The sequence below is a fragment of the Bradyrhizobium elkanii USDA 76 genome (assembly GCF_023278185.1).
GTDB lineage: Bacteria > Pseudomonadota > Alphaproteobacteria > Rhizobiales > Xanthobacteraceae > Bradyrhizobium > Bradyrhizobium elkanii.
The window spans coordinates 8,877,689-8,990,735 of sequence record NZ_CP066356.1 but is presented as its reverse complement, the minus strand read 5'-3'; the positions used below and the strand labels follow the sequence as shown (position 1 = coordinate 8,990,735).

109 protein-coding genes and 1 pseudogene (2 of these 110 cut by a window edge) are annotated in these 113,047 nt (G+C 65.4%); 55 read left to right on the top strand and 55 right to left on the bottom strand.

What is annotated here, in order from left to right; translation table 11 throughout:
• Nucleotides 1–856 carry the 5' portion of a TAXI family TRAP transporter solute-binding subunit gene (locus JEY66_RS42485; RefSeq protein WP_016847225.1) on the bottom strand. 548 nt of this gene lie to the left of the window's left edge, so 856 of the gene's 1,404 nt are visible here — the first part of the coding sequence; it begins with the start codon at nt 854–856; the stop codon falls past the left edge of the window.
• A 212-nt stretch (nt 857–1,068) separates the two neighbouring features.
• On the opposite strand from JEY66_RS42485, the gene JEY66_RS42480 reads away from it, so the two are divergent.
• Both JEY66_RS42480 and JEY66_RS42475 read left to right on the top strand, forming a co-directional pair.
• The gene (locus tag JEY66_RS42480; protein ID WP_016847224.1) at nt 1,069–1,374 is read left to right on the top strand and encodes a 4a-hydroxytetrahydrobiopterin dehydratase; all 306 of its coding nucleotides are present in this window, start codon (nt 1,069–1,071) and stop codon (nt 1,372–1,374) included.
• 91 nt (nt 1,375–1,465) lie between these two features.
• Entirely contained in the window at nt 1,466–1,843 is a 378-nt protein-coding gene (locus JEY66_RS42475; protein WP_018269369.1) for a YkvA family protein, read from the top strand.
• A gap of 252 nt (nt 1,844–2,095) precedes the next feature.
• Here JEY66_RS42475 and JEY66_RS42470 read toward each other — a convergent pair whose 3' ends face one another.
• Complete coding sequence (locus JEY66_RS42470) at nt 2,096–3,076, bottom strand: NADPH:quinone oxidoreductase family protein (RefSeq protein WP_016847222.1); 981 nt, start codon at nt 3,074–3,076, stop codon at nt 2,096–2,098.
• Nucleotides 3,077–3,181: 105 nt separating this feature from the next.
• On the opposite strand from JEY66_RS42470, the gene JEY66_RS42465 reads away from it, so the two are divergent.
• From JEY66_RS42465 to argG, 7 genes are all read left to right on the top strand, one after another.
• Nucleotides 3,182–4,018 carry an SDR family oxidoreductase gene (locus tag JEY66_RS42465; protein ID WP_016847221.1) on the top strand — a complete coding sequence of 279 codons (837 nt, stop codon included), beginning with the start codon at nt 3,182–3,184 and terminating at the stop codon, nt 4,016–4,018.
• 174 nt (nt 4,019–4,192) lie between these two features.
• On the top strand, nt 4,193–4,777 hold the full coding sequence (locus tag JEY66_RS42460) for an invasion associated locus B family protein (RefSeq protein WP_370146028.1): 585 nt from the start codon (nt 4,193–4,195) through the stop codon (nt 4,775–4,777).
• A 125-nt stretch (nt 4,778–4,902) separates the two neighbouring features.
• Nucleotides 4,903–6,117 carry a dual-specificity RNA methyltransferase RlmN gene (gene rlmN / locus JEY66_RS42455; RefSeq protein WP_018269370.1) on the top strand — a complete coding sequence of 405 codons (1,215 nt, stop codon included), beginning with the start codon at nt 4,903–4,905 and terminating at the stop codon, nt 6,115–6,117.
• 154 nt (nt 6,118–6,271) lie between these two features.
• Complete coding sequence (locus JEY66_RS42450; RefSeq protein ID WP_018269371.1) at nt 6,272–6,757, top strand: hypothetical protein; 486 nt, start codon at nt 6,272–6,274, stop codon at nt 6,755–6,757.
• Nucleotides 6,758–7,021: 264 nt separating this feature from the next.
• On the top strand, nt 7,022–8,119 hold the full coding sequence (locus tag JEY66_RS42445) for an ISAs1 family transposase (protein WP_248887588.1): 1,098 nt from the start codon (nt 7,022–7,024) through the stop codon (nt 8,117–8,119).
• A 74-nt stretch (nt 8,120–8,193) separates the two neighbouring features.
• The gene (locus JEY66_RS42440; RefSeq protein WP_016846283.1) at nt 8,194–8,976 is read left to right on the top strand and encodes a phosphatase PAP2 family protein; all 783 of its coding nucleotides are present in this window, start codon (nt 8,194–8,196) and stop codon (nt 8,974–8,976) included.
• Between the two features lie 80 nt (nt 8,977–9,056).
• Nucleotides 9,057–10,394 carry an argininosuccinate synthase gene (gene argG / locus JEY66_RS42435; RefSeq protein WP_016846284.1) on the top strand — a complete coding sequence of 446 codons (1,338 nt, stop codon included), beginning with the start codon at nt 9,057–9,059 and terminating at the stop codon, nt 10,392–10,394.
• A 164-nt stretch (nt 10,395–10,558) separates the two neighbouring features.
• Here the strand turns inward: argG and JEY66_RS42430 are convergent, their stop codons facing one another.
• On the bottom strand, nt 10,559–11,146 hold the full coding sequence (locus tag JEY66_RS42430; protein ID WP_018269373.1) for a TetR/AcrR family transcriptional regulator: 588 nt from the start codon (nt 11,144–11,146) through the stop codon (nt 10,559–10,561).
• 96 nt (nt 11,147–11,242) lie between these two features.
• On the opposite strand from JEY66_RS42430, the gene JEY66_RS42425 reads away from it, so the two are divergent.
• Complete coding sequence (locus JEY66_RS42425; protein WP_018269374.1) at nt 11,243–11,608, top strand: hypothetical protein; 366 nt, start codon at nt 11,243–11,245, stop codon at nt 11,606–11,608.
• Between the two features lie 114 nt (nt 11,609–11,722).
• A complete protein-coding gene (locus tag JEY66_RS42420) occupies nt 11,723–13,477 on the top strand; it encodes an alkaline phosphatase (protein ID WP_018269375.1) in 1,755 nt (584 codons plus the stop codon).
• Nucleotides 13,478–13,735: 258 nt separating this feature from the next.
• Here JEY66_RS42420 and JEY66_RS42415 read toward each other — a convergent pair whose 3' ends face one another.
• The 6 genes from JEY66_RS42415 to JEY66_RS42390 form a co-directional block, all read right to left on the bottom strand.
• Nucleotides 13,736–16,072 carry an OmpA family protein gene (locus JEY66_RS42415; protein ID WP_085964754.1) on the bottom strand — a complete coding sequence of 779 codons (2,337 nt, stop codon included), beginning with the start codon at nt 16,070–16,072 and terminating at the stop codon, nt 13,736–13,738.
• 172 nt (nt 16,073–16,244) lie between these two features.
• Nucleotides 16,245–16,535 (bottom strand): hypothetical protein, encoded by a 291-nt coding sequence (locus JEY66_RS42410; RefSeq protein WP_233475705.1) that lies wholly within the window; start codon nt 16,533–16,535, stop codon nt 16,245–16,247.
• 109 nt (nt 16,536–16,644) lie between these two features.
• Nucleotides 16,645–17,031: a VOC family protein gene (locus JEY66_RS42405; protein WP_016845485.1), complete on the bottom strand. Its 387-nt coding sequence runs from the start codon at nt 17,029–17,031 to the stop codon at nt 16,645–16,647.
• Nucleotides 17,032–17,222: 191 nt separating this feature from the next.
• Nucleotides 17,223–18,080 (bottom strand): FkbM family methyltransferase, encoded by an 858-nt coding sequence (locus tag JEY66_RS42400; RefSeq protein ID WP_085964755.1) that lies wholly within the window; start codon nt 18,078–18,080, stop codon nt 17,223–17,225.
• Nucleotides 18,081–18,110: 30 nt separating this feature from the next.
• Nucleotides 18,111–20,162: an ABC transporter ATP-binding protein/permease gene (locus JEY66_RS42395; protein ID WP_016845487.1), complete on the bottom strand. Its 2,052-nt coding sequence runs from the start codon at nt 20,160–20,162 to the stop codon at nt 18,111–18,113.
• Between the two features lie 159 nt (nt 20,163–20,321).
• Complete coding sequence (locus JEY66_RS42390) at nt 20,322–22,466, bottom strand: hybrid sensor histidine kinase/response regulator (protein WP_018269378.1); 2,145 nt, start codon at nt 22,464–22,466, stop codon at nt 20,322–20,324.
• A gap of 334 nt (nt 22,467–22,800) precedes the next feature.
• Between JEY66_RS42390 and JEY66_RS42385 the strand changes: the two genes are divergently transcribed.
• The 3 genes from JEY66_RS42385 (at nt 22,801) to JEY66_RS42375 (ending at nt 27,835) form a co-directional block, all read left to right on the top strand.
• Entirely contained in the window at nt 22,801–23,088 is a 288-nt protein-coding gene (locus JEY66_RS42385; protein ID WP_026192088.1) for a FeoA family protein, read from the top strand.
• A complete protein-coding gene (feoB, locus tag JEY66_RS42380; protein WP_018269379.1) occupies nt 23,085–24,959 on the top strand; it encodes a ferrous iron transporter B in 1,875 nt (624 codons plus the stop codon). The genes JEY66_RS42385 and feoB overlap by 4 nt, the downstream gene beginning before the upstream one ends.
• Before the next feature lie 125 nt (nt 24,960–25,084).
• The gene (locus JEY66_RS42375; RefSeq protein ID WP_018269380.1) at nt 25,085–27,835 is read left to right on the top strand and encodes a bifunctional acetate--CoA ligase family protein/GNAT family N-acetyltransferase; all 2,751 of its coding nucleotides are present in this window, start codon (nt 25,085–25,087) and stop codon (nt 27,833–27,835) included.
• Nucleotides 27,836–27,863: 28 nt separating this feature from the next.
• On the opposite strand, the gene JEY66_RS42370 is transcribed toward JEY66_RS42375, so the two are convergent.
• The 5 genes from JEY66_RS42370 to JEY66_RS42350 form a co-directional block, all read right to left on the bottom strand.
• A complete protein-coding gene (locus JEY66_RS42370) occupies nt 27,864–28,649 on the bottom strand; it encodes a succinate dehydrogenase iron-sulfur subunit (RefSeq protein ID WP_016840277.1) in 786 nt (261 codons plus the stop codon).
• 18 nt (nt 28,650–28,667) lie between these two features.
• Nucleotides 28,668–30,506 carry a succinate dehydrogenase flavoprotein subunit gene (gene sdhA / locus JEY66_RS42365; protein ID WP_016840276.1) on the bottom strand — a complete coding sequence of 613 codons (1,839 nt, stop codon included), beginning with the start codon at nt 30,504–30,506 and terminating at the stop codon, nt 28,668–28,670.
• Between the two features lie 3 nt (nt 30,507–30,509).
• Nucleotides 30,510–30,884 (bottom strand): succinate dehydrogenase, hydrophobic membrane anchor protein, encoded by a 375-nt coding sequence (gene sdhD / locus JEY66_RS42360; RefSeq protein ID WP_085964893.1) that lies wholly within the window; start codon nt 30,882–30,884, stop codon nt 30,510–30,512.
• Between the two features lie 14 nt (nt 30,885–30,898).
• On the bottom strand, nt 30,899–31,297 hold the full coding sequence (gene sdhC, locus JEY66_RS42355; RefSeq protein WP_026192089.1) for a succinate dehydrogenase, cytochrome b556 subunit: 399 nt from the start codon (nt 31,295–31,297) through the stop codon (nt 30,899–30,901).
• A 229-nt stretch (nt 31,298–31,526) separates the two neighbouring features.
• The gene (locus JEY66_RS42350; protein ID WP_018269381.1) at nt 31,527–32,447 is read right to left on the bottom strand and encodes a LysR family transcriptional regulator; all 921 of its coding nucleotides are present in this window, start codon (nt 32,445–32,447) and stop codon (nt 31,527–31,529) included.
• A 144-nt stretch (nt 32,448–32,591) separates the two neighbouring features.
• Here JEY66_RS42350 and JEY66_RS42345 point away from each other — a divergent pair, with 144 nt between their 5' ends.
• Nucleotides 32,592–33,452, top strand: coding sequence for a sulfite exporter TauE/SafE family protein (locus JEY66_RS42345; protein WP_026192090.1), 861 nt, complete (start codon nt 32,592–32,594; stop codon nt 33,450–33,452).
• On the opposite strand, the gene JEY66_RS42340 is transcribed toward JEY66_RS42345, so the two are convergent.
• Both JEY66_RS42340 and JEY66_RS42335 read right to left on the bottom strand, forming a co-directional pair.
• Nucleotides 33,430–33,954, bottom strand: coding sequence for a DUF3658 domain-containing protein (locus JEY66_RS42340; RefSeq protein WP_018269382.1), 525 nt, complete (start codon nt 33,952–33,954; stop codon nt 33,430–33,432). The two genes, JEY66_RS42345 and JEY66_RS42340, sit on opposite strands and share 23 nt — an antisense overlap.
• 26 nt (nt 33,955–33,980) lie before the next feature.
• The gene (locus tag JEY66_RS42335) at nt 33,981–35,510 is read right to left on the bottom strand and encodes a malonate--CoA ligase (RefSeq protein WP_016840270.1); all 1,530 of its coding nucleotides are present in this window, start codon (nt 35,508–35,510) and stop codon (nt 33,981–33,983) included.
• Nucleotides 35,511–35,596: 86 nt separating this feature from the next.
• On the opposite strand from JEY66_RS42335, the gene JEY66_RS42330 reads away from it, so the two are divergent.
• On the top strand, nt 35,597–36,358 hold the full coding sequence (locus tag JEY66_RS42330; RefSeq protein WP_026192091.1) for an SDR family oxidoreductase: 762 nt from the start codon (nt 35,597–35,599) through the stop codon (nt 36,356–36,358).
• Between the two features lie 171 nt (nt 36,359–36,529).
• Here the strand turns inward: JEY66_RS42330 and JEY66_RS42325 are convergent, their stop codons facing one another.
• The gene (locus JEY66_RS42325) at nt 36,530–37,930 is read right to left on the bottom strand and encodes an MFS transporter (protein ID WP_016840268.1); all 1,401 of its coding nucleotides are present in this window, start codon (nt 37,928–37,930) and stop codon (nt 36,530–36,532) included.
• 326 nt (nt 37,931–38,256) lie between these two features.
• On the opposite strand from JEY66_RS42325, the gene JEY66_RS42320 reads away from it, so the two are divergent.
• The 3 genes from JEY66_RS42320 (at nt 38,257) to JEY66_RS42310 (ending at nt 40,485) form a co-directional block, all read left to right on the top strand.
• Nucleotides 38,257–38,811 (top strand): fasciclin domain-containing protein, encoded by a 555-nt coding sequence (locus JEY66_RS42320; RefSeq protein ID WP_016840267.1) that lies wholly within the window; start codon nt 38,257–38,259, stop codon nt 38,809–38,811.
• A 181-nt stretch (nt 38,812–38,992) separates the two neighbouring features.
• Nucleotides 38,993–39,625, top strand: coding sequence for a cytochrome b/b6 domain-containing protein (locus JEY66_RS42315; protein ID WP_016840266.1), 633 nt, complete (start codon nt 38,993–38,995; stop codon nt 39,623–39,625).
• Nucleotides 39,626–39,699: 74 nt separating this feature from the next.
• Nucleotides 39,700–40,485 (top strand): molybdopterin-binding protein, encoded by a 786-nt coding sequence (locus JEY66_RS42310; RefSeq protein ID WP_016840265.1) that lies wholly within the window; start codon nt 39,700–39,702, stop codon nt 40,483–40,485.
• 95 nt (nt 40,486–40,580) lie between these two features.
• Here the strand turns inward: JEY66_RS42310 and JEY66_RS42305 are convergent, their stop codons facing one another.
• Both JEY66_RS42305 and JEY66_RS42300 read right to left on the bottom strand, forming a co-directional pair.
• Nucleotides 40,581–41,789 carry a YbfB/YjiJ family MFS transporter gene (locus tag JEY66_RS42305; RefSeq protein ID WP_018269383.1) on the bottom strand — a complete coding sequence of 403 codons (1,209 nt, stop codon included), beginning with the start codon at nt 41,787–41,789 and terminating at the stop codon, nt 40,581–40,583.
• 81 nt (nt 41,790–41,870) lie between these two features.
• Complete coding sequence (locus JEY66_RS42300; protein WP_018269384.1) at nt 41,871–42,734, bottom strand: EamA family transporter; 864 nt, start codon at nt 42,732–42,734, stop codon at nt 41,871–41,873.
• Between the two features lie 274 nt (nt 42,735–43,008).
• On the opposite strand from JEY66_RS42300, the gene leuB reads away from it, so the two are divergent.
• Nucleotides 43,009–44,121 (top strand): 3-isopropylmalate dehydrogenase, encoded by a 1,113-nt coding sequence (gene leuB, locus JEY66_RS42295; protein ID WP_018269385.1) that lies wholly within the window; start codon nt 43,009–43,011, stop codon nt 44,119–44,121.
• Nucleotides 44,122–44,280: 159 nt separating this feature from the next.
• Here the strand turns inward: leuB and JEY66_RS42290 are convergent, their stop codons facing one another.
• Both JEY66_RS42290 and JEY66_RS42285 read right to left on the bottom strand, forming a co-directional pair.
• Nucleotides 44,281–44,685 (bottom strand): hypothetical protein, encoded by a 405-nt coding sequence (locus JEY66_RS42290; protein WP_016847645.1) that lies wholly within the window; start codon nt 44,683–44,685, stop codon nt 44,281–44,283.
• A gap of 177 nt (nt 44,686–44,862) precedes the next feature.
• Nucleotides 44,863–45,657, bottom strand: coding sequence for a hypothetical protein (locus JEY66_RS42285; protein ID WP_016847644.1), 795 nt, complete (start codon nt 45,655–45,657; stop codon nt 44,863–44,865).
• A gap of 117 nt (nt 45,658–45,774) precedes the next feature.
• Between JEY66_RS42285 and JEY66_RS42280 the strand changes: the two genes are divergently transcribed.
• Complete coding sequence (locus JEY66_RS42280; protein WP_016847643.1) at nt 45,775–46,809, top strand: aspartate-semialdehyde dehydrogenase; 1,035 nt, start codon at nt 45,775–45,777, stop codon at nt 46,807–46,809.
• 25 nt (nt 46,810–46,834) lie between these two features.
• Nucleotides 46,835–47,395: a TIGR00645 family protein gene (locus JEY66_RS42275; protein WP_016847642.1), complete on the top strand. Its 561-nt coding sequence runs from the start codon at nt 46,835–46,837 to the stop codon at nt 47,393–47,395.
• A gap of 5 nt (nt 47,396–47,400) precedes the next feature.
• On the opposite strand, the gene JEY66_RS42270 is transcribed toward JEY66_RS42275, so the two are convergent.
• Nucleotides 47,401–48,057, bottom strand: a complete 657-nt coding sequence (locus JEY66_RS42270) for a carbonic anhydrase (protein WP_016847641.1) — start codon at nt 48,055–48,057, stop codon at nt 47,401–47,403.
• Nucleotides 48,058–48,199: 142 nt separating this feature from the next.
• Here JEY66_RS42270 and JEY66_RS42265 point away from each other — a divergent pair, with 142 nt between their 5' ends.
• Nucleotides 48,200–49,078 (top strand): HpcH/HpaI aldolase/citrate lyase family protein, encoded by an 879-nt coding sequence (locus JEY66_RS42265; RefSeq protein ID WP_026192092.1) that lies wholly within the window; start codon nt 48,200–48,202, stop codon nt 49,076–49,078.
• Nucleotides 49,079–49,174: 96 nt separating this feature from the next.
• Here JEY66_RS42265 and JEY66_RS42260 read toward each other — a convergent pair whose 3' ends face one another.
• From JEY66_RS42260 to JEY66_RS42240, 5 genes are all read right to left on the bottom strand, one after another.
• Nucleotides 49,175–49,537 carry a c-type cytochrome gene (locus JEY66_RS42260; RefSeq protein ID WP_016847639.1) on the bottom strand — a complete coding sequence of 121 codons (363 nt, stop codon included), beginning with the start codon at nt 49,535–49,537 and terminating at the stop codon, nt 49,175–49,177.
• A gap of 28 nt (nt 49,538–49,565) precedes the next feature.
• Nucleotides 49,566–49,979 carry a hypothetical protein gene (locus JEY66_RS42255; RefSeq protein WP_016847638.1) on the bottom strand — a complete coding sequence of 138 codons (414 nt, stop codon included), beginning with the start codon at nt 49,977–49,979 and terminating at the stop codon, nt 49,566–49,568.
• Nucleotides 49,980–50,055: 76 nt separating this feature from the next.
• Nucleotides 50,056–50,865 (bottom strand): hypothetical protein, encoded by an 810-nt coding sequence (locus JEY66_RS42250; protein ID WP_016847637.1) that lies wholly within the window; start codon nt 50,863–50,865, stop codon nt 50,056–50,058.
• Between the two features lie 93 nt (nt 50,866–50,958).
• A complete protein-coding gene (leuD, locus tag JEY66_RS42245; protein ID WP_016847636.1) occupies nt 50,959–51,561 on the bottom strand; it encodes a 3-isopropylmalate dehydratase small subunit in 603 nt (200 codons plus the stop codon).
• Nucleotides 51,562–51,750: 189 nt separating this feature from the next.
• On the bottom strand, nt 51,751–52,149 hold the full coding sequence (locus JEY66_RS42240) for a metallopeptidase family protein (protein ID WP_016847635.1): 399 nt from the start codon (nt 52,147–52,149) through the stop codon (nt 51,751–51,753).
• A 115-nt stretch (nt 52,150–52,264) separates the two neighbouring features.
• Between JEY66_RS42240 and JEY66_RS42235 the strand changes: the two genes are divergently transcribed.
• A complete protein-coding gene (locus tag JEY66_RS42235; protein WP_016847634.1) occupies nt 52,265–52,591 on the top strand; it encodes a hypothetical protein in 327 nt (108 codons plus the stop codon).
• Here JEY66_RS42235 and JEY66_RS42230 read toward each other — a convergent pair.
• The gene (locus JEY66_RS42230; RefSeq protein WP_016847633.1) at nt 52,588–52,785 is read right to left on the bottom strand and encodes a hypothetical protein; all 198 of its coding nucleotides are present in this window, start codon (nt 52,783–52,785) and stop codon (nt 52,588–52,590) included. The two genes, JEY66_RS42235 and JEY66_RS42230, sit on opposite strands and share 4 nt — an antisense overlap.
• A 366-nt stretch (nt 52,786–53,151) precedes the next feature.
• On the opposite strand from JEY66_RS42230, the gene JEY66_RS42225 reads away from it, so the two are divergent.
• Both JEY66_RS42225 and JEY66_RS42220 read left to right on the top strand, forming a co-directional pair.
• Nucleotides 53,152–53,385 (top strand): Slp family lipoprotein, encoded by a 234-nt coding sequence (locus JEY66_RS42225; protein WP_016847632.1) that lies wholly within the window; start codon nt 53,152–53,154, stop codon nt 53,383–53,385.
• A 52-nt stretch (nt 53,386–53,437) separates the two neighbouring features.
• Complete coding sequence (locus JEY66_RS42220) at nt 53,438–53,641, top strand: hypothetical protein (protein WP_125459343.1); 204 nt, start codon at nt 53,438–53,440, stop codon at nt 53,639–53,641.
• Between the two features lie 283 nt (nt 53,642–53,924).
• Here the strand turns inward: JEY66_RS42220 and JEY66_RS42215 are convergent, their stop codons facing one another.
• The 7 genes from JEY66_RS42215 to JEY66_RS42185 all read right to left on the bottom strand — a co-directional run bounded on the left by JEY66_RS42215 (nt 53,925) and on the right by JEY66_RS42185 (nt 60,338).
• On the bottom strand, nt 53,925–54,218 hold the full coding sequence (locus JEY66_RS42215) for a DUF1330 domain-containing protein (RefSeq protein ID WP_016847630.1): 294 nt from the start codon (nt 54,216–54,218) through the stop codon (nt 53,925–53,927).
• A 344-nt stretch (nt 54,219–54,562) separates the two neighbouring features.
• Nucleotides 54,563–54,772 (bottom strand): hypothetical protein, encoded by a 210-nt coding sequence (locus JEY66_RS42210; RefSeq protein ID WP_016847629.1) that lies wholly within the window; start codon nt 54,770–54,772, stop codon nt 54,563–54,565.
• A gap of 110 nt (nt 54,773–54,882) precedes the next feature.
• On the bottom strand, nt 54,883–56,289 hold the full coding sequence (gene leuC, locus JEY66_RS42205) for a 3-isopropylmalate dehydratase large subunit (protein ID WP_016847628.1): 1,407 nt from the start codon (nt 56,287–56,289) through the stop codon (nt 54,883–54,885).
• Nucleotides 56,290–56,660: 371 nt separating this feature from the next.
• Nucleotides 56,661–57,041, bottom strand: coding sequence for a 50S ribosomal protein L19 (rplS, locus tag JEY66_RS42200; RefSeq protein WP_018269387.1), 381 nt, complete (start codon nt 57,039–57,041; stop codon nt 56,661–56,663).
• Nucleotides 57,042–57,150: 109 nt separating this feature from the next.
• On the bottom strand, nt 57,151–57,912 hold the full coding sequence (gene trmD, locus JEY66_RS42195) for a tRNA (guanosine(37)-N1)-methyltransferase TrmD (protein ID WP_050999311.1): 762 nt from the start codon (nt 57,910–57,912) through the stop codon (nt 57,151–57,153).
• 9 nt (nt 57,913–57,921) lie between these two features.
• Nucleotides 57,922–59,004: a quinone oxidoreductase family protein gene (locus tag JEY66_RS42190; RefSeq protein ID WP_016847625.1), complete on the bottom strand. Its 1,083-nt coding sequence runs from the start codon at nt 59,002–59,004 to the stop codon at nt 57,922–57,924.
• A gap of 128 nt (nt 59,005–59,132) precedes the next feature.
• Complete coding sequence (locus JEY66_RS42185) at nt 59,133–60,338, bottom strand: MFS transporter (protein WP_016847624.1); 1,206 nt, start codon at nt 60,336–60,338, stop codon at nt 59,133–59,135.
• Between the two features lie 172 nt (nt 60,339–60,510).
• Between JEY66_RS42185 and gcvA the strand changes: the two genes are divergently transcribed.
• Nucleotides 60,511–61,422: a transcriptional regulator GcvA gene (gcvA, locus tag JEY66_RS42180; protein WP_016847623.1), complete on the top strand. Its 912-nt coding sequence runs from the start codon at nt 60,511–60,513 to the stop codon at nt 61,420–61,422.
• Between the two features lie 10 nt (nt 61,423–61,432).
• Here gcvA and rimM read toward each other — a convergent pair whose 3' ends face one another.
• The 3 genes from rimM to ffh form a co-directional block, all read right to left on the bottom strand.
• Nucleotides 61,433–61,966, bottom strand: coding sequence for a ribosome maturation factor RimM (gene rimM / locus JEY66_RS42175; protein ID WP_026192093.1), 534 nt, complete (start codon nt 61,964–61,966; stop codon nt 61,433–61,435).
• 18 nt (nt 61,967–61,984) lie between these two features.
• Nucleotides 61,985–62,317, bottom strand: coding sequence for a 30S ribosomal protein S16 (rpsP, locus tag JEY66_RS42170; RefSeq protein ID WP_016847621.1), 333 nt, complete (start codon nt 62,315–62,317; stop codon nt 61,985–61,987).
• 85 nt (nt 62,318–62,402) lie between these two features.
• On the bottom strand, nt 62,403–63,950 hold the full coding sequence (gene ffh, locus JEY66_RS42165) for a signal recognition particle protein (RefSeq protein WP_018269389.1): 1,548 nt from the start codon (nt 63,948–63,950) through the stop codon (nt 62,403–62,405).
• Between the two features lie 379 nt (nt 63,951–64,329).
• On the opposite strand from ffh, the pseudogene JEY66_RS42160 reads away from it, so the two are divergent.
• Nucleotides 64,330–65,392: pseudogene (locus JEY66_RS42160) on the top strand (MBL fold metallo-hydrolase).
• A gap of 141 nt (nt 65,393–65,533) precedes the next feature.
• On the opposite strand, the gene JEY66_RS42155 reads toward JEY66_RS42160, so the two are convergent.
• Both JEY66_RS42155 and JEY66_RS42150 read right to left on the bottom strand, forming a co-directional pair.
• Complete coding sequence (locus JEY66_RS42155; RefSeq protein ID WP_038376664.1) at nt 65,534–66,250, bottom strand: SIMPL domain-containing protein; 717 nt, start codon at nt 66,248–66,250, stop codon at nt 65,534–65,536.
• A gap of 5 nt (nt 66,251–66,255) precedes the next feature.
• The gene (locus tag JEY66_RS42150) at nt 66,256–66,966 is read right to left on the bottom strand and encodes a GyrI-like domain-containing protein (RefSeq protein WP_018269391.1); all 711 of its coding nucleotides are present in this window, start codon (nt 66,964–66,966) and stop codon (nt 66,256–66,258) included.
• A gap of 185 nt (nt 66,967–67,151) precedes the next feature.
• Between JEY66_RS42150 and dapF the strand changes: the two genes are divergently transcribed.
• Nucleotides 67,152–68,042: a diaminopimelate epimerase gene (gene dapF / locus JEY66_RS42145; protein ID WP_016845062.1), complete on the top strand. Its 891-nt coding sequence runs from the start codon at nt 67,152–67,154 to the stop codon at nt 68,040–68,042.
• Nucleotides 68,043–68,060: 18 nt separating this feature from the next.
• A complete protein-coding gene (gene mtaB / locus JEY66_RS42140; RefSeq protein ID WP_016845063.1) occupies nt 68,061–69,335 on the top strand; it encodes a tRNA (N(6)-L-threonylcarbamoyladenosine(37)-C(2))-methylthiotransferase MtaB in 1,275 nt (424 codons plus the stop codon).
• Between the two features lie 313 nt (nt 69,336–69,648).
• Here the strand turns inward: mtaB and JEY66_RS42135 are convergent, their stop codons facing one another.
• Both JEY66_RS42135 and JEY66_RS42130 read right to left on the bottom strand, forming a co-directional pair.
• Nucleotides 69,649–70,788, bottom strand: a complete 1,140-nt coding sequence (locus JEY66_RS42135; protein ID WP_016845064.1) for a DUF2336 domain-containing protein — start codon at nt 70,786–70,788, stop codon at nt 69,649–69,651.
• Nucleotides 70,789–70,893: 105 nt separating this feature from the next.
• On the bottom strand, nt 70,894–71,595 hold the full coding sequence (locus JEY66_RS42130) for an RluA family pseudouridine synthase (RefSeq protein ID WP_026192094.1): 702 nt from the start codon (nt 71,593–71,595) through the stop codon (nt 70,894–70,896).
• 49 nt (nt 71,596–71,644) lie between these two features.
• Between JEY66_RS42130 and ftsY the strand changes: the two genes are divergently transcribed.
• Both ftsY and JEY66_RS42120 read left to right on the top strand, forming a co-directional pair.
• The gene (ftsY, locus tag JEY66_RS42125; RefSeq protein ID WP_016845066.1) at nt 71,645–72,589 is read left to right on the top strand and encodes a signal recognition particle-docking protein FtsY; all 945 of its coding nucleotides are present in this window, start codon (nt 71,645–71,647) and stop codon (nt 72,587–72,589) included.
• A complete protein-coding gene (locus tag JEY66_RS42120) occupies nt 72,589–73,191 on the top strand; it encodes a septation protein A (protein WP_016845067.1) in 603 nt (200 codons plus the stop codon). The genes ftsY and JEY66_RS42120 overlap by 1 nt, the downstream gene beginning before the upstream one ends.
• A gap of 177 nt (nt 73,192–73,368) precedes the next feature.
• Here the strand turns inward: JEY66_RS42120 and JEY66_RS42115 are convergent, their stop codons facing one another.
• From JEY66_RS42115 to ccmA, 6 genes are all read right to left on the bottom strand, one after another.
• On the bottom strand, nt 73,369–73,743 hold the full coding sequence (locus JEY66_RS42115) for a ComEA family DNA-binding protein (protein WP_016845068.1): 375 nt from the start codon (nt 73,741–73,743) through the stop codon (nt 73,369–73,371).
• 175 nt (nt 73,744–73,918) lie between these two features.
• Nucleotides 73,919–74,512 (bottom strand): DsbE family thiol:disulfide interchange protein, encoded by a 594-nt coding sequence (locus JEY66_RS42110; RefSeq protein ID WP_016845069.1) that lies wholly within the window; start codon nt 74,510–74,512, stop codon nt 73,919–73,921.
• Nucleotides 74,509–74,688, bottom strand: coding sequence for a heme exporter protein CcmD (gene ccmD / locus JEY66_RS42105; RefSeq protein WP_016845070.1), 180 nt, complete (start codon nt 74,686–74,688; stop codon nt 74,509–74,511). Before ccmD ends, JEY66_RS42110 begins: the two co-directional genes overlap by 4 nt.
• A gap of 4 nt (nt 74,689–74,692) precedes the next feature.
• Nucleotides 74,693–75,493 carry a heme ABC transporter permease gene (locus tag JEY66_RS42100; protein WP_016845071.1) on the bottom strand — a complete coding sequence of 267 codons (801 nt, stop codon included), beginning with the start codon at nt 75,491–75,493 and terminating at the stop codon, nt 74,693–74,695.
• A 75-nt stretch (nt 75,494–75,568) separates the two neighbouring features.
• A complete protein-coding gene (ccmB, locus tag JEY66_RS42095; RefSeq protein WP_018269392.1) occupies nt 75,569–76,237 on the bottom strand; it encodes a heme exporter protein CcmB in 669 nt (222 codons plus the stop codon).
• Nucleotides 76,234–76,836, bottom strand: a complete 603-nt coding sequence (gene ccmA, locus JEY66_RS42090; protein WP_018269393.1) for a heme ABC exporter ATP-binding protein CcmA — start codon at nt 76,834–76,836, stop codon at nt 76,234–76,236. The genes ccmB and ccmA overlap by 4 nt, the downstream gene beginning before the upstream one ends.
• A gap of 240 nt (nt 76,837–77,076) precedes the next feature.
• On the opposite strand from ccmA, the gene acnA reads away from it, so the two are divergent.
• The 3 genes from acnA to JEY66_RS42075 all read left to right on the top strand — a co-directional run bounded on the left by acnA (nt 77,077) and on the right by JEY66_RS42075 (nt 81,633).
• Entirely contained in the window at nt 77,077–79,797 is a 2,721-nt protein-coding gene (acnA, locus tag JEY66_RS42085; RefSeq protein ID WP_018269394.1) for an aconitate hydratase AcnA, read from the top strand.
• 161 nt (nt 79,798–79,958) lie between these two features.
• Nucleotides 79,959–80,720, top strand: a complete 762-nt coding sequence (locus JEY66_RS42080; RefSeq protein WP_016845075.1) for a DUF1223 domain-containing protein — start codon at nt 79,959–79,961, stop codon at nt 80,718–80,720.
• A 541-nt stretch (nt 80,721–81,261) separates the two neighbouring features.
• Nucleotides 81,262–81,633 (top strand): DUF2794 domain-containing protein, encoded by a 372-nt coding sequence (locus JEY66_RS42075; protein ID WP_016845076.1) that lies wholly within the window; start codon nt 81,262–81,264, stop codon nt 81,631–81,633.
• A 378-nt stretch (nt 81,634–82,011) separates the two neighbouring features.
• Here JEY66_RS42075 and JEY66_RS42070 read toward each other — a convergent pair whose 3' ends face one another.
• From JEY66_RS42070 to JEY66_RS42060, 3 genes are all read right to left on the bottom strand, one after another.
• Nucleotides 82,012–82,803: a Bax inhibitor-1/YccA family protein gene (locus tag JEY66_RS42070; RefSeq protein ID WP_021078796.1), complete on the bottom strand. Its 792-nt coding sequence runs from the start codon at nt 82,801–82,803 to the stop codon at nt 82,012–82,014.
• Nucleotides 82,804–83,037: 234 nt separating this feature from the next.
• A complete protein-coding gene (locus JEY66_RS42065; protein WP_018269395.1) occupies nt 83,038–85,608 on the bottom strand; it encodes an ABC transporter permease in 2,571 nt (856 codons plus the stop codon).
• Between the two features lie 13 nt (nt 85,609–85,621).
• Complete coding sequence (locus JEY66_RS42060) at nt 85,622–86,341, bottom strand: ABC transporter ATP-binding protein (protein WP_026192095.1); 720 nt, start codon at nt 86,339–86,341, stop codon at nt 85,622–85,624.
• Nucleotides 86,342–86,396: 55 nt separating this feature from the next.
• Between JEY66_RS42060 and JEY66_RS42055 the strand changes: the two genes are divergently transcribed.
• The 12 genes from JEY66_RS42055 (at nt 86,397) to JEY66_RS42000 (ending at nt 100,626) form a co-directional block, all read left to right on the top strand.
• Complete coding sequence (locus JEY66_RS42055) at nt 86,397–87,056, top strand: arylesterase (RefSeq protein WP_026192096.1); 660 nt, start codon at nt 86,397–86,399, stop codon at nt 87,054–87,056.
• A gap of 166 nt (nt 87,057–87,222) precedes the next feature.
• Complete coding sequence (thpR, locus tag JEY66_RS42050) at nt 87,223–87,759, top strand: RNA 2',3'-cyclic phosphodiesterase (protein ID WP_016845082.1); 537 nt, start codon at nt 87,223–87,225, stop codon at nt 87,757–87,759.
• A 151-nt stretch (nt 87,760–87,910) separates the two neighbouring features.
• A complete protein-coding gene (gene zapE, locus JEY66_RS42045; protein WP_016845083.1) occupies nt 87,911–89,098 on the top strand; it encodes a cell division protein ZapE in 1,188 nt (395 codons plus the stop codon).
• A gap of 210 nt (nt 89,099–89,308) precedes the next feature.
• Nucleotides 89,309–90,277, top strand: coding sequence for a malate dehydrogenase (mdh, locus tag JEY66_RS42040; protein WP_016845084.1), 969 nt, complete (start codon nt 89,309–89,311; stop codon nt 90,275–90,277).
• Nucleotides 90,278–90,438: 161 nt separating this feature from the next.
• On the top strand, nt 90,439–91,635 hold the full coding sequence (sucC, locus tag JEY66_RS42035) for an ADP-forming succinate--CoA ligase subunit beta (protein ID WP_016845085.1): 1,197 nt from the start codon (nt 90,439–90,441) through the stop codon (nt 91,633–91,635).
• Nucleotides 91,636–91,637: 2 nt separating this feature from the next.
• Nucleotides 91,638–92,114 (top strand): DUF1579 family protein, encoded by a 477-nt coding sequence (locus tag JEY66_RS42030; protein ID WP_016845086.1) that lies wholly within the window; start codon nt 91,638–91,640, stop codon nt 92,112–92,114.
• Nucleotides 92,115–92,211: 97 nt separating this feature from the next.
• Nucleotides 92,212–93,093, top strand: coding sequence for a succinate--CoA ligase subunit alpha (gene sucD, locus JEY66_RS42025; RefSeq protein WP_018269397.1), 882 nt, complete (start codon nt 92,212–92,214; stop codon nt 93,091–93,093).
• Nucleotides 93,094–93,348: 255 nt separating this feature from the next.
• On the top strand, nt 93,349–96,309 hold the full coding sequence (locus JEY66_RS42020) for a 2-oxoglutarate dehydrogenase E1 component (RefSeq protein WP_016845089.1): 2,961 nt from the start codon (nt 93,349–93,351) through the stop codon (nt 96,307–96,309).
• A gap of 185 nt (nt 96,310–96,494) precedes the next feature.
• Nucleotides 96,495–97,739, top strand: coding sequence for a 2-oxoglutarate dehydrogenase complex dihydrolipoyllysine-residue succinyltransferase (odhB, locus tag JEY66_RS42015; protein WP_026192097.1), 1,245 nt, complete (start codon nt 96,495–96,497; stop codon nt 97,737–97,739).
• A 72-nt stretch (nt 97,740–97,811) separates the two neighbouring features.
• Entirely contained in the window at nt 97,812–98,561 is a 750-nt protein-coding gene (locus JEY66_RS42010) for an SDR family oxidoreductase (protein WP_026192098.1), read from the top strand.
• A gap of 84 nt (nt 98,562–98,645) precedes the next feature.
• The gene (gene lpdA / locus JEY66_RS42005; RefSeq protein ID WP_016843830.1) at nt 98,646–100,046 is read left to right on the top strand and encodes a dihydrolipoyl dehydrogenase; all 1,401 of its coding nucleotides are present in this window, start codon (nt 98,646–98,648) and stop codon (nt 100,044–100,046) included.
• 40 nt (nt 100,047–100,086) lie between these two features.
• Nucleotides 100,087–100,626 carry a hypothetical protein gene (locus JEY66_RS42000; protein ID WP_016843829.1) on the top strand — a complete coding sequence of 180 codons (540 nt, stop codon included), beginning with the start codon at nt 100,087–100,089 and terminating at the stop codon, nt 100,624–100,626.
• A 144-nt stretch (nt 100,627–100,770) separates the two neighbouring features.
• Here the strand turns inward: JEY66_RS42000 and JEY66_RS41995 are convergent, their stop codons facing one another.
• Together JEY66_RS41995 and JEY66_RS41990 are read right to left on the bottom strand one after the other, a co-directional pair.
• Nucleotides 100,771–101,361, bottom strand: coding sequence for a DUF4337 domain-containing protein (locus JEY66_RS41995; protein WP_026192099.1), 591 nt, complete (start codon nt 101,359–101,361; stop codon nt 100,771–100,773).
• A 147-nt stretch (nt 101,362–101,508) separates the two neighbouring features.
• Nucleotides 101,509–102,480 (bottom strand): tyrosine recombinase XerC, encoded by a 972-nt coding sequence (locus JEY66_RS41990; protein WP_016843827.1) that lies wholly within the window; start codon nt 102,478–102,480, stop codon nt 101,509–101,511.
• A 235-nt stretch (nt 102,481–102,715) separates the two neighbouring features.
• On the opposite strand from JEY66_RS41990, the gene JEY66_RS41985 reads away from it, so the two are divergent.
• Nucleotides 102,716–104,926, top strand: a complete 2,211-nt coding sequence (locus tag JEY66_RS41985) for a primosomal protein N' (protein WP_016843826.1) — start codon at nt 102,716–102,718, stop codon at nt 104,924–104,926.
• A 208-nt stretch (nt 104,927–105,134) separates the two neighbouring features.
• Here JEY66_RS41985 and JEY66_RS41980 read toward each other — a convergent pair whose 3' ends face one another.
• Nucleotides 105,135–105,626, bottom strand: a complete 492-nt coding sequence (locus JEY66_RS41980) for a septal ring lytic transglycosylase RlpA family protein (protein ID WP_016843825.1) — start codon at nt 105,624–105,626, stop codon at nt 105,135–105,137.
• 630 nt (nt 105,627–106,256) lie between these two features.
• On the opposite strand from JEY66_RS41980, the gene JEY66_RS41975 reads away from it, so the two are divergent.
• The 7 genes from JEY66_RS41975 (at nt 106,257) to JEY66_RS41945 (ending at nt 112,769) form a co-directional block, all read left to right on the top strand.
• Nucleotides 106,257–106,817, top strand: coding sequence for a F0F1 ATP synthase subunit delta (locus JEY66_RS41975; RefSeq protein WP_026192100.1), 561 nt, complete (start codon nt 106,257–106,259; stop codon nt 106,815–106,817).
• Nucleotides 106,817–108,346, top strand: a complete 1,530-nt coding sequence (gene atpA, locus JEY66_RS41970) for a F0F1 ATP synthase subunit alpha (RefSeq protein WP_016843823.1) — start codon at nt 106,817–106,819, stop codon at nt 108,344–108,346. The genes JEY66_RS41975 and atpA overlap by 1 nt, the downstream gene beginning before the upstream one ends.
• Nucleotides 108,347–108,437: 91 nt before the next feature.
• Nucleotides 108,438–109,316 (top strand): F0F1 ATP synthase subunit gamma, encoded by an 879-nt coding sequence (locus tag JEY66_RS41965; protein ID WP_026192101.1) that lies wholly within the window; start codon nt 108,438–108,440, stop codon nt 109,314–109,316.
• A gap of 25 nt (nt 109,317–109,341) precedes the next feature.
• The gene (gene atpD, locus JEY66_RS41960; RefSeq protein WP_016843821.1) at nt 109,342–110,784 is read left to right on the top strand and encodes a F0F1 ATP synthase subunit beta; all 1,443 of its coding nucleotides are present in this window, start codon (nt 109,342–109,344) and stop codon (nt 110,782–110,784) included.
• Nucleotides 110,785–110,900: 116 nt separating this feature from the next.
• Nucleotides 110,901–111,308, top strand: coding sequence for a F0F1 ATP synthase subunit epsilon (locus JEY66_RS41955; protein ID WP_026192102.1), 408 nt, complete (start codon nt 110,901–110,903; stop codon nt 111,306–111,308).
• Between the two features lie 136 nt (nt 111,309–111,444).
• A complete protein-coding gene (locus JEY66_RS41950; RefSeq protein WP_016843819.1) occupies nt 111,445–111,669 on the top strand; it encodes a hypothetical protein in 225 nt (74 codons plus the stop codon).
• Between the two features lie 104 nt (nt 111,670–111,773).
• Complete coding sequence (locus JEY66_RS41945) at nt 111,774–112,769, top strand: helix-turn-helix domain-containing protein (RefSeq protein WP_016843818.1); 996 nt, start codon at nt 111,774–111,776, stop codon at nt 112,767–112,769.
• Here the strand turns inward: JEY66_RS41945 and JEY66_RS41940 are convergent.
• Nucleotides 112,727–113,047: the 3' portion of an RNA pyrophosphohydrolase gene (locus tag JEY66_RS41940; RefSeq protein WP_026192103.1), read on the bottom strand. The gene runs 180 nt beyond the window's last position; 321 of the gene's 501 nt are visible here — the last part of the coding sequence; the start codon falls outside the window, past its right edge — the gene reads right to left on this strand; the stop codon is at nt 112,727–112,729. The genes JEY66_RS41945 and JEY66_RS41940 overlap by 43 nt on opposite strands.

Here is a 113,047-nt window from a genome sequence, read left to right as displayed (position 1 = left end):
CCGTCGAGTCCGACAGGCCCTTCCGCGCGACGATGTGGTGCGAGAAGCTGATCGTCTTCACTTCATCGTCGGGCCGGTCGGCGGAGCCGAGCGAGCCGGCGGGGATTTCCGCGGCCTCATAGGCTGGATGGTTCTGCGCGATCGCCTCCGAGGCGTCGATCGCAAGGAAGCTCGGCTCGCCGCCGTTCTTGACCGATGCCGTGATCGCATCGATCGTGATCTTGCTGTTGGCCGGGCCGACGGCGAGATAGGCGTCGGCCTTGAGGTTCCTGATCGCTTCCGCCGCCTCATTGGCCGGGAATTGCACGATCTCGACCTTCATCGGGTCAACACCGTATTGCGTCAGGATCAGCTTCAGCAAATTGACATTGGCCGGCGTGCGGCCGACGACGCCGATCTTGCGGCCGGCAAGCTGCGCGATCTTGGTGATCCGCGCGGATTTCCGGACCTTGCCCTTGGCGGGCGGAACCCACATCACCACGACATTCTTGCGCAGGGTCGCGACCGCCTGGGCATTCTTCGGCACCTCGAGATCGCCGCGGATGATGGCGAGATCGGCCTTGCCGTCGGCCAGCGTCTGCGCGCTGGCGGTGGCGCCCTCGGTCTGCACCGGCCTCAGCTTGACCTGGGTTTGCTGCTGGTTGTTGAAGGCCTGCGCCAGCGCCTGCACGACCTTGAGGTCATCGCTGTTGGCGGGACCGACCGCGATCCGCAGCGTCACCGGACGCACGGCGAAATAATAGCCCGCCATCAGCGTGCCGATGATGGCCAGCGCGCCCGCGATCAAAACGAACATCAGCCGCCGCTTTGCCGAACGGAGCGGCTTGGGCGACATGCTGGCGGAGCCGTCTGTCATCGATCTCGCAAACAATCGTCGGGGCTCAATCTCGCAAAACTACCAACGCGCATACATCCCCTATGTGTAGCAAATTACTGAATGGACAGATGTTACAACTCCGTCATGGTTACCAGCGGCGATAGGACGCGATTTCGGCCTTAATTTGGGCGTGGATCCCATCCCGGAGGCCGGTTGTTAGGCTAAAGTCGGCGTTAAACGGGAGGGTTACCATGGTCGAACGGCTGTCAGCGGAGGCAAGGAAGGCCGCCCTTTGGGAACTGGCCGGCTGGTCGGAAACGTCCGGCCGCGAGGCGATCGCCAAGACTTTCGTGTTCAAGGACTTCAACGAGGCCTTCGGGTTCATGGCCCGCGCCGCCCTGGTCGCCGAGAAGAGCGACCATCACCCCGAGTGGAAAAACGTCTACAAGACGGTCGAGGTGGTGCTGTCGACCCACGATGTCGGCGGGGTGACCAAGCGCGACATCGACCTTGCCAAGGCCATGAACGCGATCGCAAGGCAGCTTGGGGTCAGTTGAGCCCGGCGCGTGCAACCTTGCGCGGGTCCGCCGATATCCCCAGATTCGCATCGTCCGCCGCCGAGCTGGCGCGGCGTCGAGGAACCTTGCGATGACATCGAGCGAACACGGCGCGGGATTTGGGCCTGCCGATCGGCTGGCGCAGGACCCGGAAAGCGTGCGCCGCCGTTTCTGGATTAAGTTCAAGAAGGTGGTGGCGAGCCTGCCTTTCGCGGAGGACCTGCTGGCCGCCTATTACTGCGCCTTCGACCGGCAGACGCCGCGCCACGTGCAGGCGGCGCTGCTCGGGGCGATCGCCTATTTCATCCTGCCGTTCGATTTCGTGCCCGACATGCTGCCGATCCTCGGCTTCACCGATGACGCCGCAGTGCTCGCAACCGCGCTCCGCATTGTGGCAAGCCACATCACGCCGGAGCATCGCGATGCCGCCCGCGCCGCGCTGAAGCGCGGTGTGCCGGAAGAGGAGTGATGTTCTAACCTCCCCTTGAAAAGGGGAGGTCGCTTTGCTCCACAGAGCAAAGCGGGTGGGGATCTGCTCTCTCGGCTTGCAGCGTCGTCTGCGGGCGCCCCCCCATCCCGACCTTCCCCCTTTCAGGGGGAAGGAGAAGAACCTGTAGCCCGGATGAAGCGAAGCGTAATCCGGGGGCTGCTCCAACCGCGGATGGCTCGGTCCCGGATTTCGCTTCGCTTCATCCGGGCTACCAAGTTACCGAACCCGTGCTCAGCTTCCCGGGTGCAGGATCACCTTGCCCATGGCCTTGCGGCCGGCGAGCACCTTCAGGGCTTCCGCGGTCTGCGACAGCGGGAAGGTGCGGTCGACATGCGAGGAGATCTTGCCTTCCGCGGTCCACTGCACGAGCTTCTCCAGGTTCTTGCGGTTCTTGTCCGGATTCTGCCGCGCCCAGGCGCCCCAGAACACGCCGCGGATATCGCAGCCCTTCAGCAGCGCGAGGTTGAGCGGGATCTTCGGAATGTCGCCGGCGGCAAAGCCGATCACCAGGAAGCGGCCTTCCCATGCGGTCGAGCGCAGCGCGGCTTCGGCATAGGCGCCGCCGACCGGATCGAACACGATGTCGGCGCCCTTGCCGTCGGTCAGCTTGCGCAGGCCTTCCTTGAGATCTTCCTTGGCGTAGTTCAGCGTCAGCTCGGCGCCGTGCTGTTTCGCGAAGGCCAGCTTCTCGTCCGATGAGGCGCAGGCAATCACCTTCAGGCCCATCAGTTTGCCGAGCTCGCACGCAGCAAGGCCGGTGCCGCCGGCGGCCCCGAGCACCGCGAGCGTCTCGCCCGGCTTCGGGCTTGCGCGATCTTCCAGCGCATGCAGCGCGGTGCCGTAGATGATGATGATGCCGGCGGCGCGGTCGTAGTCGAGGTTGTCGGGAATCTTCACGATCGAATTCGCCGGCAGCGCGATCTTGTCGCGCGCACCGTTGTGGCCGCAGGAAGCGACGACGCGATCGCCGACCTTCAGGTCAGTGACGCCGGCACCGACGCTTTCGATCACGCCGGCAACCTCGGCGGCCGGCGAGAACGGGAACGGCGGCTTGATCTGGTACTTGCCCTGGATCATCAGGATGTCGAAGAAATTCAGCGCCGCCGCCTTGATCGCGATCACGGCTTCGCCGGGACCCGCCACCGGATCGGGCACGTCAGCCAGCACGAGATCGTCGGGTTGACAGTATTGCGAGCAGAGGATGGCTTTCATGGACACACCTGAGTTTCGGACGCAGAAAGAGCTGCAAGATCTTGGACTACAAGCTTCATGCCGGATTTGCGGCGGAGCGACAATACAGTGCGGAGGGATCAAACTATGTTTGAAAAAGGCCTGCTGGCGAAAAAGCGCATTCTGATCACCGGCGGCGGCTCCGGCCTTGGCGCGGCGATGGGCTACCGCTTCGCCGAACTCGGCGCCGAATTGATCATCTGCGGGCGGCGCGAAGGGCTGCTGGAGGAAACCGCAGCAAAATTCCGCAGCGAGCTCGGCGCCAAGGTTTCCATCGCGCGCTGCGATATCCGCGACGGAGCGGCGGTCGAAGCGATGATGGATCAGGTCTGGCAGGACGCGCCGATCGACGTGCTGGTCAACAATGCTGCCGCAACCTTTATTGCGCAGAGCGAACATTTGTCGTTCCGCGCGGCGGACGCGATCCTCGCGCCGACACTGCATGGCACGATGTACTGCACGCTCGCCGCCGGCCGCCGCTGGATCGACGGCAAGCACAGGGGCGTTGTGCTCTCGATCCTGTCGACCTCGACCATCACCGGCCGCGCGTTCACGGTGCCGTCCTCGATGGCCAAGACCGCGGTGCTCGCGATGACCAAGAGCCTTGCGGTGGAGTGGGGCCCGAAGGGCATCCGCACCGTCGCGATCGCGCCCGGCGCGTTTCCGACCGCAGGTGCGACCGGACAGTTGCGTCCCGAAGGGCGCGGCGAGAGCTGGGCGCATCGCAATCCGCTCGGCCGCGCCGGCGAGCATGCGGAGCTCGCCAATCTCGCGACCTTCCTGATCTCGGATCAGGCCGGCTACATCAACGGCGAGATGGTGGTGCAGGATGGCGGCTCGCACTTACGCAGTTCCGGTGCCGAGGACCTGCTGCAATGGACCGATGCGCAGTGGGAGAAGCAACGCGCTGCGCGCGCCAAGTGATAAGCTAAGTGATAACAAGCCACGACGTGCGCAGGATAGTGAGCGGCGTTCGTCTTTCGGCCTAACTGCCTTCCCAAAAAAGCGTTTCCCGGTTATCCATCCGAGCCGGCGGAGGGGAATCGCCGGGCCATCTTGCAGTCACAATGATGGGGGAACCAGTTGGCCGTGCGGCAGATTCTGACATCACTGGTTGCTTGTATCCTGTGCGGGTTCATCACCCTCGCGCCGGTGCAGGCTGCGCCCAAGAAGGATACCGCGAAGGAAGCAGCCAAGCCGGCGCCTTCGGCCGCGGCGGCTGCGGCCGGCGGCGCGGAGCCGACGCTGATCGGCCAATTCGGCACCTGGGGCGCGTACACGGCATCGCCCAACGGCAAGAAGGTGTGCTTTGCGCTCGCCAAGCCGTCCTCGTCGAAGACCAATCCGGCGAACCGGCCGCGCGATCCGGCCTATGCCTTCATCTCCACCCGTCCGGCGGAGAAGGTCGTCAACGAAGTCTCGATCATGATCGGCTACACCGTGAAGCCGGGCTCCGAATCGACGATTCAGGTCGGCGGCGGGACCTATGCGATGTACACGCAGGGCGACGGCCTCTGGATCAAGAATGCGGCCGAGGAGGAGCGGATGGTGGAATCCATGCGCAAATCGGCCGAACTGACGGTAAAAGCCGTCTCGGCCAAGGGCACCGAGACGACAGATACCTTCTCGCTGAAGGGCCTGGCGCAGGCGCTTGACCGGCTCGGGCAGGACTGCCGGCGCTAGAGCATGATCCGGAAAAGTGTGAAGCGGTTTTCCGGAAAGATCATACTCTAAAAATCGACTTAAGGCCTGAAATCGAGGTATTTGGTGGCTTTCCAGCACCGGCTGGAAGGCCTATTTGAGGTTTCATGACCGACACCGTGACCACCCATGCCGTCTCCGGCGCCAGCCCGCTGGTCGAGAAGGTTCCGCTCGAGACCTATGTGCCGCCGGCCAAGCCGTCGCTGATCGGGCTGTCGCGCGCCGAGATCGCCGATCGCCTCGGCGAGATCGGGGTGCAGGCTGGCCAGCGCAAGATGCGCACCCAGCAGCTCTGGAACTGGATGTATTTCCGCGGCGCCAAGAGCTTTGCCGAGATGACCAACGTCTCGAAGGACATGCGCGCCGAGCTCGAGAAGCATTTTACCGTCGACCGTCCCGAAGTGGTCGCCGAGCAGATCTCCAACGACGGCACCCGCAAATGGCTGCTGCGGCTGCCGAGCGGCGACAAGGTCGAGCGGCCGCACGAGGTCGAGTGCGTCTACATTCCCGAGACCGATCGCGGCACGCTGTGCGTTTCCTCGCAGGTCGGCTGCACGCTGAACTGCGCGTTCTGCCACACCGGCACGCAGCGGCTGGTGCGCAACCTCACCGCCGGCGAGATCGTCGGCCAGGTGATGGTTGCGCGCGACCGGCTGAACGACTGGGCTGACCGCGAGGACGGCACGCGCCGCGTGACCAACATCGTGATGATGGGGATGGGCGAGCCGCTCTATAATTTCGACGCGGTGCGCGATGCGCTGCTGATCGTCGCCGACAATGAGGGCATCGGCATTTCCCGCCGCCGCATCACGCTGTCGACCTCGGGCGTGGTGCCGAACATCCAGCGCACCGGCGACGAGATCGGTGTGATGCTCGCGATCTCGCTGCACGCGGTGCGCGACGAGCTGCGCAACGAGCTGGTGCCGCTGAACCGCAAATATCCGATCAAGGAATTGCTGCAGGCCTGCCGCGACTATCCCGGCGCCTCCAACGCGCGGCGCATCACCTTCGAATATGTGATGCTCAAGGGCGTCAACGATTCGCTCGATGACGCCAAGCTCCTGGTGAAGCTGCTGAAGGGCATTCCGGCGAAGATCAATCTGATCCCGTTCAATCCGTGGCCGGGTACCGCCTACGAATGCTCGGACTGGGAGCAGATCGAGAAATTCTCCGAATACATCTTCAACGCCGGTTATTCCTCGCCGGTGCGCACGCCGCGCGGCCGCGACATCCTCGCCGCCTGCGGCCAGCTCAAGTCGGAGACCGAAAAGCTCTCCGCCCGCGAGCGCCAGGCGCTGCGCGCGATGGCGATGACGGATTGAGAAGTATCTCCATATTTCATCATGGCCGGGCTTGTCCCGGCCATCCACGTCTTAGCTTCGCCTCCGCGAGAGAAGACGTGGATGCCCGGGCCAAGCCTGGACATGACGAGGAGAGATGAATGCCCCGCCCGCTGTCCGATAATGGAATGACCCAATGGCCCTGATCGGCCGCCTGTTCGTCGTCGGCTTCGGCTTCCTGATGGCCTGCTTCGTGGCAGGGATCATCGTGGTCGTCGCGGTGCTGTATCCCGAGATCAGCGATTTCGGCGGGCAGATCGACCAGAGCGCTATTAACGTCGTGCTGGGCTTCGGCTTCATCTTCATATCCGGCTTTGCGCTGCTGCCGGCGCTGATCGTGGTGCTGATCACCGAAGCGTTCTTCATCCGGAGCGTGCTGGCCTATGCGGTCGGCGGCGCGATCGTCGGCGCGGCCTGCTATCTCGGACTGGTTCCGTTCGATCCCGACATGATGCAATTCCACGGCATCGTGCGCCGGCACATGGAGATCATGACCGGCGCCGGCATCGTCGCAGGCCTGGTCTACTGGCTGATCGCCGGCCGCACCGCCGGCGCCTGGCGCGAGCCGCCGCGCCCGTTGCCGCCGCCCCCGCCCTTGCCGTCGCAATCGCGGCAGCCGTGACCCGATTCTTATCCTCCCCTGGAGGGGGAGGATCGGTTCGCATGGAGCGCAGCGAGATGCGAACCGAGGTGGGGTGAAGTCTCTCCACATGAGAACTGCCCGTGTTGAGAGATCACCCCACCCCAGCTCACATTTCGCTGCGCTCAACGTGAGCCGACCCTCCCCCTCCAGAGCAGGGGAATCGCATGTGGTGCACATGCAAGTAGTTGCCAAATCGAAGGAAAGGGATTCTGAAGGCAGCTCCTGATCTGAAGGGAGCGGCCGATGCAACGATTTGCCGAGTGCTTTGAGGATTTGCCGGACCCGCGGGCCGACAACGCGCTGCATGACCTGACCGAGATCTTGTTCATCGCGCTGATGGCGACGCTGTGTGGGGCGACGAGTTGCACGGATATGGCGCTGTTTGCCCGGATGAAGGCCTACCTTTGGCAGGATGTTCTGGTGCTCAGGAACGGCCTGCCGAGCCACGACACGTTCAGTCGGGTGTTCCGGATGCTCGACCCGAAGGCGTTTGAGGTCACGTTCCGGCGTTTTATGAAGGATTTTGCGCAAGGCGCGAAGATCAAGCGGCCGCGCGGTGTGATCGCGCTCGACGGCAAAGCGTTGCGACGCGGCTACGAACGCGGCAGGAGCCACATGCCGCCGGTGATGGTGACCGCCTGGGCGGCGCAGACGCGCATGGCGCTTGCCAATGTGCTGGCGCCGAACAACAACGAAGTCGATGGCGCCCTGCAGTTGCTTGAACTCCTGCAGCTCAAGGGCTGCGTAGTCACGGCCGATGCCCTGCATTGCCACCGCGCGATGGCCAAAGCGATCGTGGCACGGGGCGGTGACTACGTGCTGGCGGTGAAGGCGAACCAGCCCGCTCTGTTGGAGGATGCCAAAGCCGCAATCTGCGCCGTCAAACGCAAGGGCAAGACTTCGCTCACTACCACCGATGCGGACCATGGACGCACCGACAAGCGTGTTGCTCTCGTTGCGCCGGCTCCCGGCATGGCCAAGAAGCACGACTTCCCGGGCTTCAAAGCCGTCGCCCGCATCACCAGCAAGCGTGGACAGGACGACACGGTCGAGCGCTACTTCCTGATGAGCCGCCCCTACAGCCGCAAAGACGTCCTGCGTATCGTCCGCGCTCATTGGGGCATCGAAAATAACCTGCACTGGCCGCTCGACGTCACCCTCGACGAGGACCTCGCCCGCAACCGCAAGGACAACGGGCCGGCCAACCTGGCCGTGCTCAGGCGCCTGGCCCTCAACGTCGCCCAAGCCCACCCGGACACGACAGGCTCCCTGCGCGGCAAGCTCAAACGCGCCGGATGGAACGATGCGTTCCTCTTCGAACTCCTCGGTCACATGCGATAGCCCTGCCCTCCAGGGGAGGGTAAGGCAAGCAGACGCACTTTCCATGCCCCGCCGCCTCGGCTAAACCGCGCGCCATGAACCGGACCGGACTTTTCATCGCGCTGGCGCTGGCGCTCATCGTCGGCATCCTGTTCGGGATCTATCCCGAGCTCGACCTGAAGCTGGCGGCGCTGTTCTACGATGTGGCGCGGAAAACCTTCCCGCTGAAGCTCGACGCGGTGGCGTCGTTTGCGCGCGATGCGGCGATGTGGATCGCCTGGGCGCTGGTGCTGCCGGCGATCGTGACCATCGTCTGGAAATTCATCCGGCCGGACCGGCCGATGCTGATGTCCGGCCGCGCCGCCGTGTTCCTGCTCACCACGATGCTGCTCTCGGCCGGCGTGCTCACCAATTTCACCTTCAAGAATTACTGGGGCCGGCCGCGGCCGGTGTTCGTGACGCAGTTCGGCGGCGATTTGCAATTCATGCCGTGGTGGGACCCGCGCGGCGGCTGCCCGCGCAACTGCTCGTTCTTCTCCGGCGAGGGCGCCACCGCGTTCTGGACCTATGCACCGGCGGCACTGACGCCGCCCGCCTGGCGGCCGCTGGCCTTTGCCGGGGCGACCGTGTTCGGCATCGTCACCAGCGGGCTGCGAATGGCCTTCGGCGGGCACTTTTTCACCGATGTGGCGATTGCCGGCCTGGTGTCGTTCTTCACCGTCTGGCTGTTCTATGCGCTGATCTACCGCTGGGCCGCGACCCGGCTCACCGACGCCCAGGTCGATGCCACCCTGACGCGGCTGGCGATGCCCGGCTACCAGTGGATGCAGCGCTGGCGCCGGGGTCGCCAGGCGGAGCCGAGCCCGCCCGAAGTCTGATTAAAGGCGTGCCCAGGCTCCGGAAATTTGATATTCGGCCTGCCTAATTCACCACCGATTTCGACCGATTGGACCGTCCCATGAGTACGATTCTGAAAAGCCTGCCCACCGGCGAAAAAGTCGGCATCGCGTTCTCGGGCGGGCTCGACACGTCAGCGGCGCTGCTCTGGATGAAGCTGAAAGGCGCCAAGGTCTTCGCCTATACCGCCAATCTCGGCCAGCCCGACGAGGCCGACTACGACGCGATCCCGCGCAAGGCGATGGATTTCGGCGCCGAGAAGGCCCGCCTGGTCGATTGCCGCACCCAGCTGGTCCATGAAGGCATCGCCGCGATCCAGTCTGGCGCGTTCCACATCTCGACCGGCGGCATCACCTATTTCAACACCACGCCGCTCGGCCGCGCGGTGACCGGCACGATGCTGGTCGCGGCGATGCAGGAGGATGGCGTCAACATCTGGGGCGACGGCTCGACCTACAAGGGCAACGATATCGAGCGCTTCTATCGCTACGGCCTGCTGACCAACCCGAGCCTGCGCATTTACAAGCCCTGGCTCGACCAGCAGTTCATCGACGAGCTCGGCGGCCGCGCCGAGATGTCGGCGTTCATGACCGCGCAGGGCTTCGCCTACAAGATGAGCGCGGAGAAGGCCTATTCGACCGACAGCAATCTGCTCGGCGCGACGCATGAGGCCAAGGATCTCGAGAGCCTTGCGAGCGGCATCACCATCGTCAACCCGATCATGGGCGTGCCGTTCTGGCGCGCCGATTGCGACGTCAAGGCTGAGAAGGTCGTGGTGCGCTTCGAGGAAGGCCAGCCGGTCGCGCTGAACGGCAAGACGTTCGCCGATCCGGTCGCGCTGTTCCTCGAGGCCAATGCGATCGGCGGCCGCCACGGCCTCGGCATGAGCGACCAGATCGAGAACCGGATCATCGAGGCCAAGAGCCGCGGCATCTACGAGGCGCCGGGCATGGCGCTGCTGCACATCGCCTATGAGCGTCTCGTCACCGGCATCCACAATGAGGATACGATCGAGCAGTACCGCATCAGCGGCATGCGGCTCGGCCGCCTGCTCTATCAGGGCCGCTGGTTCGATTCGCAGGCCTTGATGCTGCGCGAGACCGCGCAGCGCTGGGTGGCGCGCGCCGTCACCGGCGAGGTGACGCTCGAGCTGCGCCGCGGCAACGACTACTCCATCCTCAACACCGAGAGCCCGAACCTGACCTATGCGCCGGAACGGCTCAGCATGGAGAAGGTCGAGGACGCCGCCTTCACGCCGGCCGACCGCATCGGCCAGCTGACGATGCGCAACCTCGACATTGCCGACACCCGCGCCAAGCTCGGCCTCTACAACAAGACCGGCCTCATCTCGAGCGGCGAGGGGGCGCAGATCTTTCAGCTCGAGAACGACAAGGGTTGAGGCGGCAAGTCGCGCCGCAAATTCGCTGTCGTCCCGGCGAAGGCCGGGACCCATAACCACAGGATCGCGTTGTTGAAGCGAGCTGTGGCCCCAGCGTTGCGCAGCAATTGACGGTCGTGGTTATGGGTCCCGGCCTTCGCCGGGACGACGTGGGGAGTGTTCGGCTACTTCACCCTGAGCGCATCGAGCAGCGAGCGGAACGCCCGCGCGTAATCGGTGCCGGTCTTGCCGATGTCCGGCCCCGCGGAGACCGCAACCGCGGCTTCCGTCACCGCGCCGAGCAGCAGCCGCGCCAGCGGCTCGATCGGCTGCCTGGCGATCACGCCGGCGTCCATCGCGGCGGCCAGCGCGCGCGGAAACTTGCCGCCGAAATGCCTGGCGTCGATCTCGCGCCAGCGTTCCCAGCCGAGCACGGCGGGGCCGTCGCGCAAGATGATCTGGCCGGTCGGGCCTTTCGAGCACGCCGCGAAATAGCCCTGCGTGCCCGCCGCCATCGCCGCCAGCGGATCGTTCTCGGCGCGCGAGATGCGATCGAGATCGGCGACGAGGTCGATCGACACCTGCTCGAACACCGCCTCGAACACCGCCTCCTTGGTCGCGAAGTGATGATAGACCGCGCCCTTGGCGACACGCGCGCCGGCGGCGATGTCGTCCATCGTCGCAGCGGCGAAGCCGCGCTCGCCAAAAATGCGCCGCGCCGCCTTGACGATGGCGGCTCTGGTTTTCTCGCGTCGTTCGGCCTGGGTTGCCATCATCCATCTCTAGCCCAGGTTCCGTAGTCGCGCCAGTTGACTTACCGACTCTTGGTCGATAAATACCGACCGGTAGTCGATAAATGGAGAGTGCTCATGCCCTCGCTCAGGACGTTGCAAGCCTTCGCTGATACGGTGGAATCCAACGACCATGTCGGCGCGATCAGGAATTTCTACGCGGTCGATGCCCGCACCCAGGAGAATGACGGCGAGTGGCGCGTCGGCCGCGAGGCGCTGGCGGCGCGCGAGGCGGCGGTGCTGGCGGCGGTCGCCGGCGTCAAGACCACGCGGTTCGGGCCGCTCCTACTCGACGGCGATCATTCGGCGATCTGCTGGCGGTTCGAATTCACGGCTAAGGACGGCAAGGTCCGCAGCATGGAGGAGGTCGCCTGGCAGACCTGGCGCGGCGAGGAGCTGGTCGAGGAGCGCTTCTTCTACGATCCGCAGCAGATGGCGCGCTGAGACCACGCCGGCCGTTGCGGCAATACGCCCCGGCGCCGCCTCATTGCGCCGTCATCCGCCGCCACTAGCCTCCGCCCCGGCGCGCATCATGCGCAAGAGGCGGAGCATCCGATCATGATCAAGCAAGTTGCCGGCGTGGCTGTCGCCCTGTTGTTGTCGGCAGCTCCGGCGTTCGCGCAGACGATCTATCCGATCGATCGCGCCGATATCCTCGCCGGCGCCAAATTCGACTTCAAGGTCGAGCTTCCGGGCGTGGTCGATCAAGCAAAGCTCAAGGTCACGCTGAACGGCGCGGATTATGCCGCGGTGTTCGGCCAGGGCGGCACATTCACCGCGCGCGAGGTCGGCCGGGAGCAGTCGGCGCTGTTGCTGCGCGATGTCTCGCTCGCCAAGCCCGGACAGGTCGCCGTCGAAGTCAGCGACGGCACGCAGAGCCGGACGGTGACCTGGACCGTCTACGACACCGGGGCACGCAAGGCCAGGAACGTGATCCTGTTCATCGGCGACGGGATGTCGCCGTCGCATCGCGTCGCCGCGCGAATCCTTTCGAAGGGGATTGCGGAGGGCAAGAGCCGCGGCAAGCTCGCGATCGACGACATGCCGCATATGGCGCTGGTTGCGACCGCGGGCTCGGACTCGATCATCACCGATTCGGCGAACGCCGCGAGCGCTTACGCCACCGGCCACAAGGCCGCGGTCAATGCGCTCGGCGTCTACGCCGACCGCACGCCCGATCCGCTCGACGATCCCAGGGTCGAGACCATCGTGAGCCTCGCCAAGCGCCGGGCGGGCCTCGCCGTCGGCATCGTCACCAACGCCGAGGTCGAGGATGCGACGCCGGCGGCGATGGTTGCGCATACCCGCCGCCGCGCCGCCTATGACGCGATCGTCGCGCAATATTTCGACGCGAAGCCCGACGTGCTGATGGGCGGCGGCTCCGCGAACTTCCTGCCGCAATCCACGTCCGGGTCGAAACGCAAGGACGATATCGACTATCTCGCGCGCTTCCGCGACGCCGGCTATCCGGTCGCGACCACCGCAAGCGAACTCGCCACGCTCGCGGCCAAAGCGGACACCCGCCAATTGCTCGGCCTGTTCGCCGCCGGCAACATGGACGGCGCGCTCGACCGCAAGTTCCTGAGGGGCGGTGGCGTCAGGAAATTCCCCGAACAGCCTGACCTGACCGAGCAGGTTCAGGCCGCGCTCACGGTGCTGTCGAAACACGAGGCCGGTTTCTTCCTGATGGTCGAATCCGGCCTGATCGATAAATACGCCCATCTGCTCGACATGGAGCGCGCGGTCTACGACACCATCATGCTCGACAACGCGGTGCGGCTCGCAAAGGACTGGGCGAAAGCGCGCAGCGACGACACACTGATCCTGGTCGTGGCCGACCACAACCATCCGAACAGCCTGGTCGGCACCATCAATGACGACATGACGACACCCAACGTGCCCCTGCGCGAGCGCGTCGGCGTCTATGAGAAGGCCGGCTTCCCGAATTATCCGGCGCCGAACGCCGAGGGTTATCCGTCACGCGTCGATGTCAGCCGGCGGCTTGCGATCTTCTCGGCCAGCCTGCCCGACCACTACGAGACGTTCCGCCCGAAGCTCGACGATCCGAACGAGCCGACCGTGAAGGGCGATCAGCCCGACAGTTTCAAGGCCAATGACAAGTACAAGGATGTCCCCGGCGTCGTGCTGCGCTTCGGCAATCTGCCGGCAATGATCGGCGCCAGCGTGCATTCCGGCGAGGATGTCATCCTCACCGCGACCGGCCCCGGCAGCGAGCGCGTCCACGGCTCGATGGACAACACCGAAGTATTCCGCGTGATGGTCGAGGCGCTGGGACTGGGCGCGGAGAAGTAACGAATGAAGAGATTGGGTCGATCAGCATGCCCGCTGTACCTCTCCCGCTTGCGGGGGCGACGCTCCTCCAACCTCCCCTTGAGAAGGGGGAGGTCGCTTTGCTCGCCAGAGCAAAGCGGGTGGGGATCTGCTCTCTCCGCAGCCACCGTCATCTGCGGCTGACCCCCATCCCGACCTTCCCCCTTTCAGGTGGAAGGAGAGCAAACAAAAAATGGCCGGGATCGCTCCCGGCCATTTCGTATTGTGACGTCGCGCGGCTCAGCGCGGCGGCGCGGCGGAGGCGGTGCCGCCGTTGAGCAGCGGGGTGATGCGGCGGACGGTGACGCGCCGGTTGATGCGGCTCGGTCCGTCGGTCTGCTCCTTCAGATATTGCGAGCCGTAACCCTGCGAGGTCAGGTTCTCCGCCGGCACGCCGAATTGCTGCGTCAAGAGCTCGGCGGCGGATTGCGCACGGCGGTCGGACAGCGACAGGTTGTCGGTGTCGTTGCCGGTCGCATCCGTATGGCCCTCGATCAGGAACACCTCGCGCGGGTTGCGCTGGATGGCCCGGTTGAGGCCGTCGGCGATCACCTGCAGCCTCGCCGCCTGGTCCGGCGGGATAGTCCACGATCCGGAGTCGAAGTTGATCGTGTTGACGTCGATGCTCGGCATCTGCATGCGGACATTGGGGCTGTAGCGGATCTCGTCCAGCGAGTAGCGCCGTTCGATCCGCTGCACCGGCGGTGCTTCCATGGTCTCGTAGATCACGTCGGGCGACGCGTCCTGCGCGTCGACGATGTAGCGATCGTAGGGAATGTTGACCACCGGCGGTGGCACGTCGACATAGAAGCCGCCGACCGCCCGCGGATCGCGATAGCTGTTGTCGATGATGACGACCTCGCGTCCGCCGGTATCCCTGCGGATACGGCGCAACATCTGGCCGTCGGAGCCGACCACCGTGATGATCTCGCTGCCGTCGGGACGAACCACGACCGTCCGCGTCTCGCCGCCGATCGTCTCGGTGCGGATATCGCGCGCGCCATAGCGGAAACGATAGACGTCGTCGCCGCGGACATAGGCCTGGCCGCCCGGATCGCGGATGATGACGCGGTCCGGTTCGGTGTAGATGGTGCGGCCGCCTTCGACGACCTCCTGCCGCTGGCTGTGCAGGTCGGCGATGCTGCCGCCGATGATGGCGCCGGCGACCACGCCAGCACCGACCGCAGCGCCGATGGCGAGCGGCTTGATGTTGTCATGCCGCGGCGGCGGCGGCAGCGGCGCTGCGACCGCTGGCGCGGCCCGGAAGGCCGGCGCAACCGTCGGCGGGGCGTATTGCGCGCGGCCGGGCGGCGGCGTTGCGGCGGCCGAGCCGGGAACGACCGACGGCGCCGGCGCGCCCATCGCAGCTCCCTGGGCCGGTGATACGCCGGGCGCAACGCCCGGGCGTGCCGGCTGACCCGGAGCCGGGGTCGCGCCAGGCGCGCCCATTGCCGCGCCCGGGGTCGCAGGCGTTCCGGGCGGTGTCGCCGGACGTCCCTGCTGACCTGGCGCCGGTGGCGTCGGCGTTGCGCCGGGTGCCGGAGGTGTTGTTGCGGCAGGCGGGGTGCCTGGCCGCGCAGGCTGTGCGCCGGCAGCCGGAGGCGTCGGTGTCGGTGTCGCGCCGGGAGCTGTCGCGGCGGGCGGCGTGCCCGGTCGTGCCCCTGCTGCCGGCGGCGTTGTCGTTGCCGAAGGCGCGGGCGTTGACGTCGCCGCGGGCGGCGTGCCCGGCGGCTGCTTGGCGCCGCCAGGACGTTCACCGCGTTCGCCACCCGGACGATCGCCAGGGCGGCGTTCGGCCGGTGCCGTTGTCGGAGCTCCCGGGGTTGCGGGCGTCGGTGTCGGCGTTGCCGCTGTGGGCGGGGTGCCGGGGCGCGCTGCCGGCGCGGCATTCGGCGTGGCGCCGGGGGTTGGCGTCGGAGGCGTGTGCGCGGGACCTGCGCCGGGCGGCGGCGTGCCGGGTCGCTGCGGTGCTGCGGCCGGCGGCGGTGGGGTCGGCGTCGGATGTGCGGGGGCGGCCGCCGGCGGTGGCGTGGTTGGCTTCGCAGGTGCCGCCGCGGGCGGCTCCGGCCGTGCCGGGGCCGGCGATGGCTTCGCGGGTGCGGCCGCGGGCGGTGGCGGTGTGGGACGTGCAGGCGCAGCCGCCGGCGGAGGCGTCGTCGGGCGCGCCGCAGGCGGCTCGGGCCGTGCGGGAGCGGGCGGCGGCGCCGGATGCGGCGCGGCTGCCGGAGGCGGGGTCGGCTTTGCCGGTGCAGCCGCGGGCGGCTCGGGCCGGGCAGGCGCTGCAGGCGGGGTCGGCTTCGCGGGTGCTGCGGCCGGCGGCGGAGCAGGATGTGCGGGCGCCGCAGCGGGAGGTGGCGCCTGCGGATGCGGCGCTGCGGCCGGCGGTGCCGGACGTGTAGGAGCACCCGGCGCGCCCGGCGCTGGCCGCGCCTTCGGCTTTCCGTCAGGTCCGGTTTCTTCCTTTTGCTGCGCCTGTGCGACGACCAGAGGCGAAGTTTGGGCGTGCGACGCTGAGGTGGCGAATTGCATCACCGTCAGCGCAGTCGTGGCAAGCAGCACGAGACGAAGCTTTGTCATTGTCTAGGAGTCCCCGGCGAAAAGTCTGGGCAGGAAAGAAAACTGAGAGCCGAACAATTCGGCAGGACGATGAACCGCCAGCCGTTAGGCCGGATTGTGGCGAGCCACGGATCATCGGCGAAGTTTATTTCGACATTATAACGGGTTGCATGTGTGATTGTTCACCGCGCGTTCAGAAGAAACGCGCCGACACATTTGCAATCGACGTGGAACTTGGGCGCAAGGGCGACTCACCGGCGGCGAGTCGATCTGTCGCAGGTGGCGGGCCGGACGGTCCAGGCGGTCCGCGCACCGGCGATTCGTCAGGTGTCTTGCCGGGCAACTCGTCCGGTCGCGGTGGCTCGCCGGGTTCGCGAACCGGCTCCGGAATCTCGGGGCGCGGACTGCCGGGAGGAATTCCCGGCGGCGGCTCGCTCGGTGTGCCCGGCGTCGTCGGCGGAATCTCGGGAGGCTCGATCGGCATCATATCGAGACCTCGCGGCTGTCGCCGATGCCAGGTCGCGTCGCGCGCATCAATCGCTCCATCGAAGTTCGCAGCGACAACGGATCGCGCGCCGCGGCGTTCCGATGTTTCACCCGGGCGTGTGGCAGACCGCCTCGATATTGTGGCCGTCGGGATCGAGCACGAATGCGCCGTAATAGTTCGGGTGATAATGCGCGCGAATGCCGGGCGCGCCGTTGTCGCGGCCGCCGGCCGCCATCGCAGCCTTGTAGAAGGCGTCGACGGTGGCGCGATCCTTGGCCGTGATGGCGATATGCACCGGCTTGTTCATCGCGCCTTCGCCGCCGATCCAGAAGTCCGGCTTGCCGTCGGCGCCGAAGCCCGCGGCAGGCGCGTGCCCGGTCACTTCAGCGGGCACTTCCATGATCAGGCCGTAGCCGAGCGGCGCCAGCGCCGCCTGGTAGAACGCCTTCGCGCGTTGATAGTCGGAGACGGAAAAGCCGATATGGTCGATCATCGCGAGCCTCCCTTGTTGTATGACACTACATCCGCGGACTCGTTGCACCTCTCCCGCTTGCGGGGGAGGTCGCATTGCATCGAAGATGCAGTCCGGGTGGGGGCTCTTTCCACAAAATGACTCGTGGACACACCCCCACCCCGGCCCTCCCCCGCAAGCGGGAGAGGGAGCAGATCTCGGCCGCGGACATCTCAGCTCCGTACCAGCAGCGTGTTGCTGCGCGTCCGGCCTTGCTCGACGTAACCGCGCGCGTGCATGTCCGCAATGCAGTCGTCGGTCCATTCGTCCTTCGACAGATGCTCGATCACCACCGCGCCGGGCCACAGCGCCTGCGGCGCGTCGCGGAAGAAGCCGATCAGCACGCGGTCTTCGAAACCCTCGACGTCGATCTTCAGCGCGTCGACCTTGCTCGCGCCGGCCTCGTCGAGGATGCGTTGCAGCCGCAGCGATGGCACCTTGAACGCCTTGCCTGTCGGCGTGCCCGTGACGATGTGACTAGCGCCGAGATTGTCGCCGTCGGTCTCGATCATCAGTTCGCCATCGGTCGGGCCAGCGGCCGCCGCAACCAGGCGCACTTGCGGAAAGCCGGAGGCCTCGGTGTTGAATTTGAGCCGCGCATGCGTCACCGGATGCGGCTCGATCGCGATCACCTTGCCGCCGGGCCCGACATCGCGCGCCAGCGCCAGCGCATAGGTGCCGACATTGGCGCCGAGATCGACGAAGGTGCCATCAGCACCGACATGCGCCCGCAGGAAGGCGAGTTCTTCAAGGTTGTAATCGGGATTGAACAGCGCGCCGCGCTCGGTCGCGCTTTGCTGATGATAGAAGCGGAACGATGCGCCCTGGTAGGTCACGTCCAGCGGACCCGTGCCGAACAGATTGACCAGCTTCGACAGCCAGGGCCGGAACGCGCCGCGCTTCAATCCGCTAGCATGCGCCAGGCGGATGATGGCGGCCTGCGCCGCGTTGGGCGCGAAGGCGCCGAACGGCGCCGGCGATATGTCGTTGCTGGGGATCACGCATGGCCTCGTCAAAAGCGCGGCATGCATAGCCGGTTTTGCCGGCAGCGCCAACGCCCGTTACGCCGCCTTGCCCGCTGCCTGCCGTTGCCGCAGGAAGCGGCCGAGCAGCCTTCGCTTGCCCTTGCGCGGGATCAGATCGACGTCGCTGACCAGTTTGGCGCCGCCCTTGCGGCGCTCCAGTACGATCTTGCGGCTATGGAACGCTTCGAGCTCGACGCGATGGGCGACGCTGACGATGGTCGCCTTCGGCAGTTCCGTCGTCACCGTCTCCATCATCTTGTCCTGGCTCTTCTCGTCGAGCGCGGACGTCGCTTCGTCGAGCACGACGATGTCGGGGCTGTGCAGCAGCAGGCGGGCAAAGGCGAGCCGCTGCTTCTCGCCGCCGGACAGGGTCTGGTCCCACGGCGCGTCCTCCTCGATCTTCTCCTTGAGATGGTCGAGGCCGACCTTGTGCAGGGCACGGCTGATCTCATCGACGCTCCAGTCCTCCGCCGCGCCGGGATAGGCCACCGCACGCCGCAGCGTGCCCGAGGGCACGTAGGGCTTTTGCGGCAGCATGAACAGTCGGCGGTCCGGGTGCAGGCCGACACTGCCGCCGCCCCATGGCCACAGGCCGGCGATGGCGCGCACCAGCGTGCTCTTGCCGGTGCCGGATTCGCCGGCGACCAATAGCCGCTCGCCCGGTTCGATCACCACCTCGGTCTCGCCGACCACGGCGGTGCCGTCGTCTAGCGTGACGGAGAGATCGTTGAGGCTCAGCATGGCCTCGCCCTCGGTCTCGCCGCGCTCGATGCGGCCGAAGCCGTCGCCGGTCTCGGCGCGTTCGAGCCCGTCAAGCGACACCATCAGCGAGGCGATGCGCCTCGCGCAGGCGTTCCAGTCGGCGAGCCGCGGATAATTGTCGACCAGCCAGCCGAACGCGGTCTGCACGATGGTGAAGGCCGAGGCCGCCTGCATCACCTGGCCGAGCGACATGCTGCCGTCGAGGAATTTCGGCGCGCACAGCAGCAAGGGTACCACCGGCGCAATGAGATTCGATCCCTGCGACACCAGCGTCGTGCGCATGTGCTGCCCGGCGAGCCGCGCCCATTGCCGCAGCACGTTCGAGAACGTCTTGTCGATGCCGTCGCGCTCCTCGGTTTCGCCGCCGAGCAGCGCGATGCTTTCGCCATTCTCGCGCACGCGGGTCAGGATGTAGCGGAATTCCGCTTCCGCCTGGTTCTTGTCCTCGGAGATTTGCACGAAGCTGCGGCCGATCGCCGTGATCGAGCCCGACGCGATCGCCGCATAGATGATCGCGGCAATGACCAGGAAGCCCGGGATGCTGATCGACGAGCCGCCGAGCGTCACCGTCAGCGCGCCGCCGATGGTCCAGAGCACGACGATGAAGGTGACGGCCGAGAGCAGCGCCGACGTCACGCCGGCGATGAAGTCGACCGGAGAATCGGTCGCGATCCGCAGATCCTCTGCGATCCGGTACTCCGGATTCTTGTGATCGCCGTCGACCAGGTTGAGCTGGTAGTAGCGGCCGTTGGTCAGCCAGCGCGAGACGACGGCGTTGGTCAGCCAGGCGCGCCAGCGCCGCTGGATGCCCATGCGGCCGAACACCTGGGCAACGCCCAGCAGCACGCTGCCGATCGCGAGCGGAAAGAAGATGGCGGTCAGGTGGAAGACACTGGCCGCGTCACGCTTTTCGATCGCATCGAAGATCGCGCGATTCCAGACATTGATGCCGTACTGAACGGCGACGTTGGCGACGATCAGCAGCAGCAGGCCGATCGTGAACAGCCATGCCAGCCGGTCGCCGCTTCGGCCCCAATAGCCGCGCGCGCTGATCCAGAACCGCGTCAGCAAATAGTCCTTGCGCGCCTGTTCGGCCTCTTCGGCCGATAGCTCGGGATCGGGTTCGACGATTTCCGGCGGCGTCGGTTCGACATGATCGCCGTCTTCGGCAATCACCTCGACGAATTCCGATTTGTCGTCCGCTTCGCTTGCCGCGGGATCCTTGCGCTCTTGATCGGCCGCCTTTGCGCTCGCTTTCCGAGGCGATGCAGTCTTGGCCGGCGACCGCCCGTCCGACGATTGGGATTTTACCTCAGCTTTGCCCATGGCACGATAACGCCAGGCAAATTACCCGGTTCCGCCCAGCATCCGGCGGTCAGCCGCGCGTATTGCAACGACGAGTCCCAGCCACAACTTCCGCCGCGGCGTATGGTCCCGGCTTTCGCCGGGACGGCAGCGAATATGTGGCACGCGCACGCGATTCATTTACCCCGCCGGCGCTTGATCGCGCCTCAGCCGTCGCGACCGGGTCGCCTTGTGCAGCACGCGCGCGAGCTGCTCGGCCGAATACGGCTTCTGCAGCAGCTCAAAGCCGCCGCTGCCCTGTTGCGACAGCACCTGGCTGTAACCGGAGGCGAGCACGATCGGCAGATCAAGCCGCTGCCGGCGGATCTCTTCCGCTAGCTCGATGCCGCTCATGCCAGGCATCACGACATCCGTGAATACCAGGTCGAACCGGTCAGCGTCGACGGCCAGCTCCTCCAGCGCGTGGGTGGCGTTGTCCACCAGCACGCAGGTGCAGCCGAGCTGGGTCAGCGTGTCGGCGGCAAACTTTCCGACCTCGGCATTGTCCTCGACGATCAGGACCGATGCGCCGGTCCGATCGATCGCGGGCGCATCCTCGGTGCGCTGCGCTCGCGCGCCATGCCCGCCGACGACGCGCGGCAGATACAGCGTGAATGTCGCACCCTTGCCGACTTCGCTGGTGACGGTCACCTCGCCGCCGGACTGCTTGGCGAAGCCGAACACCTGGGACAGGCCAAGGCCGGTGCCGTGACCGACCTCCTTGGTGGTGTAAAACGGCTCGAAGATGCGGCCGAACAGCTCCTGCGGAATTCCGACGCCGGTGTCGGTCACCGACACCGCGACGTGGCCGGGCGAGTTCGGCGGCGTGCTGGTCGCGGACGGCAGCCTGTCCACGGCGCGGACCGCGATCGTGAGCCGGCCGACGCCGTCCATGGCGTCGCGCGCGTTCACCGCCATGTTGATGATGGCGGTCTCGAACTGGCCGGCATCGGCGTTGACGAGACAGGTCTCGTCCGGCACCTGCGCCGTGATCTCGATGCGCGCGCCGATCAGGGTTGCGATCATCTCGCTCAGGGTGCGGACGCTCTGGCAGGCGTCGAACACCTCGGGCTTGAGGGTTTGCCGCCGCGCGAACGCAAGCAGCTGGTTGGTCAGCTTGGCGGCACGGTTCACGGTGTTGGAGATCGCATCGATGTAGCGCTGCCGCCGCGGCTCCGGCAGGTCCGGCCGCCGCAACATGTCGACCGACGCGCGGATCACGGTGAGCAGGTTGTTAAAATCGTGCGCGACGCCGCCGGTGAGCTGCCCGAGTGCCTCGAGCCGCTGGCCGTGCCGCAACGCCTCCTCGGCCTCGATGCGCCGGAGGGCCTCCTCCTGGAGGCGCTGGGTTCGCCGGAAGGCGAGCGCGAGCAGGCCGAACAGCAGGGCGGTGGCCGGGATCCCGAAGATCAGGTGCTGGGCCATGGTCGACATCCAGCGCGACTGGATCACCGAGGTTTCAAGGCCGGCACTGACATAGACCGGGTATCCCGCCAGCCGCTGGTAGCGCATGCGCCGCTCGATGCCGTCAGCCGGGGAATGGATCGTCATCGCCCCGGCCTCGGGATTGGCGACGATCTGCCGCCCGAGCGGGCCGCTCGGCTCGAACCGGACGTCGCGGTTGACGGCAGGGAAGTGCGCCAGCACTGCGCCGTCGGTCCGGATCAGCGCCAGGAAGCTGCCGGGCTCGCGGCCGATCCTGGCGTAGAAATTCTCGAAATATTCCGGAAGCACGGAGACCTGGATCACGCCGGCAAAGCTGCCGTCGTCGCCGTTGCGGCGCCGGCCGACGCTGAAGAACCGCGAGCCCTGATAGGGCGGCCGCGGCGTCAGCACCTCGCCGATATAGGTGCCGATGTCGCCCTGGGCATGAATCCGGAAGTAATCCCGGTCCGAAAAGTCGACGTCGGGGGCCGGCTGCACCAGGCTGTTGACGAGGGCGCGGCCGTTGGCGTCGAACACCCAGACCGATTTCACCTGGGGAAGCGCCACGGCGACCTGGCGCAGCCGCTCGTGCAGGCTCTTCTCGCGTGCGCCGATATCGGCATCGCCCATGCCGCGGACGACCTCGGTGACCTCGGCGAGGCCTCGATCGATGGTCTCGAACACCTTCAGCGCGTGCTCATGGGCGACATCGAGGGTGCGCTGGATCTCCTGGTCGGCGGCCTCGCTGGTCGAGATCCAGGACATTGCGGAGGCAAAAACGAACAGCGCCAGCGGAAGGGCCAGCGCGGCGGCCATCATCCATTGCAGCAGTCTCAGCGAATTGCGTTGTGCGGTCTGCACGGGCGCTCCGGCTCCGCGCGAACCATAACGCAAACCGTTACGCGGGAGGAAGCGAAACGGCGCCGCCGGGCGCGGCGCGGACGCTCGTTCGCCATTCCGCGACCTGTCAAGGTTACCGGAGGCCCAACCCAGATCGATCAATTGGGAGCCGGCTCGCGTCCGGGGCCGCGGAGGGCGGCTGCGGCACGGGGGCATCACGACCTCGTTAGCGCCTCGCCGGCAGTCAAGCGGAAAATCGACCTGGATGGCGCTCCCGGGCGCTGTTTTTAGGAGTTCTAAAACCTCTCACGGGCAAACGCTTGACCCTGTGACTACCTGCTGAAAAACAGGCCGCATGACAGGCGATCCAAACAGCTCCCGGGATAATTTGCAGGACGTCCGGCTCGGACATGCGGATCGCGGTTTTGTCGGAAAGATCATCAGGCTCGATGCGCTCGTGACGGGCTCATCGCTGTCTCCGCAGGAGCTGGAGCAGCGCCTGGTCGAGATGGGATTTGTCGAGGGCGCGCGCGTGGAAATCCTGCATGAAGGAACGATCCGAAAGGACCCGATCGCGGTGCGCGTCGACAACATCACGATCGCGCTGCGCCGGAGCGAAGCCATGGCTGTGATCGTCGAATGACCACTGCATCCCTGCGCCTGGCGCTGGTCGGCGCGCCGAACACCGGCAAGACGTCGCTGTTCAACAGCCTGACCGGCAGCCGCCAAAAGGTCGCCAACTATCCGGGCGTCACCGTCGAGCGCAAATCCGGCGGCTTCGTCACGCCGGAGGGCCGCAGCGTGACCGTGCTCGACCTGCCCGGCACCTATTCATTGCGCGGCCGCAGCCCGGACGAGGAGATCACCCGCGACATCGTGCTGGGCCGCTTCGACGGCGAGGCGGTGCCCGATCTCGTGCTCTGCGTCGCGGATGCCACCAATCTGCGGCTGACCTTGCGGCTGGTGCTCGAGCTGAAGCGCGTCGGCCGGCCGATGATGCTCGTGCTCAACATGATCGATATCGCGAGGCGCCGCGGCGTCACGATCGACATCGACCGGATGTCGCAGGAGCTGGGGCTACCGATCGTGACCTCGGTCGCGGTCCGCAAGGGCGGCATCGACGAGCTCCTGAAGCGGACCGACGAATTCCTGGCGAAGTCGCATGAGGCGGCGGCCAGCGAGTGGACGACGCCGACGATTGCCGACCTCAAGGCGGCGCAGCGCGAGGCGGACCGCATCATCGCCGCGGCGGTGACGCTGCCGACCAAGCCCGACACGCTGACCAACCGGATCGATTCGGTCGTGCTGCATCCGGTCTGGGGTCTCGTGATCCTGGCCGTGATCCTGTTCGTGATGTTCCAGGCGGTGTTCACCTGGGCGCAGCCGGCAATGGAATTTCTCTCGGACAGCTTCGCCGCGCTCGGGCAGCTGATCCACAATTTGCTGCCCGAAAGCTGGAGCCTGTTGCAGAGCTTCCTGCAGAACGGCGTGATCTCCGGCGTCGGCAGCGTAATCGTGTTCCTGCCGCAGATCATCATCATCTTCCTCTTCATCCTGCTGCTGGAAGATTTCGGCTACATGGCGCGCGCCGCGTTCCTGATGGACCGCATCATGGGCGGCGCCGGGCTGCATGGCCGCGCCTTCATTCCGCTGCTGTCGAGCTTTGCCTGCGCCATTCCCGGCATCATGGCGACGCGCGTCATCGACAATCGCCGCGACCGCCTGACCACGATCCTGATCGCGCCGCTGATGACTTGCTCGGCGCGCATTCCGGTCTACACGCTGATCATCTCCGCCTTCGTTCCGGCGACCACGCTGTGGGGTTTCGTCAATCTGCAGGGGCTCGTGATGTTCGGCCTCTATGCCGCCGGCATCACCAGCGCGCTGACGGTCTCGGCGATCGCGAAGTTCTTCCTGTGGCGCGATCACGCGCCGGCGCCGTTCATGCTGGAATTGCCCGACTATAAGATGCCGCGGCTGCGCAGCATCGCGATCGGCGTGTTCACCCGCGCCAAGATGTTCCTGTACCGGGCCGGCACCACGATCCTCTCGATGATGGTGCTGATCTGGTTCCTGGCCTCGTTCCCGCAGGCGCCGGCCGGCGCCGAGGGGCCGGCGATCAATTACAGCTTTGCCGCGATGATCGGCCATGCGCTCGAGCCGCTGCTGCGGCCGATTGGCTTCAACTGGCAGATCGCGGTGGCGCTGATCCCGGGGATGGCGGCGCGCGAAGTCGCGGTCGCGGCGCTCGGTACGGTCTATTCGATCGAGGGCGGCAAGGAAGCGGCGGACCAGATCGGCCAGGTGCTGGCACAGAGATGGACGCTGGCGACCGCGCTGTCGCTGCTGGTCTGGTACATCTTCGCCCCGCAGTGCGCTTCGACGCTCGCGGTGATCCGCCGCGAGACCGGCGGCGCGAAGTGGATGGTGGTGACGTTCATCTACATGCTCGCGCTGGCCTATGTCGCGAGCTTCCTGACCTTCAACCTGGCACAGGCGCTCGGCCTGCATTGATCGGCAACGCAGTTTCATCATCTCTATTCGAAACTGCGACAGGTGCATGCAGCCAAGCGAAGCAGTAGAGTTGGTCGAGGGCGCGTGAAGCGGGCGCCTCCGCGTGTTCCCTGCGAGACCATGCAATGTCGACGTACGGCCTGGAGCGGCTATTTTCGCCTCGAAGCATCGCGATCGTCGGCGGCAGCCCGCGTCCGTCGTCGCTCGGCGCGGCGGTGCTCAGGAACATCAGAGCGAGCGGCTTCACCGGCCGCGTCGGCGTGGTCAATCGGAACTATGCCGACGTCGATGGTACGCAGACCGTTCCCGACCTGAAGTCGCTCCCGTTCGTTCCGGATCTGGTCGTCATCAGCGCACCAGCTGCGGCGGTTCCGGAGATCGTCGCGGAGGCGGCTTCGGCCGGCGTTGCCGGTGCGGCGATCCTGTCGGCCGGTCTTGGCCATGGCGCGGGCTCGCTCGCGGAGATCGCGGGACAGACGGCGCGACGGCATGGCATGCGCCTGATCGGGCCGAATAGCCTCGGCGTCATGGTGCCGCGCGCCAAGCTGAATGCGAGCTTCGCCTCGCATCAGCCGTCCGACGGACACGTTGCCCTGATCTCGCAGTCCGGCGCGGTCGCGTCGGCGATGATCGAGTGGGCGGCGGAGCGGCGGCTAGGCTTCTCCGGCATCGCGTCGATCGGCGGCCAGCTCGATGTCGACGTCGCCGACCTCCTGGATTATTTCGCGCTCGACGACCACACCAGCGCGATCCTGATCTACCTCGAGGCGGTCAATGACGCGCGCAAGTTCTTGTCGGCGGCGCGCGCCGCTGCGCGGTTGAAGCCGGTCGTCATCGTCAAGTCGGGACGGATGGCGCAGGGCGCCAAGGCCGCCGCGACCCACACCGGCGCGCTGGCCGGCTCCGATGCGGTCTACGACGCCGCATTCCGCCGCGCCGGCATGCTGCGCGTCTACGACCTGCGCCAGCTGTTCGATTGCGCCGAGCTGCTCGGCCGCGGCTTCATTCCGCGCGGCAACCGGCTGGCGATCCTGACCAATGGCGGCGGGCTCGGCATCCTCGCGACCGACCGGCTGGCCGAGCTCGGCGGCGTTCCCGCGACACTGACGGCGGAGACCATCGCGCGGCTCGACAAGGTGCTGCCGCCGGGCTGGTCCTGCGCCAATCCGGTCGACATCGCGGGCGATGCCGATGCCGACCGCTACGTGGTGGCGCTCAGCGCATTGCTCGATGATGCCAACAGCGACGCGGTGCTGGTCGTGAATGTGGAAACCGCGGTGGCGCCGGCCCAGGGAATTGCCGAGGCGGTGGCGCAATGCGTGCGCGACCGCAGGACGAAGCGGAGTGCGGTCGCCGCGCTGGTGCTCGCGGCCTGGGTCGGCGCCGACGAACGCACCGGCGCGATCTTCGAGGCGGCGCGGATTCCGCATTTCCCGACCGAGGACGATGCGGTGCGCGCCTTCATGTATCTGGTGCGCTATCGCGAGGCCTCGACCGCGCTCGCCGCAACCCCGCCTGGCGTCGCGTCGGTGTTCACACCGGAGACGGCGGCGGCGCGGCACGTCGTCGTGAAGGCGCTGTCGGAAGGGCGCGCCAGGCTCGATCCGGCCGAGATCGTCGCGCTGTTCGCGGCCTATCGTATTCCGATCGTGACGACGCTCGTCGCCGAGACCGCCGAGGACGCCGCCGCGAAGGGAGCGCCGTTCCTCGCCGAGGGACATGCGATCGTGGTCAGGGTGTTCTCGCGCGACATCCGGCACGCCTCCGACGTCGGCGGCGTGATCCTCGACCTGCGCACGAAAGACAGCGTCGTTGAAGCTGCACGGACGGTCATGGCGCGGGCACGAAGTGCCCGGCCCGATGCCATCCTGCAAGGCGTGACGATCCAGCCGATGATCGTGCGGCGCGCGGCGCGCGAACTGATCCTCGGCATCGCCGAAGATCCGACCTTCGGTCCGGTGATCGTGTTCGGGCGTGGCGGCCCCGCGGTCGAGGTGATCAACGACAAGGCGCTGGCGCTGCCGCCGCTCGACATGAATCTCGCCCGCGAGCTGATCGGACGCACCCGCGTCTCGCGGCTGCTCGGCGGCTATGGCGATGTGCCGGCGGTCCCGGCCGATGTGGTGCCGCTCACCCTCGTCAAGCTGGCACAGATGGCGGCCGACATTCCCGAGGTCGCCGAGCTCGACATCAATCCGATGCTGGCGGACGAGAGCGGCGTGCTCGCGCTCGATGCGCGGGTTGCGATCCGCAAACCCACCCGGCTGTTCGCCGGCCACACCCGGCTCGCGGTGCGGCCCTATCCGTCGCAATGGGAGGGCGAGCTTGCGCTGCGCGACGGCTCGCGCGTCACGGTGCGGCCGATGCGGCCGGAAGACGAGCCGATGGTCAGCGAGTTCTTCAAGCGCGTCACCGCCGAAGACCTCAGGCTGCGCTTCTTCCATGCGATGAAGGAATTCTCGCACGCCTTCATCGCGCGCCTGACCCAGCTCGACTATGCGCGGGCGATGGCGTTTGTGGCGCTCGATCCGAACACCGGCGAGATGATGGGTGCGGTCCGGCTGCACTCGGATTCGCTGTACCAGAATGCCGAATACGCGATCCTGCTGCAGTCCGATCTCAAGGGCAAAGGCCTTGGCTGGGCGCTGATGCAGCTCCTGATCCACTATGCGCGGTCGGAGGGCTTGAAGCGTCTGTCCGGCCAGGTGCTGACCGAGAACACCACGATGATCGGGATGTGCCGCGATCTCGGCTTCACCGTGACGATGGATCCGGGCGATCACAGCATCGTCGACGTGGTACTCGACCTCGATCGATCCGGCGTCGATGCAGTCGGCGCCGATATCCTGATCCGGCCTGCTGCGGCTGGCCGCTGACACCAGCGCCAGCCGCGGCTGCAACGGATCAGATCTGGCGTTCGACCAGCTTGAACTTGAGCTCGGCGATCGCTTCGGAGGGATTGAGGCCCTTCGGACACGCCTTGGCGCAGTTCATGATGGTGTGGCAGCGATAGAGGCGGAACGGATCCTCGAGATTGTCGAGCCGCTCGCCGGTCGCCTCGTCGCGGGAGTCGGTGACCCAGCGGTTTGCCTGCAGCAGCGCGGCGGGGCCGAGGAAGCGTTCGCTGTTCCACCAGTAGCTCGGGCACGAGGTCGAGCAGCAGGCGCACAGGATGCACTCGTAGAGGCCGTCGAGCTTCTCGCGGTCCTCGTGGCTCTGCCTCCACTCCTTCTGCGGCGTCGGCGTCGTGGTTTTCAGCCACGGCTCGATCGAGGCATACTGGGCGTAGAAATTGGTCAGGTCGGGGACCAGGTCTTTCACCACCGGCTGGTGCGGCAGCGGATTGACCTTCACCGCGCCGCCGGCGCCGACGTCGTGCATCGACTTGGTGCAAGCCAGCGTGTTCTGGCCGTCGATGTTCATCGCGCAGGAGCCGCAGACGCCTTCGCGGCAGGAGCGGCGGAAGGTCAGCGTCGGATCGATGTGGTTCTTGATCCAGATCAGACCGTCCAGCACCATCGGGCCGCAATCATTGGTGTCGACATAATAGGTGTCGACGCTCGGATTCTTGCCGTCGTCCGGGTTCCAGCGATACACCCGAAATTCGCGCGTCTCGGTGGCGCCGGCCGGCTTCGGCCAGGTCTTGCCGCCGGAAATCTTCGAATTCTTCGGAAGTGCGAATTCAACCATGCTTGCTCGCCTTCGTTCTCAGTAGACCCGCGCCTTCGGCGGGATGTACTGCACGTCATTGGTCATCGTGTAGCTGTGCACCGGACGGTACTCGATCGCGGTCTTGCCGGCCGGATCGATCCAGGTCAGCGTGTGCTTCATCCAGTTCTTGTCGTCGCGGTCCGGGAAATCCTCGCGCGCATGCGCGCCGCGGCTTTCGGTGCGGTTCGCCGCCGAATCCATCGTCACGACCGCCTGCACGATCAGATTGTCGAATTCCAGCGTCTCGACCAGGTCCGAATTCCACACCAGCGAGCGGTCCGACACCGAGATGTCGCCGACGCCGCCATAGACCTTGTGGATCAGGTTCTGGCCTTCCTGCAGCACGTCGCCGGTGCGGAACACCGCGCAATTGTTCTGCATCACATGCTGCATGCTGTCGCGCAGCTTCGCGGTCGGCGTGCCGCCGGAGGCATGGCGGAAATGATCGAGGCGGCCGAGCGCGAGGTCGGCGGAATCCTTCGGCAGCTCCGGCTGCTTGGCGTTCGCGGTCAGCTTGTCGGCAAGGCGCAGCGCCGCGGCGCGGCCGAACACCACGAGGTCGATCAGCGAGTTGGAGCCGAGACGGTTGGCGCCGTGCACCGAAACGCAGGCGGCTTCGCCGATCGCCATCAGGCCCGGCACCACCGAATTGTCGTCGCCATTGCGCTTGGTCAGCACCTCGGCGTGATAGTTGGTGGCGATGCCGCCCATGTTGTAGTGCACGGTCGGCACGATCGGGATCGGCTCGCGGGTGACGTCGACATTGGCGAAGATCTTCGCCGATTCAGAGATGCCCGGCAGCCGCTCATGCAGCACCTTCGGATCGAGGTGGTCGAGGTGCAGGAAGATGTGGTCCTTCTTCTTGCCGACGCCGCGGCCTTCGCGGATCTCGATCGTCATCGCGCGCGAGACGACGTCGCGCGAGGCGAGGTCCTTGGCCGACGGCGCATAGCGCTCCATGAAGCGCTCGCCCTCGGAGTTGACGAGATAGCCGCCTTCGCCGCGGGCGCCTTCGGTGACGAGGCAGCCCGAGCCGTAGATGCCGGTCGGATGGAACTGGACGAACTCCATGTCTTGCAGCGGCAGGCCGGCGCGCAGCACCATGCCGCCGCCGTCGCCGGTGCAGGTGTGCGCCGAGGTGCAGGAGGCATAGGCGCGGCCATAGCCGCCGGTCGCCAGGATCGTGGTCTGGGCGCGGAAGCGGTGCAGCGTGCCGTCATCGAGCCTGAGCGCGATCACGCCGCGGCAGACGCCCTGATCGTCCATGATCAGGTCGATGGCGAAGAACTCGATGAAGAACTCGGCCGAGTGGCGCAGCGACTGGCCGTACATCGTGTGCAGCATGGCGTGGCCGGTGCGGTCGGCGGCGGCGCAGGTGCGCTGCGCCTGGCCCTTGCCGTAGTCCAAGGTCATGCCGCCGAACGGGCGCTGATAGATCTTGCCGTCCTCGGTGCGCGAGAACGGAACGCCCCAATGCTCGAGCTCGTAGACCGCGTCGGGCGCGTTGCGCACCATGTACTCGATCGCGTCCTGGTCGCCGAGCCAGTCCGACCCCTTCACGGTGTCGTACATGTGCCAGCGCCAGTCGTCCTGATGCATGTTGCCGAGCGAGGCCGAGATGCCGCCCTGCGCCGCCACCGTGTGCGAGCGGGTCGGAAACACCTTGGTGATGCAGGCGGTGCGCAGCCCGGCTTCCGAGCAGCCGACCACAGCGCGCAGGCCGGCGCCGCCGGCGCCGACCACGACGACGTCGTAGGTGTGGTCCTGGATCGGGTAGGCCTTGCCGTTCGTGGCCGGGCCACCGTTGGTGGCCTTGCCGTTTCCTTCACCGGCCATGGATCAAACTCCCGACGACAATTTGAGGATTGCGTAGATCGAGGCCAATGCGACCGCGACGCAGAAGAAGTTGTTCGCCATCACGCTGGCGATCTTCAGCTTCTCGTTATGGATGTAGTCCTCGATCACGACCTGCATGCCGATCTTCATGTGCCAGGTGCTGGCGATGATGAAGAGCAGCAAGATGATGGCGATCGGGATCGAGCCGAGGATCTGCGCCGCGCCGGCATGGTTGCGGCCGATCAGCGTGATCACCACGACGATCACGGGAACGATCAGCAGCGTCATCGCAACCGCGGTGAGGCGCTGGCGCCAGAAATCGCCCGTGCCGGTGTGCGCGGAGCCGAGGCCGCGGACGCGCTCCAGCGGCGTGCGCATCGAAGAGGGGCCGCTCATCGTCCACCTCCCACGGCGTAAGCGATGATCCAGATCAGCACGGTCAGCGCGATGCCGGCGACCAGCGCGCCCCAGGTCAGGGCTTCGCGCTCATTGGCCTTGAAGCCATAGCCGAGATCCCAGACGAAATGCCGGATGCCGCTGCACAGATGGTGCATCAGCGCCCATGTGTAGCCGAACACGATCAGCTTACCGATCGCGCTGCCGGTGAAGGCCTGGACGTTGGCGTAAGCTGAGGGGCCTGAGGCGGCGGCGGTCAGCCACCAGGCCAGCAGCAGCGTGCCGAAATAGAGCGCCAAACCCGTGGCGCGGTGGACGATGGACAGCGCCATCGTCAGCGTCCACCGGTAGGTCTGCAAATGGGGTGAAAGCGGTCGTTCGATCCTGGCGGTCATCGGCGGGCTTTATGTTGTGAGGGACCGCGGCCGGCCCATCGGGGAACGCGGTAGAGGAGTTCTATTTACGGACTAGGATCACCCCGCGCAACGGCCAAATAGCCTTCGGTCGAACCGAAGTTCATTGTTAGAGTTGCCGAATTCTGGTTGATCCGCAGTGTGGTATACTACATACAAGGCCGAGCGAACCAAGTAATGAATCATAATACTCGCGGATCGATTGGCGCACTCAGCCGCCCGCAAACGGGGTCCGCAAGGCATCGATTTTACCCCACTGTTCCACCAGATAATCGACAAATGCCCTGATCTTAGGCGATGCGAGACGTGACGGCTGAAGCATCAGTTGCAGCGGCGTCGGTGCCGGCTCGTGGTCGATCAGCAGGCGCGTCAGGCGACCGTCGGCGAGTTCGGACTGCACCTGCCAGGACGGCACGCGGACGATGCCGGCGCCCTCCCGCGCCGCGTTGACCAGCGCGTCGAGGCTATTCATCCAGAGCCGACCGGATATGCGGATTTTGCGACCCGTCTTGCTGCCGTCGGCAAAACGCCACTCCGCGCTGCCGGGCGAATCGGAAAACACCAGGCAGTCATGCCCGGCAAGATCGTCCGGCGTCCGCGGCGTACCGCGCCGGGCCATATAGTCCGGCGACGCGCACACGATCATCTGCAGATCGGTGAGCTTCCGCGCGATCAGTTGCGAGTCGCGCAAGCGGCCGATGCGGATAGCCAGATGGATATCCTCCTCGACCATGTCGACGGCGCGGTCGACCAGAAGAAGGTCGACGGACAGCGCCGGATAGCGGCGCAGAAACTCGACCAGCAACGGCGCGATCACGAGCCGCCCGATCAGGCCCGGCGAGCTGACGCGGATCCGCCCCGACGGCTGAAGCGGGTCGCGCGACAGCGCCGCCTCGATCTCCCTGACCTCGCCGAGGATCGATTTCGCGCGCTCGTAGAGAATGCGCCCGTCATCGGTCAGCGCGAGTTGGCGGGTGGTGCGCAGCAACAGGCGGGTGCCGAAATGCTCCTCGAGCGCGCTGATCTGCCGGCTCACCGAGGTCAGCGAGCTCGGCAGCGCGCGCGCCGCCGCCGACAGGCTGCCGCTCTCGACCGCGCGGACAAAGGCCGCCATCGCCGCAAGCTGGTCCAAGCCCGATCCTTCCGTATTCCGCAAGAGAGCCTGCTCAAGAGCATAGATACTCCCAAATCCCAAAAGGGGCTATTGCTCACCGCGAACAGTCATAGGACGGCGCCGGAGAACCTGGTGTGGCCCTACATCGATACTGCGAAGGACATGATGGCCGGCCTCGATCCCAAGGAACTGCTCGAGCTTGCGCTGCTGCTGATCGCGGTCGGCGCGCTGTCCGGCTTTCTTGCCGGGCTGTTCGGGATCGGCGGCGGCGCGATCCTGGTGCCGGTGTTCTACGAATGCTTTCGCCTCGCCGGCGTGCCGCTCGAGGTGCGGATGCCGCTGTGCATCGGCACATCGCTCGCGATCATCATCCCGACCTCGCTGAGCTCGTTCCGTGCGCATTATCGCCGCGGCGCAGTCGACATGGCGATCCTGAAGCGCTGGTGGCTGCCGATCGTGATCGGCGTCGCCGCCGGCAGCGTCACCGCGCGGTTCGCGCCGGAGCGGCTGTTCAAGATCGTATTCGTGCTGGTGGCGTGGTCGGCAGCCGCGCGCCTGCTGCTGGCGCGCGAGACCTGGAAGTTCGGCGACGACGTGCCGAAGGGCTTTTTGATGCGCGTCTACGGCTTCTTCGTCGGCCTGCTGTCGACATTGATGGGCATCGGCGGCGGCCTGTTCGCCAACCTCTTGATGACATTCTACGGCCGGCCGATCCATCAGGCGGTCGCGACCTCGTCGGCGCTCGCGGTGCTGATCTCGATCCCCGGTGCGCTGGGCTACGTCTATGCCGGCTGGCCCGCCGCCGGGCGCTTTCCCGACGTCACCGCGCTGCAACTGCCGTTCGCGCTCGGTTACGTCTCGCTGATCGGGGCGCTGCTGGTGATGCCGACCACGCTCGTCACGGCGCCGCTCGGCGTCAAGGTCGCGCACGCGCTGTCGAAGCGGGCGCTGGAGGTGGCGTTCGGGGCCTATCTCTTCATTGTCGGCGGACGATTTGTGATCAGCCTCGCCGGAGGGCACTGATCGGCTCGTCCTTAAGCCGTACTTCGCTGTGACCCCACCGTCGGAGGTCTCCGACGCCCTCGATCCGATCGGCGTGGGACAGGAATCGCAAGCGTGCTCCGATCATTTCAGGAGCTATTGGCAATTTCAGTTTCTCGCAGTCTGCCATCGCGACCCCTATAATCATCGCGACCTTTTGCCATCGCGATGTCAGGGCCGACATGATGACGTCGTCGAGCGCAGCTTCCGTAGCGCCACGGGGGAGACGCACGTCACTCCACTTCAGTTCGGAGGTCGGGGGAGGCAGTTCTTCGTGAAGCTCCAGCTTCATCAGGTCGCGAAACTGTTCGTAGAGCGGTAGCATCACCTGCCATTCTAGCTCGAGTAGGAGGTCATAAAGCGGGCCATCCAATTCAAGCCGCTCCTGCTTTCCGAGCTCCGCAATCGCGATTCGAGCCTTCTTCATCGCCTCGTGCGCGATGACGAGTTGATCGTTAATCTGGATAGCCTGCTCCCGCTCCATCTACCCCTCACGACGTTCTTGTGGCTTCATCCCTTCGCGTAGATATTCTTATACGTATCGCGCAAAATATTCTTCTGCACCTTGCCCATCGCGTTGCGCGGCAATTCTTCGACGACGAAGACGCGCTTCGGCATCTTGAACTTCGCCAGCCGTCCGTCGAGCGCCTTCAGCACTGACGCCTCGCTGACATCGGCGCCCTTGCTGCACACCAGGACGGCGGTGACGCCTTCGCCGAAATCGGCGTGCGGCACGCCGATCACGGCGGATTCGATCACGCCCGGCATGGCGTCGATCTCGCTCTCGATCTCCTTCGGATAGACGTTGAAGCCGCCGGAGATCACGAGATCCTTGCCGCGCCCGAGGATGTGGACATAGCCGTTGTCGTCGATCTTGCCGAGGTCGCCGGTGATGAAGAAGCCGTCGCCGCGGAATTCGGCCTTGGTCTTCTCCGGCATGCGCCAGTAGCCCTGGAACACGTTCGGGCCCTTGACCTCGATCATGCCGATGGTCTCCCGCGGAAGCTCCTTGCCGCTCTCGGGATCGGTGACCCGCACCGAGACGCCGGGCAGCGCGAAGCCGACCGCGCCGGGCACGCGGTCGCCGTCATAGGGGTTGCTCGTGTTCATGTTGGTCTCGGTCATGCCGTAGCGCTCGAGCACGGCGTGTCCGGTACGTGCCGACCATTCGCGGTGGGTGTCGGCGAGCAGCGGCGCCGAGCCCGAGATGAACAGCCGCATGTGCCCCGTCGCGTCCTTGTTCAGGCCGGGATTCTGCAGCAGGCGGGTATAGAAGGTCGGCACGCCCATCATCACGGTGGCGCGGGCCATCAGCTTGATGATCACGTCCGGATCGAACTTCGGCAGGAAGATCATCGAGGCGCGCGCGAACAACGTCACGTTGCTGGCCACGAACAGGCCGTGGGTATGATAGATCGGCAGCGCGTGGATCAGCACGTCCTTGTCGCTGAAGCGCCAGTAGTCGACCAGCGAGTACGAGTTCGAGGCCAGATTGTCGTGCGACAGCATCGCGCCCTTGGAGCGCCCGGTGGTGCCTGACGTGTAGAGGATCGCGGCGAGATCGTTGTTGCCGCGCGGCACCGTGGCGAATTCCTTCGCCGCCTTGTCGGCGGCTTCGGTCAGCGAGCCTTTGCCGCTGGCATCGAGTGTCTCGACCTTGGCGCCCACCTTGGCGGCGATCGCCTTGATGCCGTCCTGCTTGGAAGGATCGCAGACCACCAGCGCCGGCTCGGCATCGGTGATGAAGTATTCGAGCTCGTTCAGCGTATAGGCGGTGTTGAGCGGCAGATAGACGCCGCCGGCGCGCACGGTGGCGAGATACAGCACCAGGGCCGAAACCGACTTCTCGGTCTGCGCCGCGACGCGGTCGCCCGGCTTGACGCCGCGCTCAACCAGCACGTTCGCCATCTGGCCTGCGCGCGCGATCAGATCGCCATAGGAGATGCGGCTGCCGTCGAGCTGCTCGATCGCGAGCCGGCCGGGGTCGTCGAGGCCGTCGAACAGGCGGGAAAACAGATTGGCGTTGGTGGTCGTGTTCATGCAAAGATTCCCCGAGGGGCGAAGGGCCGGAAGACTTCGGCTGGATTAGCAAAAACGCCCTTCAGAAAGCAACGGAGACAGTTTGCATGACAAATAATGGGAAACGCGTGGCTTGGGTCACCGGCGGCGGCACTGGAATCGGCGAATCCGGGGCCGAGTTCCTGGCCGCGGACGGCTGGACGGTGGTGGTCTCCGGCCGCCGCAAGGAAGAGCTCGACCGCGTGGTGGCCAACATCACCAAAAAGGGCGGCAAGGCCGAGGCGATCCCGCTCGATGTCAGCAACAAGACTGATGTCAACAAGGCCGCCGAGACGATCGTCGGCAAGCACGGCCGCATCGACCTTTTGGTCAACAGCGCCGGCATCAACGTGCCGAAGCGCAGCTGGGCCGACATGGAACTGGAAGGCTGGGACAAGCTGGTCGAGATCAACCTCAACGGCGTGCTCTACTGCATGCGCGCGGTGCTGCCGACGATGCGCAAGCAGAAGGACGGCTGCATCATCAACGTCGCCTCCTGGGCCGGCCGCCACGTCTCGAAGATGCCGGGCCCGGCCTACACCACGACCAAGCACGCGGTGCTGGCGCTGACCCATTCCTTCAACATGGACGAATGCGTCAACGGCCTGCGCGCCTGCTGCCTGTCGCCGGGCGAGGTCGCCACCCCGATCCTGAAGCAGCGGCCGGTGGTGCCGAGCGAAGCCGAGCAGGCCAAGATGCTGCAGCCGGAGGATTGCGGCCGCACCATCGCCTTCGTCGCGAGCATGCCGGCGCGGGTCTGCATGAACGAGATCCTGATCAGCCCGACCCACAACCGCGGTTTCATCCAGACGCCGGCGAACAGGGATTAGAGTAGCTCTCACAACGAGTCGTCCCGGCGAAAGCCGGACCCATAACCACAGGGTCGAGTTGTTGGGCGCGCTGTGGCTCCAGCGACGCCTGATAACGGCCATGCGTGGTTATGGGTCCGGCTCGCGCTTCGCTTGGCCGGGACGACGGCGTGGATGGTTCTGCGGTCTACGTCACTCGATGATCTCGTTCAATTCCTTGCCGGTATGCTCCGGCACGAACAGGAACACGCCGATCGCCATCGCGATCATCAGCACGGGGATGCACAGGAACGACAGCGCGAACGAGCCGGTGTGCTGCTGGAGCGCGATCGAGACGAAGGGAAACAGCACGAAGCCGACGAAATAGGCGATCGCCCAGACCACGCCGTTGGCGGCGCCGCGGATCCGGGTCGGGAAGATCTCCGCGGTCAGCGTCGTGCTCGGGCCCCAGAAGCCGAGGAAGCCGAGACACCAGGCGAGCCCGAACGCCCACAGCAGCACGCGGTCCTCGGAATAGACCCAGAGCGTCATGAAGATCGCGCCCTCGATCAGGGTGATGATGAAGGTGCGGCGGCGGCCGATCTTGTCGATCAGCCAGCCGACCAGACACAAGCCAAGGAAGCCGCACAGCCCGTAGAACACGTAGAACAGGCTGTATTCGGCGGTCGACCAGTGCTTCTCGGTCGCTAGATACAGCGGCATCCAGGCGCCGACCGTGCCGTAGATGCAGGTCGAGGCGCAGGCGACGAACAGCGCGACAAGCGTGGCGGGCAGCACGTCGGGCATGAACACCTGGCGGATGCCGACCGACTTGGCCTTGCCGAACCAAGCGCTGTCTTCGGTGCTGACCGTGCCGCCGCGCGCCAGCGTCTCGGAGATGCGCCGCTTGCGGTCCTGCGCGCGCACCCAATAGGGCGATTCCGGGCAGGTGGAGCGGATATAGATCGCGAGCAGCGCGATCACGCCGGGCACCATGACCGCGATGCGCCAGCCGAAATTGGCGGCGACGAGCCCGGTGATCGCGCCGGCGAGCGTGGCGCCGAGGCACCAGGCCGAGCGGGTGATGCTGATGACGCGGCCGCGGAGCCGGGCCGGCCAGGTTTCCGCGACCAGCATCGAGCCGAGCGACCATTCGCCGTTGAGCGCGAAGAACAACAGCGAGCGCGCGATCACGAACACCGCAAAGGTCGGCGACATCGCCGCGACCGGCATCAGAAGCGAGAACAGCGCGATATTGACGGCGAGCAGCGTGCGGCGACCGTAGCGGTCGGCGAGCCATGGCCAGAAATACAGCCCGGCGATGCCGACGAACAGCGCGATCTGCATGCCGGAGCGGTACTCCGGCAGGCTCAGCGAAAATTCCTTGATCACCATCGGCGAGATCAGCGCGAAGATCACGCCGTCCATGCCGTCAAAGCCCCAGCCGAGCGCGTTGGCGGTGGCGATGTGCCAATGCGTTTTCGTGATCTCGGTTGTGTCCGCGACCGCGCGGTAGTTGGCGTATTGCAGGTGCTTCTGCTCGAGCGGACCGATGTCGATGCTTGCATCGTTCACCGCAGGTGCGGCGTGGCCGTCAGCCGTGATGCTGCTCATGATGCCTCCCCGCGGCCGCTTTCTGCGAAGCCGTGCCGCAACCTCAAGCTGAACCAATCAGCTGGCTGCGGCAAGCAAATTGCTCGCGGCAGCGCACGCGTCCATTCCGCTGAATGGAATGCGTGGCGGGCTGCGCGAGGCGTCGCGTGTACGCAGCGCGCGCCGGCCGGTTTCAACAATCACAAAGAATTATTTCCGGAAACCGTCCGGAAAACCTGCCGTAGCTCGGCCAACGACGACGCACTCATCAACCAGCACGCGCCGTTGTTGCCCCTTCAACGCCGGCGAAGCCTCGCCGGTCGGCCTACTCATCGGGAGACGAAACCATGTCGAAGCGTATTGCCTATCTCACCGCCGCCGCGTTCTGCGCGCTTGCGATCACGGCCACCGTCGTGGCGCCGGTCCGCGCCGAGGAAAAGACCGTGATGGTCGGCGGCGCCGCGATGTTCCCGTCGAAGAACATCGTGCAGAACGCCGTCAATTCGAAGGATCACACCACGCTCGTCGCTGCGGTGAAGGCCGCGGGCCTGGTCGGCACGCTGGAAGGCAAGGGCCCGTTCACGGTGTTCGCGCCGACCAATGCCGCGTTCGGCAAGCTGCCGGCCGGAACCGTCGATACCCTGGTCAAGCCCGAGAACAAGGCGACGCTGACCAAGATCCTCACCTACCATGTGGTGCCGGGCAAGCTCGAGGCCTCCGACCTCACCGACGGCAAGAAGCTGAAGACCGCCGAGGGCGAGGAACTGACCGTGAAGAAGCAGGACGGCAAGGTCTGGATCGTCGATGCCAAGGGCGGCAGCTCGATGGTGACGATCTCCAACGTCAACCAGTCGAACGGCGTCATCCATGTGGTCGACACCGTGCTGATGCCGGCGACGTGACACCTGGCGGCCTGATTTAGTCCCTCAAGGGACCCGCGACATCGCGAGCCGGCGCCTCGCTCCGGCTCGCATTTTTGTGACCATATCAGGTGGCGTATATCGAACTGATGGTGCGCGACCCCGTAACGGAACGCCGGTTCCGGGCGTATAACCCGGTAACGACCACGAGCAGAGATATCCCATGACGAGCCTTGCCGTCAGCGACCACCAGGCAGAGACCGCGGCGCCCGCGAAGGCGATCCAGCCGGTCTGGGTGCGCATGGTGCATTGGATCAACGCCTTCGCGATGATCCTGATGATCATGTCCGGCTGGCAGATCTACAACGCCTCGCCGCTGTTTGGCTTCACCTTCTCGCGGAGCATCACGCTCGGCGGCTGGCTCGGGGGTGCGCTGCTCTGGCACTTCGCCGCGATGTGGCTGTTGATGGTCAACGGCCTGGTCTATCTGGCGCTGGGATTTGCCACCGGCCGCTTCCGCAAGAAGCTGCTGCCGATCACCCCCGGCGGCGTGATTGCCGACACCAAGGCGGCGCTGACCTTCAAGCTGTCGCACGACGACCTCAGCAAATACAATTCGGTGCAGAAACTGCTCTATGCCGGCATCATCATCGTCGGCGTCGTCATCGTGCTGTCCGGCCTGTCGATGTGGAAGCCGGTGCAGTTGCACTGGCTGGTGTCGCTGTTCGGCGGCTACGATTTCGCCCGTTATGTTCACTTCACCTGCATGGCGCTGATCGTCGCCTTCCTGGTGATCCATGTCGCGCTCGCGCTGCTGGTGCCGAAGAGCCTGCGCGCCATGATCATTGGACGCTAGGGCATGATCCCGAAAAGTGGAAACCGGTTTTCGGAATTGATCATGCCCAAGAAAGATATTTGAGGGAGGTAGTCATGGGTCGTCTCCGCAAGCTCCTGATCCCCGGTGTCGACAAGAAGCTGCTCGTGCGCGATGCGGTGAAGACGATGCCGGAGCTGACGCGCCGCCGCTTCATCACGGCGGGCACCAGCCTCGGCGCGCTGACGCTGCTCACCGGCTGCGACGTGGTCGATTCGTCGTCGGCCGAGGAAATGCTGAAGCACGTCTCGAAGTTCAACGACGCGGTGCAGGCCTGGATGTTCAATCCGGATGCGCTGGCGCCGACCTTTCCCGAGAGCATGATCACCAAGCCGTTCCCGTTCAATGCCTATTACGATCTCGACGACGCGCCGGAGATCGCAGGCGCCGACTGGAAGCTCGAGGTGCGCGGGCTGGTCGAGAACAAGAAGTCGTGGACGCTCGACGAACTGTACAAGCTGCCGCAGGTCAAGCAGGTGACGCGTCATATCTGCGTCGAGGGCTGGAGCGCAATCGGCAGCTGGACCGGCACGCCCTTGCGCGATTTCCTCAAGCTGGTCGGTGCCGACACCCGCGCCAAATATGTCTGGTTCCAGTGCGCCGACAAGGACGGCTATAACTCGCCGCTCGACATGCGCTCGGCGCTGCATCCGCAGACCCAGATGACGTTCAAGTTTGCCGACGAGATCCTGCCGCGCGCCTACGGCTTTCCGATGAAGATCCGGGTCCCGACCAAGCTCGGCTTCAAGAACCCGAAATACGTGCTCTCGATGGAAGTCACCAACGACTACAAGGGCGGCTACTGGGAAGACCAGGGCTACAATTCGTTCAGCGGGAGTTGACTCGCTGTCGTCCCGGCGAAAGCCGGGACCGATACCCCGCGGCCGCGGGAATAGGCACAAGGGGAGACGCTTCCTTCCATCACAACCAGCTGTGGTTATGGGTCCCGGCCTTCGCCGGGACGACGCTGGGACGGGACTTTCCTCTGAAACGCCGATAGCAGCGCGCCGAGCGCGAGCATCGCAGCCGAGACGTTCAACGCAAATGACAGGCTGCCGACCGCGTCGGTGATGGCGCCGACCACGATCGGTCCGAGCGTCTGGCCGATGCCGAAGGCGATGGTCATCGCCGCGATCGCGGTCGGCCAGGATTGCGGCGGGTAGTTGAAACGCACGAAGGCGGTGGTCGAGCCGACCACGGCGAAGAAGGCGACGCCGAACACCAGCGCCGAGATCGCAAGCAGCAGCGGCGAATGCCCGAAGATCGGCAGGCTGGCGCCGAGCGCGTTGACGCCGAGGATGATGGTGGTGGCGAGCCCGCCGCGGTCGAGCGCCAGCACCCGCCCCCAGACCCAGGGCGTCACGAATGCGCTGACGCCGATCAGGCTCCAGAACGCGCTCTGTGCAGCCGCGCCGCCGCCGCCGTCGCGGACATAGGCGATCATGAAGGTCATGTAGGCGATGTAGCCGGCACCGAACAGGAAATAGGCGGCGAGGTAGATCAGGACCGGCATCACAGCGAACTGGGTCCGCACGATGCCGCCGGCGGCGGCGTCGGCGTGGAGCGGCGCCAGCATCAGCGGCACGATCATGATCGCGGAAAGCAGCGTCATCGCCCACCACACGATCCACCACGAGCCTGCGCCGAAACCCTGCAGCACGAAGGGCGCGATCAAGCCGGATGCGAGGATGCCGACGCCCGGCCCGGCATAGAACAGGCTGAGCAGGAAGTTCGCGCGTTCCGGTCGCGATTGCGCGATGGTCGCCGCGAGCGCACCGCCGCCGACGAAGCCGATCGCGGCGGCGAAGCCCACCAGCAGGCGGGCAAAACTCAGCACCACGAAATTGCCCGAGAGGGCGCAAAGCGCCAGCGACAGCGCGCAGGCCAGCGTCGACCAGCGCACCGATGCGGCAAGTCCGAAGCGTTCGATCAGGCGCGAGGCGAGCAGCGCGCCGGCCAGATAGCCGGCGGCATTGATCGTGTTCATGAAGCCGGCGGCCGAATACGACCAGGCCAGCTGCTCGCGCATGTCGGGCAGCACCAGCGAATAGGCAAAGCGGCCGATTCCGAGGCCGACCGTCGGTGCAAGCGACAGAATCAGGATCAGCCGCGCGGGATGCGGGTAGGACGGGGCGGGGGCTCTCACAATTCACTCCGGCAATAGGGCCATTGTGGCAGGCCGCGGCGACGCTGCCCAGCGCCGACGCCCGCAACACTGTCTTGCGTATCAGGCAATCAGGACCAGCGCGACGCCGATCACGGTCAGCAGGGTGCCGCCGACGATCCGCGCGGTGATCTCGACATGCTTGAGCATCATCGCGCTCATCACCACGGTGACCAGCGGATAGATCGCGGCGAGCGGCGCCACCAGCGTGATCGGGCCGTTGCGGACCGCGGCGAACAGGCTGAGCGCGCTGAGCCCGTTGCTGATCCCGGTCAGCGCGAACCAGAATCGGCCCTCGCGCGGCGCCTGCACCATGAAGCTGCCCTTGCGGACCCGTTGCACGGTCAGCACCACCAGCGAGGACATGACATAGCCGACCAGGCAGGCCCATAGCGGGCTTGGCCAGATCGCAAGGCCGAGCTTGGCGATCGGCGGCACGATGCCGCGCACCAGGGCACTGGCGAGCGGCAGCAGCAGGGCCCAGCTGCGCCAATGGCCGAGATCGCGCGGCCTCGTCACGGTGATGATGGCGGCGCCCGCGACCGCGACGACGAGCCCGATGAGCTGCTGCGGCAGCAAGGGCTCGTGCAGCAGCACCACGGCGGCGGTGACCGCAAACAGTGGCGCCAGATTGCCCAAGGTCGAGGTGATGACCGGTCCCAGCGCCCGGTTCGACGCAAAGGTCAGGAGCGTCAGCGAGGCCGGGAAGAACAGCCCGATCGCCATGAAGATCGGCAGGGCGCCCCAGACCACCGGCTCGCCGTGCAGGATCAGCGGCGAGAGCACCAGGAACAACAGGGTGAAAGAGGGCACGCTGATCGCGGCGCCCGACAGCGGCTCGACGGTGCGCAGGCCGAGCTGCGCCAGTACCACTCCGGCGCCGAGGAAAATCGCCGAGGCGAAGGCGTAGACGATGGCTGCGGTCATGAGGTCCGTCTTGTTGGCTTCTTGTTAGCTTCTTGGGGCGCGGGTTGCTCGTTGGGGCCATTCTGGGCCGATCCGGGGTGCCTTGCCAATCCGGCTCCGGCGTTTTAGCACTCCGGCCGGATTTCCCCGCTCGTCATGCCCGGGCTCGACCCGGGCATCCATCCATCTTCAGAGAGGCCTTTCGAAGCGGGATGGATTGCCGGGTCATCTGTGCGAGGACGCGCTTCGCGCTCTTGCCCGGCAACGACAACAACGATTAGCTCGAGGTAACATCATGGCGACCCATAAACTGCTGCTTCTCCCCGGCGACGGCATCGGCCCCGAAGTGATGGCCGAGGTGCAACGCGTGATCGACTGGCTGAATGCGCAGGGCATCGCGAAGTTCGAGACCGAGCAGGGCCTGGTCGGCGGCTCCGCCTATGACGCCCACAAGGTGTCGATCTCCGAGGGCGACATGGCCAAGGCGACGGCGGCGGACGCCGTGATCTTCGGCGCGGTCGGCGGCCCGAAGTGGGACAACGTGCCCTATGAGGTGCGTCCCGAGGCCGGCCTGCTGCGGCTGCGCAAGGATCTCGGCCTGTTCGCCAATCTGCGCCCGGCGGTGTGCTACCCGGCGCTCGCCGAGGCCTCGAGCCTGAAGCGCGACGTGGTCGAGGGTCTCGACATCATGATCGTCCGCGAGCTCACCGGCGGCGTCTATTTCGGCGAACCGAAGACCATCACCGATCTCGGCAACGGCCAGAAGCGCGCGGTCGACACCCAGGTCTACGACACCTACGAGATCGAGCGTATCGGCCGCGTCGCCTTCGACCTGGCGCGCAAGCGCCGCAACAAGGTGACGTCGATGGAGAAGCGCAACGTCATGAAGTCGGGCGTGCTCTGGAACGAGGTCATGACCCAGGTCCATGCGCGCGAATACAAGGACGTCACGCTCGAGCACCAGCTCGCCGATTCCGGCGGGATGAACCTCGTCAAGGCGCCGAAGCAGTTCGACGTCATCGTGACGGACAATCTGTTCGGCGACATGCTGTCCGACATCGCGGCGATGCTGACCGGCTCGCTCGGCATGCTGCCGTCGGCCTCGCTCGGCGAAGTCGACGCGAAGACGAAGAAGCGGCGCTCGCTGTTCGAGCCGGTTCACGGCTCGGCGCCCGATATCGCAGGCCGAGGCCTCGCCAACCCGATCGCGATGATCTCGTCGTTCGGCATGGCGCTGCGCTATTCGTTCGACATGGGCGAGCTCGCCGACAAGGTCGATGCCGCGATCGCGGCCGTGCTCGCCAGCGGCCTGCGCACCGCCGACATCAAGTCGGAAGGCACCACGGCAGCCAGCACGAGCCAGATGGGCGAGGCGATCCTGAAGGAATTGCAGAAGCTGCACGCGTAGGGCGCGCGGCTGACACAAACACGATGTCGTCCCGGCGAAGGCCGGGACCCACAACCACCGACGCCGATGGTTACGAAGATCGGCGAACAATGTTTTCAGATCGAGAGGCCGCGGCGTATGGGTCCCGGCCTTCGCCGGGACGACGCCGAGTGAGACGTCTCAGTACAGCGGGAAATTCCGCGGATAGCCGCCGAGATCGGCCGGCGTGCTGAGCGGCTGGCGATCGATCGGGCGGTTGTTGTTCTCGCGTGCGAACGTGGGGTAGCCGATCTCCGGCGGATAGGCGTAGTCGTTAAACTTGCGATCGCCCGGCAGCACTTCGGTGCCGGCGTCGAGCCACGAGCGCGTGGTGACGTAAACGCGGGTGCGCGGACCCTGCTGATAGACGCGGTTCGGACCCTGCGCGCCGTAATAGCGGCGGCCGTCGCGGTCATACTGCTCCTGCTGCTTGCGCTTGGCCGGGCTCTGCGCGCTGGCCGCGGTCATGCCGAACGCGGTTGCGGTGACGGCAGCCGCGGCAAGCAACACCACGAGCTTGTTCGCGGCAGGGAATTTCAAGGTCATCGCATCCTCGTCATTACGGCCCCGTCGGGGGCTGGCGCGTCCGCCAAAATCACTCGGAACACATTGTAGCCATGGTGGGGAGGCCGTCACTAGGTCAATTGCGCCACACCGGCCGAGATAATGCGTGTCCAAGCGCAAAAGTTTCATGAGAACCAGTGCCTTGCCACGGTCTCGCCATCAAAGGGCGCCGCGCAGGCGCGGGTTCTCGCTGCCCATCACCCAGTCGGCCGACAAGGCCGGCGCGCCGGAGGTAACGCAGTCGGTGCGCTTGAGCTCGGCATGTGCGAACAGGGCGGCGAGCCGCGGATCGTTGCCCGCGGCCAGCAGCGTCAGGCGGTTCAGCATGCAGACGATCGCGGCGCGCCGCGCCGGCAGGCTGGTGCCCTGGCAGGTCCAGCCGGAGATCCGGAGGTCGGGCGCGTCGGCCTGCTTGAGGAAGCCGAGGCAGGCGCCGTCGCCGTCCTGCCGTCCCGGGCGCAGCAGGGTGACGCTGCCGAACTTGCTGTCGACGATGCCGGCCGCCTCGAGCTCGCGGACGCCGTTCGGGTCGAGCCGCCCGGCAATCTCGGTGACCGCAGGCCCCATGGCCTCGCCGCCGGGGCGGTAGATTTCCAGCTCAGCGACCGGTGCACCGTCGGCGTCGGCCCAGCGGAAGACGTCCTTGCGGCCGCCCTCGGGGTGCCGGAAAATCTCGTAAGCCTCTGTTTTATCTTGCAGATCGAGCCGGCTCACGGCAAACGCCGGCGCCGTGCGGCCGGCTGGGCTCCAACTCGCGGCGGCAGGGGCCGCCATCGCCGTTGCGTCGGGCAGCTGCTTCCATAGATAGTTGCCGAGGACGACGAACAGCGCGAGCACGGCGACATAGGCGAACAGCCGGGAGAGCGTGGCGTATACCTCGTCGACGAAGCTCGTCAGTGCTGACGGATTTCTCGTATGATGGGGCGCGGCCGGATCGGCCCGAAATAAACGCATCAAAACGCTCAAAAGCTTGCGCAACGTTGTCTTGACGGGCTTTCTCGCATAGAAGCGCTGCCTCTTCCCTTTCCGCAGCTTGCGGGGGAACGGGCATTTTTCGTCGGAGAGTGAACGATGGGTTACAAAGTCGCGGTGGTCGGAGCGACCGGCAATGTCGGGCGCGAAATGCTCAACATTCTCGACGAGCGCAAATTCCCCGCCGACGAGGTCGTCGTGCTGGCCTCGCGCCGCAGCGTCGGCATCGAGGTCTCCTATGGCGACCGCACGCTGAAGGTGAAGGCGCTCGAGCACTATGACTTCTCCGACATCGACATCTGCCTGATGTCGGCCGGTGGTTCGGTCTCCAAGGAATGGTCGCCCAAGATCGGCGCCGCCGGCGCGGTCGTGATCGACAACTCCTCGGCCTGGCGCATGGACCCCGACGTGCCGCTGATCGTGCCCGAGGTGAACGCGGACGCGACCGCCGGCTTCACCAAGAAGAACATCATCGCCAACCCGAACTGCTCGACCGCGCAGCTCGTGGTCGCGCTGAAGCCGCTGCACGACAAGGCGACGATCACGCGCGTCGTGGTCTCGACCTATCAATCGGTGTCGGGCGCCGGCAAGGACGCGATGGACGAATTGTTCTCGCAGACCAAGGCCGTCTACACCAATGACGAGCTGGTCAATAAGAAGTTTCCGAAGCGCATCGCCTTCAACGTCATTCCTCAGATCGACGTCTTCATGGAAGACGGCTACACGAAGGAAGAGTGGAAGATGATGGCGGAGACCAAGAAGATCCTCGATCCGAAGATCAAGCTCGCCGCGACCTGCGTGCGCGTGCCGGTCTTCGTCGGTCACTCCGAAGCCGTCAACGTCGAGTTCGCCAATCCGATCACGCCGGACGAGGCGCGCAACATCCTGCGCAATGCGCCGGGCTGCCTCGTGATCGACAAGCACGAGCCGGGCGGTTACGTCACGCCCTATGAGGCCGCCGGCGAGGACGCCACCTATATCAGCCGCATCCGCGAGGACGCGACGGTGGAGAACGGCCTGTCGTTCTGGTGCGTGTCGGACAATCTGCGCAAGGGCGCGGCGCTCAATGCCGTGCAGATCGCCGAGGTCCTGATCAACCGCAAGCTGATCACCGCGAAGCGGAAGGCGGCCTAGCAGCGGAAATCGGGAAGCGCGTGCCATGGCGGAAGCGGAAGAACCGGCGACCTACCGGCCCAATCCGACGCTGAAGCGCGTCGAAAGAAGCTTCGAAAGCCTGCTCTTCAACAGCCGCTGGCTGATGGCGCCGTTCTATTTCGGCCTCGTCATCAGCCTCGCGGCATTGCTGCTCAAGTTCTGCATGGAGCTGTGGCACTTCATCCTGCATGTGCCGGATGCCAAGGAATCCGACATCATCCTCGGCGTGCTCGCGCTGATCGATATATCGCTGACCGGCAATCTGATCCTGATCGTGGTGTTTTCCGGTTACGAGAACTTCGTCTCGAAGATCGATCCGGAAGGGCACCCGGATTGGCCGGACTGGATGACCAAGGTCGATTTCGGCGGCCTGAAGCAAAAACTGCTGGCGTCGATCGTCGCGATCTCGGCCATTCAGGTGCTGAAGGCGTTCATGAACATCGATACCGTCTTCGATCCCAGCAAGCTCGCCTGGCTGGTCGGCGTGCACCTGGTGTTCGTGGTCTCGGCCTTCATGCTCGCGATCTCCGACCGCTGGGGTAGCGGCCATCACGGCGGGGAGTAGAGACGCTATCCGCCTGATTGCAGCTGGTCGCGGACGCTGATGAATTCCTTCGCGACCCGGTCGAGCACGAACAGCGAGCCTTCGGCGACGCCGAAATAGGCGCCGTGCAGCTGCATCTCGCCGCTCTCCACGCGCTCGCGCACGAACGGGAAGGTCATCAGGTTCTCCAGCGAGCGGAACACCGCGGCCTTCTCGATGCGGACGACGAAGTCCTGCATCGTCTCATGCTCGCGTTGCTCGACGACTTCGCCGGGCTTGATGAACATCTGCATCCATTTGCCGATGAAGTCGCCGGGGGTGAGTGGCTTGATCTTGTCGACGAAGGCGCGGATGCCGCCGCACTGCGCGTGGCCCAGCACCACGATATTCTTCACCTTCAAAACGGTCACGGCGTATTCCAGCGCGGCCGAGACGCCATGGGCGTTGCTGTCGGGTTGATAGACCGGAACCAGGTTCGCGATGTTGCGGACCACGAACAATTCGCCGGGGCCGGCGTCGAAGATCACCTCCGGCGAGACGCGGGAATCGCAGCAGCCGATCACCATGGTCTCGGGAAACTGCCCGCGCTCCGACAGGTCGCGATATCGCGACTGTTCGGTCGGCAGCCGCTGGGTCGCGAACGTCCGGTAGCCGTCGATCAACTGCTTCGGAAAGAATTTCATGGCCTCTGGCTAACCACATGCGGGTAACGGGAACAAGACTTTCGGCGTGTGGCCTGAGATGATACGGCAGCGTTGAAGAATGGTTCCGCCCGATGCCCAAACAATGGACACTGGCGGAGCCCAAGCCCCCAGGAGAATGTCGATGACCCGTCCGCGCCGCAGCCTGTTGTTCATGCCGGGATCGAATGCACGGGCGCTGGAAAAGGCCCGGACGCTGGCGGCGGACGGCATTATCCTCGACCTGGAGGATTCCGTGGCTCCCGACGCCAAGGCCACAGCCCGGGAGCAGATCGCCAAGGCGGTCGCGGCCAAGGGCTTTGGCAAGCGCGAGGTCCTGATCCGCATCAACGCGCTCGACACGCCCTGGTGGGTCGACGACATCAGCATGGCCGGCAAGGCGCAGCCAGACGGGATCCTGGTTCCCAAGATTTCGACCGTCGACGATCTCAACGCCGTCGCCGATCGCCTCAGCGACATCAATGCGCCTGCCTCGATCCGGGTCTGGGCGATGATCGAAACCGCGCGCGCGGTGCTCGACGCCGACAAGCTGGCCGCGGCATCGAAGGATTCCGAAACCCGGCTCGCCGGCTTCGTGTTCGGGCCGAACGACATTGCGCGCGAAACCCGGATCCGGATGAAGCCGGGCCGCGCGGCGATGATCCCGATGATCACGCATTGCATCCTGGCGACCCGCGCGCACGGGCTCGAGATCCTCGACGGGCCCTACGGCGACATCAGCAATGTCGACGGCTTCGCCGAGGAATGCGCGCAGGGCCGCGATCTCGGCTTCGACGGCAAGACGCTGATCCATCCGAGCCACATCGATGCCTGCAACGCGATCTTCACGCCGCCCGAGGCTGAGGTCGCCGAGGCGCGCAAGATCATAGCCGCCTTCGAGAAGCCGGAGAACGCCTCGCGCGGCGCGATCCAGCTCGACGGCCGCATGGTCGAGCGCCTGCACGCCGAGATGGCGAAGCGCACAATCGCGATCGCGGACGCGATCGCCGCGATGCGGCAGTGATAATCACCGATCCAGAAGCAGTTCGCGGGAAGAGAACGCCCAAAGCTGGCATCTAGAGTTTGGGTTCTGATTGAATCAGAACCGAGACTGATCCCGCTAGTAGTCTCGCTTCAGGCTCATAATGTAATTTGCGAGGTCATCGGCCTCACTCGGCCCGATGATGATGTTCGGCATCGTCGGATGACTGGTCTTCAGGAAGACCTTCAACGAGAGCGTGGTGGTCGAGGGGCGGTCGGCAACGGCGGCGAAGTCCGGCGGCACTTTCTTCACACTCGTGATGATGGGGCCGATGGCATGGCATTCCATGCACCAAGCTTCAGCCAGCCGATGTCCGGCAGCGACGCTCTCCGCGGGCTGTTCCGCACCGTTGGCCTGATGCAGACGCAACAGGAAAAGTGCGGCCGCCACGATCAGGACGACCAGCAATGCACGACGCCAGACGACGTACCGATTCAGCATCGATGCACCTTCAAACTCTGAGCTGCGGTTAGCGGCGTCCGGCCTCGCCCAACGCGTCGATCGTCGCAGCGTTCAGGCAGTATTGATGATAGCGTGTACTGGACGTCCCGGTGGCGAGATCGTGCTCGCACTGCCGCTTATGGCCGCACAGGCTGCAGACCCGCTCCATGTCGCGCAGCACCAAGGGTTCGGTGCGCGCCAGCTTCTCTTCATCGATCCCGAGCGCCTCGAGCAGCTTGGGCAACTCGTCGGCGCTGTGTGGTCCCTGGCGCACCAGCGCCGCGAGGTCGTCGCGGCTGACCCGCAGGTCGCCTGCAATCTGGTTGAGACTTGCATCGTCGAGTTCGCGCAGTTCACGAAGCTCCCGCCGATGCTTCAGCCAGTTGCCGAACACGTCGATCAGATACTCGACGGCAGGATACGTCCGAGCTTCTGTGGTCATGGGGTGCCTCCAAGATAGAATGGCTGTCCCATATGAGGCCTTCTGCGCGGCCTGACCTTGCGGCAGATCAAATTGGCTAAGGCTTGCTCAAGGTGTTCCGTTGGCCGAAGCGCTGCGCCGCCCACGCGTAGAGGCTGCCTGGGATCGGTGCCGCCTTGCCGCGTCCCTTCGGCGAGATGTGCAGGCCGATGATCCCGGGATCATTCAGGTAGCGCGAAAAATCCGACGGCTCGAAGAATAGCCTCGGCTCGGCATGCACGGCGTAGAATGATCGCTTCGGCAGCGCGTGCTGCAATTCGTCGGCGCGGCGCGCCAGCGCGGTCAGTGCCGCCGGGCCGTAGATCGCGACACGGATGTCGGCGAGGCGATTGGATTTGCCGCGCAGCCGGCGCATCGCAAAGGTCAGGCGATGGCGCAGCGCCAGCCAGTCCGGAATCAGCTCGTCCTGCTGCATCAGCGCTTCGAACGCGCGCACGATGGGATCATTTTGCGGCAGATACAGCACGGAGTTGCCGAGCTGCCGCGGCCGCTCCCAGGCAAAATAGGGCTTTGCCGGATCGAGCTCGACGCCCTTCAGCAGCAGCACGTCGGCGTCGAGCCAGAGGCCGGCGCGCTGCGCCATCAGCCGCATGCGGAAGAAGTCGCTGAACTGCAGCATGGTCCAGTCGCGCCACGAGCCGTCGGGCTCCGCCGGGCGCAGCTTCTCCGCGAACGAATGCGGCAGCACGGCTTCGGCCTCGGCATTGCCGACACCCTCGGGCAGGCCGGGTATCGGATCGAAGCTGTAGACGGTGACCTTGTGCCCCGCCGCCACCTGCGAGCGCAGGCAGGTCTGGCGTAGCGCATCCATCGAGCCGTGCCAGAAGGTGACGATGTCAGGCAGCATGCGCGTCAGCTATCAGCGGGTTTGCGGCGAGCGAATTTGGCAAAGAAAAGCCCCGGCGCCTGACGGCACCGGGGCACGATGATGCGCTGAGCCTCAAGCCCAGGCGCGTTCCTTGAGCTTGGTCTCGTAGCTGTCGATCGACGCCTTCTTCTCCATCGTCAGGCCGATGTCGTCGAGGCCGTTGATCAGGCAGTGCTTGCGGAACGGGTCGATCTCGAACTTGACCTTGCCGCCGTCGGGACCGCGGATCTCCTGGTTGGGGAGGTCGATGGTCAGTGTCGCGTTGGCGCCGCGCTCGGCGTCGTCGAACAGCTTGTCGAGGTCCTCCTGCGACACGCGGATCGGCAGGATGCCGTTCTTGAAGCAGTTGTTGTAGAAGATGTCGCCGAACGAGGTCGAGATCACGCAGCGGATGCCGAAATCGAGCAGCGCCCAGGGCGCGTGCTCGCGGCTCGAGCCGCAGCCGAAATTGTCGCCGGCGACCAGCACCTTCGCGTTGCGATAGGCGGGCTGGTTGAGGACGAAATCGGGGTTCTCGCTGCCGTCATCCTTGTAGCGCTGCTCGGAGAAAAGCCCCTTGCCAAGGCCGGTGCGCTTGATGGTCTTGAGGTACTGCTTCGGAATGATCATGTCGGTGTCGACATTGATGATCTTCAGCGGCGCCGCGACGCCTTCCAGCGTGGTGAACTTGTCCATCGGTGCTCTTCCCGGGCAAAAAATAGCGGATATCGGCTGGATGTTTATCGCGAATGTGACAGCGGTAAAAGGGCCATTTCTGCAGGGCTGGAGCCCTTTTCCGTACCGATGAAATCGGAACGAGGCTCCAGCTTCTTGTTTTGACGCGTTTTCTTCACGCGAACTGGTCCCACTTCGCTCGAGAACGCTTTAGCCCGCATCGGCCTCAATCGCCTCCATATCGGCGTCGGAGAGGCCGAAATGGTGCCCGATCTCGTGGATCAGCACGTGGCGGACGATGTGGCCGAGGGTCTCGTCGTGCTCGGCCCAGTAGTCCAGGATCGGTCGGCGGTACAGCCAGACCAGGTTGGGCAGCCGGGCCACGTCGCTATGGCTCTGCTGCGGCAGGCCGATGCCCTGAAACAGGCCGAGCAAGTCGAACTCGCTCTCGGCCTGCATCTCGTCGAGCACCTCATCGGTCGGGAAATCGTCGACGCGGATGATCAGCCCCTCGCAGAGGGCCCGGAACGTCTTGGGCAGGCGCTCGAAGACCTCGTGCGCCATGGCCTCCATCTCGGCGAGCGAGGGGGCTTTTTCTGTGGTCCACATGACACTCCTTTAGCGCGAGTGCTATCGGCGACGCCAGCGCAGTTGACCTTGGCGGCGCAATGGGAGACCGTGCCGCCCACGAATGGGGCTCAAGAATCGAGCTTGGGTGGGCGTAATGAAACGGATCGTGGCGGCAGCGTTGTTGGCTGTAGCAGTCGGGCTCTCGCTCCCGGCGACGGGAGCGCAGGCTCAGAGCGCGGCAGCTGAGGCGCGCGTCGGGCAGGCGGCACCGGTCGTGCGCGAGCGCGTCGTCGAGCGCCGCCGGCTGAAGCGCGTGCCGATCTACCGGTCCCGGCCCGATCATTGGGAACCCGATGTCATCCCGCGCTACAATCCCGGTCCGAACGCCGTGCGCGACTGCACTGCGACCTATGTGCAGGAGCATCGGCCGAGCGGTACCGTGATCACGCCGCGCATGAACTGCTTCTGGCGGCCGGGCTAGTTGCGCGTATGTCGGCGCGTCGCGCCGATCATTGCAACAGCCGCGATCAATCCCATCGATCCATAGACCGCGACCGCCATCAGCAATTGCGTGAGATGGCTTGCAGTGCCCATGGCGCCGCCCGGTCCTTGCGAGGCGAGCGCGACATCAATTGAAATGATGGAACCGCCGAGCGCTGCCGTGCCGAGTGCCAATCATTTGCGCGGGCCTTGCTGTGCCATTGGCGATGTCCTGCGAGAAGCACCTCACAACATGCGACCATAGTCTATGCCGGATTTACGCATCGACACCAAAAATCCTGCGGCCGTGTCGGAACCTGAAGCGCGCTCGCAGCATTCATGATCGTGGCGCAGTTATTCACTTCCCATTCACGTCGTCCGCATTCTGCTTGCGATCTGCGTCGCGGCAACGGGGTCGATTCGAAAGCTCAAGCGTTTTCCAGCGGAGCCTGTCCCGCACGTGATGCGGGATGGACGTCGGCTCGCGTGAAGAAAACGCGTCAAAGCAAGATCTGATCGTTCGTTGCAAGACGTGACTTAAAGGGATCAAGGAGACAATTCATGAAGGCGATGAAGGTTCTGGGACTGGCGGCCGTCGGTGCCGTGTTGGTGTTGGCGGCGCCGGCCGAGCGTGCAAGCGCGATGTCGCTCGCTACGCCGGGCACAGCCGCAACGGTTCAGGACAACGCGAACCAGACGACCACTCAGGTACGCTGGGGCGGGCGCGGCTGGCATCGTGGCTGGCATCGCGGACATCACCGCGGCTGGGGGCATCGTCGCCACTGGCGCCGTTGATCGCGCGGCGTATCAGCGCAGATGAGACACAGGCCCGTGAGCAGCGGGCCTGTTGTCGTTCTCAGCCATCAAACCGGCAGATTCGCCCATGCGAGATGATATCAATCGCAATCTGCAGGAGTTGATCATGATGAGATGGATCGGTGTTGCGGCTGTCGCGTGTGCATTCGCGTTGACGGCGCCGGCATCGGCAACCGCCGCGGCATCGGCCAAGCCGCAGGCCGCGGCACCGCAGCGGCAAGCAGAAGGCAACTGATATCAGCGCGCAGCGCCATCATCACCATTACCATCGTCGCCACTATCACCACGGCTACCGTCCCTATTACCGGCCGTACTACCGGCCCTATTCCTATTATCGGCCGTACGGCTCCTATTATTACGGGCGGCCCTCTTACTATCGGCCGTACCCATATGCCGCGCCGGCGCCATTCACCTTCGGCTTCGGGTTCGGCCCGTTCTGGTGATGCGCGCAGTCGCGCTGGGCGCGACATCAGCGCTGCAACGAGAGAGCGGCTCCGATCGGAACTGCTCCGCTCGCCTCAGGGCGCGAAGCCCTTCGCCAGCAGCACAATGCCCTGCGCGCCCGCCTTGCGATCCCTCGAGATCTCGACATATTCGGGCGATTCCGACCAGGCACGGAATGCGGCTTCGTCAGGGAACGACATCAGCACCAGCTTGTCGCGATCCCAGCTGCCCTCGAGCACCGCGGGCTGCTCGTCGGCCGACAGCAGGCGTCCGTTGAACTTCCTGAACACGTCGAAGAAGCGCGCCTGATACCGATCATAGGCGGCGCGATCGGTCATCTTGAGTTGCACGATCACATAGACAGTCACTGGCGTTCCTCCGGACGTTTCGTCGCTGCGTTTTGCGCGTTCATGGCGCATTCACTCAGCGGTTTCTAGACTAGCGTCATGCCGGGAGCGACTGCAATGAACGCAATGAAGCCGGCTGCCATCAGCGTGGTGCTTGTTGCCGTTGTCAGGGAGGTCGGATCTGCCGGCCGTGGTGGCACCACCGCCACTACTGGCGGCCGTACCGGGTCTATTGGTAATAGTCTGAAATGACAGCGGGCGCCTCACGGCGCCCGTCTTGTTGGATCACTCTCTTTGCGCGCTGGAGCGTGTTCGAGCGAAGTGGACGCCGGTTGGCGTGAAGAAACCGCGTCAAGAATGAAGCGCTAATCCCAGTTCTTCAGCTTCCAGGACTTTATCTTCCACGGCGTCAGGTTTTCCATCCGCCATTGCGTCCAGCGCTCCGGCGGCCAGTGGCTGAGGCGCGAGGTTTCCTTCACCTCGGGGAGCGGATCGATGATGCGCGCTACTGCACGACGGCGCTTCTGGCGCGTCGCGTCGCTGATCATGTCGACGAATTCGGGTTTATCGGCCACGGCACGCGCTCCTTGCGAAGACTCGTTTTCGCAAGGAGGCAGTGTGCGTGCGCCCCGTTAACGAGCCGTTTCCGAAACGGCTCGAGCTTGAGACGAAACCCGCGCTTGCCTTACCGCCAGTCGCGGACGTCGACGAAGTGTCCGGCGATCGCGGCGGCCGCGGCCATCGCGGGCGAGACCAGATGGGTGCGGCCCTTGAAGCCCTGGCGGCCCTCGAAGTTGCGGTTCGAGGTCGAGGCGCAGCGCTCTTCCGGCTTCAGCTTGTCCGGGTTCATCGCAAGGCACATCGAGCAGCCCGGCTCGCGCCAGTCGAAGCCGGCCGCAATGAAGATCTTGTCGAGGCCTTCGGCTTCCGCCTGCTCCTTCACGATGCCCGAGCCCGGCACGATCATCGCGTTGACATTGGCGTTGACGGTCTTGCCCTCGGCGATTTTCGCGGCGGCGCGCAGGTCCTCGATGCGGCCGTTGGTGCAGGAGCCGATGAAGACGCGGTCGAGCTTGATGTCGGTGATCTTCGTGCCGGCGGTCAGGCCCATATATTTCAGCGCGCGATGCTTGGAGATGCGCTTGGCCTCGTCGGCGATCTTGTCCGGATCGGGCACGAAGCCGGTCACCGAGATGACGTCCTCAGGGCTCGTGCCCCAGGTGACGATCGGCGGCAGCTTGGCGGCATCGAGGCGGATCTCGTGGTCGAAATGCGCGCCCTCGTCGGAGCGCAGCGTCTCCCAGTAGCGCATCGCGGCGTCCCAGGCGGCGCCCTTCGGCGCCTTCGGGCGGTCGCGCAGGAAGTCGAACGCCTTCTGGTCGGGCGCAACCAGGCCGGCGCGCGCGCCGCCTTCGATCGACATGTTACAGACCGTCATGCGGCCTTCCATCGAGAGCGCACGGATCGCCTCGCCGGCATATTCCAGCACGTAGCCGGTGCCGCCGGCGGTGCCGATCTCGCCGATGATCGCCAGGATGATGTCCTTGCCGGTCACGCCTTCGGGCAACTTGCCGTCGACGATCGCGCGCATGTTCTTGGCCTTCTTCTGGATCAGCGTCTGCGTCGCCAGCACATGCTCGACCTCGGAGGTGCCGATGCCATGCGCGAGCGCGCCGAACGCGCCATGCGTCGAGGTATGGCTGTCACCGCAGACGATGGTGGTGCCGGGCAGCGTAAAACCCTGCTCCGGGCCGATGACGTGGACGATGCCCTGGCGCTTGTCGAACTCGTTGTAATACTCGATGCCGAATTCCTTGGCGTTCTCCGCCATCACCCGCATCTGCTCGATGCTTTCAGGGTCGGGGTTCGGCTTCGAACGGTCGGTGGTCGGGATGTTGTGGTCGACGACGGCGAGCGTCTTCTCGGGCGCGTGCACCTTGCGGCCGGCGGCGCGCAGCCCTTCGAACGCCTGCGGCGAGGTCACCTCGTGCACCAGGTGGCGATCGATATAGAGCAGGCAGGTGCCGTCGTCGGCCTCGTGGACCAGATGGTCGTTCCAGATCTTGTCGTACAGCGTGGTCGGTTTGGACATGAGCTTCAGCTCCAGAAGAATTCAGTGGTGGAATGGCATGAGCGCGTCTTAAGCGAGCGGACAGGCGAAAGCGTCCAGGCAGCGTTACGCTGCGCGTCTAAGCTCGGACGTTGCCGACGTCGCAAAGCGCCCGAAGAAGCGGCCGGGCAGCCGCGAGCGATCGTCGATCACGACGCGCTTGCAGGTCTGACTTGGGCACTGACTTGGGCAGCGCTGGCTTGCTTGATCCGGAACCATTCTAAATTTCTAACACAGGGCTCGCGCCCGCGACAATCGATCCAGGCGCGGGCCTGCACGTCAGATAGGTATGCCGCAACAAAAAAGCGCGGGGGCAGGCCCCGCGCTTTCGGTCACATCCCCTGAGGGAAACGTTACTCGCCGACGGCGGTCTGGCGGTCCTGCTTCTCGACGATGCGGGCCGACTTGCCGCGCAGGTTGCGCAGATAATAAAGCTTGGCGCGACGAACCTTGCCGCGACGCACGACCTTGATCGAGTCGATCATCGGTGACATCACCGGGAAGACGCGCTCGACGCCTTCGCCGTAGGAGATCTTGCGCACGGTGAAGCTCTCGTTGAGGCCCTGGCCGGAACGACCGATGCAAACGCCCTCATAGGCCTGCACGCGGGTACGCTCGCCTTCGACCACCTTCACGTTGACGATGACGGTGTCGCCGGGTCCGAATTCCGGGATATCCTTGGTGGCGGCGAGCTTGTCGAACTGCTCTTTTTCGAGCTGCTGAATAAGGTTCATTGAAATCTCCATCGGCGGCGCGCCCAGCCTTTCGCGGGCTGCGCAAACGTCCATCTATCCTGCGCGGGTGCGGATTTGGCCGCCCGTATAAGGCAAAGCGCAGGGTTTGTCACCCGTCTGTCTTGTTTTTTGTCCCTCGCGGAGCGGCTTTTTGGCCGGCCTTGCGGGCCCAGAGATCGGGCCGCCGGGCCGCCGTCAGGGCCTCGGACTGGGCCAGCCGCCAGGCCGCGACCTTGGCGTGATCGCCGGAAATCAGGATTTCCGGGATTGGCCGGCCCTCGAACTCCTGCGGGCGGGTGTATTGGGGGTATTCCAGTAGTCCTTCGGAAAAGCTTTCCTCGGTTCCCGAGGCCTGCTTGCCCATCACCCCCGGCAGCAGGCGGACGCAGGCGTCGATCAGGGCCATCGCGGCGATTTCGCCGCCGGACAGCACATAATCGCCGATCGAGACCTCCTCGAGGCCCCGCGCCTCGATCACCCGCTGGTCGATGCCCTCGAAGCGGCCGCAGACGATCAGGGGGCCGGGCCCGGCCGCCAGCTCCGCGACCTGGGTCTGGGTCAATGGCCGACCGCGCGGGCTCATCAAGAGGCGCGGGCGGTCAGGCGCGATGTCAGCGGCGTCGATCGCCGCCGCCAGGACATCGGCCCGCAGCACCATGCCCGGGCCGCCGCCGGCCGGGGTGTCGTCGACGCTGCGGTACTTGTCGGTGGCCGAGGCCCGGATGTCGCGCGCCTCCAGCGCCCAGAGCCCGCCAGCCAGCGCCTTGCCGGCGAGGCTCACGCCGAGCGGCCCCGGAAACATGTCCGGGAACAGGGTCAGCACGGTGGCGCGCCATGGTGTCGCCGGGGCTGGGGTGTCTTGCGATGTCATGGCCTCTCGTTACGGCACCACGGCCGTGAGGTCGAGGCTCTGCATCATCGCGGCCGCATCCACCGCACGGCGGAAGTCGGCAAGCTTGAACGTCGCGACATTGATCTTGCGCAGGTCCAGCAGGCCTTCGGCGGCGAGGCCGGCGAGTTGGCCTGGTGCCGTACGGTCGTACATGAACTGCCCGACCACCTCCCAGTCATTGGCCAGCATCTCGCGGAACCAGAGTTCGAGCGGCACTTCGGCGCTGCCCATCAGCACCATCCGGCCGCCACGCCTGAGCGCGCGCAGAGAGGACAGTGTGGTCGACGTGCTCTTGGCGGCGCCGAGCAGATCGAGCGCGACATCGGCGCTGCCGCCGGCGGAGCGGCGGATGACTTGAAGGTCGGCTGCGGCATCGCCGCTGACAACGGCGGGAATGACGCGCGGGCCGAATGCATCGCGCAACTGCTCGAGCGCGGCCTCCTTGCGTCCGACCGCGACGACGCGGCCCGCGCCCATCGCGACCGCGAGCATCACGCCGCCCGAACCGAAATAGCCGGTCGCGCCGTTGACGATGATGGTCTGGCCGCCGCGCAGGCCGGAGCGCTGCAATCCGCCGAACGGCACGATCAGTTTTGCGAGCCCGATCAATTCGGTGGCCGGCTTGTCGTCGAGATTGGCAAGCGGCGTGACGCAGGCGGCCGGCCAGTGCGCGATCTCCGCGAACACGCCGTCGCGCCAGCGCGTCTGCAAGGCGAACGCTTCCGGCGTCGTCACCGTCGCGGTGAGGCCGATCAGGATCTGCGGCGGATCGCGATCAGGCACGTCGCCGCGCAGATGCGGACTGAGGAACACGCGGTCGCCGCATTGCACATGGGTGACGTTCTCGCCGGTGGCGACGACGCGCGCGATCGCATTGGTGCCCGGCACGAACGGCATCGGCGGCAGGCTGTAGGGCAGCGCGCCCGACAAGAGCTTGTTGGTATAAGACAGCACCATGCCGGCCTCGATCCGCACCACGGCGCCATCGGGCGCGGGCTTCGGCGTCGCGACATCCTCGAAGCGGAGATCATTGTGGGTGTGCAGCCGCCAGGCCTTGTGCGTGCTTGTCATTGGGATGCTCCGTGAGACCATTGCTTAGGTAGCCCGGATGGAGCGAAGCACAATCCGGGAATCACGCAAGTAATGACGAGCGGCCCCGGATTGCGCTGCGCTTCATCCGGGCTACGGGCTAACCCACGTTATGGTGATGCCGTCGCTTGATCGTCAGCGAGATGCCGCGCGAGCGCGACCGCAAGCGGACAGATCGCCAGCGCCGTGAGCGCGGTCGCAGCCGTCGCGAGCGTCGGGCCGAGCGCGTCGCCAAGCAAACCGTAGAGCACCGGCGCGATCGCGCCCGACCCGATCGTTCCGGTATAGAACAGCGCGAAGGCGCGTTCGGTCTGGTGCGCGGGGGTAAGCTCGGGCACCGTACCGTAGAGCACCGAGGACGTGCCGTTGAGCATCACGCCGAGCAGCGGCAGCAGCACGATGGCCGGTGCGAGCGGCAGCGCCAGCACGGCTGCGATCAGCGCCGCCGTGCCGCCTTCGGTGATCAGCACGGTGCGCAACGTGCCGACCCGCTCGCCGAGCCAGCCGCAGGTGAATTTTCCCGCGGCGCCGCCGATGAAGACCAGCGCCAGCGCGAGGCCGTTGGTCGGCAGCGAGGCGCCCTTGTCGCGCAACAGGAACGGCAGGAAGGTGAGAAAGCCCATCCTGACCGCGGTGTCGAGAATTCCGATCGCGAGCAGCCAGCGAAAGCCGCCGCCTGTGCTGGCGCCGCGCGATGCTGATGTCGCCTTGTGCTCGGCGCCCTTGCCGACCGAGGGCATCCAGAGCGCGATGCAGACCGCGACCAGCAGGCCTGCGAAAGCCAGCACGAGCAGCGTGTGCCGCCATGACATGATCACGAGCAGGATCGAGGTCAGCGCCGGGATCGCCGCCTTGCCGAGATCGCCCGAGAAATTGTAGACGCCGAGCGGCCCGCGCGCCGCCGTGCCATAGGCGCGCGACACCGCGGCGGAAGCGATCGGATGCTGCGTGCTCGACCCCGCGCCGGAGAGCGCGAGGGCGAGGCCGAGGCCAATGACACCGCCGGAGAATCCGGCAAACGCGTAGCCGAGCGCCGACAGCGCCGTGCCCGCGATCAGGATGATCTTGCCGTCGATCCGCTCCGCGATGCGTCCGACCGGAATCTGCAGCCCGGCCATGGCGCCGGCATAGAGCCCGCGCAGCAGCGCCAGCAGGCCGTAGCTCAACGCGAATTCCGCCTGCCAGACCGGCAGCAGCACGTAGATGACGTCGGTGTAGCCGTCGTGGAGGGCGTGATTGAGCCCGGTCACGGTCAGGGTGCGGGTTGACCGGGCACGGTCGGGCCGCGTCGTGCCGGTTTCGGCCGATACGCTCATTGCCGCCAGCCAATGCAAGAAAATCTAAAGTTTGGACGGGCGCGCATCGGGCGGGGACCTTAGAAAAGAAAGCCATACAAGCAGCTTGCATGGCAGTATGCGTCGCCAAGGCTGTTGTCACAAATCAGTAATAATCGGATCATGCGTTAGAAAATCTTGTATTGAGGGATCAATGTTCGTCCCACGCCGCAGCCTGCCGCCGCTCAATGCGGTCCGTGCCTTCGAGGCCGCCGCACGCCTCGGCAGCTTCAAGGAGGCCGCCGCCGAGCTCAGCGTGACCCATGGCGCGGTCAGTCAGCAGATCCGCCTGCTCGAGGAATGGCTGGGCGCCCCGTCGTTGTTTCGGCGATCGGTGCGGCGTGTGGTGCTGACGCCGGCAGGCGCGGCATTGCTGGCAGAGTTCGCACCCGCGCTCGACCGGATTTCCGCCGCCGTGCAGCAGCATCGCGCGCGGCGCGGTGATATGGCGATCGCGGTGTTGCGCGTCAATGCGCTCGCGACCTTCAGCCTGCGCTGGCTATTACCGCGGATGAGCCGGTTTCGCGCCGAGCATCCCGATATCGAGGTGCGCCTGAGCACGTCGAACGATCCGGTGGATGCGCTGCCTGAACCATTCGACGTCGTGATCCGCGGTGGCCCCGACACCTTCCACGGCTTCTCGTCACGCTTCCTGGTGTCGGAGCGGAGATTGCCGGTGTGCAGTCCGAAGCTATCAGCGCAACTGCCGCTGCGTGAGATCGCGGACCTGTCACGGCATACGCTGCTGCATGTCACGTCGATGCCGCGGCTGTGGCGCGACTGGCTCACCGAGGCCGGGCAATCCGCGCTGGAGCCGGCGGCCGCGCTGACCTTCGATCATTTCTATCTGACGATCCAGGCCGCGCTCGATGGTCTCGGCGTCGCGATGGGACCGACCGCGCTGATCGCAGACGATCTCGCGGCCGGGCGCCTGGTGACGCCGTTTCCGGATGTCAGCCTGCCGGCGCGGAGCTACTTCGCGTATTTTCCCGCAGGCCGCAGCAGCGATCCGCACAGCGCGGTGTTCTGCGACTGGCTCGAGCAGCAGGGCCGGATGACGGGCTGATATTCTTGGTTCAGGCGGCCGACGGATCGTCGCCGTCGATCTCGTCGTCGATTTCCTTGGGCAGGTCGATCACCACGCGGCCGCCTTCGAGATCGACAGTCGGCACCACGGCATTGGTGAATGGCAGCAGCATCGTCGCGCCCTGCGGCGGGGCGATCTCGATGATGTCGCCGGCGCCGAAATTGTGGATCGCGATCACCCTGCCGAGCGGCTGCTCCGTCGTCGTCACCGCGGCGAGCCCGATCAAATCGGTGTGGTAGTATTCGCCGTCGTCGGTGTCCGGCAGCCGGTCGCGCGGAACGTAGAGCTCGAGGCCGTTGAGTCGTTCGGCATCATCGCGGCTGGCGACGCCCTTCAGCGTCACCACCAGATGGTCCTTGGCCTCGCGCGCATGTGTGACCTCGAACTGGCGCGTGCCGTCCTTGGTCATCAGCGGGCCGTAGTCCTTCACGGCCAGCGGATCTTCGGTGAAGGTCCAAAGCCTGACGGCGCCGCGCACGCCATGCGCAGCGCCGATACGGGCGACACAGACCGGTGCAGCCACCGTGGTCGCCGTTCAGCCTTAAGCCTTGGCGGCAGCTTCGGCCTGCGCCTTGCGCTCCTTGCGCGGCACGGCCTTTTCCGGGTTGTTGCGCGGCGCGCGCTTCTTGACGCCGGCGGCGTCGAGGAAGCGGGTCACGCGATCCGATGGCTGCGCGCCCTTGGCGAGCCAGGCCTTCACCTTGTCCATGTCGAGCTTCAGGCGCGACTCGTTGTCCTTCGGCAGCAGCGGGTTGAAGTGGCCGAGACGCTCGATGAAGCGGCCATCGCGCGGGAAGCGCGAGTCGGCGACGACGACGTGATAGACCGGACGCTTCTTGGTGCCTGCGCGAGCGAGGCGGATAACAACGGACATTCAGTTCTCCTTCAAAGGTCGATGTGTTCGATTGATTGGCATTCCGCGTCGCGCCGGCCACGTGTGAGCCGTCGCGACGAATTCCTCATTTCTTCTTGCCCGGGAAGCCGCCGAGGCCCGGCAGCATCGGCTTGCCGGAAAGGCCGGTCAGGCCCGGCACGTTCGGCAAGCCGCCGCGCAGACCGGCGGGCAAATCCTTCGGCAGGTTCGGTAGGCCGCCGCCGGCGCCGCCCTGCATCTTCTCGGCGAGCGCCTTCATCTCCTCGGCCGAGGGCGGCTTCATGCCGCCGCCAAAACCCATCGCCTGCGCGATGCCGGCGAGCGGGCCGCGCTTGCCGCTTCCCATGGCCTTCATCATGTCGGCCATGTTCCGGTGCATCTTCAAGAGCTTGTTGACGTGCTCGACGCTCTGGCCGGCGCCCGCCGCGATGCGCTTCTTGCGGCTCGCCTTCAAGATGTCCGGATTCTTGCGCTCCTGCCGCGTCATCGAATCGATGATCGCGACCTGGCGCTTCAGGATCTTGTCGTCGATGCCGGCCGCCGCGATCTGGTTCTTCATCTTGGAGATGCCGGGCATCATACCCATCAGGCCGCCGATACCGCCCATATTGGCCATCTGCTGCAGCTGTTCGCGCATGTCGTTGAGGTCGAACTGACCCTTGCGCATCCGCTCGGCGGTGCGCGCGGCCTTCTCGGCGTCGATATTGGCGGCCGCCTTCTCGACCAGCGAGACGACGTCGCCCATGCCGAGGATGCGGCCGGCGATGCGGTTCGGATGGAAGTCTTCCAGCGCGTCGGTCTTTTCGCCGGTGCCGATCAGCTTGATCGGCTTGCCGGTGACGGCGCGCATCGACAGCGCGGCGCCGCCGCGGCCGTCGCCGTCGACGCGGGTCAGCACGATGCCGGTGAGGCCGACGCGCTCATCGAACGAGCGCGCGAGGTTGACCGCGTCCTGGCCGGTGAGGCTGTCCGCGACCAGCAGCACTTCATGCGGGTTGGCGGCGGCTTTGATCTCGGCCGCCTCCTTCATCATGTCTTCGTCGAGCGTGGTGCGGCCCGCGGTGTCGAGCAGCACGACGTCGTAGCCGCCGAGCTTGCCGGCCTCTAGCGCGCGCCTTGCGATCTGCGGCGGCATCTGGCCGGCGACGATCGGCAGCGTCGGAATGTCGAGGTCGCGGCCGAGCACCGCGAGCTGCTCCATCGCCGCCGGGCGGTAGACGTCGAGCGAGGCCATCAGCACCTTGCGCTTGTCGCGCTGGACCATGCGGCGCGCGAGCTTCGCGGTGGTGGTGGTCTTACCGGAGCCTTGCAGACCGACCATCATGATCGGCACCGGCGGGACGGAGTTGATATCTATGGTCTGGCCGTCGGAACCGAGCGTGGCGACGAGCTCGTCATGGACGATCTTCACCACCATCTGGCCCGGCGTCACCGACTTGACGACGGTGGCGCCGATCGCCTGCTCGCGGACCCGGTCGATGAAGCTGCGGACCACCTCGAGCGCGACGTCGGCCTCGAGCAGCGCGCGGCGCACCTCGCGCATCGCGGCGTCGACGTCCTTTTCGGTCAGCGCGCCGCGCCCCGTCAGACGATCGAGAATGCCACCAAGCCGTTCCGACAGATTGTCGAACAATGCCGTTGTCCTTCGTTGCGCCCGTGAGCGCGCTTATTTCGCTTCTGGTCATGACCCGCTTTTGCGGGTGATGACCACATAGTCCGCCTTGGCGTCAGGCCAAGACGATGGTCCCAAACACTTTCGCGCCCGAGGGCGCATCGCGCTGTCGGGCGTTGGCCTCTGGCCTCCAGGACCAGTCGGCGGGTCGAAAAGACGGGGCTTTCCGAGAAAGTGGCCGGGTTAAACGCTGCCGGGGCGGCAAAGTCAAGGAAAGTTTCGCTGAAATCCACTTAGCTTGGACAGTAAGGTACTGAAATCACGTCGATTTGCCGTCCTGGTTCCGAATTCGCCGCTGCCACCCATATAACCGGAGCCTGCCTCCTATTCCGGAACCCGCGTGCTGATCACCCGCCGCCGCCTGCTTGCAACCTTGACCGGAGCCGCCGCGGCGATCGGCGTGCCCTCGATCTGGATGTCTCTTATGAAAACCTACGACGGCCCCGTCTCCGATCATTTCGACGGCCTGCACTTCTTCGATCCGGACGGCTCGCCGCCGAAATCGCTTGGTGAGGTGCTGCGCTGGCAGTTCGGGGGCGGCCGGCAGCGCGCGGTCTGGCCGGAATGGGCGCCAAGCCCCCATGCCGATACGCCGCCGCCCCGCGTCGATGGCGACAGGGTGCGGTTCTGCTTCGTCGGTCATGCCAGCTGGCTGATCCAGACCGCGGGCCTCAACATCCTGTTCGATCCGGTCTGGTCGATGCGCGCCTCACCGTTCAGCTTCGCCGGGCCGAAGCGGCACAACGATCCCGGCATCGCATTCGAGAAACTGCCCAGGATCGATGTCGTGCTGGTGTCGCACGGCCACTACGATCATCTCGACGTCGCGACGCTGTCGAGACTTGCGGGGGCATTTGGTTCTCGCGTGATCACGCCGCTCGGCAACGACGTCACGATGCGTACGTCCGATGCTGCGATCAAAGCCGAGGCGTTCGACTGGCATCAGCGCATCGAGCTCGGCAATGGCCTTGCCGCGACGCTGGTGCCGACGCGGCACTGGTCGGCGCGCGGGCTGTTCGATCGCAACAAGGCGCTGTGGGCGAGTTTTGTTTTGGAGACGCCGGCCGGCAAGCTCTACATCGTCGGCGATTCCGGTTACGGCGACGGGGGGCATTTCCGCCGGGTGGCCGAGGCGCATGGCCCGCTCAGGCTCGCGATCCTGCCGATCGGCGCCTACGAGCCGCGCTGGTTCATGCGCGACCAGCACATGAATCCGGAGGATGCGGTGAAGGCGCTGGCCGATTGCGGCGCGGCGCAGGCGCTGGCGCATCACCACGGCACGTTCCAGCTGACCGACGAAGCGATCGACGCGCCGGCGATCGCTCACCGAGGCGCTCGACGCGGCGAGCGTGCCGCGCGAGAAATTTCTGACGTTGAAGCCCGGGCAGGTGTTCGAGATTTAGCGTCGTCCCGGTGAAGGCCGGGACCCATTACCACCGAATTTGGTTGTGAACGGAATCGTGGCCCCAGCGTCGCGCAACAATCAATATTTGGGGTAATGGGTCCCGGCCTTCGCCGGGACGACATCAATTGGCCACCTTGAATTACTTCTCCTTGATCGCCCAGGAGACGCTCACATTGACCGTCAGCGTTTCCTCGCCTTGCGCCACCGGCGTCGGCGCGGCGAATCCGGCCGTGGCCATCTTGGGACGGAACACCGGGACCGGCGCCGAGCCGACCTCCGCGATATTCACGGGCGCGCCGAGCGTGACGCCGGCGGCCTTGGCGTAGATTTCGGCCTTGCGGCGGGCGTCGGCGATCGCCTTCTCGCGGGCGTCATCGAGCAGCTTCGAGGCCTGCGACACCGAGAAATTGAGCCCGCCGATATCATTGGCGCCGGCGCCGACCAGCACGTCAATGACGCTGGCGACCTTGCTCACATCGTGCAGCCTGATCGTGACGCGATTGCTCGCGTGGTAACCGATGATGCTGGGCGGGGCGCTCGGCGACGACGGCCCACGATTGGCGAATTGCGGCTGCAGCGACAGCCGCGAGGTCTGAAAGTCCTTCTCCGCGATCCCGGCGCCCTTCAGCGCGGCCAGCACCTTGCCCATCGTCACATTGTTGGCGTCGGCGGCTTCGCGCGCGGTCTTGGCGTCGGTGGTGACGCCCGCGTCGAGCTGCGCCTGGTCGGGCGGCGCCGACACGGTCGCCTCGCCGGTGACCGAAATCGCCGGCGGAAAGTCGTCATTGGCCAGTACGGGCGCGGCCAGCAGCGTGGTCGCGATCAGGGTGGCGGCGAAGGGGAGACGGTGGGTCATCTGGCTCACTTCAGGGGTACGTAGACGTTGATCACAAGCTTGTCCTCCGCGGTCTTCAGCGGATCGGTGATGTATTCCTCGATAAAGGTGTCCTTGGCTTCGAGCTTCTTGTCGTCGAGGTGATTGGTGATCGCCTCATAGGTGTTGTCCATGTTGTCGTAGGAACCGCGATGGACGAACTTCAGCGCCTTGCCGTCAGGCGAATTGCCCATGCTCATGTTCTTGCCGAGGTTCTTGACGTCCTGATCGACCGGGATCTCGGCGATGAAGGTGAAGCCGGTGTCGTCGGTCGAGGTGTAGACGATCATCGGATTGCCCGATGCCTTGACGCCGTCCTTGTCGAGCAGCGCGGTGAGCTGCTTGAACGCCTCGATCAGAGCGTCGAAGGCGGAATCCCAATTGGCCGTGCCCTTCAGCATCACGACCTTCTTCGGCTCCAGCGTGAACGGCTCGCCGAAGGGATCGGCGGTCTGCACCGGGGCGGCCGGCGCCGGCGTCGGGGTCTGCGCTGCGGCCGGGCTGTCGGCCGGCGACTTGGTCTCGGCCGGCGGGGGCACCGGCGTCGCCGACGGTGCAGGCGCCGGGGTTGGGTTCGGGCTCGCCGCGGGAGCGGGCGAGGCTGACGGCGACTGGGCGGGGGCCGGGCTTGCCAGTGCGATCGCGGCCAAGGGCAGCAGCGCGACCAGGGCCGCGCGGAGCGTGTTGATACGGTTCATTGGTTATTCTCCATCCCCTGCCTCAAACGGCCGCTCGATCTGTCCCGGCGCGCGCGGTCCGCGAGGTGCGATATTCCTAACACGCAAGTTCTGCATTCGTCCCATGACAGATGTGTCATGGGGCTATTCAGGCTGGCTAACGGGCCATCACTCGCCATATAACCGGGCAGAATTTGGGAAAATCGATGAGCGCGCTCGCCAATCACGCATTCGCCAAGATGAACGGCATCGGCAACGAGATCGTCGTCGTCGACCTGCGCGATTCCGAGGCGGCACAGGGTCGGGCGCAGGTGTCGGCGGCGGAGGCGCGCGCGGTGGCTTCGCCGGCCGGCGGCGTGCCCTACGACCAGCTGATGGTGCTGCAGCCGCCGCGGCTCGACGGCACCGAAGCGTTCATCTCGATCTACAACAATGACGGCTCGGAAGCTGGGGCCTGCGGCAACGGCATGCGTTGCGTGGTGCGGCGGATCTTCGAGAAGACCGGCCAGACATCAGCGACGTTCCAGACCCGCGCCGGCCTGCTCAATTGCTGGCAGGGGCCGGCGCCCGATCTCTACACCGTCGACATGGGCGCGCCGAAGTTCGGCTGGCAGGACATTCCGCTGGCTGAGGAATTCCGTGACACCCGCTACATCGAGCTGCAGGTCGGGCCGATCGACAATCCGGTGCTGCATTCGCCCTCGGTGGTCTCGATGGGCAATCCGCATGCGATCTTCTGGGTCGATGACGTCAATGCCTACGACCTCGAGCGTTTCGGGCCGCTGCTGGAAAACCATCCGATCTTCCCGGAGCGCGCCAACATCACGCTGGCCCGCATCGTCGATCGCGACCACATCACGATCCGCACCTGGGAGCGCGGCGCCGGCCTGACCAAAGCGTGCGGCTCGGCGGCGTGCGCGACGGCGGTCGCGGCGGCGCGGCTGAAGCGTGCCAACCGCAGCGTCGAGATCACGCTGCCCGGCGGCAAGCTCGGCATCGAGTGGCGCGAGCGCGACGATCACGTGCTGATGACCGGCACCGCCGATTTCGAATATGAGGGCCGCTTCGATCCGGCGCTGTTCGCCAGCGTCGCTTGATCGGGCGTGAGATCGGTTATGGGCATCGATGTAGTCACCTTTGGCTGCCGCCTCAACGCATTCGAATCTGAGGTGATTCGTCGCGAGGCGGAGCAGGCGGGGCTTACTGATGCCATCGTCATCAACAGTTGCGCCGTCACCAACGAGGCGGTGGCGCAGGCGCGGCAGTCGATCCGCAAGCTGAAACGCGAACGCCCGCAGGCGCGCATCGTCGTCACCGGCTGTGCGGCGCAGACGCAAAGCCAGATGTTCGCTGACATGGCCGAGGTGGATCGCGTCGTCGGCAATGACGAGAAGATGCGCGGCGACGCCTGGCGCGCGACACGTTCAGCATTCGAGGCGCCGTTCGGCATCGACGCGAGCGAAAAGGTCGCGGTCGCCGACATCATGGCGGTGACCGAGATGGCGCCGCATCTGCTCGACGGCTTTGAGCGAGGCCTGCCGCGGGTGTTCGTGCAGGTGCAGAACGGCTGCGATCATCGCTGCACCTTCTGCATCATCCCCTACGGCCGCGGCAATTCGCGCTCGGTGCCGATGGGCGCGGTGGTCGATCAGGTCCGCGCGCTGGTCGAGCGCGGCCATGCCGAGATCGTGCTGACCGGCGTCGATCTCACGAGCTATGGCGCCGACCTGCCGGGCGCGCCGAAACTCGGCCAGTTGACCCGGCAGATCCTGCGCCATGTGCCCGAGCTGAAGCGGCTGCGTATCTCGTCGATCGATTCGATCGAGGCGGATCGCGACCTGCTCGATGTCATCGCCGACGATGCGCGGCTGATGCCGCATCTGCATCTCTCATTGCAATCCGGCGACGACATGATCCTCAAGCGAATGAAGCGCCGGCATTCACGCCGGGACGCGATCGATTTCTGCGCGCAGGTTCGCCGGCTGCGGCCGGACATCGCTCTCGGCGCCGACATCATCGCGGGCTTCCCGACCGAGTCTGAAGAGATGTTTGCGCGCTCGCTCGACCTGGTCGAAGAATGCGATCTCACCTTCCTGCACGTGTTTCCCTATTCGCGGCGTCCGGGCACGCCGGCCGCGCGGATGCCGCAGGTCGAGGGCGGCGCGATCAAGGAGCGCGCCAGGCAGCTGCGCACGGCAGGCGAAGCCGCGTTGCTGCGCCGGCTTGATGCGGAAGTCGGCGCGACGCGCGAGGTGCTGATCGAGAGCGGCACGCAGGGCCGCACCGAGCATTTCCTGCCGGTCGCGATCGATGATGATGTGCCCGGCGCGGTGCGGCGGCTTGTCGTGACGGGCCATGACGGCGCGCGCCTCGTTGCACAGGATCGCTGAGACGCTCACTCCGACTCCATCTCCGTCATCCTAGCAAGTCAAGACGCGTTGGATCGGACAGATCATGTCGCCAGAGCGCAGGTATGAGTCAGTAGGTATCACTCACCGGTCGCGCTATATATTCGCTGTCGTCCCGGCCTCCGTGCGCAATTGCGCACTAGGCCGGGACGACCGTGGAGTGTGCGGAGAAAGTCGCGCGACGAATCGGTGTCGCTGCTGGAATGCTGGATCATCCGCATGCGCGGGTGGTGGCACCGAATACTTTGCTTGACCGGTAAATTCGGAATCGGTCGCGACATTGCGCGCGAGATCATCAACGACTGCGATGGCCGGGCTTTGCCGGTTGTGACGCGCGGACCTGCCAGAACCGTAGCAGGCGGTCGGCGTTGGCGTGCGTCAATCGTGTGAACTGGCTCCTGGCGTTGGCGAGCTCGACCGGCCCCATCGATCCGGTCGAATAGCGGCATTCCATCACCGCGGCCGTCGTCTCCCAGCTGAGCCCAGCGACCCGGCAGGGCACCAGCAGACCTTCGCTACGGAGGCTTTGCATCAGGGGACGGATCACCTCGATGCTTGCATGCGCAAGGTCGGCCAGCGCAACGATGGTTTCTTCATACATCCGCTGTCTGGCGAGGCCGAGCAGGGCGGCCTCGTTGAGATCGCCGGCGTCCTTCAGCTTTGCGATGTGACGCCTGGCCGCGGCGAAGTCGCGAACCCGGGCCATGTCGCGCTCGACGCCGGCGGCGACCGCTGCGATCGCATTGCGAATTTCCTCGAACAGATGTGCCGGCGCGCGTTCCAGCAGACGGGCGCGAACCTCTTCCGTTGCGTCGTGCAGCAGCTGAAGACGGAGCTCCGAGGGCAGATCGGCGCGGATCCCGGTCTGCACCGCAAGCACCGGATCGTGCTCGGCCTGCGCGAGGATGACGGCAAATCCGCCCGGCGATACTTTGGCGCCGGGATTGCTGACAAGGCGGTGGCTCACGCTCGCAAAGCGGCGCGCCAGAAGCGCGTCGGTGACGACCTCCTTCAGCCACCAGCGGCCGGCGACGGCGAGCAGATGCTGCTCGCTCTTGGTCTGTGCGATCTCGACGAGGTCGTCCGCGCTGAGCCGCGACGATTCCTGCAGGATCGGCCGCGCGATCCTGATCTCGTCATTGCTGGCGAGGCGGCGAATGATCGCGGGCGGTGCCTGGGCGACCGGTGCGAGCTGTTCGCTGATGTCGGTGAGCGCCATCCGGGCGCTGATGTCGGCGAGCGCGCGCAACTCGATGGTCTTCACCAGACGCTCGAGCACGTTGTCGAACAACTCGATCTGTTCGCTGTTGAACTTGCCGGCGGATGCGAGGAAAAGGCTGGTGACGCGCCTTGCCGTGGCCAGGCATTTGTCGGCGGAGCCTGCGCGTATCGCAGCCTCGACCTCGTCGACAATTGCTTGCCCATCATTCAGCATTGCTCGTCCTGAGCCGTCGCGGCGCGCTTTTTCTAAGCCGCCTGCAGGACTATCCGATGGGCCTGAATGTTCCGTAAAGGATAATTCTCCGTAAAATCACGGAGGCTACTGCCCGTTCCAGCCGCAGGCCTTGAGCCGCTCCCGCATGTGTTCGGGCGCCGGCGCGACCACATGCACCGGGTCCTTGTTCCTGGAGATCGGGATGCCGATCTCGCGGGAATGCAGATGCAAAGTCGGCTCGCCGAAGCGCGGACCGTTGCCATAGATATTGTCGCCGACGATCGGCCAGCCCATCGCCGCCGAGTGCACCCGCAGCTGATGGGTGCGGCCGGTGACCGGCTCCATCGCGAGCCAGGTGAGGCCGTCGCCACGCCCCAGCACCTTCCAGTTGGTGATCGCCTTCTGGCCATCCGGGTCCGGCTTCTGCCACCAGCCGCGCTCGGCATTGAGCCGGCCGAGCGGCATGTCGATGGTGCCTTCATCCTCGGCGGGGCCGCCCTCGACCACGGTCCAATAGGTCTTCGAGATCTTGCTGTGCTTGAACAACAGCCCGAGCGAGGCGGTCGCCTTGCGGTGGCGTCCCAGGACGAGGCAGCCGGACGTGTCCTTGTCCAGCCGATGCGCCAGCACCGGCGGCCGCGGCAGGCCGAACCGCAGCGCGTCGAACGAGGCTTCCAGATTGGGGCCGCCCTTGGGACCGCGATGCACCGGCAGGCCGGCCGGCTTGTCGATCACCAGCATCAGCCCGTCGCGGTGGAGCACCCGGCCCAGGATTTCTTCCGCGGTCAATTGGGGAACATCGATCAATTCGTCGAGACTTTCGTTTGGAGTGCGAAACGGCTAACACAGCCGCGCCATGAACGATACCACTGCGGGAACTCCAAAACAGAGCTGGTGGCAGCGGCTGAAGGGCGGCCTGAAGCGGACCTCGAGTTCGATCGGGACCGCGGTCGCCGACCTCGTCACCAAGCGCAAGCTCGATTCGGCCATGCTCGACGACATCGAGGATGTTCTGCTGCGCGCCGACCTCGGCACCGATGTCGCGGTCCGCATTGCCGAGGCGGTCGGCAAGGGCCGCTACGACAAGGCGATCTCCGCCGACGAGGTCAAGGACGTCGTCGCGACCGAGGTCGAGAAGGTGCTGGCGCCGGTGGCGAAGCCGCTCGAGATCGATGCCGGAAAAAAGCCGTTCGTCGTCCTGGTGGTCGGCGTCAACGGCTCCGGCAAGACCACGACGATCGGCAAGCTGGCGGCGAAATTCTCCGCCGAGGGTCGCAAGGTCATGCTGGCCGCCGGCGACACCTTCCGCGCCGCGGCGATCGAGCAGCTCAAGGTCTGGGGCGAACGCACCAAGTCGCCGGTGATATCAGGCGCCCAGGGCTCGGATTCGGCGAGCCTTGCCTTCAGCGCGCTGACCGCGGCCAAGGAGCAGGCGCGCGACGTGCTGCTGATCGACACCGCCGGACGTCTGCAGAACAAGTCCGAGCTGATGAACGAGCTCGAGAAGGTCGTGCGCGTCATCAGGAAGGTCGATGCGTCGGCGCCGCACGCGGTGCTGCTCGTGCTTGACGCCACGGTGGGACAAAATGCGTTGTCGCAAGTCGAGGCATTTCATCGTACGGCAGGCGTCACGGGGCTCGTGATGACCAAGCTTGACGGCACGGCGCGCGGCGGCATCCTTGTCGCGCTGTCGGAGAAGCACAAGCTGCCGGTGCATTTCATCGGCGTCGGCGAAGGCGTCGAGGACCTCGCGCCCTTCGCGGCGAAGGATTTTGCCAAGGCAATTGCTGGAATCGATTGATGGACAAGACCCAGCCGCATCCGTTGTTCAAGCTGGCGACCGAACTCGGGCCGCTGCTCGTGTTCTTTATCGCCAACGCGAAGTACCACCTGTTCGTCGCGACCGGCGCGTTCATGGTGGCGATCGTGGCCGCAATGATCGCATCCTATGTGGTGACCAGGCACGTGCCGATCATGGCGCTGGTGACCGGCGCGATCGTGCTGGTGTTCGGGACGCTGACGCTGGTGCTGCACGACGAGACCTTCATCAAGGTCAAGCCGACCATCATCTATGGCCTGTTCGCGGCCGTGCTCGGCGGCGGGCTCTTCTTCGGCCGGTCCTTCATCGCCATCATGTTCGACCAGGTGTTCAACCTGACGCCGCAGGGCTGGCGCATCCTCACCATGCGCTGGGCGCTGTTCTTCGCCGGCATGGCGGTTCTCAACGAGCTCGTCTGGCGCACGCAGACCACGGACTTCTGGGTGAACTTCAAGGTGTTCGGCGTGACGCCGCTGACCATGATCTTCGCCATCGCCCAGATGCCGCTGACCAAGCGCTATCACCTCGAGCCGGCCTCGCTGGAGGCGAGCGAGGCCGACGCGGGCGACGTGCGGAAGGGGTGATCAGCACTCTGCTCCCTCGCCCCGCTCTGCGGGGAGAGTGTTGGGGTGAGCGGTCTCTCCACGGATAGGCTCGGAGTTTGTGACAAACACCGTCCAAAGCCCCTCACCCGAAATTCCCGCTTCGCGCGAATTTCGACCTCTCCCCGTAAAGAACGGGGAGAGGTGAAGTGAGCCGCCTCAGCTCTTCTGCTTGGCGACGATCTTGTCCTTGATCTTGTCGTAGGTCGCCTGCGGCAGGATGTTCTTCTGCACCAGTTCATCCTTGCCCTTGTAGGGGCGGCCCTTGATGATCGCGGCCGAATAGGCCTTGCCGACGCCCGGCAGCGCGTCGAGCTGGTCGGTGTTGGCGCTGTTGATGTCGAGCAGGTCGTCCTTCGCCATTCCCGTCGTCTTCAACTCAGGGGTGGCGGCCTTCGGGGCGGGAGCCATCTTGCTCTCGGACTTCGCGGCGGGCGCAGCCGGCTGCGGAGTCTGGGCCATCGACGGCGACGCCGTGATCATGCCGAGCGTGAGTGCGGTGGCGAGAAGTGAAGCGAGCGTGGTCTTGCGCATATGTCCCCTCCAGAGGAACGTTGATGTCAACGCCACTGAGTTGGGGGTGCGTTCATGGCGTTGCCGTGGCCGCGAAATGAACCGCAGATAAACGTGTCGAAGTATTATGCCGCAGGTGTTTTCTCGCGCCATTCATGCGCGATTCAGGTTCGCGAGTCACGGCATGCCGACGCGCCTACTTGCCCGCGCGCAGCGCCTTCTCGATCTCGGCCTTGAGCACGCTGTTGACGTTGTCCGGCGTCACCGGGCCGACCAGCTTGTAGACGATGGTGCCCTCGCGCCCGACCAGGAAGGTCTCGGGCACGCCATAGACGCCCCATTCGATCGAGGCGCGGCCGTTGCCGTCGACGCCGACGATGCCGAATGGATTGCCGTAGCGGCCGAGGAAGCGCCGGGCATTCTCGGGCGAGTCCTTGTAGTTGATGCCGATGATCTGGAAGCGCTTGTCCTTGCCGAGCTCGGTCAGCAGCGGCGCCTCGTCGTGACACGGCACGCACCACGACGCCCAGACATTGACGACCGAGACCTTGCCCTTGAAGGCGGCGGGATCGAGACCGGGGACCGGCGCGCCGTCCCGCACCAGGCCGTCGAGCGCGGGCAGCGCGGTCTGCGGCGCCGGCCGACCGATCAGCGCCGACGGGATTTTCGAGGGATCGCCGCCATAGAGCCGCAGCAGGAACAGCCCGGCGAGGCCGAGGAAGATCACCAGCGGCAGCACTACCAGCAGGCGGCGCGCTTGCGGCGGGCTGTTGGTCGCCTGATCGCTCATCTTATATCGGCCGCGCTGCGGCCGGAGCGGCGCGTCACGCCGCTGGCCTCGATCTCCCTGAGACGCGACTGTTGCCGGCGATAGTCGGCGACGATCCAGACGATCAGCAGCAGCACGACCGCCGCGACCAGCACGTAGGACGTCACGATGAAGGAGGCGTAGGGACCGAGCGCCATCGTATCACGCCGCTCCAATTTCGTTTGACGCGGTTCCTTGCGAACCGCCGCTCACCTCGCTCGTGAACGAGACGCGGCTCGCCTGCATCATCTGCAGGCTGCGCACGCGGCGGCGCAGGATCTCGTTGCGCATCGCCGCCAAATGCAAGGTGATGAAGAGCAGCGAAAACGCGATCGCCATTACGAGCAGCGGCCACAGGAACGCCTTGTCGAGCGTCGAGCCGCCCATGCGGAGCACGGAGGCCGGCTGATGCAGCGTGTTCCACCAGTCGACCGAGAACTTGATGATCGGGATATTGATGGCGCCGACCAGGGTGAGGACCGCGGCCGCCCGCGCTGCGCGCGAAGGATCTTCCACCGCGCGCCACAGCGCGATCAGGCCGAGATACATCAGGAACAGGATCAAGACGGAGGTCAGCCGCGCGTCCCACTCCCAGTAGGTGCCCCACATCGGCCGGCCCCACAGCGAGCCGGTGACGAGCGCAAGGAAGGTGAAGGCGGCGCCGATCGGAGCGGCGGCCTTCGCGGCGACGTCAGCGAGCGGATGCCGCCACACCAAGGTGCCGAGCGCGGCCACGCTCATGACGCCCCAGACGAACATCGACAGCCACGCATTCGGCACGTGGATGAACATGATCTTCACCGTGGCGCCCTGCTGGTAGTCGTCGGGCGCCATCGCCGACTGGTAGAGCCCGATCGCGAGCAGGATCGCGGTCACGCCCGCGAGCCACGGCAGGATGCGCGCGGTCAGCGCCAGAAACTTGGTCGGATTGGCGAGGTCGGTCAGCGTCGCGGTCAGCTTCATGGCACCCTGATAGTCGTCCGATGTGTCGCAGGCAATTGGCCGATTTCCTCTCGGCGAGATTTGATCGGGCTCATTTCAGTCCAGCCCGTGCCGCAGGCTCGCGGCGGCGGCAAAGGGGCCGATCACGAGGCTGGCAAGCGACAGCGCGCAGAGGATCGAGAACGGTGTTCCAAACGGCAAAGGCCCCGATATCGCCGCCTGCGAGGCCGCCACCCCGAAGATCAGCACCGGGATCGACAGCGGCAGCACCAGCACCGCCAGCAATAGCCCGCCGCGATGCAGCGTCACGGCCAATGCCGCGCCGATCATGCCGGTGAAAGTCAGCGCCGGTGTTCCCGCCAGCAGCGTCGCCGCAACGGCGAGCGTCGCGGTGCCGTCGAGATTGAGCAGCAGGCCGAGCACCGGGGTTGCGACGATCAGCGGCAGGCCGGCGGCGATCCAGTGTGCCAGTGCCTTGGCGGCGCAGGCGAGTTCCAGCGGCGTCCGGCTCATCACGATGAGGTCGAGCGAGCCGTCCTCGTGGTCGGCCGTGAACAGCCGGTCGAGCGTGAGCAGGCTCGCCAGCAACGCGCCGAGCCAGAGGATGGCGGGGCCGAGCCGCGACAGCAGCGCGAGATCCGGTCCGACCGCGAACGGCATCAGCACCGTGACGGTGAGGAAGAACAGCACGCCGATCAGCGCGCCACCGCCGACGCGCAGCGCGATGCGGATGTCGCGGCGGATCAAGGCGCCAAGCGCGCTCATGCCGCTCCTCCCATCCGCAGATCGCGCGCATCGATGCCGAGCGGCAGATGCGTCGCCGCGACGATCAGGCCGCCGCCGGCGAGATGGCCGCGCATCAGGTCGACGAACAGCGCCTGTCCGGCCGCATCGAGCGCCGATGTCGGCTCGTCCAGCAGCCACACCGGCCGCCGCACCGAGAGTAGGCGCGCGATCGACAGACGGCGGCGCTGGCCGGCGGAAAGATAGGCCGCCGGCAGATGCGCGGCGTGGTCGAGCGCCACCGCGGCAAGGCAGTGGCCGGCGTCCTCGGTCTCGCCGCCGAGGAATTCCCGCCAGAAGGAAAGATTTTCCGCAACGCTCAGCGCCGGCTTCAGGGCGTCGCGGTGGCCGAGATAGTGGGCCTGCTCGGGCAGGCTGAGCTCGGCGTCGCCGCCTTCGAGCGCGACCACACCCTCGGCGGGAACCAATAGCCCGGCGAGGACGCGCAGCAGCGAGGTCTTGCCGGCGCCGTTGGGGCCGGTGATGGCGAGCGCCTCGCCGGCCGTGGCCGACAGATCGAGGCCGGAAAACACCTCGCGTCCGCCGCGCACGCATTTCAGATTTCGTCCCGAGAGCCGCATGGTTCGTCTTGTCACAGCCCTCTGAAATCTTTCGCTACCGCGTGAGAATTTTTGGGTCGCGCAACGCTGTCGCACGCTTGTCGGTGTGGCGGTGCTTCTAGAAAGGTTCTATAAGCCCGGAACTTGATGCAGCACACACAATCGGCGGCCGCAACCCACCCCAGGCCATCCCTTGGCCAGTGCCGATCGCCGGTGTTTAGTTACCCTTGCCGGGTATAACTGAGAATTGGGATTCCTCGCATGACCTCGCTCGACAGCTTCAAATGCCGCAAGACCCTGAAGGTCGGCGGCAAGTCCTACGTCTATTACAGCCTGCCCCAGGCAGAGAAGAACGGACTGAAGGGGATTTCGAAGCTGCCGTATTCGATGAAGGTTCTGCTGGAGAACCTGCTGCGCAACGAGGACGGCCGCACCGTCAAGAAGGAAGACATCGTTGCGGTGTCGAAGTGGCTGAAGAAGCGCCAGCTCGAGCACGAAATCGCGTTCCGCCCGGCGCGCGTCCTGATGCAGGATTTCACCGGCGTCCCGGCCGTGGTCGACCTCGCGGCGATGCGCAACGCGATGCAGAACCTCGGCGGCGATGCCGAGAAGATCAACCCGCTGGTGCCGGTCGATCTCGTCATCGACCACTCGGTGATCGTCAACTTCTTCGGTGACAACAAGGCGTTCGCGAAGAACGTCACCGAGGAATACAAGCAGAACCAGGAGCGCTACGAGTTCCTGAAGTGGGGCCAGAAGGCGTTTTCGAACTTCTCGGTGGTGCCGCCCGGCACCGGCATCTGCCACCAGGTCAATCTCGAATATCTCGCGCAGACGGTGTGGACCAAGAAGGAGAAGATGACGGTCGGCCGGAAGACCGGCACCTTCGAGGTCGCCTATCCCGACTCGCTGGTCGGCACCGACTCGCACACCACGATGGTGAACGGCCTCGCCGTGCTCGGCTGGGGCGTCGGCGGCATCGAGGCGGAGGCCTGCATGCTCGGCCAGCCGCTGTCGATGCTGCTGCCGGAAGTGGTCGGCTTCAAGCTCAAGGGCCAGCTCAAGGAAGGCGTCACCGCCACCGACCTCGTGCTGACCGTCACCCAGATGCTGCGCAAGCTCGGCGTGGTCGGCAAGTTCGTGGAGTTCTTCGGCCCGGGCCTCGACTATCTCTCGGTCGCGGACAAGGCGACCATCGGCAACATGGCGCCCGAATACGGCGCGACCTGTGGCTTCTTCCCGGTCGATGCCGCGACCATCGATTACCTGAAGACCTCGGGCCGCAAGGCCGATCGCGTCAAGCTGGTGCAGGCCTATGCCAAGGCGCAGGGCCTGTTCCGCACCGCCAAGTCGGCCGATCCGGTGTTCACCACCACGCTGACGCTCGACCTCGGCGACGTCGTGCCGTCGATGGCCGGCCCGAAGCGCCCCGAGGGCCGCATCGCGCTGCCGGCGGTGTCGACCGGTTTCGCGACCGCGCTGGTCGGCGAATACAAGAAGCCCGAGGGCGAGCAGAAGCGCTATGCGGTCGAGGGCCGTGATTTTGATCTCGGCCATGGCGACGTCGTCATCGCGGCGATCACCTCCTGCACCAACACCTCCAATCCGAGCGTGCTGATCGGCGCCGGCCTCTTGGCGCGCAAGGCCGCCGCCAAGGGCCTCAAGGCCAAGCCGTGGGTGAAGACCTCGCTCGCGCCGGGCAGCCAGGTGGTGGCGGAGTATCTCGCCAACTCCGGCCTGCAGGCCGATCTCGACAAGGTCGGCTTCAACCTGGTCGGCTTCGGCTGCACCACCTGCATCGGCAATTCCGGCCCGCTGCCCGAAGATATCTCGAAGTCGATCAATGAAAACGGCATCGTCGCCGCCGCCGTGCTGTCGGGCAACCGCAACTTCGAAGGCCGCGTCTCGCCCGACGTGCAGGCGAACTACCTCGCTTCGCCGCCGCTCGTCGTCGCGCATGCGCTTGCCGGCACCGTGACCAAGGATCTCGCAGTCGAGCCGCTCGGCATCGGCAAGGACGGCAAGCCGGTGTTCCTCAAGGACATCTGGCCGACCGCCAAGGAGATCAACGCCTTCATGAAGAAGTACGTCACCGCGACGATCTTCAAGAAGAAGTACGCCGACGTGTTCAAGGGCGATACCAACTGGCGCAAGATCAAGACCACGGAAAGCGAGACCTATCGCTGGAACATGAGCTCGACCTATGTGCAGAACCCGCCCTACTTCGAGGGCATGAAGAAGCAGCCCGACCCGGTCACCGACGTGGTCGATGCACGGATCCTCGCGATGTTCGGCGACAAGATCACCACCGACCACATCTCGCCGGCCGGTTCGATCAAGCTGACCTCGCCCGCCGGCAAGTTCCTCAGCGAGCACCAGGTGCGCCCCGCCGACTTCAACCAGTACGGCACGCGGCGTGGCAACCATGAAGTGATGATGCGCGGCACCTTCGCCAACATCCGCATCAAGAACTTCATGCTGAAGGGTGCCGACGGCAATATTCCGGAAGGCGGTTTGACCAAGCACTGGCCCGACGGCGAGCAGATGTCGATCTACGACGCCGCGATGAAGTACCAGGCGGAAGGCGTGCCGCTGGTGGTGTTCGCCGGCGCCGAATACGGCAACGGCTCGTCGCGCGACTGGGCCGCGAAGGGCACGCGCCTGCTCGGCGTCCGGGCGGTGATCTGCCAGAGCTTCGAGCGCATCCATCGCTCCAACCTGGTCGGCATGGGTGTGCTTCCGCTCACCTTCCAGGACGGCACGTCGTGGTCCTCGCTCGGCCTCAAGGGCGACGAAAAGGTCACGATCGGCGGGCTGCAAGGCGATTTGAAGCCGCGCCAGACGCTGACGGCCGAAATCGTCGCCGCCGACGGCGGCAAGAAGGATGTCCCGCTGCTCTGCCGCATCGATACGCTGGACGAGCTCGATTACTATCGCAACGGCGGCATCCTGCATTATGTGCTGCGGAAACTCGCGGCCTAACGCGGATTTGTGATCGGTGCCTCACCGCTTAGTGAGTAGCGACTAAAAAGAAGGCGGCCTATGAAAAGGCCGCTTTCTCGCGTTTTGGGGCACGCAAGTTCAGGGACAGACTTCATGCTCCGTACAATTACGGATGGAAATCATCACGACTGGTTCGCAGTATGACAGCGATGATGGCCTATAACTGTATCTCGCGATGGTCGAGCGCCCTTGGTATCTGCGCAATCGTCGCGATCATCCGCCCCGCCCACGCCGATCCGCGTGCCGTCGTCGAACTCTTCACCTCGCAGGGATGCTCGTCCTGTCCGCCCGCGGACAAGATCATCGGTGACCTCGCGAAGGACCCCAACGTCATCGCGCTGAGCATGCCGATCGACTATTGGGATTATCTCGGCTGGAAGGACACGCTGGCCGATTCCCGTTTCAGCGCGCGCCAGAAGGCCTATTCACATGTGCGCGGCGATCGCGACGTCTACACGCCGCAAGCCGTGATCAACGGCTCCGCGCATGTGATCGGCAGCGATCGCGCCAGTATCGAGGACGCCATCAAGAGCACCGAAAGGAGCGGCAGCGTGATGTCGGTGCCGGTGACGATGACGCTGACCGGCAAGCAGATCAACGTGTCGGTCGCCGCATCGAAGTCGCCCGCAGTGTCGCGCGGCGAGGTCTGGATCTGCTCGATCTCGAAGTCGGTGCCGATCTCGATCGCGCGCGGCGAGAACCGCGGCCGCGAGATCACCTACCACAACGTGGTGCGCAATCTCCTCAAGGTCGGTGACTGGAACGGTTCGTCCGGGAGCTGGACCGTGCCGCTGGAGAACATCACGCGTGACGGCGTCGATGCTGCGGCGGTGTACGTCCAGGACGGCAACCGCGAGAAGCCGGGCCCGATGCTCGGCGCTGCCTTCACCTCGCTTCACTAGCGCCTCGCTGCGGTCAAGCGCGGTGCGCCGGCTTCCGCCCGTCGCGTCGTTGGACCGCGCGCATGTTGTCGTGCAGCCGCGCATGGCGACGAACGTGCATCCAGTGATTTGCCGAAAGGAGGACGCCGGGGCTTTGCGCGCGTCTCGCTTGCACAGGTCCCAAAAACAAAAAGGACCAACTTTCGTTGGCCCAGTGTTGGGATTTGACTCCCCTGCGAACAGGCCCGATCCCGACGGCCCCGGGGGGCTGGGGGCTGAGGAATCCGGAACCGAAAGGACCGGGCCAACGCAGGATTTCCTTTTCGCAGGGCAGCGGGGCGGGCGATGGGCGGAAGTGGGGCAGCAATATGATTCCGCTAACGTTCCCGTGACTCTGCGGTTTTCCGGACAATCCGCCGCGCGCGGTGGTGGTTAAGGCCCGGTTGCATTGCGATTGGCCCCTTGCGGGCCCCCTCGCTTAGCGCGATCATGTCACTCTCGTGACGATCCCGAAGAGGGGCCTTCGGAACCCGATCGTCACCGAGGTGACAGGAGGCGCTCGATGAGTTTGATCTCGGAGGACACTGATCCGAGCGGGAGTCGTGCCGCGGCGCGCACCGCCGCCGCGACTCCTCAGCCCAACCGCGTGACTTTCGATCGACTTGAGCTCAACCGCATTCTCAATCTCTACGGCCGCATGGTCGCCGACGGCGAGTGGCGCGACTATGCGATCGACTTCCTGAAGGACCGTGCCGTGTTCTCGGTGTTCCGGCGCGCGTCGGAAGTGCCGATCTACCGGATCGAGAAGGACCCCCGGCTTGCGCGCAAGCAGGGCATGTACAGCGTGATTTCCGCGACCGGCCTGATCCTGCGCCGCGGCCATGAACTCGAACGCGTGCTGCTCGTGATCGACCGCAAGCTGTCGCTGGTGTAGGGATTTCTCGTAGCCCGGATGAGCGAAGCGACATCCGGGAGGATCTCACCACCCGGGTACAACTTCCCCGGATATCGCTTCGCTCATCCGGGCTACAAATCCGCTAATCCGCCGGCGCAGTTGTGCGGCCCTCGCGCGGCCTCGCCATTATTTTTGCCTCGCGCAAACGAAAAGCTTGTAGCCCGGATGGAGCCAACGGGTCGCGCGAACGCGCGCCCGATGACAGGCTCCGCGGAATCCGGGACTGCCGAAGCCATGGATGAACTTGCCCCGGATTTCGCTGCGCTTCATCCGGGCTACGCTACATCTCGCCTCGCCCAAGAGAAAAGCCCCGGCGGGATGGCCGGGGCTTGGATTTGATCGGCTCGCTCGAGGCGCTTAGTCGCGCTGGCCGAGCAGCTGCAGGAGCAGCGTGAACAGGTTGATGAAGTTCAGGTAGAGCGACAGCGCACCCGTAATTGCCGCACGCTCTGCCATCACGCCACCCTGCGAGGCGTAGCCGTAGATGTAGTCGTTCTTCAGCCGCTGGGTGTCCCAGGCGGTGAGGCCCGCGAACACCAGCACGCCGACCACCGACACGATGAACTGCAGCGCCGAGCTCGCCAGGAACAGGTTGACCAGGCTCGCGATGATGATGCCGATCAGACCCATGAACAGGAACGAGCCCATGCCGCTCATGTCACGCTTGGTGGTGTAGCCGTAGAGGCTCAGCGCACCGAACGTCGCCGCGGTGATGAAGAACACGCGCACGATCGAAGTGTGCGTGTACACCAGGAAGATCGACGACAGCGACAGACCCATCAGCGCCGAGAACACCCAGAACAGGAGTTGGGCGGTCGCGGGCTGCAGGCGGTTGATGCCGGCCGAGATGACGAACACCATCGCCAGAGGGGCGAGGATGAACAGCCACTTCAGCGGGCTCACGAACATCGCGTAGCCGAACTGCGTCAGATAGGCGTTGCCGAACTTGGCGACGGCGGCCGACTGGTCGGTCGTCACCGCACCCATGTAGACGCCGAGCGCGGCGAGGCCGGTGATGGCCAGGCCGATGCTCATGTAGTTGTAGATGCGCAGCATGTAGGCGCGCAGACCGGCGTCGACGGCCGCAGCGTCAATGCGCCCGGCGGCCCGGCCGAAAGGAGAAGCGTAGTTGCGGTCTAGGTCCGACATGGTCGAATTCCCGTGGTTGGTCCCGGTGGAGCGCAAGGGATTTGCGGCGCCGGTCGTAAATCTATCTCAGATGGCTCGGTTTGCGGAACATTAATTCCGTGTCATTCAAACCGACTATCCGACCCGATTGGTATGTGGGAAATTAACACATCCGACGCAAGCTTCCACGCGCGGCCGAATGTCGCTCTGCCCTAGCATCATAGGCAAAAACGGCGCTCGCGCCGCTACATTTTGTCACAAATTCCGCAACACTGAGGCCGGCTTCTGGTTTAGCGCGAGCAGCGTCCCGGCGAGCCCCAGTCCAACCGTGACGACCAGCGCGGCGACCACGACCAGCGCGGCGCTGCCGGCCTGCCAGATAAAACTCAGCGTCATCAGCCGCGTCACGATCAGCCAGGCCGCGATCGAGCCGGCGATCACCCCGAACACGGCGGTTGCAAAACCGATCATCAGATACTCCAGCGCGTAGGCGCCGAGCAATCGCACCCGCGTCGCGCCGAGCGTCTTGAGAATCACGGCGTCATAGACGCGGTGGCGGTGTCCGGCCGCGAGCGCGCCGCCGAGCACCAGGATCGCCGAGATCAGCGTCACGGCGCTGGCGCCGCGGATCGCCAGCACCAGATTGCTGACCACGCTGCCGACCGTCTCCAGCGCCTCGCGGACCCGCACGCTGGTCACCATCGGGAACGCGTCGGCGACCTGCTTGATGATGCGCGCATCGTCCGCGGAATCGGCGTGTGGTTCCGTCAGGGTCGCGACATGGCTGTGCGGCGCGCCCTTGAAGGCATTCGGCGAGAACACCAGCACGAAATTGATGCCGAGGCCCTGCCAGTCGATGTTGCGCAAGTTGGCGATCTTCGCCGGCACGTCGCGGCCGAGCACGTTGACGACGATCTCGTCGCCGATCTTCAGGGACAGGCCGTCGGCGATCTTCTTCTCCATCGAGACCAGCGGGGGGCCGCTGTAGTCCGGCCCCCACCATTCGCCCTCGACGATCTTCGAGCCCTTGGGAACTTCGCCGGTATAGGTCAGGCCGCGGTCGCTCTGCAGCACCCATTCCGAATCGACGGACGGCTTGAGCTGGTCGGCCTTGACGCCGCGCGCGGCCACGATGCGCCCGCGCAGCATCGGAACGTCCTCGACGGTCGAGCCGGCGGCGATCTTGGCCAGGAAGGCATTGAAGCGGTCGGCTTCGGTGGAGGGGATGTCGATGAAGAAGAACGACGGCGCCCGCTCCGGCAGCTCGGCCAGGAACTGCCGGCGCAGATTGCCGTCGATCTGGGTGATGGTGACGAGCACCGCGAGCCCGAGCCCCAGCGACAGCACCACCGACGGCGTCAGCGCGCCCGGCCGGTGGATGTTGGCGATCGCGAGCCGCAGCATGGTCATGCGGCTGCGCGGCAGCCGCCGCGCCACCGCCATCAGGAGCTCGGCGATTCCGCGCAACAGCAGGAACACCGCGATCGACGAGGCGACGAACACGGCGGCGACCCGCTTGTCATAGGCAAGCCCGATCGCGACGCCGATCAGGAGCGCGATCACCACGGCCATCAGCGCCAGATAGCTCCAGCGCGGGCGATGCCACTCGCTGGTGACGGTCTCGCGGAACAGCGCCGCGACCGGCACGTCATGAACGCGGCCGAGCGGCCACAGCCCGAATGCCAGCGCGGTGAGCTGGCCGTAGAGGAAGGACAGCGCGAGCTCGTCGGGATGCAGCGCGGGCACCACCGGCAGCGGCAGCAGCTTGCCGAACAGGCCGACGATGACGAAGGGCAGCGCGGCGCCGAGCACGAGCCCGATCACCGAGCCGATCCCGGCCAGCACCACCACCTGCGTGCAGTAGATCGTGAAGACGTCGCGGCCGGTGGCGCCGAGCGCCTTGAACGAAGCGATGACGTCGCGGCGCCGGTCGATGTGGCTCTTCACCGCGTTGGCGACGCCGACACCGCCGACCAGCAGCGCCGCGAGGCCGACCAGGGTCAGGAATTGGGTGAAGCGGTTGATGGTGCGCTCGAGCTGCGGTGAGGCATTGCTGCGGCTGCGGACCTCCCAGCCGGCCTCCGGCGCGGCGCTGCGCGCGCCGTCGATCAGCGCGGTGGTGGCGCGATCGTCATTGGCGCCGTCGGGCAGCTTCACGCGGTAGATCCAGCGCACCAGGCTGCCCGGCTGCAACAGGTCGGTGGCACGCAGGCTGGCTTCGCTGATCAGGAAGCGCGGCCCGAGGCCGACGCCGCCGGCGAGCTTGTCGGGCTCGGCTGCCACCACGCTGCGGATCTGGTAGGTCGCGCTGCCGATGGTGACGCGGTCGCCGAGCTTCAGGTCGAGCCGCGCCAGCAGGGTTGAATCGGCGGCCGCGCCAAAGACGCCGTCGCGTTCGGCGAGCAGATCGGCGACCGGCATGCCCGGCTCGAGCATCAGCTCGCCGAGCATCGGATATTTGTTGTCGACGGCCTTGAGCTCGACCAGCGCCAGCTTGCCGTCATTGCTGCGGGCCATCGCGCGGAGCGTGGCCGCGATCGAAACCTCGCCCCGCGTGCGCAGATAGGCGACCTCGTCGGGCTTGGCCTCGCGCGAGATCAGCGAGAACGCGGCATCGCCGCCGAGCAGCGTGCGTCCTTCGCGCGAGAGGCCGTCGCCGAGGCTGGCGGCGACCGAGCCGACGCCGGCAATCGCCATCACGCCGAGCGCGATGCAGGCGATGAACACGTAGAAGCCGCGCAGGCCGCCACGCAGTTCGCGCAGCGCATAACGGAAGGCAAGCGACGACGCGCGGCCCTGCAGCGCGACTTCGGACGCGATGCTCATGTGGTGGCAAAGCTCATGTAGTTGATTGTCCGTCGATGCGGCCGGAGCGCAGCCGCACGACGCGGTCGCAGCGCTGCGCGAGCGCGAGATCGTGCGTCACCAGCACCAGCGTCATGCCGCGCTCGGCGTGCTTGGTGAACAGCAGGTCGACGATCTGCTTGCCCGTCGTCTCGTCGAGATTCCCGGTCGGCTCGTCGGCAACGAGGATCGCGGGATCGGGCGCGAGCGCGCGCGCGATCGCGACGCGCTGCTGCTCGCCGCCGGAGAGTTGCGTCGGATAGTGATGCAGGCGCTCGCCGAGCCCGACCGATTGCAGCTCCTGCGCGGCGCGCGCGGCCGCATCGGGATTGCCGGCGAGCTCGAGCGGCACCGCGACATTCTCCAGCGCCGTCATGGTCGGGATCAGATGGAACGACTGGAAGACGATGCCGACCTGGCGGCCGCGGAAGCGCGCCAGCGCATCTTCATCGAGGGCATTGAACGAGGTGCCGTTGACGACCACTTCTCCACTGTCAGGACGTTCGAGCCCCGCCATCACCATCAGCAAGGTCGACTTGCCCGAGCCCGACGGGCCGATCAGGCCGATGGCCTCACCCGCCGCCACACGAAGGCTGATATCTTTGAGGATATGGACCCGTGCCGCGCCGGTGCCGAGCGAGAGATTGACGTTGCTGACGGCAATGGTGTCCGGCTCGACGTCGGTCAGTGAAGAGGATTCGATGAGACTGTCCATGGTTCGGTCATATGGCACTTCAGCGGCTGCGGTCGAGGGCCGGTTGAGAATCTTCGTGCACATACTCGTGTTGCTTATGGGCTTGATGACGGCTGCCAGCGCGCAGACGCCAGGATTGGAAAATGGCCCGGAGAAAGGACCGGCGAAGCCGATCAAGATGGTGGTACTGGGCGATTCCCTGAGCGCCGGGTACGGCCTCCCGGGCCCGGCGGCGTTCCCGATCCGGCTGCAAAAGGCGTTGGAAGCCAAGGGGATAAAGGTCGAGATGACCAATGCCGGGGTGTCCGGGGACACCGCCTCGGGCGGCCGCGAGCGGCTCGACTGGTCGGTGCCTGATGGAACCGATGCCGTGATCATCGAGCTCGGTGCCAACGATGCCTTGCGCGGCATCGATCCCGCCGTCACGCGTGCCGCGCTGTCCGACATCATCACAAAGTTGCAGGCGCGCAAGATCGCCGTGCTCTTGTGCGGCATGCTCGCGCCACCGAACTATGGCAGTGAGTATGCAGCGAAGTTCAACGCGATCTATCCGGATCTCTCGAAGGCCCTTGGCGTGCCGCTCTATCCGTTCTTCCTCGACGGCGTTGCTGCTAATCCGAAGATCAATCAGGCCGACGGCATGCATCCGACGGCGGAGGGTGTGGACATCGTTGTGAAAAATATCCTGCCCACAGTGGAGGCATTTCTCGGCGCAATATCAGGGCAACGCAGTTGAAGCGCAGGCAGTGAGCCGTGTCGTGTCCGTAGGTTTACGAGCTGTTAACGGGTCATGCTTCGCAGAGTCACATATCTCGGGTACAAATAGGCATCGGTGATTCGTCGCCGGGCTGTTACAGGGTGCGGGCTCCCAAAACTCGCGCCAAGCATCGAGGATTATTGCGATGCCGCGTCTGTTCACTGGACTGGAAATTCCGGCCGAGATCGGCCAAACCCTCTCCAGCTTGCGTGGCGGCCTTCCCGGCGCGCGCTGGATCGATCCCGAAAATTATCACGTCACTCTGCGCTTCATCGGCGATATCGATGGCATCTGGGCCAACGAGATCGCGTCGATGCTGTTTCGGGTGAACCGCAAGCCGTTCGAGGTCAAACTGCAAGGCCTGTCGAGCTTCGGCGGACGCAAGCCGCGCGCGGTGGTTGCCGCCGTCGAGCCGAGCCGGCCGCTGATCGAACTGCAGGCGGAGCTCGAGCGGATGATGCAGCGGATGGGGCTCGATCCCGAGGGCAGAAAATTCACGCCACATGTCACGCTCGCGCGTTTGCATGACGCTTCGAGCCAGGACGTCGCGGATTATCTGTCCGTGCGCGGCTACTTCCCGAGCCGCACTTTCATGGCGGACCGCTTCGTGCTGTTCTCGTCGCGCGCGTCGACAGGCGGCGGCCCCTATGTGGTCGAGGATTCCTACGCGCTCTGCGCGTGAGGTCCCTTGAGATCGCGGCTTGAGACACCCGACGTGGCTCATGCGGCCGGCCGTGGTATGCAAGGGCTCGCGCTTGCATACCTGCCTGCATAGCCACCGGCACAATTCACGGCTTGCAATTTGCCGCGCACTAGGGCCGTAAGGTGGGCTCATGCTGTCCACCTCGCCCAGTTCCTTTCTCGAGCACTACAAGTCCCTGGTCGCCTCCGGCGCGATCGAGGCCGATCCCGCGCAGGCCCGCGCCGCCGAGGCGCTCGGCGCGCTGGATGAACGGCTCGCGAGCTACAAGCCGCAGCGCAAGCAAGGCCTGTTCGGGCGGCTGTTCGGCGGCGACAAGGACGACAAGCCGCCGCGCGGGCTCTACGTCCACGGCGAGGTCGGCCGCGGCAAGACCATGCTGATGGATCTGTTCTTCCAGCAGAGCCCGGTCGAACACAAGCGCCGCGCGCACTTCCACGAATTCATGGCCGAGGCGCATGAGCGCATCTACGGCTACCGTCAGCAGATCGCGCGCGGCGAGATCGCCGACGGCGATGTGATCGCGCTCACCGCGCAGGCGATCTTCGACGAAGCCTGGCTGCTCTGCTTCGACGAATTTCACGTCACCGACATCGCGGATGCGATGATCCTCGGCCGGCTGTTCGCAAAGCTGTTCGATCTCGGCACCGTCGTGGTCGCGACGTCGAACGTTGCGCCTGACGATCTCTACAAGGGTGGGCTCAATCGCGCGCTGTTCCTGCCGTTCATTGCGCAGATCTCCGACCACATGGACGTGCTGCGGCTCGATGCGCGCACCGACTTCCGGCTGGAGAAACTCGTCGGCGTCAAGATGTGGCTGGTGCCCGCAGATGACGCGGCCGATGCCGCGCTCAACGCGGCCTGGCGCAAGATGACCGGCAATGCGCCGTGCAAGGCGCGCCTCATTCCGATCAAGGGACGCATCCTGAACGTGCCCTGCTCGGCGCACGGCGTCGCGCGCTTCAGCTTCATGGACATCTGCGAGAAGCCGCTGGCCGCGTCCGACTATCTCAGGCTCGCGCACGACTACCACACGATCCTGATCGACCACATTCCGGTGATGGATTACGCCGAGCGCAATGCCGCCAAGCGCTTCATCTCGCTGATCGACACGCTCTATGACAATGCCGTGAAGCTGATGGCCTCGGCCGAGGCCGATCCGGTGTCGCTGTACCTTGCGACCGACGGCGTCGAGGCGATGGAGTTCAAGCGAACAGCCTCGCGCCTGATCGAGATGAGCTCGGAATCCTACCTGGCGCTGCCGCACGGCCGGAAGGACTCCTCGGCGAGCGGCGCGTCGACCGGCCTGGTCGAGACCTGAAATTCAGCCTCGAAATTCTGTCTTGCGCGCGGTCCGGTTCGGAGCAACTTTTCGTGTCTCCGGGGCGGATGTTGCTGGCATGCCTGATCGAATTCCAGGCAGGGCCCGCAATCGGGCAGGCCGCGACTTGAATGGATCATTCGAAAGGGATAACCACCCTTGCAACCGACTTCCCTCCCTCCCGTACACAGTTCAAAGGACTGATTTCCCATGGCACGCGACAAGATTGCTCTGATTGGCTCCGGACAGATCGGCGGAACGCTGGCGCACCTCGTCGGCCTCAAGGAACTCGGAGACGTCGTGCTGTTCGATATTGCCGAGGGCGTGCCGCAGGGCAAAGCGCTCGACATTGCGCAGTCGTCGCCGGTCGACGGTTTCGATTCCAATCTGGTCGGCGCCAATTCCTATGAAGCGCTCGACGGCGCCAAGGTCTGCATCGTCACCGCCGGCGTGCCGCGCAAGCCCGGCATGAGCCGCGACGATCTCCTCTCCATCAACCTCAAGGTCATGGAGCAGGTCGGCGCCGGCATCAAGAAGTACGCGCCCGACGCGTTCGTCATCTGCATCACCAACCCGCTCGACGCCATGGTGTGGGCGCTGCAGAAGGCCTCGGGCCTGCCGCACAAGAAGGTGGTCGGCATGGCCGGCGTGCTCGACTCCGCGCGTTTCCGCTATTTCCTGGCCGACGAATTCAACGTCTCGGTCGAGGACGTCACCGCTTTCGTGCTGGGCGGCCATGGCGACACCATGGTGCCGCTGACTCGCTACTCGACTGTCGCCGGCATTCCGCTGCCCGACCTCGTCAAGATGGGCTGGACCTCGCAAGCGCGCATCGATGAGATCGTCGACCGCACCCGCAACGGCGGCGCCGAGATCGTCAACCTGCTCAAGACCGGCTCCGCCTTCTACGCGCCGGCGGCGTCCGCGATCGCGATGGCCGAGAGCTACCTGAAGGACAAGAAGCGCGTGCTGCCCTGCGCCGCCTATCTCAACGGCGAGTACGGCGTGAAGGACATGTATGTCGGCGTGCCGGTCGTGGTCGGCGCCAAGGGTGTCGAGCGCATCGTCGAGATCGAACTGGCGGGCAAGGACCGCGAGGCTTTCGACAAGTCGGTCGGTGCGGTGCAGGGCCTGGTCGACGCCTGCAAGAAGATCGCGCCCGATCTGCTCGGCAAGTAATCTCGAATGGCAATGACCCGATAGGCGGTTTCAATCGTCTATCGGGTGCAAGGCGATGAAATTCCGGCGGATTTTTTAGTTGCGCGAGCTTTGGTATATGGTATGCCAGTCGCAAGGTTGACGTAAAAGGTCGCCGCACGAGGGTTTGGGAGCGTCTTTCCATGAATATCCATGAATACCAGGCCAAGGCTTTACTGCATGAATTCGGCGTGCCGATCTCGCGCGGCGTGCCGGTGCTGAAGCCGGAAGAGGCCGACGCGGCGGCCAAGCAGCTGCCCGGCCCGATCTGGGTGGTGAAGAGCCAGATCCATGCCGGCGGCCGCGGCAAGGGCAAGTTCAAGGAAGCATCGGCCGGCGACAAGGGCGGCGTCCGCATCGCCAAGTCGGCCGCCGAGGTCGCCGAGTTCGCCAAGCAGATGCTCGGCGCGACGCTGGTCACGGTGCAGACCGGTCCGCACGGCAAGCAGGTCAACCGCCTCTACATCGAGGAAGGCTCCGACATCGACAAGGAGTTCTACCTCTCGATCCTGGTCAATCGCGAGACCTCCGAAGTCTCCTTCGTGGTTTCGACCGAGGGTGGCGTCAACATCGAGGAGGTCGCGCATTCGACCCCGGAGAAGATCGTCTCCTTCTCGGTCGATCCCGCGACCGGCATCATGCCGCATCACGGCCGCACCGTCGCCGAGGCGTTGAAGCTGAAGGGCGATCTCGCCAAGCAGGCCGAGAAGCTGACCAGTCAGCTCTATGCCGCCTTCGTCGCCAAGGACATGGCGATGCTCGAAATCAATCCGCTCGTCGTCACCAAGCAGGGCCAGCTCCGCGTGCTCGACGCCAAGGTGTCGTTCGACAGCAACGCGCTCTACCGCCATCCCGACGTCGTCGCGCTGCGCGACGAGACCGAGGAAGACGCCAAGGAGATCGAGGCGTCGAAATACGACCTCAACTATGTCGCGCTCGACGGCACGATCGGCTGCATGGTCAACGGCGCCGGCCTCGCCATGGCGACCATGGACATCATCAAGCTGTACGGCATGGAGCCGGCGAACTTCCTCGATGTCGGCGGCGGCGCCAGCGTCGAGAAGGTCGCGGCCGCGTTCAAGATCATCACCGCCGATCCGAACGTGAAGGGCATCCTGGTCAACATCTTCGGCGGCATCATGAAGTGCGACGTGATCGCCGAGGGCGTGGTCGCCGCGGTGAAGCAGGTCGGCCTCAAGGTGCCGCTGGTGGTGCGCCTCGAAGGCACCAATGTCGAGCAGGGCAAGAAGATCATCCGCGAGAGCGGCCTCAACGTCCTGCCCGCCGACAACCTCGATGACGCCGCACAGAAGATCGTGAAAGCCGTCAAGGGAGGCTAACGATGGCCGATCATCTCGACGCTCCGACACCGCTGGACGAACACCGCAAGCTCGCGGCGTTTGCGGGCGAGTGGAGCGGCGAAGAGATGGTCTATCCGTCGCGCTGGACCGCGGGCGGTCCGGCCACCTCGCATGTCGTTGCGCGCATCGCGCTCAACGGCTTCTACCTGATCCAGGACAGCGTGCAGACGCGCGACGGCAAGGAGAGCTTCGCCACCCACGGCGTGTTCACCTACGACCGCGACGATCGGGCCTACAAGTTGTTCTGGCACGACTCGCTCGGCTACTACCCGCCGTCGCCGGCGTCCGGTGGCTGGGCGGGCAAGTCGCTGATCCTGGTGCGCGGCTCGCTGCGCGGCAATGCCCGTCACGTCTACGAGGTCGTCGACGACAACACCTACAACATGAAAATCCAGTTCTCGCCTGACGCGGAAGGGTGGGCCGACGTGCTCACCGGCGTGTACCGGCGTATCCACTGAGCATGATTCGGAAAAGTGGTCCCCCGGTTTTCCGACAAGATCATGCTCAAACCATAGAGTTCCCTTCACCGATCGTCTCGCGAAAGCATCTCGAACCATGTCCATTCTGATCGACAAGAACACCAAGGTCATCTGCCAGGGCTTCACCGGCAAGAACGGCACGTTCCATTCGGAAGCGGCGATCGCTTACGGCACCAAGATGGTCGGCGGCGTGGCGCCCGGCAAAGGCGGCTCGACCCATCTCAACCTGCCGGTGTTCGACACCGTCGCCGAAGCGCGGCAGAAGACCGGCGCCGACGCCAGCGTGGTCTATGTCCCGCCGCCGGGCGCGGCGGACGCGATCTGCGAGGCGATCGACGCGGAAATCCCGCTGATCGTCTGCATCACCGAGGGCATCCCGGTGCTCGACATGGTGCGCGTGAAGCGCTCGCTGTCGGGCTCGAAGTCGCGGCTGATCGGGCCGAACTGCCCCGGCGTGATGACCGCCGGCGAATGCAAGATCGGCATCATGCCGGCCAACATCTTCAAGCCCGGCTCGGTTGGCATCGTCTCCCGCTCCGGCACCCTGACCTATGAGGCGGTGTTCCAGACCACCCAGGAGGGCCTCGGCCAGACCACCGCGGTCGGCATCGGCGGCGACCCGGTCAAGGGCACCGAGTTCATCGACGTGCTGGAGCTGTTCCTGGCCGACGAGAAGACCAAGTCGATCGTGATGATCGGCGAGATCGGCGGCTCGGCCGAGGAAGACGCCGCCCAGTTCCTCAAGGACGAGGCCAAGCGCGGCCGCAAGAAGCCGATGGTCGGCTTCATTGCCGGTGTCACCGCACCTCCCGGCCGCCGCATGGGCCATGCCGGCGCCATCATCTCGGGCGGCAAGGGCGACGCCGGTTCCAAGACCGCGGCGATGGAAGCCGCCGGCATCAAGGTATCGCCGTCGCCGGCGCGCCTCGGGCACACCCTCGCGGAGATGCTGAAGTAACCGCCGTCCGGCGAAGTTCCCTTCGAGATTTGGCGTGTTTCGGGCGGGTTCTCCTTGGGGAACCCGCTCTTTTGTTGCGTTTTGTCGCCGGAACGTCGATCAATAAAATATGAAAATAAGTTCATTTCTTAGTTCTTTTAGACAGGAATATCTGTCCTAGATAGGGTAAAGGGTATCAATCCAGCCGGCGCACTTCCAGACCGGCACCTAGCGCCGTCTCCTACGCGCGAACCGAAAAAATCACCAGGACTGCCCATGTCTCGCCAAGACGCGAACGCCGCTTTTGCACTCTCATCATTCCTGCAGGGCACCAACGCCGCCTACATCGACGACCTCTACGCCCGCTACGAGCAGGACCCGTCGTCGGTCGACGCCGAATGGCAGGATTTCTTCAAGAGCCTGAAGGACGCCCCGGCCGACGTCCAGAAGAACGCCGAGGGCGCCTCGTGGGGCCGCGACAACTGGCCGGTGACGCCGCGCGACGAGCTGACCTCCGCGCTCGACGGCAACTGGGCCCAGGTCGAGAAGGCGGTCGGCACCAAGCTCGCGGCCAAGGCGCAGGCCAGGGGCGCCGAGCTGTCCGATGCCGACGTCCATCAGGCCACCCGCGATTCGGTTCGCGCGCTGATGCTGATCCGCGCCTACCGCATGCGCGGCCATTTCCACGCCAAGCTCGATCCGCTCGGCATCGAGGCGCCGCGCGACCGTGAGGAGCTCGATCCGCGCTCCTACGGCTTCACCGAGGCGGACTTCGATCGCAAGATCTTCCTCGACCACGTGCTTGGCCTCGAATACGGCACGCTGCGCGAGATCGTGCAGATCTGCGAACGCACTTACTGCCAGACGCTCGGCGTCGAGTTCATGCATATCTCCAACGCCGCGCAGAAGGCGTGGATCCAGGAGCGCATCGAGGGGCCGGACAAGGAGATCTCGTTCACGCCCGAGGGACGCCGCGCGATCCTCAACAAGCTGATCGAGGCGGACGGCTTCGAGAAGTTCTGCGACACCAAGTTCACCGGCACCAAGCGCTTCGGCCTCGACGGCGGTGAATCGCTGATCCCGGCGCTCGAGCAGATCATCAAGCGCGGCGGCAATCTCGGCGTGAAGGAGATCGTGGTCGGCATGCCGCATCGCGGCCGCCTCAACGTGCTGACCCAGGTGATGGGCAAGCCGCACCGCGCGCTGTTTCATGAATTCAAGGGCGGTTCAGCCAATCCGGACTCGGTCGAAGGCTCCGGCGACGTCAAGTATCACCTCGGCGCCTCCTCAGACCGCGAGTTCGACGGCAACAACATCCATCTGTCGCTGACCGCAAATCCGTCGCATCTGGAAATCGTCGATCCGGTCGTGATGGGCAAGGTGCGCGCCAAGCAGGACCAGCACGGCGATCCGCCGGATATGCGCATCTCGGTCCTGCCGCTGCTGATGCATGGCGACGCGGCCTTCGCGGGCCAGGGCGTGGTGGCGGAATGCTTCAGCCTGTCGGATCTAAAGGGCTACCGCACCGGCGGCTCGCTGCACTTCATCGTGAACAACCAGATCGGCTTCACCACCTATCCGCGCTACTCGCGCTCGTCGCCCTATCCGTCCGACGTGGCGAAGATGATCGATGCGCCGATCTTCCACGTGAATGGCGACGATCCGGAGGCCGTGGTGTTCGCAGCCAAGGTCGCGATCGAATTCCGGCAGAAATTCCACAAGCCGGTCGTCATCGACATGTTCTGCTACCGGCGCCACGGCCACAACGAGGGCGACGAGCCGGCGTTCACCCAGCCGGTGATGTACAAGAAGATTGCTTCTCACCCGCCAACGCTGGAGATCTACGCCAAGCGGCTGGTCGCTGACGGCGTGTTGACCGAGGGCGAGGTCGAGAAGGCCAAGGCCGACTGGCGCGCGCGGCTCGACGCCGAGCTCGAAGCCGGCGCCGGCTACAAGCCGAACAAGGCCGACTGGCTCGACGGCAAATGGGCGGGCTTCAAGATCGCCGACCAGGAAGAAGACGCCCGCCGCGGCGTCACCGGCGTCGACCTTGCCGTGCTCAAGGACATCGGCCGCAAGATCACCAAGGTGCCGGACGGTTTCCGCGTCCACCGCACCATCCAGCGCTTCCTCGACAATCGCGCCAAGGCGATCGACAGCGGTGTCGGGATCGACTGGGCCACCGGTGAGGCGCTGGCGTTCTGTACGCTGCTGCAGGAAGGCCATCATGTGCGCCTGTCCGGGCAGGATTCCGAGCGCGGCACCTTCTCGCAGCGCCATTCGGTGCTGATCGACCAGGAGGACGAGAGCCGCTACACGCCGTTCAACCATCTCGGCGGCGAAGACACCGGCCACTACGAGGTCATCAACTCGCTGCTGTCGGAAGAGGCGGTGCTCGGCTTCGAATACGGTTACTCGCTGGCCGAGCCGAACGCGCTGGCGCTCTGGGAAGCGCAGTTCGGCGACTTCGCCAACGGCGCGCAGGTGGTGTTCGACCAGTTCATCTCTTCGGGCGAACGCAAGTGGTTGCGCATGTCGGGCCTCGTCTGCCTGCTGCCGCATGGCTACGAAGGGCAGGGACCGGAGCACTCCTCCGCGCGCCTCGAGCGGTACCTGCAGATGTGCGCCGAAGACAACATGCAGGTGGTCAATCCGACCACGCCGGCGAACTACTTCCACGTGCTGCGGCGCCAGCTGCATCGCGAAATCCGCAAGCCGCTGATCCTGATGACGCCGAAGTCGCTGTTGCGCCACAAGCGTGCCGTGTCGCGGCTCGAGGAGCTCGGCAAGGACGCCACGTTCCACCGCATCCTGTACGATGACGCGCAGATGCTGCCGGACGAGAAGATCAAACTGGTGCCGGACGACAAGATTCGCCGCGTCGTGCTGTGCTCCGGCAAGGTCTATTACGACCTGTACGAGGAGCGCGAGAAGCGCGACATCGACGACATCTATCTGCTGCGCGTCGAGCAGCTCTATCCGGTGCCGCTGAAGGCGCTGGTGCAGGAGCTCGGCCGCTTCAAGAACGCCGAAGTGGTCTGGTGCCAGGAGGAGCCGCGCAATATGGGTTCGTGGCACTTCATCGAGCCCTATCTGGAATGGGTGCTCAACCAGATCCACGCCCCCAACAAGCGTCCGCGCTATGCCGGCCGTCCGGCATCGGCGGCGACCGCGACCGGCTTGATGTCGAAACATCTGGCGCAGCTCAAGGCGCTGCTCGACGACGCACTGAACTAACGACCTTCACTGACCATGCCCCGCCCTGTGCGCAATTGCGCGCTGGAGCGGGGCATCCGGTATCCCGCGTCATCCAGCAGAAGTGCTGTCGTCACGGAGTACCGGATCGCTCGCTTTGGCGGGCGGTGGCGGACAAGTTTCACGACCGCAAATTTTGCGATTGCAGGGTTATCGAGGAAAAGACCATGACTGAAATTCGCGTTCCAACGCTCGGCGAATCCGTGACCGAGGCCACGATCGGCCGCTGGTTCAAGAAGGCCGGTGAAGCCGTCGCGGTGGACGAGCCGTTGGTGGAGTTGGAGACCGACAAGGTCACGATCGAGGTGCCCGCGCCGGTCGCCGGTACGCTCGGCGAGATCATCGCCAAGGACGGCGAGACCGTCGCCGTAGGCGCGCTGCTCGGCCAGATCAATGACGGCGCGGCCGCGGCCGCCAAGCCGGCTGCTGCGGCTTCCGCCAAGGTGGCCGCCGCGGCTGCCGCGGCTTCTGCCGCCCCGGCTCCTGCCGCGCCGAAGGCGCCGCCGGCGGATGCGCCGCTGGCACCCTCGGTCCGCAAGCTGTCCGCCGAAAGCGGCATCGATGCGTCCACCGTTCCTGGTTCGGGCAAGGATGGCCGCGTGACCAAGGGCGACATGCTGGCCGCGATCGAGAAGGCCGCCTCGGCGCCGACCCCGGTCAACCAGCCGGCCGCCGCCGTGCAGGTTCGTGCGCCGTCGCCGGCGGACGATGCCGCGCGCGAGGAGCGCGTGAAGATGACCCGGCTGCGCCAGACCATCGCGCGCCGCCTCAAGGACGTGCAGAACACCGCCGCGATGCTGACGACCTTCAACGAGGTCGACATGACCGAGGTGATGAAGCTGCGCGCCCTCTACAAGGACACGTTCGAGAAGAAGCACGGCTCGAAGCTCGGCTTCATGGGCTTCTTCACCAAGGCGGTCGTGCAGGGGCTGAAGGACATTCCGGCGGTCAACGCCGAAATCGACGGCAGCGACCTGATCTACAAGAACTATTATCACATCGGCGTTGCGGTCGGCACCGACCGCGGCCTCGTGGTGCCTGTGGTGCGCGACTGCGACCACAAGTCGATCGCCGAGATCGAGAAGTCGATCGCCGACTACGGCCGTCGAGCCCGCGACGGCCAGCTCAAGATCGACGAGATGCAGGGCGGCACCTTCACCATCACCAATGGCGGCATCTACGGTTCGCTGATGTCGACGCCGATCCTGAACGCACCGCAGTCCGGCATCCTCGGCATGCACAAGATCCAGGAGCGGCCGATGGTGGTCGGCGGCAAGATCGAGGTGCGCCCGATGATGTATCTGGCGCTGTCCTACGATCACCGCGTCATCGACGGCAAGGAAGCGGTCACCTTCCTGGTCCGCGTCAAGGAGAGCCTGGAGGATCCGGCCCGCCTGGTGCTGGACCTCTAAGACCGTATCGCGCGCGGCGTCCGATCGGCTCGGGCGCCGCGATCTGTTGGGTGCTCACATTTGGGGATCAAAGTGACGGATAAGGTCGTTGTCATCACCGGCGGCAGCCGCGGCATCGGCCGCGCCACCGCGCTCGCTGCCGCCGCGCGCGGCTATCGCATCGTGGTCGGCTATGCATCCAACAAGACCGCGGCGGACGAGGTCGTCGCCGCGATCGAGGCGAAGAACGGCAAGGCGATCGCGGTGAAATGCGATGTCGGCAGCGAGCAGGACATCCTGGCGCTGTTCAAGGCGGCCGACGGCTTCGGCACGCTCGGCGCGCTCGTCAACAATGCCGGCATTGTCGGCAAGAGCGGCGTGCGTGTCGACGAGATGTCGGCCGAGCGTATCCAGCAGATGATGGCGGTCAATGTCACCGGCAGCATCCTGTGTGCGCGCGAGGCGGTGAAGCGCATGTCGACCAGGCACGGCGGCCAGGGCGGCGTCATCGTCAACCTGTCCTCGGTCGCGGCAAAGCTCGGCGCGCCCAACACCTATGTCGACTATGCCGCATCCAAGGGCGCGATCGATTCCTTCACGATCGGCCTCGGCTACGAAGTCGCGAATGAGGGCATCCGCGTCGCCGGCATCCGGCCCGGACTGATCGACACCGACATTCACGCCGCGGGCGGCGAGCCCGATCGCGCGCACCGGCTCGCCCATATGGTGCCGATGAAGCGTGTCGGCACAGCCGATGAAATCGCCAACGCCATCGTCTGGCTGATCTCGGACGAGGCTTCCTATGTCACCAGCGCGATCCTCGACGTGTCGGGCGGTCGCTAGCACACGATCAAGAGCGGGCGGCGGTCTGCCGACACGATCGCGCCCGCGTAATTGTCACAGAGCTTAGCTACAGGACCTTCCATCATGGCTTCTTACGATCTCGTCGTCATCGGCACCGGCCCGGGCGGATATGTCTGCGCAATCCGCGCGGCGCAACTCGGCATGAAGGTCGCCGTCGTCGAGAAGAACGCGACGCTGGGTGGCACCTGCCTCAATGTCGGCTGCATGCCGTCGAAGGCGCTGCTGCACGCCTCCGAGATGTTCGAGGAAGCCGCGCACTCCTTCGCCAAGATGGGCGTCAGCGTCCCGGCGCCGAAGCTCGATCTGCCCGCGATGATGAACTTCAAGCAGCAGGGCATCGACGGCAACGTCAAGGGCGTCGAGTTTCTGATGAAGAAGAACAAGATCGACGTGCTCAAGGGGACCGGCAAGATCCTCGGTGCCGGCAAGGTCGAGGTCTCCGGCGACGGCAAGACCGAGACCGTCGAGACCAGGAACATCGTGATCGCCACCGGCTCCGATATCGCCCGCCTGAAGGGTATCGACATCGACGAGAAGCGCATCGTGTCGTCGACCGGTGCGCTGTCGCTGGAGAAGGTGCCGGAGAAATTGTTGATCATCGGCGCCGGGGTGATCGGACTCGAGCTTGGCTCGGTCTGGCGGCGTCTCGGTGCGGACGTCATGGTCGTCGAATTCCTCGACCGCATCCTGCCCGGCATGGACGGCGAGGTGGCGAAGCAATTTCAGCGCATGCTCGAGAAGCAGGGCTTCGTCTTCAAGCTCGGCGCCAAGGTCACTGCGGTCGATACCTCCGGCAAGACGCTGCAGGTCAAGGTCGAGCCGGCCTCGGGCGGCGCTGCGGAAAGCATCGAAGCCGATGTCGTGCTCGTCTGCATCGGACGGGTGCCCTACACCGAGGGCCTCGGGCTGAAGGAAGCCGGCGTTGCGCTCGACAATCGCGGCCGCGTCGAGATCGACGCGCACTTCTCGACCAACGTGAAGGGCATCTACGCGATCGGCGACGTCGTGGCCGGGCCGATGCTCGCGCACAAGGCGGAAGACGAAGGCGTTGCCTGCGCGGAGATCATCGCGGGCCAGGCCGGCCACGTGAACTACGACGTCATTCCAGGTGTTGTGTATACCACGCCGGAAGTGTCGTCGGTCGGCAAGACCGAGGAAGATCTCAAGCAGGCCGGCGTCGCGTACACCGTCGGCAAATTCCCGTTCACGGCGAACGGCCGGTCCAAGGTCAATCAGACCACCGACGGCTTCGTGAAAATTCTCGCAGATGCGAAGACGGATCGGGTGCTTGGCGTCCACATCGTCGGCCGCGAAGCCGGCGAAATGATCCATGAAGCCTGCGTTCTGATGGAATTCGGCGGATCGGCCGAGGATCTGGCGCGCACCTGCCACGCGCACCCGACCCGTTCGGAGGCGATCAAGGAAGCCGCGCTTGCGGTGGGCAAGCGCGCCATCCATATGTGATGATCGAAAGTCCGGCGTCAGCCGGGTTGAGATCATAGCGATGCTGCGCCGCCTGCTTCAGCCGTTCTGGGTCCTGCTTGCGATCATCTTCCTGGTCGAGGCTTGGCTATGGGACCACCTCGAGCCGATCGTGGCGCGGGTGGTGGCGTGGATTCCGCTCCGCGCGCTCAAGCAATGGCTTGCCGACCGGGTCGATTCGCTGTCGCCGGCGATGACGCTGATCGTCTTCGTCGTGCCGGTGATCCCGCTGTTTCCGCTCAAGCTGGTCGGGCTCTGGCTGCTCGCGAACCAATACTGGTTCAGTGCGGTCTCGCTGATCCTGTTCGCCAAGTTCGTCGGTGTCGGCGTGACGGCCTTCCTGTTCGACGTGACGCGGCCGAAACTGCTGGAGATGCCCTGGTTCGAGGCGCTCTATAATTTCGTGATGGCGCTGCGGGCCAAGGCCACCGCGCTGGTCGAGCCGATCAAGCGGCGCATTCGCGAGATGATCCGTGGCGACGGCGAGGGCTGGGCGGCACGCACGCTGCGCGTGATCGCGCGCTTCCGCAAAAGCGTGCATCAGACCAGCAAGCCTCTTTGATCAAAACTTTCTATTCCGTCATCCTGAGGAGCGCGGAACGCGCGTCTCGAAGGATGCGCGGCCCGGCCGGTGGCCGTCGATCCTTCGAGACGCGCGCAGGGGCGCGCTCCTCAGGATGACGGTTCGAAAGCGGCGCGCTGCGCCTCAATGCAGATGCAGCAAGTGCGGCTGGAACAGGCCGAGCGCCGTCATCACGATGCCGGCGAGCGTCACCAGGCCGGACACCCAGGCGAGCGCGAGGATGCCCGTGATGATGGTCGCCGACGCCAGCACGATGGCGATCTGGAAGGCGGCAGAGGCAAGCTCGAAATGATGATATTTCGCGGTGGCCTCGTCGCGCTCATGCTCGGCGTGCTTGGCGCGTTCGGAGAGCTGCTCTGAACCCTCGCCGGTTTCCGGCTCCGAACGATAGCGCGCCGCGGTCTTCTGCCAGTCGTCGATCTGCTTCTGCAGCGCAGCCCTGGCCGCCTCGTCGGTGGTGGTCGCGAGGTTCAGCTTGCCCTGTTCGGCCGCGGTCTGCACCGCGGTCCGGCGGATGCTCTTGGCCTGGAAGAAGGCCCACAGGTTGGAGGCCTCGACATTCTTGCTGATCGATTCGGTCTGGGCGCCCTTGCCGAGCGTTTCCGACAGCGCCAGGCACAGGGCGATCACGGCGATCAGGAGCGCGATCTTCTTGTTCTCGCCCGAAGCATGCTCGGCATGCTCCGCGTGCTCCATACTTTCATGTGCGCTCATGATTCCCCTCCGGATGAGACCGCGCCACGATTGCCGAATGCAGCGCACAAGGCAAGGGCCGAACGGTTTGGAGTAGCCGTCGGAAGATGAACGGCGCATGACGGCGGGCCAAAGCTCGCGCTCTATTTTTAATCCAGACCCAGGCGTTCAGCCGCGCGGATGCGCGGAGCGATAGACTTCGAGCAGGCGCTCGCTGTCGATGCCGGTGTAGATCTGCGTGGTCGACAGCGATGCGTGGCCGAGCAATTCCTGGATCGCGCGCAAATCGCCGCCGCGGCTGAGCAGATGCGTGGCGAAGGAGTGCCGCAGTGCATGCGGCGTTGCGCTGTCGGGCAGGCCGAGCGCGCCGCGCAGCCGCTCCATGGTGAGCTGGATGATGCGTGGGCTGAGCGGGCCGCCGCGCGCGCCGACGAACACCGGCCCCGCGGGGCTGAGTTGATGCGGGCAGATCGCGGCATAGTCCGCAATCAATTGCAGCACGTTCTGCAGCACCGGCACCATGCGGGTCTTGTTACCCTTGCCGGTCACCACAAGCACGTCGCCTTCGCCGGGTTTCGGCACGTCGCGGCGCTTCAGCCCCAGTGCTTCGGAGATGCGCAGGCCCGAACCATAGAGCAGCGCCATGACGGCGGCGTCACGCACCAGGATCCAGGTCTCGCGGGTCTCATCCGCGCGCTCGTCGGCATCGGCAAAGCGTTTCGCCGCTTCCATGTGAATCGGCTTCGGCAGGCTCTTCGCTACCTTGGGCGCGCGGATCGCCGAGAGCGCGCCGACCTTGCCCTTGCCTTCGCGTTCCAGGAAACGTCCGAACGAGCGCAGGCCCGCCAGCGCCCGCATCAGCGATCGCCCGCCGATCTCCTCGGTTCGGCGCATCGCCATGAAGGCGCGCACATCGCTCGCCTCGAGCGCGGAAAATGCCTTGAGCGTCACCCGCGCGCCCCAGTGTCCGGCCAGAAAGGCGAGGCATTGGCGCACGTCGCGGGCATAGGCCTCGAGCGTTTTCGGCGACAGCCGCCGCTCCGCACGCAGATGCGACAGCCAGCGCGTCATCTCCTGCGTGACCGATGCGTCGGCGCAGTCGAGCTCGAGCGGCTGGATGGGCTGATCGGTCCGGGCCATGTTCGTGTCTTAAGTCCGTGTCTTAAGGGCTATTGGCGCTGCCCATCTCCTGATTATATCGCACTGCCTTCGTTTACCGTTCGCTAAGAGCGCGAAGCGGTGGGAGAGCGTTTTCGAGCGAAGTGGACGCCGGTTCGCGTGAAGAAAACGCGTCAAAACAAGAAGCTGGAGATTTGGTTCTGATTCGATCAGAAACCGAATCTCCAGCCCGCTCGGGTTCAAGGTTTCTGATTCAATGGACCATACCACGCGCCTCGGCCCAGCCTCCGCATCGACGACACGTGTCGTCGACGTGCTGGTGCCTGTCGCGCTGAACCAGACCTATTCCTACCGCGTGCCGCGCGGCATGGAGCTTGCGCCGGGCGACGTGATCGGCGTTCCGCTCGGGCCGCGCGAGGTCGTTGCGGTGGTGTGGGCGGAAAATGCCAATCCGGATCCGCGGCTGCACAACCGGCTCAAGGACGTCAGCGAGAAGCTCGATGTTCCGCCGCTAAGGCCGGAGCTGCGCCAGCTGGTCGACTGGGTCTCCAATTACACTTTGTCGGCGCGCGGCATGGTGCTGCGGATGACGCTGCGGATGGGCGACAATCTCGGGCCGGAGCGGACGCGGCTCGGCGTGCGACTGGTCGGCGAGCCGCCGCGGCGCCTGACGCCGGCACGCCGGCGGGTCATCGAGGTGCTGTCGGACCGGTTGCTGCACGGCAAGTCGGAGGCGGCGCGGGAGGCCGGCGTCAGTTCCGGCGTGATCGACGGCCTTGTCGACGAAGGCACCCTGACGGTCGAGGCGATGCCGCCGCCGGCACCGCCGCCCGTTCCGGATCCCTCCTATGCGCAGCCGGATTTTTCGCGCGAGCAGCGCAGCGCCGTCGACGTGATGAGGGCGCTGGCTGCGAGCGGCAGCTTTCACGTTGCGCTGCTCGACGGCGTCACCGGTTCCGGCAAGACTGAAGTCTATTTCGAGGCGATCGCCGAGAATATCCGTCGCGGCAGGCAGACGCTGATCCTGATGCCGGAGATCGCGCTGACCGGCCAGTTCCTCGACCGTTTCGCGCAACGCTTCGGCGCGCGGCCGCTGGAATGGCATTCGGAGCTCACGCCGCGCACGCGGGCCCGAAACTGGGCGGCGATTTCCGAGGGCAAGGCGCCGGTCGTGGTCGGCGCCCGTTCCGCGCTGTTCCTGCCCTATGCCGATCTCGGCCTCATCATCGTCGATGAGGAGCACGACCAGGCCTACAAGCAGGACGACGGCGCGCATTATCACGCGCGCGACATGGCGGTGGTCCGCGCCCATATCGCAAAGATCCCGATCGTGCTGGCGTCGGCCACGCCGTCGGTCGAGAGCGAGGTCAATGCGCGCAAGGGGCGCTACCAGCGCGTCGCGCTGCCGTCGCGGTTCGGCGGCCAGCACATGCCGCATATCGAGGCGATCGACATGCGCCGCGCGCCGCCGCCGCGCGGCCGCTTCATTTCGCCTGTACTGGCCGAGCAGATTCGCCATGCCATCGAGCGCCGCGAGCAGGCGCTGCTGTTCCTCAACCGCCGCGGTTACGCACCGCTGACGCTGTGCCGGGCCTGCGGCCACCGCTTCGCCTGCACCATCTGCGATGCATGGCTGGTCGATCACCGGTTCCGGCAGCGGCTGGTCTGTCATCACTGCGGCTTCTCGATGCCGCGGCCGAATATCTGCCCGCATTGCGCGGCCGAGGAATCGCTGGTCGCGGTCGGGCCCGGCGTCGAGCGCCTGCAGGAGGAGGCAGCCCACATCTTCCCCGAGGCCCGCACCATGGTGCTGTCGAGCGATCTCATCACCTCGATCGAGACCATGCGCAGCGAGCTCAACGAGATCGCCGAGGGCCGCGTCGACATCATCATCGGCACCCAGCTGGTGGCGAAGGGCCACAACTTCCCGCGGCTCAATCTGGTCGGCGTCATCGACGCCGATCTCGGCTTGAGCAATGGCGATCCGCGCGCCGCCGAGCGGACGTTCCAGCTGCTGAACCAGGTGGTCGGTCGCGCCGGCCGCGAGCAGGGCCGCGGCGTCGGCTTTCTGCAGACCCACCAGCCCGAGCATCCCGTGATCAAGGCCCTGATCGCCAATGACCGCGAGGCGTTCTATGCCAGCGAGATCGAGATTCGCGAGCGCACCGGCTACCCGCCGTTCGGGCGGCTGGCGAGCCTGATCGTCTCCGCCGGCGACCGTCCGACCGCGGAAGGCTTCGCCCGCAAGCTCGCCGCGGTGGCGCCGCTCGACGAGCGGATCCAGGTGCTCGGCCCCGCCGAGGCGCCGCTCGCCGTCGTCAAGGGCCGCTACCGCTTCCGCCTGCTGGTGAAGTCGCTGCGCAATGTCGACCTGTCGCAATATCTGCGCGAATGGCTGGCGGCGGGTCCGAAGACCAAGGGTAATCTGAAGCTCGAGGTCGACGTCGATCCGCAGAGCTTCCTGTAGATCATGATCCGGAAAAGGGTGTCGCGGTTTTCCGACAAGATCATGCTCAAGACAAAGAAGTAGAGCGGGATGATGGATAGAAGTGGAGCCATTGCGCTCTACTGAGCCCGCAAAAGAGAAAGCCTGCCGTCATTTGCGACGGCAGGCCATTTTTTGGCGCGAAGCAGGCCTCGCGGCCGTTACGCAACGCAACGCTTACTGAACGCGCTTACGAGACGACCTCGGCGGTGACGCGGCCGACGCCGGCACCGGTCAGGCCGATGGCGCGGGCTGCGCCGGTGGAGAGGTCGAGCACGCGGCCGCGGATGAACGGGCCACGATCGTTGATGGTGACGACGACGCTGCGGCCGCCATGGGTGACGCGGAGCTTGGTGCCGAACGGCAGCGAGCGGTGGGCCGCGGTCATGGCGTTCTGGTTGAAGCGCTGGCCCGAAGCGGTGCGGCTGCCCGACTCATTGCCGTAGAAGGAAGCCATCCCCGAGAACGAGTGACCGCCGGACGGCTGGATCGATGCATTGGCGTCGCGCCAGGACGAGCCTTCGGCGCGGGCGTGGTGGTGATGGTGGTGGCGATGATGGTGGTGCCGGGACTTCGCGGATGCCTCGGTCACGCTGCCCCCGACCAGAATAGTTGCGGCTACAAACGCAAGCGCCGTACGCGAGCGGGTTACGTTGCCCGCCGCCTTCTTGATATTCAGCATTGATAAGACCCTCAGACAGTATTGCCGCTAACGCGGCAAGTGGAACCCCCGTCCCTTCGTTGACCAAGGCCGTTTGGTTTCCCAATGAGGCACGAATTGGGCAGTAAATCCGGATTATCTCGTGGTGAAATATCTTGTTACCGCCTGGTGGTAGTCGATCGAGGTTCCGTAATCTTGCTATTTAACCAATTTTTAACGACCAATATACTTGCCAATACTGATTATCGAAGCGACGGTAAGTTTTCGGTAAGTAATCGCCAAATGAAACCGCAACCTGCCCGGGGTTCCCTGCGCGCTCGGCCATAGGCCTATGCAAATTTCGATGGAACAAAATCGCGGCGGCGTGAATCAGGCCTGACACGCCGAATTTCCGCGCGCCAAATTTTTCCGATTCGGCCGCCGGCTGCGGTCGGCAAAAAGCGCGTGCGACAAGGCGGCACTCACGATGCCGTCATGTTGCACCTGCGCGATTGCTATGTTAGCAAAGCCGCGATTTTAACGGTCCCGGCACGTCCTGTGCCGGTCGAAAATCGAAGTCCCGCTTGAATTCCAAGGGCTTGGATCGCTAGGCGCTGCTTTGGTGGCGACGGTTTTTCCCTTGCGAATTTGACAGCAAAAAAGAGCGAGCTCGTGGCTGCTGAAGATCCGTCCGTTTCGGGAGTGTCCGGTCGTTACGCAACGGCCCTGTTCGAGTTGGCGCGCGACGAGCAATCCGTCGATCAAGTCCGGGCCGACCTCGACAAGTTCGAGGCCTTGCTCAACGAGAGCGCCGATCTCAAGCGCCTCGTCCGCAGCCCGGTGTTCGCCGCCGACGCCCAGCTGAAGGCGCTGACCGCGGTGCTCGACAAGGCCGGCATCGCCGGCACGTCGGCCAAATTCCTCAAGGTGCTCACCGCCAATCGCCGGCTGTTCGCCGTTGCCGATGTGATCCGCGCCTATCGCGCGCTGGTGGCGAAGTTCAAGGGCGAGGCGACTGCGGAAGTCGCCGTCGCCGAGCAGCTCAGTGACAAGAATCTCGACGCGCTGAAGGCCGCACTGAAATCAGTGACGGGCAAGGACGTCGCGCTCAACGTGAAGGTCGATCCCTCCATTATTGGTGGCCTGGTGGTCAAGCTCGGCAGCCGCATGGTGGATAGTTCGCTTCGCACCAAACTCAATTCGATCAAGAACGCGATGAAAGAGGCAGGCTGATGGACATCCGCGCCGCAGAAATTTCTGCGATCCTCAAGGACCAGATCAAGAATTTCGGCCAGGAAGCCGAGGTCACCGAAGTTGGCCAGGTGCTGTCGGTCGGTGACGGTATCGCCCGCGTCTACGGTCTCGACAACGTTCAGGCCGGTGAAATGGTCGAGTTCGAGAACGGCACGCGCGGCATGGCGCTCAACCTCGAAACCGACAACGTCGGTATCGTGATTTTCGGCGCCGACCGCGAGATCAAGGAAGGCCAGACCGTCAAGCGCACCCGCGCGATCGTGGACGCGCCGGTCGGCAAGGGTCTGCTCGGCCGCGTCGTCGACGCGCTCGGCAACCCGATCGACGGCAAGGGCCCGATCCAGGCCACCGAACGCAAGCGCGTCGACGTCAAGGCGCCCGGCATCATTCCGCGCAAGTCGGTGAACGAGCCGATGGCCACCGGCCTCAAGGCGATCGATGCGCTGATCCCGATCGGCCGCGGCCAGCGCGAGCTGATCATCGGCGACCGTCAGACCGGCAAGACCGCGATCGCGCTCGACACCATCCTGAACCAGAAGCCGCTCAACGCCCAGCCGGACGAAAACCTCAAGCTGTATTGCGTCTACGTCGCGATCGGCCAGAAGCGTTCCACCGTCGCGCAGTTCGTTAAGGTGCTCGAAGAACAGGGCGCGCTGGAATACTCGATCATCGTCGCGGCCACCGCGTCCGATCCGGCCCCGATGCAGTACATCGCGCCGTTCACCGCCTGCACCATGGGCGAGTACTTCCGCGACAACGGCATGCACGCCGTGATCATCTATGACGACTTGTCGAAGCAGGCCGTCGCCTACCGCCAGATGTCGCTGCTGCTGCGCCGTCCGCCGGGCCGCGAAGCCTATCCGGGCGACGTGTTCTACCTGCATTCCCGCCTGCTCGAGCGCGCCGCCAAGCTCAACAAGGAGCATGGCTTGGGCTCGCTGACGGCGCTGCCGGTCATCGAAACCCAGGCCAACGACGTGTCGGCCTACATTCCGACCAACGTCATCTCGATCACCGACGGTCAGATCTTCCTGGAAACCGACCTGTTCTTCCAGGGTATCCGTCCCGCGGTGAACGTCGGTCTGTCGGTGTCACGCGTCGGTTCGTCGGCGCAGACCAAGGCGACCAAGAAGGTTGCCGGCAAGATCAAGGGCGAGCTCGCGCAGTACCGCGAAATGGCGGCGTTCGCGCAGTTCGGCTCGGACCTCGACGCCTCGACCCAGCGCCTGCTCAACCGCGGCTCGCGCCTCACCGAACTCCTGAAGCAGCCGCAGTTCTCGCCGCTGAAGATGGAAGAGCAGGTCTGCGTGATCTGGGCCGGCACCAACGGCTATCTCGATCCGCTGCCGCTCAACAAGGTGAAGGAGTTCGAGGACGGCCTGCTGTCGCTGCTGCGCGGCAAGAACGCCGACATCCTCGATGCGATCCGCACCAGCCGCGATCTGTCCGACGAGACTGCCGCCAAGCTCAAGACGGCCGTCGAGGGCTTCGCCAAGACCTTTGCATAACGAATGGGGCGTCGCCCGGCTCGCCGCCGGGCGTGACGAACGGAGGCTTGCGATCTGATCACTATGGTCGGATCGCCGGGGTGAACGAAGAATGGCGTCACTAAAAGACATGCGGGTCCGCATCGCCTCGACCAAGGCGACGCAGAAGATCACCAAGGCCATGCAGATGGTCGCAGCCTCGAAGCTGCGCCGCGCGCAGAACGCCGCCGAAGCGGCGCGGCCCTATGCCACCAAGATGGATGCGGTGATTTCCAACATCGCCGCGGCGGCCAACGGCACGCCCGGGGCGCCCGCGCTGCTTGCCGGCACCGGCAACGATCAGGTGCACCTGCTTCTGGTCTGCACCGGCGAGCGCGGCCTGTCCGGCGCGTTCAACTCCGCCATCGTGCGCCTGGCGCGCGAGCGGGCGAACGCGCTGCTCGCGCAGGGCAAGGAAGTCAAATTCTTCTGCGTCGGCCGCAAGGGCTACGAGCAGCTGCGGCGGACCTTCGAGAAGCGCATCGTCGAGCACCTCGACCTGCGCTCGGTACGCCAGATCGGCTTCACCAACGCCGAGGACATCGCCAACAAGGTGCTGGCGCGGTTCGAGGCCGGCGAGTTCGATGTCTGCACGCTGTTCTATTCGCGCTTCCAGTCGGTGATCGCGCAGATTCCGACCGCGCAGCAGATCATCCCGCTCGAGGTGGCTGCGCCCGCGGCCAATGCGGCGCCCTCCACGTCCTACGAATACGAGCCTGAAGAGGACCAGATTCTCGGCAGCCTGTTGCCGCGCAACCTCGCGGTGCAGATCTTCCGCGCGCTGCTGGAGAACAACGCCTCGTTCTATGGCGCGCAGATGAGCGCGATGGACAGCGCGACCCGCAATGCCGGCGAGATGATTCGCAAGCAAACCCTGATTTACAACAGAACCCGTCAGGCCCAGATCACGAAGGAGCTGATCGAGATCATCTCCGGCGCTGAGGCGGTCTAAGGCAGATTTCGAAGGAGAACAGTCCATGGCTACAGCAGCCAACCAGATCGGTCGCGTTACCCAGGTCACGGGCGCCGTGGTCGACGTGCAGTTCGAAGGCCACCTTCCGGCGATTCTGAACGCGCTCGAGACCAAGAACGGCGGCAACCGCCTGGTGCTCGAAGTCGCGCAGCACCTCGGTGAATCGACCGTCCGCACCATCGCGATGGATATCACCGAGGGCCTCGTGCGCGGTCAGGAAGTGACCGACACCGGCGAACCGATCCGGGTGCCGGTCGGCGAGGGCACGCTCGGCCGCATCATCAACGTCATCGGCGAGCCGATCGACGAAGCCGGCCCGATCAAGTCTGACGGCCTGCGCGCCATCCATCAGGAAGCACCGACCTACACCGACCAGTCCACCGAAGCCGAAATCCTCGTCACCGGCATCAAGGTCGTCGATCTTCTTGCTCCGTACGCGAAGGGCGGCAAGATCGGCCTGTTCGGCGGCGCCGGCGTCGGCAAGACCGTGCTGATTCAGGAGCTGATCAACAACGTCGCGAAGGCGCACGGCGGTTACTCCGTGTTCGCCGGCGTCGGCGAGCGCACCCGTGAAGGCAACGACCTCTATCACGAGTTCATCGAATCGAAGGTCAACGCCGATCCGCATAACCCGGATCCGAGCGTGAAGTCGAAGTGCGCGCTGGTGTTCGGCCAGATGAACGAGCCGCCGGGCGCCCGCGCCCGCGTCGGTCTGACCGGTCTCACCGTTGCCGAGCACTTCCGCGACCAGGGCCAGGACGTGCTGTTCTTCGTCGACAACATCTTCCGCTTCACCCAGGCGGGCTCGGAAGTGTCGGCGCTGCTCGGCCGTATTCCTTCGGCGGTGGGTTATCAGCCGACGCTCGCGACCGACATGGGCGCGCTGCAGGAGCGCATCACCACCACCCAGAAGGGCTCGATCACCTCGGTGCAGGCGATCTACGTGCCGGCCGACGACTTGACCGACCCGGCGCCCGCCACCTCGTTCGCGCACTTGGACGCCACCACGGTGCTGTCGCGCGCGATCTCGGAAAAGGGCATCTATCCGGCGGTGGATCCGCTCGACTCGACCTCGCGCATGCTGTCGGCGCTCGTCGTCGGTGATGAGCACTACAACACCGCGCGCATGGTCCAGCAGATCCTGCAACGCTACAAGTCGCTGCAGGACATCATCGCCATTCTCGGCATGGACGAACTGTCGGAAGAGGACAAGCTGACGGTGGCCCGCGCCCGCAAGGTCGAGCGCTTCCTGTCGCAGCCGTTCCACGTCGCCGAAGTCTTCACCGGCTCGCCGGGCAAGTTCGTCGACCTCGCCGACACCATCAAGGGCTTCCGCGATCTCTGCCAGGGCAAGTACGACCATCTGCCGGAAGCGGCGTTCTACATGGTCGGTACCATCGAAGAAGCCGTCGAGAAGGGCAAGAAGCTGGCGGCTGAAGCCGCCTAAGCTTCGGGATGTCGTCATCGCCGGACTTGATCCGGCGATCCATCGCACGAGAAGTATTTTGACTGATGGACCCGCGGGTCGAGCCCGCGGGTGACAGCGCAAAGAACGGAAAGACCATGGCCACCTTCCACTTCGATCTCGTCTCTCCCGAAAAGCTCGCCTTCTCCGGCGAGGTCGATCAGGTTGACGTCCCCGGCGTGGAGGGTGATTTCGGTGTGCTCGCCGGTCATGCACCTGTGGTCGCTACGGTTCGTCCGGGCATCCTGACGATCACGGCCGCCGGCAAGCGCGAGAAGGTGATCGTGCTCGGCGGCCTCGCCGAGGTTTCGGACAAGGGGCTCACCGTGCTCGCCGACGTCGCGACCGCGCTTGCGGACATCGATCGCGCGAAGTTCGCCGAGACGATCAACGAGATGCAGGAAAAGCTTGCCGAGAAGGAGGGCTCCGAGCTCGACCACGCAATCGAGCGGCTCGACCACTTCAAGAGCATCCAGCAAGAGCTCAACACGACGGCTATGCACTAAGGCGCGGTTGCCGACCGGCGATCGCGCCGCCATGTCGAGTGAGCCGACCCCCTTAGTGGAATAGCTCACACTTTTTCGATCATCGCCTGAGAAGGCTTGAATAATTCAACGCTCGCCACGCCGTGGCGAGCGTTCAATGCTTGTTGCGCGCGGGATCGACTGGCGGCATTCTCCCCGGCATATCTGGGTTCGGGGGCTGGTCCTCATGAAGCGCAAGGTCGCAGCGATCCTCGCGGCCGATATCGCAAGTCAGAGCCGATTGGTTGCCGACGATGAGGGAGAGACGCTGCGGCGGCTCGCCTCTTCTCGACAAGTCCGCTTCTTCGCGGTCGGCCCGAACGAACGACCTGCGAATATGTGAAGCAGCTTACAGCAGGGATCGTGCACAAATGACAAGCTGCAGCGCGACGACGATTTGGCCCGACCGCATCGCGATTTCATTCCTGACATAACGGACAAGCTGCCGTGCTGACTTTCACCACCGATGCTCTCCGCCCGCAGGACCGCTTCGAGCACTGGTGCGAGGTGCGCGGCAAGAGCCTGTTCGGGGTCACGATCGAGCTCGAACGCGACAAGAGGGCCGATTTCCGCGGGCGCTTCTCCGCGACGCCGGTGGGCAGTGCCGTGCTGGCGCAAATGTCGGCCTCCTCCTACTGCGTCAGCCGGACCGCATCCGACATCGCGCGCGTTCCGAGCAACAGCCTGCATCTTGCCTGGCAGGTGCGCGGCCCCGGCCACATGAATATCGGCCGCGATCGCGTCCAGTTTGTGCGCAACGGCGACCTGGTGTTCGGCCATTCCAATCTTCCGTTTGCCTCGACGCCCGAACGGACCGATGGCTTCGACTTCTTCAGCCTCAAGATCCCGGCCACCGACGAGCTCGTGCTCGGCGCGCGGATCGAGGACGCTCCGCCGGTCGCGCTGGCGCGCGATGCGAGCCTGACCCGGCTTGTCGGCGCCATGTTCCGCTCGATGGCACGAGATCTCGCGCAAGCCGGGCAGTTCGCCGGCGACGTTGCGCATATGGTGCGCCTGGCGCTGCTCGCGCGCGGTCGCCTGCGGCCACGCCAGGACGAAATCCGTGCCGCGCTGCATGCGGGCTACCTGCATGCCGCCCGCGAAATTCTGTTCCGCGACCTGCATCGCGCCTCGCTCACGCCGGCCGCGGTTGCCGCCGAGCTCGGCATCTCACTGCGGCAATTGCATGCGCTGTTCGAGCCGACCGGCCTGTCATTTGCGCGGACGCTGACGGCGGCAAGGTTGAAGGCGGCGAGGCGTGCGCTCTACGCCATACGGGAGCGCAGCATCGACGAGATCGCGTTCTCGTGCGGCTTCGACAGCATCGCGACCTTCTATCGCGTCTTCCGCTCGACCTACGGCATGACGCCGGGCGACGCGCGGCGCATTCCGCCGCAGGATCAGCCGGCGAATTCCGCGAACCGGGTCGCGACCGCGCGGTAGACGTCGCGGCGGAACGGCACCACGAGACCGGCAACGCGGTCGAGGCGCTCCCAGCGCCATCGATCGAATTCGGCAGGCTGGCCGTTGCGCGGCGTCAAAGGATCGATCTCCTCGTCGCGTCCGGTGAAGCGCAGCGCAAACCATTTCTGGCGCTGGCCGCGGAACTTGGCGAGCCGGTGCGATGTCGGCCCGTCATAGGCGGGGAATTCGTAGGTCATCCAGTCGGTCTCGCCGAGATAGTCGGCGTTGACCGCCCCGGTCTCTTCCCACAATTCGCG

Coding starts and splice junctions, on each gene's coding strand:
- lpdA (WP_016843830.1), top strand. CDS start 98,646: ATGGCTTCTTACGATCTCGTCGTCATCGGCACCGGCCCGGGCGGATAT.
- JEY66_RS42115 (WP_016845068.1), bottom strand. CDS start 73,743: ATGCGCAAGACCACGCTCGCTTCACTTCTCGCCACCGCACTCACGCTC.
- sdhA (WP_016840276.1), bottom strand. CDS start 30,506: ATGGCCGGTGAAGGAAACGGCAAGGCCACCAACGGTGGCCCGGCCACG.
- JEY66_RS42430 (WP_018269373.1), bottom strand. CDS start 11,146: ATGGCAACCCAGGCCGAACGACGCGAGAAAACCAGAGCCGCCATCGTC.
- rplS (WP_018269387.1), bottom strand. CDS start 57,041: ATGAACCTTATTCAGCAGCTCGAAAAAGAGCAGTTCGACAAGCTCGCC.
- JEY66_RS42375 (WP_018269380.1), top strand. CDS start 25,085: ATGTCGACGTACGGCCTGGAGCGGCTATTTTCGCCTCGAAGCATCGCG.
- acnA (WP_018269394.1), top strand. CDS start 77,077: ATGACCTCGCTCGACAGCTTCAAATGCCGCAAGACCCTGAAGGTCGGC.
- atpD (WP_016843821.1), top strand. CDS start 109,342: ATGGCTACAGCAGCCAACCAGATCGGTCGCGTTACCCAGGTCACGGGC.
- JEY66_RS42385 (WP_026192088.1), top strand. CDS start 22,801: ATGACAGGCGATCCAAACAGCTCCCGGGATAATTTGCAGGACGTCCGG.
- JEY66_RS42450 (WP_018269371.1), top strand. CDS start 6,272: ATGGCCCTGATCGGCCGCCTGTTCGTCGTCGGCTTCGGCTTCCTGATG.
- JEY66_RS41985 (WP_016843826.1), top strand. CDS start 102,716: ATGGACCATACCACGCGCCTCGGCCCAGCCTCCGCATCGACGACACGT.
- JEY66_RS41990 (WP_016843827.1), bottom strand. CDS start 102,480: ATGGCCCGGACCGATCAGCCCATCCAGCCGCTCGAGCTCGACTGCGCC.
- trmD (WP_050999311.1), bottom strand. CDS start 57,912: ATGACATCGCAAGACACCCCAGCCCCGGCGACACCATGGCGCGCCACC.
- JEY66_RS42475 (WP_018269369.1), top strand. CDS start 1,466: ATGACATCGAGCGAACACGGCGCGGGATTTGGGCCTGCCGATCGGCTG.
- JEY66_RS42065 (WP_018269395.1), bottom strand. CDS start 85,608: ATGAGCATCGCGTCCGAAGTCGCGCTGCAGGGCCGCGCGTCGTCGCTT.
- leuC (WP_016847628.1), bottom strand. CDS start 56,289: ATGTCCAAACCGACCACGCTGTACGACAAGATCTGGAACGACCATCTG.
- odhB (WP_026192097.1), top strand. CDS start 96,495: ATGACTGAAATTCGCGTTCCAACGCTCGGCGAATCCGTGACCGAGGCC.
- JEY66_RS42425 (WP_018269374.1), top strand. CDS start 11,243: ATGCCCTCGCTCAGGACGTTGCAAGCCTTCGCTGATACGGTGGAATCC.
- gcvA (WP_016847623.1), top strand. CDS start 60,511: ATGTTCGTCCCACGCCGCAGCCTGCCGCCGCTCAATGCGGTCCGTGCC.
- JEY66_RS41965 (WP_026192101.1), top strand. CDS start 108,438: ATGGCGTCACTAAAAGACATGCGGGTCCGCATCGCCTCGACCAAGGCG.
- sdhC (WP_026192089.1), bottom strand. CDS start 31,297: ATGACCGCCAGGATCGAACGACCGCTTTCACCCCATTTGCAGACCTAC.
- JEY66_RS42325 (WP_016840268.1), bottom strand. CDS start 37,930: ATGAGCAGCATCACGGCTGACGGCCACGCCGCACCTGCGGTGAACGAT.
- JEY66_RS41950 (WP_016843819.1), top strand. CDS start 111,445: ATGCTTGTTGCGCGCGGGATCGACTGGCGGCATTCTCCCCGGCATATC.
- JEY66_RS42255 (WP_016847638.1), bottom strand. CDS start 49,979: ATGACCACAGAAGCTCGGACGTATCCTGCCGTCGAGTATCTGATCGAC.
- JEY66_RS42290 (WP_016847645.1), bottom strand. CDS start 44,685: ATGACCTTGAAATTCCCTGCCGCGAACAAGCTCGTGGTGTTGCTTGCC.
- JEY66_RS42260 (WP_016847639.1), bottom strand. CDS start 49,537: ATGCTGAATCGGTACGTCGTCTGGCGTCGTGCATTGCTGGTCGTCCTG.
- JEY66_RS42270 (WP_016847641.1), bottom strand. CDS start 48,057: ATGAAATTCTTTCCGAAGCAGTTGATCGACGGCTACCGGACGTTCGCG.
- JEY66_RS42420 (WP_018269375.1), top strand. CDS start 11,723: ATGATCAAGCAAGTTGCCGGCGTGGCTGTCGCCCTGTTGTTGTCGGCA.
- JEY66_RS42320 (WP_016840267.1), top strand. CDS start 38,257: ATGTCGAAGCGTATTGCCTATCTCACCGCCGCCGCGTTCTGCGCGCTT.
- JEY66_RS41995 (WP_026192099.1), bottom strand. CDS start 101,361: ATGAGCGCACATGAAAGTATGGAGCACGCGGAGCATGCCGAGCATGCT.
- JEY66_RS41980 (WP_016843825.1), bottom strand. CDS start 105,626: ATGCTGAATATCAAGAAGGCGGCGGGCAACGTAACCCGCTCGCGTACG.
- leuD (WP_016847636.1), bottom strand. CDS start 51,561: ATGGACAAGTTCACCACGCTGGAAGGCGTCGCGGCGCCGCTGAAGATC.
- JEY66_RS42400 (WP_085964755.1), bottom strand. CDS start 18,080: ATGCATGCCGCGCTTTTGACGAGGCCATGCGTGATCCCCAGCAACGAC.
- JEY66_RS42275 (WP_016847642.1), top strand. CDS start 46,835: ATGGCGGAAGCGGAAGAACCGGCGACCTACCGGCCCAATCCGACGCTG.
- JEY66_RS42080 (WP_016845075.1), top strand. CDS start 79,959: ATGACAGCGATGATGGCCTATAACTGTATCTCGCGATGGTCGAGCGCC.
- rpsP (WP_016847621.1), bottom strand. CDS start 62,317: ATGTCCGTTGTTATCCGCCTCGCTCGCGCAGGCACCAAGAAGCGTCCG.
- JEY66_RS42300 (WP_018269384.1), bottom strand. CDS start 42,734: ATGACCGCAGCCATCGTCTACGCCTTCGCCTCGGCGATTTTCCTCGGC.
- JEY66_RS42185 (WP_016847624.1), bottom strand. CDS start 60,338: ATGAGCGTATCGGCCGAAACCGGCACGACGCGGCCCGACCGTGCCCGG.
- JEY66_RS42445 (WP_248887588.1), top strand. CDS start 7,022: ATGCAACGATTTGCCGAGTGCTTTGAGGATTTGCCGGACCCGCGGGCC.
- JEY66_RS42060 (WP_026192095.1), bottom strand. CDS start 86,341: ATGGACAGTCTCATCGAATCCTCTTCACTGACCGACGTCGAGCCGGAC.
- ccmA (WP_018269393.1), bottom strand. CDS start 76,836: ATGCGGCTCTCGGGACGAAATCTGAAATGCGTGCGCGGCGGACGCGAG.
- JEY66_RS42405 (WP_016845485.1), bottom strand. CDS start 17,031: ATGATCGACCATATCGGCTTTTCCGTCTCCGACTATCAACGCGCGAAG.
- JEY66_RS42240 (WP_016847635.1), bottom strand. CDS start 52,149: ATGTGGACCACAGAAAAAGCCCCCTCGCTCGCCGAGATGGAGGCCATG.
- JEY66_RS42030 (WP_016845086.1), top strand. CDS start 91,638: ATGGCCGATCATCTCGACGCTCCGACACCGCTGGACGAACACCGCAAG.
- mdh (WP_016845084.1), top strand. CDS start 89,309: ATGGCACGCGACAAGATTGCTCTGATTGGCTCCGGACAGATCGGCGGA.
- JEY66_RS42465 (WP_016847221.1), top strand. CDS start 3,182: ATGTTTGAAAAAGGCCTGCTGGCGAAAAAGCGCATTCTGATCACCGGC.
- JEY66_RS42120 (WP_016845067.1), top strand. CDS start 72,589: ATGGACAAGACCCAGCCGCATCCGTTGTTCAAGCTGGCGACCGAACTC.
- JEY66_RS42250 (WP_016847637.1), bottom strand. CDS start 50,865: ATGCTGCCTGACATCGTCACCTTCTGGCACGGCTCGATGGATGCGCTA.
- JEY66_RS42470 (WP_016847222.1), bottom strand. CDS start 3,076: ATGAAAGCCATCCTCTGCTCGCAATACTGTCAACCCGACGATCTCGTG.
- JEY66_RS42310 (WP_016840265.1), top strand. CDS start 39,700: ATGGGTCGTCTCCGCAAGCTCCTGATCCCCGGTGTCGACAAGAAGCTG.
- JEY66_RS42100 (WP_016845071.1), bottom strand. CDS start 75,493: ATGAAGCTGACCGCGACGCTGACCGACCTCGCCAATCCGACCAAGTTT.
- JEY66_RS42340 (WP_018269382.1), bottom strand. CDS start 33,954: ATGGAGCGGGAGCAGGCTATCCAGATTAACGATCAACTCGTCATCGCG.
- leuB (WP_018269385.1), top strand. CDS start 43,009: ATGGCGACCCATAAACTGCTGCTTCTCCCCGGCGACGGCATCGGCCCC.
- JEY66_RS42370 (WP_016840277.1), bottom strand. CDS start 28,649: ATGGTTGAATTCGCACTTCCGAAGAATTCGAAGATTTCCGGCGGCAAG.
- JEY66_RS42070 (WP_021078796.1), bottom strand. CDS start 82,803: ATGTCGGACCTAGACCGCAACTACGCTTCTCCTTTCGGCCGGGCCGCC.
- JEY66_RS42395 (WP_016845487.1), bottom strand. CDS start 20,162: ATGGGCAAAGCTGAGGTAAAATCCCAATCGTCGGACGGGCGGTCGCCG.
- JEY66_RS42190 (WP_016847625.1), bottom strand. CDS start 59,004: ATGACAAGCACGCACAAGGCCTGGCGGCTGCACACCCACAATGATCTC.
- ccmD (WP_016845070.1), bottom strand. CDS start 74,688: ATGGCGCTCGGTCCCTACGCCTCCTTCATCGTGACGTCCTACGTGCTG.
- ccmB (WP_018269392.1), bottom strand. CDS start 76,237: ATGAGCGCGCTTGGCGCCTTGATCCGCCGCGACATCCGCATCGCGCTG.
- JEY66_RS42150 (WP_018269391.1), bottom strand. CDS start 66,966: ATGAACCGTATCAACACGCTCCGCGCGGCCCTGGTCGCGCTGCTGCCC.
- JEY66_RS42155 (WP_038376664.1), bottom strand. CDS start 66,250: ATGACCCACCGTCTCCCCTTCGCCGCCACCCTGATCGCGACCACGCTG.
- JEY66_RS42000 (WP_016843829.1), top strand. CDS start 100,087: ATGCTGCGCCGCCTGCTTCAGCCGTTCTGGGTCCTGCTTGCGATCATC.
- argG (WP_016846284.1), top strand. CDS start 9,057: ATGAGTACGATTCTGAAAAGCCTGCCCACCGGCGAAAAAGTCGGCATC.
- zapE (WP_016845083.1), top strand. CDS start 87,911: ATGCTGTCCACCTCGCCCAGTTCCTTTCTCGAGCACTACAAGTCCCTG.
- JEY66_RS42440 (WP_016846283.1), top strand. CDS start 8,194: ATGAACCGGACCGGACTTTTCATCGCGCTGGCGCTGGCGCTCATCGTC.
- JEY66_RS42315 (WP_016840266.1), top strand. CDS start 38,993: ATGACGAGCCTTGCCGTCAGCGACCACCAGGCAGAGACCGCGGCGCCC.
- JEY66_RS42410 (WP_233475705.1), bottom strand. CDS start 16,535: ATGCCGATCGAGCCTCCCGAGATTCCGCCGACGACGCCGGGCACACCG.
- dapF (WP_016845062.1), top strand. CDS start 67,152: ATGAGCGCGCTCGCCAATCACGCATTCGCCAAGATGAACGGCATCGGC.
- JEY66_RS42075 (WP_016845076.1), top strand. CDS start 81,262: ATGAGTTTGATCTCGGAGGACACTGATCCGAGCGGGAGTCGTGCCGCG.
- JEY66_RS42265 (WP_026192092.1), top strand. CDS start 48,200: ATGACCCGTCCGCGCCGCAGCCTGTTGTTCATGCCGGGATCGAATGCA.
- atpA (WP_016843823.1), top strand. CDS start 106,817: ATGGACATCCGCGCCGCAGAAATTTCTGCGATCCTCAAGGACCAGATC.
- JEY66_RS42225 (WP_016847632.1), top strand. CDS start 53,152: ATGAAGGCGATGAAGGTTCTGGGACTGGCGGCCGTCGGTGCCGTGTTG.
- JEY66_RS42330 (WP_026192091.1), top strand. CDS start 35,597: ATGACAAATAATGGGAAACGCGTGGCTTGGGTCACCGGCGGCGGCACT.
- JEY66_RS42480 (WP_016847224.1), top strand. CDS start 1,069: ATGGTCGAACGGCTGTCAGCGGAGGCAAGGAAGGCCGCCCTTTGGGAA.
- JEY66_RS42235 (WP_016847634.1), top strand. CDS start 52,265: ATGAAACGGATCGTGGCGGCAGCGTTGTTGGCTGTAGCAGTCGGGCTC.
- JEY66_RS42335 (WP_016840270.1), bottom strand. CDS start 35,510: ATGAACACGACCACCAACGCCAATCTGTTTTCCCGCCTGTTCGACGGC.
- JEY66_RS42345 (WP_026192090.1), top strand. CDS start 32,592: ATGATGGCCGGCCTCGATCCCAAGGAACTGCTCGAGCTTGCGCTGCTG.
- JEY66_RS42280 (WP_016847643.1), top strand. CDS start 45,775: ATGGGTTACAAAGTCGCGGTGGTCGGAGCGACCGGCAATGTCGGGCGC.
- sdhD (WP_085964893.1), bottom strand. CDS start 30,884: ATGCGCACGCCGCTGGAGCGCGTCCGCGGCCTCGGCTCCGCGCACACC.
- JEY66_RS42285 (WP_016847644.1), bottom strand. CDS start 45,657: ATGCGTTTATTTCGGGCCGATCCGGCCGCGCCCCATCATACGAGAAAT.
- rlmN (WP_018269370.1), top strand. CDS start 4,903: ATGACCGACACCGTGACCACCCATGCCGTCTCCGGCGCCAGCCCGCTG.
- sucC (WP_016845085.1), top strand. CDS start 90,439: ATGAATATCCATGAATACCAGGCCAAGGCTTTACTGCATGAATTCGGC.
- feoB (WP_018269379.1), top strand. CDS start 23,085: ATGACCACTGCATCCCTGCGCCTGGCGCTGGTCGGCGCGCCGAACACC.
- JEY66_RS42135 (WP_016845064.1), bottom strand. CDS start 70,788: ATGCTGAATGATGGGCAAGCAATTGTCGACGAGGTCGAGGCTGCGATA.
- JEY66_RS42020 (WP_016845089.1), top strand. CDS start 93,349: ATGTCTCGCCAAGACGCGAACGCCGCTTTTGCACTCTCATCATTCCTG.
- JEY66_RS42110 (WP_016845069.1), bottom strand. CDS start 74,512: ATGAGCGATCAGGCGACCAACAGCCCGCCGCAAGCGCGCCGCCTGCTG.
- JEY66_RS42415 (WP_085964754.1), bottom strand. CDS start 16,072: ATGACAAAGCTTCGTCTCGTGCTGCTTGCCACGACTGCGCTGACGGTG.
- JEY66_RS41955 (WP_026192102.1), top strand. CDS start 110,901: ATGGCCACCTTCCACTTCGATCTCGTCTCTCCCGAAAAGCTCGCCTTC.
- mtaB (WP_016845063.1), top strand. CDS start 68,061: ATGGGCATCGATGTAGTCACCTTTGGCTGCCGCCTCAACGCATTCGAA.
- sucD (WP_018269397.1), top strand. CDS start 92,212: ATGTCCATTCTGATCGACAAGAACACCAAGGTCATCTGCCAGGGCTTC.
- thpR (WP_016845082.1), top strand. CDS start 87,223: ATGCCGCGTCTGTTCACTGGACTGGAAATTCCGGCCGAGATCGGCCAA.
- ftsY (WP_016845066.1), top strand. CDS start 71,645: ATGAACGATACCACTGCGGGAACTCCAAAACAGAGCTGGTGGCAGCGG.